Source organism: Paraburkholderia terricola (assembly GCF_900142195.1).
Classification (GTDB): Bacteria; Pseudomonadota; Gammaproteobacteria; order Burkholderiales; family Burkholderiaceae; genus Paraburkholderia; species Paraburkholderia terricola.
The window spans coordinates 1-101,793 of sequence record NZ_FRAB01000022.1 but is presented as its reverse complement, the minus strand read 5'-3'; the positions used below and the strand labels follow the sequence as shown (position 1 = coordinate 101,793).

Here is a 101,793-nt window from a genome sequence, read left to right as displayed (position 1 = left end):
GCTGAAGAAGAAATCAATAACGCCTCATACGCTTCGGCACACGGCCGCGATGAGCCTGATGCATCACGGCGTCGACCTGACCGTGATCGCGCTCTGGCTCGGTCACGAGTCCTCCGAGACTACTCAGATCTATTTGCACGCCGACATGCAACTCAAGGAACGCGCGCTCGCGCACGCGACGGCGAGTGGTCTTGCACCGACACGCTACAAACCTCCAGATCCGTTGCTCGCCTTCCTGGAGGCTCTCTGATAATGCCGACAACCGGAGCGACCGGGAATAGAGATCCGCCAACCGTTGTGTCCGTGGATTCATGACGCGGCATAATCGGGGAGTCGGCATAACCCGTGTCATGCCGCTAGCGGCATGAATGACGTTGTTCGATATCGGCCATGTACCGTTCTCGACGTAGCGAATGAGTTTCGGCGTAAGCGTGGCTCCGCGCAACCCGATCCGTTTCCAGGGGCAGCAACTCGACGAAGAGACCGGCCTCGCGTATAACCGGCATCGCTACTATGATCTGGGTACCAGACGGTTTATGCGCCGCCTGACAAGATCGCGACTGCGTTGCCCGGCAATTATTTCTCCGACGCTCGCACGATTCTCAACACGGGTGGGTCAGCGCGCGAGTACAACGACATGACGCAGATTTCGCATGCGGGCAATACCGCCGGCGCCCGGCCGATGAGAAGCCAACTGAGGGCGTTCGTCGTCACGAAGGACATTTGCGTAGCGAAGGGGCAATCGCTCGCCAATCCGAACCTGGGCAAGGGCGGTGGCGCTCAGTATTTCGTATCGAGCGCCGACAAGGGCAGCCTCGTTGGTGGCAACGTTTTGAAGTTTGGGAGTTAACTGGATGGCCACGTTTGATTTCTCAACGGGCACGTTGAGCATTGATGAGTCGACGAGCCTCTTTCGCGGCAGACCGTCGCCTGAGGAATTGCCATTGACTGTTGCGAAGGAACTGGCGAAGTACGGCGACTGGGAAAACTATGGCATCGCGAATGTGGAGATTTGGGGAAAGACCTTCGGCGTGACGGCCCGATATTGCAAGCAAAGGCTCGCAATGGTCGACCTCGTTTGGCTGGACGGCGTGGCGAAAAAAATCGACTGGTCGGCGACTGAGGAGGATCTTGTGAAGGAAAAGAAGAAGCTGTCAAAGTTGATCGCATTCGAAGCGCAATCGCCTTGTGTGTCTTCGACGATCGGCGCGGACACATTCGTCTTCAATTGGGGAACGCTTACTGTGCATGCCGATCTGCGCTCAATGATTGTCACGACAAGCGTCGCGTACACTGAGGAAAAAGCGTAGGCGGCCGACATGACGACCCACCAAACAGGGTTGAATGCGCGAAAATTTCGAACCTCGGAAGCATCATGAAACGATATCTGATTTTGAACGGCGACAAGACGACAGCCAACGGCGTCATTCAGGCAGTCCCCACCTCTATTCAATTGAGCGATAAAGACGTCGCCCATGAAGGGGATCCGGTCGCATGCCCCGCTTGCAATACAGCGGGGAAAATCCAGTGTGATGGACCGCGCCAGGTTATGACCGCGCCGGACGGAAGGCACGCTGCGTTAAGCGACGATCTATGTGTATGCGGCTGCCATCCGCCGCCGCGGCTCGTGTCCTCGCAGCAGATGATGTCCGTCGATGCCTAACCAGAAACTCATGCCTCTGTCGCTGGCTTAACCGGCGACGGGCGAGATACCCCAAAAAAGCCAAGAATCTTTGTTGCAGCAATTATGGGCGTACATGTTGTTTTTACCGAATTCATATGCGCGCCAAATCAAGGCGGAACAAATTCCGATTTAACATTTGTTTTTGAATATGTGATTGCTGCAAACGTCTTATCTTTTGTATTATCGCGCGATGGCGCGGGGGCGCAATTTGCATAAAAAGAGGTGGTATGGGTGCGCAGGACATTATCGCGGCGATAAAAGGCGGATTGTTGCAAAGCGACCGGCTGCTGAAACTCGATACGCCACTGGGTACTAACGTCCTTTTGCCGCAAAGGCTGTTGAGCCATTCGCGCCTAGGCCGTGATTACGAATTTACTCTGGATGCCGTTTCAACCAACGACAATATCGAGCTGAAAACGCTGATCGCCCAGCCGGTCACGCTCTGGATCCAGCAAACCGATCAGCCGTACGCCCCTCACCACGGTTATGTTCATACCGCCCGCCGGTTAGGCTCTGATAGCGCGATTACCAGTTATCAGATCGGCTTCGTCTCCTGGATGCATTTTCTGCGTTTCAGAAAAGATGCGCGCATCTGGCAGGATAAAGCCGTCGATGAAATTCTCACCGATGTATTTAATATGCATCCGCAGGCGCAGGGTGCATTCCGGTTCTCATTGCGCAATCCTTTGCCTCAGCGTTCGTTCTGCGTGCAGTACGAGGACGACTGGAATTTCTGTCACCGGCTGATGGAAACGGAAGGCCTGTTCGGCTACTTCGAGCAGGCCACTGACGGCAAATCGCACGCGCTGGTGGTCACCGACGATATCGGCAGCCTGCGACCGCTTTCGCCGCAGGTGGTGAATTTCTACCGCTCGGGCACCAACAGCGAAACCGATGCCTTCGTGCAGTGGAGCGGTACGCGCACGCTGCAAAGCACGACGCTTACTACCCGTACGTTTGACTACAAGGCCCCGTCAGCACCTGCCAATCCCAAGGGCACGACGATCCCGACGCTGACTACTCAGGGCAACCTGCCGCAGCAGGCCGAAGTGTACGAGTACACGGGCGCGTATACGTACGGACAGCAGGACCGCGGTGATCACCTCTCGAAGGTGAGGATGGAGGAATGGGAATCGCAAGCGAAGCGTTTCCACGGCGCAGGCGCAGTCCGTCGCATCGACGCAGGCCGCTGGTTCGAGCTGCAAAACCACCCGGAGCACGACACCGGCAGTCAGCAGGACCGACAGTTCGCTGTGGTCGATGTCGAATGGGTCATCGAGAATAACCTGCCGGTCTCCGGTGGCACGACGGACTTCCCGCATAGCCTGAAACAGACAATCGCCGCGGCGCGGGCTCAGCATGGAGCCGATCAGACGCTCGTCGTTAAAGGTAGCGACGGCAGTGAAGGCTTCTTCATGGCGACGGTCGAAGCGCAGCGCAAGGCCATCCCTTTCCGCAGTCCGTTCGAGCACCACAAGCCCGAAATGAGCGTGCAGACCGCAACCGTGGTCGGACCGCAGAGCGAAGAGGTCTTCACGGATTCGTTGAACCGGGTCAAAGTCCAGATGCACTGGGACCGCCTGAATCCTGGCGACGAGAACGCCTCATGCTGGATGCGCGTATCCCAATCGAATGCAGGTGGCGGACACGGTGGCGTCCACGTACCCCGCATCGGTGAAGAGGTGATCGTCTCGTTCCTCGACGGCGACTGCGACAAGCCGCTCGTTACGGGCCGCGTCTATAACGGCGCAAAGACTCCCGACTGGCATTCGAACGGCATCCTGTCCGGCTACAAGTCGAAGGAGTTTCAGGGCAGCGGCTACAACCAGATGGTGATGGACGATGCCACCGGCCAGAACCGGCTGCAGATGTACAGCAGCAGCGCGAACTCGCAGCTTCATCTGGGGTATCTGATCGCGCAGACGGGCAATTCGCGCGGTGCGTACCTCGGCAGCGGCTTCGATCTGAAGTCGGATGCATACGGTGCGGTCCGGGCCGCACAAGGCATGTACGTGTCGACGCATCCAACGACCGGAATATCAAGCCAGCCCCTCGACGTCCGTGACGCGCGCAGTCAGCTAGTCAATTCCGAGAGCGTGATCGAGTCGCTAAGCCAGGCGAGCGAAACGCATCAGGCCGAAAGCCTGAAAGACGGTCACGACTCGCTCAAAACTTTTACCGATGCGACACAGAACAGCGTAGCGGGCGTAACAGGTAGCGGTGGCAATACCGCAGGCGGTGGCACTGGCAATGCCAACGGCTTCAAGGAGCCGATCATGCTGTTCGCGACGCCATCGGGCATCGCGATGTCGACGCAAAAATCCGCTCACATCGCGGCAACGGAGCACATAAACCTGGTCAGCGGCCAGAGTACGCACATCGCAACTGGCAAATCACTACTCGCAAGCGTCGGCGAGAAAATCAGCCTGTTCGTGCAGAACGCGGGCATGAAACTGTTTGCCGCAAAGGGCAAGGTAGAAATCCAGGCCCAGTCTGACAACATTGAAGTTACCGCCCAAAAAAGTCTGAAGCTGCTGTCGGCGATGGAGAAGGTCGAGGTGGTCGCGAAACAGGACATTCTCCTGACGAGTGGCGGCGCCTACATCCGGATTAAAGACGGAAACATCGAAATTCACGCGCCGGGAAAAATCGATATCAAGGGCAGCAGCCATTCCTTCGCCGGCCCGACCAGTCTTTCGAGCAGACCGCCGACACTCCCTTCCGGCGAAGGCCCATACAACGAGCAGTTCAAGATTCACGACAAACATACTGGCGACCCCGCGCCCTATGTGCGCTACCGCGTCGAGACTGCGGAAGGCAAAGTGTTCGAGGGCATGACCGATGAACAAGGCCTGACCTCGCGCATCATGACAAGCGCGCCAAGCGCGTTGAAAGTTTTCCTCGACACCTGACTCTGGCCGAAGAACACGCGCGCGTCCTATGGATGCGCCTATTCATTTGCCCATTCAAGCAGACCGACACCCATGAGCACTCCGAGCACAAGCCACGCACCCGATGGCAACGGCACCACTAACACGACACCCAACAGTCTCGTGCACGTGCCGCACGATCCGGCGCCCATGCTTTACTTCCGGCCCGAGACCGGCGAGTTCATTCTCGTGCCGGCGGAGGACGTCAGCGGTCTGCAGAGCGAATGCAATCTGCTGCATGACCGGGTCGACAAATTTCACAAGGCCAATGAAAAGCTCGATGTGGTGCTGAAGGCATACGCTGAGGACGTGCAGAACCACATGTCCGATCCGCGTGCCGGGGAGTCGCACAAGGCCGCCGTCGACGATGCGCTAAAAGAACGCGAGACCGCGCACAAGGCGCTCAAAAAGGAGCTGGAGCCACTCAGCAAGTTAGATAGCAAAGACCTCACCATGGTCGAGCTGATCCCTATTCACATCGATGGCGATGGAAAAAAATCCGTCAAGTTCGCCAAGTACAAGCTGCACTACGTACGCTCGAACAAGATCAAACCAGGTTGGCATAAATTCGGTCCGGCCGCCTTCGAAGACATGAAGGGCCGCAAGGAAGAAAAAGAAACGGGCGCGAAAAGCTTCATCAAGAAGAACGCGAACGGCAAATACAAGATTGACGTCGACAAGCTGAAGGAAGGGGTGTTGATCAGCCGCGAGAGCGGCATCAAGTCGCAGTTGTACGAAAAGACAAAGGTGTCATCCGAGATCGTCGAGAAGCACGTGACCGGGACGCTTTTCGCGTGGGCGGAAGAGTGGAACAAGGACCTCACTTATAGCGCCGGCGCGGAAGAACCGGTTGATCGCGGCGAGGGCGAGAAGAAAGAAGCGGAGAAACCTAAGCAGACCGCCTTCGGCAACAACGTCAGCATCGAGGCCAAGGCGCAATTGATGCGATATCTGGCCGGCGCGGGACTGGACACCGAGTGGCAACCGCAAAAGGGCCGTGTGGCCATCAAGGCATCGGCGCAAGCCGAATTCGCCATTGCCGAGGGCAAGGTTTCTGGTGCCTTCTATTATCCGGACATCGCCGGCTGGATGTGGAGCCTGGATGGCGATGACGGCAAGCCGTACCCGCTCGGTGCAGTCCGCTTCAAGTGCGAGCTGGGCTTGTCTGGGATGGTCGGTGCGAGCATGGTCGCGCAGTTGGGTGTGGTTGTCGACTATCGCGATGAAAAGCGTAAGGACTTGGGCCTGTACGGCGCCGCAGTCGATAACCCGACCACCAAGCAACGCGAGATCAAGGTGGGGGGCAAGCCGGTCGATCCAAGCGCCAATGCAGACCTCGACGTGTTTGCCGGTGCACGTGCGGACTTGTCGCTTGAAGGAGCACTCGAGTGGATGGAGCCCGCAAAGACGGGTCCCAGTGGCAAATACAAGCCGTTCGCCAAGGTGGGCGATACGGTCACTGCGATGGCGGGTGCCGGCCTCACCTGCATGCTTGACGTGAGCTACGCGGCTGGCCGTTTCAGAATCAAGGCGAAGGCAGGACTATGCCTTGGCGTAGGAGCAAAAGGCGACATCGAGATCTCGGTCGACGCGCTGCGCATCGCCGAATTTGTCAAATGGTTCTTCTACCAGCTTTATCACGCGAACTTCCAGCGATTGAAGTTCGTCGAGACGACCGCCTTTAACGCCTTCTCGCATATTCAGGTGATGGTCATTCAAGGCATTCAGGATCTGGCCTCGACCGTCGGCCAGGAAGTCGATGAGATAAACAGGCTTTTCACAGACCTCATCGCAGAATACGAGAAAGAGGCGGCACGCGTGGAATTGATGAACCGCGTGCTCGCCAATCCATGGATGCTGCAGTACGCGACGCCCGAAGCGAAGGGCATCATGATCTATCAGTTGACTCGCCATTGGTACGCGGCTGATGGGATCGATATGGCCAACCACAAATACGGTCGCTGGTATGGGAATCGGAAGGACGCTGTCAAGCAGATCCTCAAATGGTCACACACCAAACACGATCTGAACAACGTCGTGCAGCACATCCATCCGCAGGGGCGCTCTGGCGACATTATCGTGCGGCGCCAACAACTGAAGGAATTTCTCGAGATGTCGCTGACGAGTGCTCCGACGGGAGACGCAAAAGAAATTGACGACTACTACGACAGCCTGCAGGCGATGCTGAAAGTCGACCCCACACCAGGCTATGCCGTTGCGCAGGTCGAGTCGAGCGATTACCAGTTTCAGGCTGCCGTGGGCAGACACCCGTTCTACGACAACATGCCGGACGTGCGGGTGGTTTGACGACATGCCGCGAAACTCATAGCGGGCTGGTTTTTTGCACCGCGCAACGGAAGGTCAACGTGACAGCCGTGGGTCCTAGTGTGCGCCCGTCCTTGGTCTTGACAACGTAACCGGCCGGTGGCGCCTTGTAGCGGTAAACCGTCATGGCGGTTTCCGCGTTGTCACCTTCCGCGCCGCGAATTACTTTCATGGTTCCGCTCGCGGGTCCCGTGGGATTCCTGGCCGGCGAGTGTTCGTAGTAGTCGGGGGCAAACCAGTCGTTGACCCAGTCGCGGCCGTCGACACCGATATCGTAAAGACCCAAGGCGTTCGGCGGATATTTGCCGACAGGATAAATATATTGCGAAACAGCCGTGTCAGGCGTGTATTTCTGTTCGACAGTATCGACGGAGGGCAGATTGTGATCCGCTTCGTACTTGCCGTTGTTCGTTCCGAAAGTTACCGGCTTGCCACCTGAACGGGCGGCGTATTCCCATTGCGCTTCGGTAGGCAGGTCGATCGGCGCGCCGCTTTGCTTGCCGAGCCACTCGCAATAGTCTTTGGCCATCTGCCAGGGAACGCCGGCCGGGTGATCGGTGGCCTTATATTGTCGGTCGGCTTTGTCTTGCGGCCACGATGGTTTGCCAGTCGCAGCGGTATAGACATCAAGGTCTGCGTACGTGACTTTGTACTTGCCGATCGAAAAACTATCCAGCGTTACGGGGTGAGCAGGTTTGTTCTCTTGTTGCGACGTGAGAGGAAGTTTTTCCGGTGTCACTTGCGCACCGAAGTCCCCCATCGTGAATGTCCCGCCCTTCACAAAAACCATATCCGCAAGCGATTTTTTGACGAGCGCGTTGACTTCGGGAGATTGGCCTGTCTGGCTGCATGCCGGGAAAGAAAATGCGAATACCGTCAGTGGGAGAACTGTAAGATTAACGAGCTTCGGTAATGGCAAATGCATACGATCAAACTCCGGGCGAGTAGTAAATAGATTATAAGTTCGATCTGAATTTTTCGACGTTTTCAATTGCAACAAGTCATGACGCGAAAAGGGAGCACGTCACATCCAGACGCCTATCAGTACTGCGTTTCACTCAGCATTGCGGACGGTAAGCGATTCGATATGAACGATGTTCTTGGGTTCGACCATCGGGACGGAGTACATCTCGTTTTGACAAAGGAGGCCGCAGCAACTGCCATGGCAGTCTTCAAACAGAAGAACTCGAAAAATCGCAGCTGTCTTGACTCACTGGCGGTTAATGACGAGTATTTGGAGCTCAAGGCGTTCACGATGACAGTAAGACCGAGCGGTAGTTTGCAACTCTATTTCGATACTTCTTATGCTGAGGCCGCTTGTTTTAACTCTATCCGGCTGATCGCGCAGCAAGTTCACCCACTCAGAAACACACAGAGGGCAAACGCGAATTCATTGCCGTAACGGGTGTACGCGGCGGTGAGCCACCCGCGTTCCGATCCCTATGTGCCTCTAAAAAACGCTGCTAACGGTGCAGCTGACGGGTCATACGAAGGAACACCGACGCCCGAAGCGCAGCGACTGTCGTAGTCGATACGAATGCCCCGCACCTTAGCAAGCGCTGTCACGACGCGCGTGTCGAAGCCGCTGAGGCTGAGCTGCCGTCCGTCGGTCAGTGAAAAATCGGTGAAAATTGCGCCGCGACCAGCCACTGTGCAGGCGATCCCGGACAGGGCGCTTATCGGATAGGTGTCCGCGTGCAGTGAGAAAAACGTCTTCTGCACGATGGCTACCGGGGTGAGGATCGTATAAGTATTCATGCCCGGTACGGCAAGCACGAACAGCGCGAGCGTCACGCCGGTCAAACGAAGACACAGCAAACGCCAGCCGCTACCTGTGCCCGCCGTCGCCACCGTGCGTCTTTTTCGTTTCGCACGCTTACGGTATTGCTCCAGTGCACCGGCCAGCAGTGACGGAACAACCAGCGTATAAAAGAACACCAGTACATTATTCGGCCAGACGTTGATGATGCTGTTTGAATCCAGCCGGATGTAGCGGCCTTCGTGAACGTCGATAAACATCAACCCGCCGAGCCAGCGAAGTACTTCGAGCACCGCCCACATTGACGTCAGGAACGCGCCGACCGCCCCAAAGGCCAACACCGCGAAAATCACGGTCTTCAAACGGCTTTTCCAACTGGAAGCGGTGGCTTGCTGCATGACGGGGGCTCGCTATCGGTGACTTTTTTCGCGGCTGCGTGTGCCTGGTAATTGCTGACCCGCGCAAAGCCGGGGCGGCGGCCCACATTAATCCCAATCGATCGAGCCGGGTGCCGGACAGGTCCACGACGCCCTAAGCCGGTCTCGGATCTCGGCGAGAGATTGGCGGGCCAGAAGCGCGCCGTTGCGAAAGACCGGGACCAGCGCACCGCCTTCGGCCTGTTCGACGGTCTGCTGTTCGTAAAGCACGAAGCGCTCGCCTTCCCTCTCGACGCGCAACAGCCCCCTGGCCGACTTCTTGGTGCCATCGTCGGTGGCCGGATCCTTGTAGATGGCCAGCAGGCGACCACTCGGCACCCGATTGGTACACAGCGCAGTCAGCGCTCGCGCAACTTCCAACGGATAACCCAAAGCATGAATCGCAGAGTAAACACGTCCCGCATGAACCGACGCAAAAAAATCGGTCAGATCGAAGCGAATCACAACCGCTTTTCCAGCGTGAGGCGCCGCGAACGTGACCGTGTTCCTGCCGCGCCGAAAACCATGCACCGCATCGTGAGCGGGAATCCGGTCGAGCAGGCCATGCAGCACTTTCCGCTGCAATTCCCGCAACCGCGACTTGGGAATTTCGATGATTCGACATCGACCGTCGCGTTTCTCTATCGCCTTGTAGGAATAGTGGTGAAGCCGCGTCGTCGCATCGTGAGCCGCTACACGCCAGCGATCTGCAAACCAGTCCAACTCCAGGGGTTCCACATCGAGCCACGCAGCCAGATCGCCGATTGTCGGCAGTTGCGGCAGCGTGACGTCCCGCAACCAGCGCGGAGCAGGTCGCTGAACAGGCGGTCGCGTGAGCACACGAACAATGCGCGGACGGTTCTGGCTTTTCCACGCCGCAACAAAGCCCGCGGTTTCAGCGATGATCTTCGACAGGTGTTTGGCTTCGACGCTGTCCCAGCGCGCGCCAAATCGTTTCTCGACCCGGCGCGCCAATCCGGTCATCCAGCCGGCGGACTCGCCCAATACGCGCGTCATCCGCTCGACCATCGTGGCCGGATCGGCAGGCCCGGCGAGCATGGCGTCGGCGATCGCGTAGGTGACGACTTGCAGGGAAGATTGCGGCATAGAGCAAAGGAGGGCGGGACGACAGTCAACGCGTCTTGTGCTGCGTGAGCGTATTTGCGCAACGCGCAACAACGGGCTCATGCGACGAACTGCGGAGGTCATTCTGATCCACGGGGTAGCCCCGTAGTGCCCGGAACGTATGCGGCCCGAACCGGGGCAAGCTTGACCAACCGTCCCGCGACGCGACGATAAGCGACGGGCTCGCAGCTTGTCAACGCCTTGGTAGTGCGAACATTTTCGCGATAAACGCACCGGCGCTGCGGCGCATGAATCGAGGGTTTGCGCCAAAGCCTTTCCTCCTTGGCCGGGCGACACAAAGCCGTCCAACTTATCCACAGTCCCCTCTGGACAACTTTTGTAAAAGCCGCCTGACACGTTGTGGGCGAAACCTTGATAAGGCCGCGGCGTCGCCGGACGGCACAAAAGTTTTCCCTGGCTGAGCGTCGCTGTCCGCTGGCGCTTCGCAGGGTTATCGATTCCGCAGGCTTCTGATTCGAAAACGAAGTTTCAGGTTATCCACAACCGCATCCCATGCTTGTTAACTATTACTACGTATACATATACAAAGACTATAAAAACCAGAGAGACATCCGCGAAGCCCGCTGCACAAGCGGGCACCGAGCAGGCAAAGCGGCGTACAAGGCATCAAACCAGACGTTCGGCAAAACATCACCCGCCCATTCAATCCTCGCCAAACAGCCCCCGCAGTTAAGCGCCCACTGATATAACCTCCGCCAAAATTTGCCGAATTTCGATAACACCTCGATTAATGGCTCACTACCATCGGCGGAAGCCTGTCCGCCCATGCACCGCAAAGCCTTGCGGCGTCGAGCAAGCGGCACCCTCAGGAGAGTCCGATGAAAACAGAGTCCAGCAGTCAGCACGTCGGTAAGGTCACGCATCACGAGTTGAAGCAGACGCTCGGCACGTGGCAATTGTGGGGAATCGCGGTCGGCCTCGTCATTTCCGGTGAGTATTTCGGCTGGAGCTATGGCTGGGCGAGCGCGGGCACGCTGGGCTTCGTCATCACGGCGGTCTTCATCGCCGCGATGTACACGACCTTCATTTTCAGTTTCACCGAACTCACCACGTCGATTCCGCATGCGGGCGGCCCGTTTGCCTACGCGCGGCACGCGTTCGGCCCGACCGGCGGTTATCTGGCGGGCGCGGCGACCCTCGTCGAATTCGTGTTCGCTCCCCCGGCGATCGCATTGGCGATCGGCGCCTATCTGCACGTGCAATTTCCGGGTCTCGAGCCGAAGCACGCGGCGATGGGTGCATATCTGATCTTCATGGCGTTGAATATCGTCGGCGTGCAGATCGCCGCAGCCTTCGAATTGTGCGTGACGCTGCTCGCGATCTTCGAGTTGCTGGTGTTCATGGGCGTGGTGTCGCCGGGGTTCCAGTGGTCGAACTTCACGAAAGGCGGCTGGGCCGGCGCGGATACCTTCAGCATGGGCTCGTTCCACGGCATGTTCGCGGCGATTCCGTTCGCGATCTGGTTTTTCCTTGCGATCGAAGGCGTCGCGATGGCCGCCGAGGAAGCGAAGAACCCGAAGCGTTCGATTCCGATCGCCTATGTCGCCGGCATCCTGACGCTGGTGGTGCTCGCGATCGGCGTGATGGTGTTCGCCGGCGCGGCGGGCGACTGGACCAAGCTGTCGAACATCAACGATCCGCTGCCGCAAGCGATGAAGTACATCGTCGGCGAAAACAGCGGCTGGATGCATATGCTGGTGTGGCTCGGCCTGTTCGGACTCGTCGCGTCGTTTCACGGCATCATCCTCGGCTATTCGCGGCAGATTTTCGCGCTGGCTCGCGCGGGCTATCTGCCCGAGTGGCTCTCGAAAGTGCATCCGCGCTTCAAGACCCCGCATCGCGCGATCCTGGCGGGCGGCGTGGTCGGCATCGCCGCGATCTATAGCGACGAGCTGATCCAGTTCGGCGGCCAGACGCTGACGGCGAACATCGTGACGATGTCCGTATTTGGCGCTATCGTGATGTATATCATCAGCATGATGTCGCTGTTCAAGCTGCGCCGCACCGACCCGAACATGGAGCGCCCGTTCCGCGCGCCGCTGTTTCCGTTCTTTCCGGCGTTCGCGCTGGTGGCCGCGGTGATCTGTCTCGGGACGATGGTCTACTTCAACTTTCTGGTGGCCGTCGTGTTCGCAATCTTCCTCGCGCTGGGCTACGTCTATTTCCTCTTGACGCGCCATCAACGCGAAGCGGCGCCGGCGGACGCCTTGCTGGAAGAGTGACGAATCGAGCCGCTGTGCGAGCAGCGGCGATGGAGTCGTAAAGATGAGCTATACGGAGACGATCGGCAGCCGCGCATATCGCTTTGCCGATCTGAAAACCTTGATGGCGAAGGCAAGCCCGCAGCGTTCCGGCGACCAGCTCGCCGGCGTCGCGGCGGCGAGCGAGGAGGAGCGCGTCGCGGCCAGGATGGCGCTCGCGCAGGTGCCGCTGCGCACGTTCCTGAACGAAGCGCTGATCCCGTACGAAAGCGACGAAGTCACGCGTCTCGTGATCGACGATCACTCGCAAGAGGCGTTCGCCGAGATCGCGCATCTGACGGTGGGCGACTTCCGCAACTGGCTGTTGAGCAGCACGACCGACGCCGACGCGCTCACGCGCATCACCGCCGGCCTCACGCCGGAAATGGTCGCGGCGGTCTCGAAGCTGATGCGCAACCAGGATCTGATCGCGGCGGCGCGCAAACGTCCGGTGATTACGCGCTTTCGCAACACGGTCGGATTGCCGGGGCACATGTCGGTGCGCCTGCAGCCGAATCATCCGACGGACGACGTGAAAGGCATCGCCGCCTCGATGCTCGACGGCCTGATGTACGGCTGCGGCGACGCGATGATCGGCATCAATCCGGCCAGCGACAATCTCGGCGCGATCACCAGGCTGTTGCTAATGATCGACGACTTCCGCCAACGCTACCAGGTGCCCACGCAATCGTGCGTGCTCACCCACGTCACCAACACGATCGCCGCGATCGAAAAAGGCGCGCCGGTCGATCTCGTGTTTCAGTCGATCGCGGGGACGGAAAAAGCGAACGCCGGTTTCGGCATCTCGCTCGCGCTGCTGCAGGAAGCGCATGAAGCGGGACTGTCGCTGAAGCGCGGCACGGTCGGCAATAATCTGATGTATTTCGAAACGGGCCAAGGCAGCGCGTTGTCGGCGGACGCGCATTTCGGCGTCGACCAACAGACCTGCGAAGTGCGCGCCTATGCGGTGGCGCGCAAGTTCAATCCGTTTCTCGTCAACACGGTGGTCGGTTTCATCGGGCCGGAGTATCTGTACGACGGCAAGCAGATCACGCGCGCGGGTCTGGAAGACCATTTCTGCGGCAAGCTCTTGGGCGTGCCGATGGGCTGCGACATCTGCTACACGAATCATGCCGAAGCCGATCAGGACGACATGGACAATCTGCTCACGCTGCTCGGCGTGGCCGGCATCAACTTCATCATGGGCATTCCGGGCGCGGACGACGTGATGCTCAACTATCAAAGCACCTCGTTCCACGACGCGCTTTACGTGCGCGACGTGCTCGGCTTGCGCCGCGCGCCCGAATTCGAAGCGTGGCTGGAGTCGATGCGAATCACCGACGCGCGCGGCGCGCTGCTGAGCGCATCCACGCAACAACCGCTCCTGGAAGGCGCGCGCGACTGGATGGGCATAGCATGAGCGACTTCCTCGAAAAGAACCCGTGGAACGCGCTGCGCCAGTTCACCAACGCGCGTATCGCGTTGGGCCGCGCGGGCAACAGCTTGCCAACCGCGCCGTTGCTCGCGTTCAACCTGTCGCATGCGCAGGCGCGTGACGCCGTGCATCATCCGCTCGACACCGACGTGCTGCACGAACAGTTGCGCGCGCAGAACTTCAGGACGTTGGACGTGCATAGCGCCGCGCCGGATCGCGAGCATTACTTGCGGCGTCCCGATCTCGGCAGGCGGTTGAGCGATGAAAGCCGCGAGGCGCTGAAACAGCTCACGGTCGATTCGCCCGAGGTCGTGTTCGTGATCGCCGACGGCCTGTCGGCGTTCGCGGCGTCGAAGCAGTCGATTCCGCTTTTGCAAGCCGTCCGCACGAAACTCACGGATTGGAAGATCGGACCGGTGGTGGTCGCACGCCAGGCGCGCGTCGCGCTCGGCGACGAAATCGGCGAGTTGCTCGGTGCGAAGCTGGTGGTCATGTTGATCGGCGAGCGGCCAGGCTTGAGTTCACCCGACAGCCTCGGCATCTACCTGACGTACGCGCCGAAAGTGGGTTGTAGCGACGCGCAACGCAACTGTATTTCGAATGTGCGTCCCGAAGGTCTCGACTATCCGGCGGCCGCGCACAAGTTGCATTACCTGCTCACGCATGCAAGGCGCCTGGGCGTCACCGGCATCGGCCTGAAAGACGATAGCGACGCGCTGCTCGCGAGCGCGGCGCCAACGCCCTCGATCAGCGACGCATCAAACTCGAGCGCTGAATAAAACAATCAGGCATCCGCCCGCGCCACCGGATGCTTTGCGAGCCACGCGTTCTCGTCGTCCTCGAAAAGCCGGGAGCGCGTCAGGAACCGCAATCCGCTAGGCCGTTCCAGCGAAAACATGCCGCCATTGCCGGGCACCACGTCGATGATCAATTGCGTGTGCTGCCAATATTCGAATTGCGAGTTGCTCATGTAAAACGGCGCGCCGGCAATCGTTCCGAGTTTGACATCGGACGAACCCACCATGAATTCGGCTTGCGGAAACATCATCGGCGCGCTGCCGTCGCAGCATCCGCCGGATTGGTGGAACAGTACCGCCCCGTGTTCGGCGCGCAGCTTGTCGATCAGTTCGACCGCGGCGGGCGTTGCGATTACGCGGGCGACTTCCTTCTCATCAGCCATCACATGTCCTCGCTAAAAAGAAGCGAGCCGCGCAAGGCGGCCCGCTGGAACGTGAGCGCTACCGCTCAGAAGAAACCGAGCGGCTTCTCGCTATAGCTCACGAGCAGGTTCTTGGTCTGCTGATAGTGGTCGAGCATCATCTTGTGATTCTCACGGCCGATGCCCGATTGCTTGTAGCCGCCGAACGCCGCGTGCGCCGGATACGCGTGATAGCAGTTGGTCCATACGCGGCCCGCCTGAATCTGCCGGCCGAAACGGTAGGCGCGCGTGCCGTCACGCGTCCAGACGCCGGCGCCCAGGCCGTAGAGCGTATCGTTGGCGATGTCGAGCGCTTCTTCCTCGTTCTTGAACGTCGTCACCGAAACCACCGGGCCGAAGATCTCTTCCTGGAAGATGCGCATCTTGTTGTGGCCGCGGAATACGGTCGGCTTCACGTAATAGCCCTTGCTTAGTTCGCCGTCGAGCTGGTTGCGCTCACCGCCGATCAGACATTGGGCGCCTTCCTGCTTGCCGAGATCGACATACGACAGGATTTTTTCCAACTGTTCCTGCGAGGCCTGCGCGCCGATCATCGTCTTCGTATCGAGCGGGTGCCCTTGCGTGATCGCGGCGACGCGCTTCAATGCGCGCTCCATGAAGCGGTCGTAAATCGTTTCCTCGACCAGCACACGCGACGGACACGTGCACACTTCGCCCTGATTCAGCGCGAACATCGCGAAGCCTTCGAGCGCCTTGTCGAAGTAGCTGTCGTCCTGGCTCATCACGTCGGCGAAGAAAATGTTCGGGCTCTTGCCGCCGAGTTCGAGCGTCACCGGAATGATGTTCTGGCTCGCGTACTGCATGATCAAACGGCCGGTGGTGGTCTCGCCGGTGAACGCGATCTTCGCGATGCGTTTGCTCGATGCAAGCGGCTTGCCGGCTTCCAGGCCGAAGCCGTTCACCACGTTCAGCACGCCCGGCGGCAGCAGGTCCTGGATCAGTTCCATCAGGACGAGAATCGACGCGGGTGTCTGCTCGGCCGGCTTCAACACGACGCAGTTGCCGGCGGCAAGCGCGGGCGCGAGCTTCCACACCGCCATTAGAATCGGGAAATTCCACGGAATGATCTGACCGACCACGCCGAGCGGTTCGTGAAAGTGATAGGCGACGGTGTCGTCGTCGATCTCCGAGATCGAGCCTTCCTGCGCACGGGCGCAGCCGGCGAAATAGCGGAAGTGATCGATCGCGAGCGGAATGTCCGCGGCCATGGTTTCGCGCAACGGCTTGCCGTTGTCGATCGTTTCCGCGACCGCGATACGCTGCAGATTCGCTTCCATCCGGTCGGCGATGCGGTTGAGGATGTTCGCGCGGTCGGTGGTCGAGGTCTTGCCCCATGCAGCTTTTGCGCGATGCGCGGCGTCGAGCGCGAGTTCGACATCGGCTTCGCGCGAACGTGGGATCGACGTGAACGGCTCGCCGGTGATCGGCGATACGTTGTCGAAGTACTCGCCGCCCACCGGCTTGACCCATTCGCCGCCGATAAAGTTCGCATACTGCTTTTTGTACGGGAATTCGGTGGTCAGAAACTGCATCTCTGCGTGATTCATCAGTGTGCTCCTCACATGTTTAACGGGCTCTATTCGGCGCGATGTTTCGCTGGGCCGCAACAGCGTAGAGCCAGAAGTGTGCCAATGCACCGCACTGGTGAGCCGTGCACGCGCAGCACGCACTCGCACCCGACATGACGCGTTGCCCCGTTCAAGCGGAGACAGGTGAACGTATCGTTTCGGATCAACGCGCGCGGCGCTGTTCATGAAATGAACAGGCGGCGTGGCTTGCGTGGACGCGCGTGCAAGCGGATCGCCCAATCCGTTCGGCATGGGAATTGCCTTGTTTTCGCCGATATTCCGTTTTCGCCGATCCGGTATGACGATTGAAGCCCATCCCGAGAGCCTGACAGGTTCAACGCTCGCGCAGCAGCCCAGCTTCTGCGTGCAGACTTGCGTCGCTCACGACGCCGACGAGCAGGCCCGCAACCTGCACGGCTGGCATCAGACCTACGACCAGTTGACCGCCGGCCGTTTTATCGGCGGCCTGACGGAGTTATGTCTCGACGATATGCAGGTGTTCGTCGAGACGACCAGCCATACGCTGCGGCAAACCTGCGAGGTGCGAAAGGACGCGTACTGGTTCGGCATTCCCACGTGCCCCGCCGGCTCGGGACGTATCGACGCGCAAGTGATCGCGGGCGATGCGCTCGCATTCCGTCCGGGCGGCATCGAATTCGAATTGCTGACCTCGGCGGGCTACGAGATTTTCGGCGTGGTGGTGAAGGGCGAGGTGCTGCGCCGCTATGCGGCGGAAGTGGAGCGCATCGGTTTGGCCGAGCATCTGCCGAATACGGCGGTCGTGCCGATCGGCCTGCCGCGCAAGGAGCGGTTGTGCGCCTCGCTGCGCCAGCTTCTCGACGACGGAGCGGCGCGCGGCACGCCGCTCTCCGCGCTAGCGCGCGCCAACTTGCAGGCGTCGGTGCTCGCGTCGCTGTTCGACGTGGGCGCATTGCGTGGCGGCGAGCCGCTGGCGATGCCCGCGCGTGCGCGTCGTCAGTCGATCGTTTCCGAAGCGCGCGAGTATGTGCTCGCCAACCGCGAGCGCGCGGTCAACGTGCCCGAGTTGTGCGAGCGCCTGCACGTGAGCCGGCGCACGCTGCAATACTGCTTTCAGGACGTGCTCGGCATGGCGCCCGCCATCTATCTGCGCACGATTCGCCTGAACGGCGCGCGGCGCGATCTGTGCAATGCGTCGCGTGAATCACGCTCGGTGCAGGACGTCGCGGCGGCGTGGGGCTTCTGGCATCTGAGCCAGTTCGCCACCGATTACCGGAAGCTTTTCGGCATGCGGCCGTCGGATACGTTGAAGGCCGGGATCGGCGCGTTTCAAACCACGGCGAGTCGTTCGTTCGCTCACTGATCTGACTGGCGCAGCAGCCGCAGCCCGTTCGCCACCACCAGAAGACTCGCGCCCACATCGGCGAACACCGCCATCCACATCGTGCCGAGGCCCATCACCGTCAGCACGAGGAACACGCTCTTGATGCCGAGCGCCAGCGCGATGTTCTGCACCAGCACCGAATGCGTCGCCTTCGACAGACGGATGAACAGGGGAATCTTGCGCAGGTCGTCGTCCATCAGCGCGACGTCGGCGGTTTCGATCGCGGTGTCGGTGCCCATCGCGCCCATCGCGAAGCCGATGCTGGCGCGCGCCAACGCGGGCGCGTCGTTGATGCCGTCGCCGACCATGCCCACTGTCGCGCCGTCCTTCGACCACTGCGCCACCGCGTTCAGCTTGTCTTGCGGCAACTGATCGCCGCGCGCTTCGTCGATGCCGACCTGCTGCGCGATCGCCTCGGCGGTGTGCGGATTGTCGCCGCTGAGCATCGCGGTACGCACGCCGAGGCGGTGCAGATCGGCGATGGCGGCGCGGCTCGTCTCCTTCACTGTGTCCGCGACGGCGAACAGCGCGAGCACGCGTTCGGCGTCGGCCAGCATCACGACGGTTTTGCCCTGGCGTTCGAGCGCGTCGAGCCGCGCTTCGAGCGATGCCGAACAGCGCCCGAGTTCTTCGATCAGGCGATGATTGCCGAGCCAGTACGGCGTGCCGTCGATGTCGCCGCGCACGCCGCGTCCCGCCAGCGCCTCGAACGCATCGACGGTCACGCTCATCACGCCGCCTGTCCTGGCCGCCGCCGCAATCGCCATCGACACGGGATGGTCCGAGCGGCCAGCGAGACTCGCCGCGAGCGTCAGGCAACGGGGCTCGTCGAGATCCGCGAGCGCTTCGAATTCGGTCTGCACCGGCTTGCCGTGCGTAATCGTGCCGGTTTTATCGAGCGCGAGCCGGCTCAGCTTGCGGCCCTGTTCCAGAAAGGCGCCGCCTTTGATCAGAATGCCCTTGCGGGCGGCCGCGGCGAGGCCGCTGACGATCGTCACCGGGGTCGAGATCACGAGCGCGCAAGGGCAGGCGATCACCAGCATCACCAGCGCCTTGTAGACCCACTCGCGCCACAGTCCGTCGAGGAAGAGCGGCGGCAGCACCGCCACGGCGAGCGCGACGCCGAACACGGCCGGCGTATAGATCCGTGCGAACCGATCGACGAAACGCTGCGTCGGCGCTTTGCTGGCTTGCGCTTCCTCGACCGCGTGAATGATGCGCGCGAGCGTCGTATTGCTGGCCGAGGCCGTCACCCGATAATCGAACGAGCCCGCCTGGTTGATCGTGCCGGCGAACACGGCGTCGCCCGCTGCCTTGTCGACCGGCAGGCTTTCGCCGGTGATCGGCGCCTGATTCACGCTCGAGCGGCCCGCGGCGATTTCGCCGTCGAGCGCGATCCGCTCGCCCGGTTTCACGCGGACCAGCGCGCCCAGTGCGATCGCTTTCAGGTCCATCGAGCGCCAACTGCCGTCGGACTGCCGCACGCTCGCCTGTTCGGGCGTGAGTTGCATGAGGCCCTCGATCGCATTGCGGGCGCGGTCCAGCGACTTGGCCTCGATTAGTTCGGCAATCGTGAAGAGCACCATCACCATGGCTGCTTCAGGCCATTGGCCGAGGATCAGCGCGCCCGTCACCGCAATGCTCATCAGCGCGTTGATGTTCAGGTTGCCGTTGCGGATCGCGAGCCAGCCTTTCCGGTAGGTCGTGAGGCCGCAAGAAGCGATGGCGGCGAGCGCGAGACCCGCGGCTAGCCACATCGGTGCGCCGAGCCAACCGACGGCCTCTGCGCCCGCCGCGGCGACGCCCGCGAGCGCGAGCGGCCACCACGGCTTCGACGGTACGTGAAAAGCGGCGGCGGGCGTGGTGTCCGCGTCGTCGTTCGCGAGTTCGGGCGTGAAGTCGAGCGAGCGCAGCGCGGAGAGGATCGAGTCGAGCGCCTCGGGCGCATGCACGACCGTCAGCACGCGCTGCATCAGGTTGAAGTCCATGCCGCGCACGGACGGCATGCGGCTGAATTTCTTGCGGATCAGCGCTTCTTCGGTTGGACAATCCATCTGCATGATGCGGATCGCGGTGCGCACGTCGCTGCCAATGGTTTCCGAACGAGGAAGCTGGACCGGCGCGAATGAAGCCGGTGCGGGGACGCAGCAGCCTGCGGCGACGTGGTTGTGAGCTTGTGCATTGCTCTGGCTGTGGCCGTGATCGTGCATCTTGTGATCGTGCCCGCGACATTCGCCTGTCGTATGCGCGTGTTTGCGGTTCGGCTCACCGTCGAGTGCCACCGGCTGGTGGCCGTAGCTTGCGTCGTGCGCATGAGCATCGGCAGCGTGCGCGCCGTGTTCATCGCCATCCGCACAGGCTTTCGGCTGTTCATGGCGGTCGGCTTCGGCGTGATGAGCGTGGGGCATAGGTGGCTTCCTGGTTCGATTTGTGGTCTAGTAAACACCTTGAAGCCACTACAAGGTCAAGACCGCCACCCGGAGGGTCCATGAAAATCGGCGAACTGGCGAAAATCGCCCATTGCACGACCGAAACCATCCGCTTCTACGAAAAAGAAGGCTTGTTGCCCGAAGCGGAGCGCACCGAGGCCAATTACCGCAGCTATACCGCGAGGCACGTCGAGCGGTTGCGCTTCATCCGCAATTGCCGCGCGCTCGACATGACCCACGACGAGATCCGTGCGTTGCTGCTTCTCACGGACGCGCCGGCGAACGGCTGCGGCGGCATCAACGATTTGCTCGACGAGCACATTGCGCACGTCGACACGCGCATCGAGGAATTGACGCAGTTGAAAGCGCAGCTCACCACACTGCGCGAGCAATGCCACGGTGAACAGGCCGTCGAAGACTGCGGCATCGTGCAGGGCCTCAACGACATGGACGTGAGCGCGACGCGTGCGCGGCATACGCATCTGGGTTGAAGCGCGCGGCGCGTGAGCGGCGGCAACCGCGGCAACCGCGGCGGCGACCCAAACCTCATTCACGGCCAGGCCGTTCGTGCGGCCCGTCCCATAGACAATCGAATCCAGTTGGAGAATCAACGTGTTTACCTGTAGAAACCAGTCCTGCGGCGCGCAATGGGAGCAGTCGGACGTCGTCATCAAGAACGAGGGCCAGGGGCTCCTGTTCCGTTGCCCGATGTGCGGCGCGCGCAATTACGTCGAACGTTTCGACGCGGACGATGGCTCGGTGCTGTACGAGCAGATCGAAGGCCGTCCCTCCCCCGGCCCGATGGCCGTTTAGTCCCCAGCCTTCAGTCGATAGCGAGTCATCACCTCCATGAACAGTCCCACCACCGCGGGCGCGCCGTTTAGCCAACTGGCGCTGCCGCCCGCGACGCTCGCCAACCTCACGCAACTCGGCTATGTCGAGATGACGCCGATTCAGGCCGCGAGCCTGCCCATCGCGCTCTCCGGCCACGATCTGATCGCGCAGGCGAAAACCGGCAGCGGCAAGACGGCGGCGTTTTCGCTGGCGCTGCTCAACCGCCTCGACGTGCGCAACTTCGCCGTCCAGGCGATGGTGCTGTGCCCGACGCGCGAGCTCGCCGATCAGGTCACGCAGGAAATCCGCCGCCTCGCGCGCGCCGAGGAAAACATCAAGGTGCTGACGCTGTGCGGCGGCACGCCGATGCGTCCGCAAACGGCGAGCCTCGAACACGGCGCGCATATCGTGGTCGGCACGCCGGGCCGCATCATGGATCACCTCGAGCGCGGCAGCCTGCCGTTGCAGTCGCTCAACACGCTGGTGCTCGACGAGGCCGACCGCATGCTCGACATGGGTTTCTTCGACGATATCGCGACCGTGGTGAAGCAATGCCCGAAAGAACGGCAAACGCTGCTGTTTTCCGCGACGTACCCCGAAGGCATCGTCAAGCTGAGCCAGCAATTCCTGCGTCACCCGAAAGAGGTGAAGCTCGCCGAGCGGCACGACAATACGAAGATCCGTCAGCGCTTTTATGAAGTGACCGAGGACGAGCGTCTGCATGCCGTCGGTTTGCTGCTGAACCACTATCGTCCGGTGAGCACGCTCGCGTTCTGCAACACCAAGCAGCAGTGCCGCGATCTGCTCGACGTGCTGCGCGCGCAAGGTTTTCATGCGCTCGCGCTGCATGGCGAACTCGATCAGCGTGAACGCGACCAGGTGCTGATCCAGTTCGCGAACCGCAGTTGCTCCGTGCTGGTCGCCACCGACGTCGCGGCGCGCGGGCTCGATATCGCGCAACTGGAGGCGGTGATCAACGTCGACGTGACGCCGGACCCGGAAGTGCACGTGCACCGCATCGGCCGCACGGGCCGCGCCGATCAGGAAGGCTGGGCGCTGAGTCTCGCGAGCATGAACGAGATGGGCCGCGTGGGCAGTCTCGAACAGGCGCAAAAGCGCGACGTCGAATGGCACAAGCTGTCCGAACTCAAGGCGGCAAGCAACGAACCGCTGTTGCCGCCGATGGAAACGCTGCAGATTCTCGGCGGCCGCAAGGAAAAAATCCGCCCCGGCGACGTGCTCGGCGCGCTGACCGGCGAGGCCGGTTTTGCCGGCTCGCAGATCGGCAAGATCAACGTGACGGAAATGTCGACGTATGTGGCGGTGGAGCGCAGCATCGCGCGCGAAGCGGTGCGCAAGCTCAGCGCCGGCAAGGTGAAGGGCAAGAAGGTCAAGGTCCGCATGATGGACGACGCCTGACAGCCGGGCGGTCCGGCTGTCGAGGTTGCCGAGGCTGCGATCGGTCACGGTCGCGGCCTTGAACATCCGCATCACATTACTTCATACCTGCGCTGTTTTCCGCGTTGCTCCAGCGGCCTCAATTCCTCCCCGAAAGCCCAAGCCCATTGGCCTTGCCGATGCGGCACGCCTTCTCGCCCGCCATGACGTAAACGCATGCCGCGCATGACAAAGTTTCGATTGTGACGATTCTTTGGCTGATGCCTAATCACCGAACCGGACGGAACCGCCGCGCAGTCGGCTGTGCGCGAACCCGCCGCCGGATGGAGAAAGGGAGAAAGTCTTATGCAGAGCGCCATGCAAGCCCGCTCGAAACTGCCTGACGTAGGCACGACGATTTTTACCGTGATCGGTCAACTGGCCGCGCAATACGACGCGCTGAATCTGTCGCAGGGCGCGCCGAATTTCGCGCCGGACGCGAAACTGGTCGACGGTGTCGCTCAAGCCATGCGCGCCGGTCACAACCAGTACGCGCCGATGGCCGGCATCGCCGCGTTGCGCGAAGCGCTCGCGGACAAGGCCGAAACGCTGTACGGCGTGCGCTACGATCCGGCCAGCGAAGTGACCGTGATCGCGAGCGCGAGCGAAGGGCTGTATTCCACGATCAGCGCCTTGGTGCATCCGGGCGACGAAGTGATCTACTTCGAGCCGTCGTTCGACAGCTATGGACCGATCGTCCGCCTGCAAGGGGCGACGCCGGTCGCGATCAAGCTCTCGCTGACCGATTTCCGCGTGAACTGGGACGAGGTCGCCGCTGCGATCACGCCGAGGACGCGCATGATCATCATCAACACGCCGCACAATCCGACCGCGACGGTGCTTAGCGAGGCCGACATCGCGTGCCTGAAGGCCGTAACGCGCAACACCGATATCGTGATTCTCGCCGACGAAGTCTACGAACACGTGGTGTTCGACGGCGCTAAACATCAGAGCATGGCGTGCGATGCCGAACTCGCGGCGCGCAGCGTGATCGTCTCGTCGTTCGGCAAGTCGTATCACGTGACCGGTTGGCGCGTCGGCTATTGCCTCGCGCCCGCCGCGTTGATGGACGAGATTCGCAAAGTCCATCAGTTCATGGTGTTTTCCGCCGATACGCCGATGCAGTACGCGTTCGTCGACGCATTGGCGAATCGCGACAGCTATCTCGGCTTGTCGGCGTTCTATCAGAAGAAGCGCGACCTGCTCGCGCATGCGCTCAGCGATTCGCGCTTCGAATTGTTGCCGAGCGAAGGCAGCTTCTTCATGCTCGCGCGTTTTCGCGGTTTCTCCGACGAAAGCGATAGCGATTTCGTGCTGCGCCTGATTCGCGATGCACGCGTTGCGACGATTCCACTGTCGGCGTTCTATACCGACGGCACGGATTCGGGTTTGATCCGCCTGAGTTTCTCGAAGGACGACGCGACGTTGATCGAAGGTGCGCGGCGTTTGTGCGAGATCTGATTAGCGACATCTCATGCGCGGCTGCATGGGAAGAGAAGGCCGCATTTTTTGACCAAAGTATGATCGTCGCGAGATGACGCCGCAGTGACGCCAGGCGCGTTGCCCGACGGCGCTACAACAACATCGAAGAGAAAGGGACCAGCCATGAAATTGCTCAAACCGCTATTGGCGCTGACGTGCGCATTCACGTCGCTTGCGGCGTCGTCGGTCGCGATAGCCGCCGACACCTCGACGCTGCGTTTCGGACTCGAAGCGCAGTATCCGCCGTTCGAATCGAAAGGCCCGAACGGTGAATTGCAGGGGCTGGATATCGACGTCGGCAATGCGGTGTGCGCCGCCGCGCATTTGACCTGCAAATGGGTCGAGACTTCGTTCGACGGGTTGATTCCCGCGCTGCAAGGCCGCAAGTTCGACGCGATCAATTCGGCGATGAACGCCACCGAGCAACGCCGCCAGGCCATCGATTTCACCACCGTCGTATATCGCGTGCCGACGCAACTGATCGCGCGGCGCGACAGCGGTCTGCTGCCGGCCGCCGAATCCTTGAAGGGCAAACGCGTCGGCGTATTGCAGGCGTCGATTCAGGAAACCTTCGCGAAGACGCATTGGGAATCGGCGGGCGTCACCGTCGTGCCGTATCAGGACCAGAATCAGGTTTATACGGACCTCGTCGCGGGCCGTCTCGACGCGACGCTCGTGCTGGCGCCGGCAGGTGAGACGGGTTTTCTGTCGAAGCCCAGCGGCAAGGATTTCGCGTTCGTCGGCAAGCCGGTGCGCGACGACAAGATTCTCGGCAGCGGTATCGCCTACGGGATTCGCAAGGGCGATACGGCGCTGCGTGAGCAGCTGAACGCGGCAATCGCCAAGGTGCAGGCCGACGGTACGGTGAAAACGCTGGCCGCGAAATATCTCGGCAATATCGACGTGACGGCGAAGTAGTTTCGCCGCACGTTGCGGTGCGCCGCGCCGCATGCGTTCTCCTCCAGTTCGCTTGTTGACGGTGCGTTTGACGGCTACGATACGTGGGCTTCGCCGCGGCGAGGTCTGCTTGAGAACCGGAGAGCGCATATGAACGAGATGAGCGGAGCGGCGACGGCTGCAATCCACACCAAAAGCGCTCGTGCGCCGAAGTTCTGGCGCAGTGACGCGCTGCCGTTCATCGAGGCGCGTTCCATCGACGACGGCCGCGAAGTCTGCTACGCCAAACATTCGCATGAAACGTTTTCGATCGGCGCGGTTACCGGCGGACGCAGCGTATACGTGAATCGCCGCGCGCGCGAATGGATCGGCGCGGGCGCGGTCGTCATGATGAATCCGGATGACGTGCATGCGTGCAATCCGGTGGCCGGCGAGCGCTGGTCGTATCGAATGCTGCATGTCGATGTCGCGTGGCTCAACCGGCTGCAGCACGAACTGGGCTTCAGCGAGAATCACGCGTTTCGGGCGTTCTCGCAGACCATGACGACTGACGCCGCATTGTTCGACGGCTTGAACCGGCTGTACGGGATTCTCGTCGACGGCACGGCCGAAACCATGCGCAAGGAAAGCGCGGCCGTCACGTTCTTCTCTGAAGTACAACAGAAGCTGAACCCGGCGCCCTTGCCCGATCACGACACGAGCCTGCAACTCTCGCGGGCGGCGGAATTCATCGCGGCAAACTGCACGCGTTCGCTAAAACTCGAGGACGTCTGCAAGGTCGCTGAGTTGTCCGCCTCGCATCTGATCCGCGCTTTTAAACAGCGCTACGGCATGACGCCGCACGCGTATCAGATCAATCGGCGTATTCAGTACAGCCGCGCGCAACTCAGGCGCGGTCGTCTGATCGCGGAGGTCGCGCTCGACGCGGGTTTCGCCGACCAGGCGCATTTGCAGCGCACCTTCAAGCGGTTGGTCGCGGCCACGCCGGGGCAATATCGCAGTTGAGGCACGCGCCCGCATGCGGGCGCCCTGGCTGGCGCATCACGCGGCCAGCAGGTACAACGCGCTGGCCGCAAGCAATGCCGCCATCACACGATTGAACAGCCTGACGCTTTTCGACTCCTGCAAGTAGCGTCGCAGGAACGCGCCGGCATAGGCCCAGCTCGCAATCGACAAGTAACAAATCACTAAATACACGACGGTGAATTGCCACACGAGCCGACCATCGCCGTCGGCCGCATAGGCGCCCATGCCGGCGAGCGACGCGAGCCATGCTTTCGGGTTGAGCCATTGCATGGCCGCGCCGTACATGAACGACGGGCCGCGCGACGGTTTATCCGCGCCCAACTGGCCGCTATCGACGGCGAGTTTGTAGGCCATATAAAGCAGGAATGCGACGCCCGCCCATTTGACCGCGCTCATCAGAGCGGGGAAATGCGCGAGCAGTTCATGCAGGCCCAGGCCGATGAGCAGAAGCAGCAAGGTGAAGCCGACGATCGCGCCGGTAACGTGGCGCATGCTCGCGGCGAGTCCGTGCCGGGCGCCGGCGCTGAGCGCGACGACATTGACCGGCCCCGGCGTGATCGACGAAGCCAGCGCGAAAGCGGCCATGGAAAGTAACACGGTCATCTGATGCCTCGATACGTGAGTGCGCGGGATTGGCGACGCTCAACGGTAGCGGGCAACAAGACGGACTGTATTGAAGGAAATTGCTTTTCAGCGATGGCGGCGCGCGAAGCCGATGCCGCCAGCCAACAGGGCGTGAAATTCTTTGTAACATGCGGCGCGCGCCGACGCTCGTCAGACCTCTGCAAATTGTGTGCACGGCAGGAAAGTTGAGCGGACTTCGTGATCAGGCGACCAGCGGCGGACTGTGGCTCGTCACGTCGCCAAGGACCGGGACATTGCACGCCATGAGAGCGTTGACGCCAAAGTTGCTGCGCTGTGCAAGCGCGGAACGCTCGCGGACAAGTTACGCTTCGTTGCAAATTCTAAAAAGGCCGTGCCCCCCTTTTTGTATCCTTCATTCACAAAAACTTGGGGGAACAAACATGAAAACGATACTTAAGGCATGCATCGGTTTGCTGGCTATCCCAGTCATGCTGGCCGGATGCGGCGGAGGCGATGGAGGTTCAGGCGGTGCGGCCGGCACGCTTCATGTGGCCATGACAGACTCGCCGTCCTGCGGGTTCGATCACGTTTACGTGACGGTCTCGAAGGTCCGGGTCAATATGAACGCGCAGGCGGGTGACAGTGACGCCGGTTGGTCCGACGTGACGCTGGCAAGCCCGCAAAAAATCGATCTGCTTTCACTCACCAACGGCGTGCTGGCGGATCTCGGACAGACCGCGCTACCCGCTGGGCAATACCAGCAAATCCGCCTCGTCCTGGCGCAAAACCAGGGCAACACGCTCGCCAATTCGGTGGTGCCCACCGGTGGCGCCGAGCAGGCACTGGCAACGCCGAGCGCGGCTCAGAGCGGCTACAAGATCATCCGTCCGTTCACCGTTCAGCCGAATACGCTTGTCGACCTCGTGCTCGATTTCAATGCGTGTAAATCGGTCGTGCAGAAGGGTAACGGCTCCTACAGCCTGAAGCCGGTCGTGACCGCCACGCCCACGGTGGTGAGCGGAACGATCTCGGGCTACGTGGCGCCGGGGCAAGCAGGCGCGGCCGTGTACGCCGAGCAGAACGGCCATGTCATCAAAGGCACGGTCGCGGATGCCAACGGGCAGTTCATCTTGACGCCGCTGGTGCAGAGTTCGACGAACGGTAGCTACGATGTCGTGATCGTCGAGAACAACTTCGCGACGGGGATCGTACGATCCGTGCCGGTCGTGGTGAATTCGTCGACGGCTGTTTCGACGTCGGGCGCGCCGATCACCTTGCCTGCTTCGATCATGCGTACGGCTAGCGGCACGGTGACGCCGGTGAGCGCTCAGGCAATCGTCAGGGCCCTGCAGTCGGACGGTGCCGCGACGTACGAGATCACGTCGTCCAACGCGAATCTGGATACGGGCGCGTATTCGCTGAACCTGCCGGCTGCGGCGCCGCTTACCGGAACGTACTCGGGCAGCCTGCCGGTCGCGCTGGCAGCGGTGCCCGCGTCGGCGGGGATTTACACAGCGGAAGCCGACTCGATCACTGGCGCGACGCAATCCGCGGCGGTCAACGTGACGACGACGAATCAGGCGAACGTCAACTTCGCCTTCTAATAATCAACGAGTGCAGTCGGGAGGGAGCGTGCTCCCTCCCTGGAGAGAAACATGACAAGAATGATGTGTATCTGGATCGCAAGCGCGAGCTTGCTCGGGGGATGTGCGCTGTATGTGCCGGATCAGCCGGGTGTGGTGGTGGTGCCGCAGGGTGGCCATCAGGGCGGGCCGGGCAATGGCTTCTGTCCGCCGGGACAGGCGAAGAAGGGCAACTGCTGAGGAAACAGGTGACGGCCGCGCAATCAACCTGCGCGGCCGATTTCCGATCCGTGGCTTATTCGAGCTCACGAGAGATCCGCGCGATTCCATTGACGGGATCGCGCTTCCCCGATTAGAACGGCGTGCCGTGCGGGTTTTGACGGCGCGTCTTTTTTGCTTCTTAAGGGCATGCAAACCCCGACAGACGGCATCCGCATCGGAAGATGTGGCCGCCCTCGCGGGAAGAAATCGACATTCGAAGTGGATGCGTTGAGATGAACAGTTTCGATACGGCGGTGCAGGTTTTCCTCACGCAACACGCTTTTCAGTCGGCGACGATCAATCACATCATCAGGGTGATTGCGGGTCAGGCCAGTTTCAAAGGCTTCGTGCTCGTCCCCGTGTTGTGGTGGATGTGGTTCGGCCGCAGCGAGCGCACGGGGTGGAAGCGCGAGATGATCATCGCGACCGTCGCGAGCGGCCTCGCCTCGCTCGCCGCGGGCCGGCTCCTCGCCGCCTCATTGCCTTTCCGCGAGCGGCCGCTTTATGACCCGGACCTGCATCTGAACTTTCCGGCGGTTGGTCTGCAAGACGCGATCGTGCGCACGTGGAGTTCATTTCCCAGCGATCACGCGATGCTGTGGACGGCTATCGCAATCGGAATCTTTCTGATCAATCGGCGCGTCGGCACGCTTGCGCTGCTCTATACGGCGGTTTTCATCTGCCTGCCGCGGGTTTATCTCGGACTGCATTATCCGACCGACATACTCGCCGGAATGGCGCTCGGCATGGTTTCGACTTATCTCGCGACACGGGACGCCGTGAGGGTGCGTTTCGCCGCGCCGATTTTGCGGCGGATGCAGATGTTTCCCGCGCCGGGATATACGTTCGCGTTTCTTTTGAGCTTCGAACTCATTACTCAGTTTGATGATTTACTGCTGTTCGTGCATGCGGGGTTGAAGGTGTTGTGATGATGGAGCGCGAGACCGCGGATAACGATTTCTAAACCGCCGCGCACACGAAAATGCGGATGGGTTCATCTCCGGCGGTTGCCCCAATAATCAAGAGTTTGGTAACCTCACCGGTAATCGCCGCGGCACATTCAAGAATGCCGGGACCGGGCCGATAATAAAGTAAGATCAGTACCGATCTCACCCATGGTTTTCTGCTGGGACGCGTCGGCGGGAAGTCCAATATCCCGCCATGCGGCAGCCCCGAATGGACCAATAGACGGCGGGTTCTCCAATAACAACTACACACCGATGATTAGCGGCCCCGGTTGCGAGAACTTCAAGAAACACGAGTGCATGTCCAATATCGAATCTCCATCTGAGAACCACCAACGTATCCGCGTTCTCTTCCACATCACGGATTTCAACGACGGCGGTATCGAATCTTCGCTGATCCAGTGGCTGAGGATTCTCGACCGAACCCGCTTCAAAGTCTCGCTATCGGTGATGCACACGTCGCCGGCATTCGAAAATCGCTTTCGCGCGCTGATCCCGCCCGATGTGGACGTGGAAGTCCTCGTGGATCGTCCGTGGCTCGGATATTTCCAGTCGAAGCGATACGGGCGGCGTCTCGGCAAACTGGGGCGCATCGCGCGCGACGTCCACAATACGTTGGCGGTGCGTCCGCATGTGGCAAAGCGGGCGGCACGGCTTGCGCATGGCGTGGACGTTATCGTCGACTTCGACATGTCCTTGCGTCGGCTTTCCGGCCGCTTCGACGTCGCGTGGCTGGGCGTCAATCACTTCAGCTTCGACGCGCGTCTCGGCGGCCGGCATCGCAAGATCCAGCGTCTGCTGACCCAGTACCGGCGTTATCACGGCGTTGCCGCGTTGAACCAGCATATGGCCGACGAGGCGACGCGGATTTTCGAGGGCAAGTTGGAGCGAGTGATTGTCTTGCCGAACGCCATCGATATTGAATCGATCCACGAGCGCGCCTCGGCGCGCCACAGCGACACTCAGGTGACGCCCGATGGCGCGCCCTACATCGTTTCCGTCGCGCGTCTCGATGAGGTTCAGAAGGATCATCGAACGCTATTGCGCGCGTATGCCGAACTGGCGCGGCGAGGTACCGTTGCCGAGCATCTGGTCATTGTCGGGAACGGCGCCCATCGCGAGGAACTGGAGAGCCTGGCGCGCGAACTGGGTGTGCGCGAACGGGTGCATTTCGTGGGCCAGCAAGACAATCCGCACCCCATCGTGGCAGGCGCATCCTTACTGGTTTTGAGCTCGAAATACGAGGGGATGCCGATGGTGTTGCTGGAAGCCCTGGCAATCGGCAAGGCAATCGTCGCGACCGATTGTCCGACCGGGCCGCGCGAGATTCTCGATGGTGGAAGAGCCGGCGCTCTCGTGCCGGTGGGCAATGTCCGTGCGATGGCGGATGCGATCGAGCGGCTGTTGACGGACCGCCGGACTCGCGAGGCATTGAGCGCTCGGGCCCGGACGCAGGCGGCGCATTACGGTATCGAGGAGAGTAATCGCAGGCTGCTGTCGTTTCTCGAGGCGGTGGGGGCGGCGTAGGCGAACTGGAGATGGACCGCGTTTGCCGGTTTTGCTGGAGACGCGCCTGGCGGGTGAGTCTCGGTCCATAAGCTTGTTGGTCTGGCTTGGCTGGAAACACCTGCACTCTTTCGGCAGGGGATACGGAAAGCAAAAAGCCCGGTCACGAGGACCGGGCTTTTTGCTTGATATCTTTGGTGGGGCGTGAGTGACTCGAACACTCGACCTACGGATTAAGAGTCCGCTGCTCTACCAACTGAGCTAACGCCCCCAACAGAAGCGAAATTATGCAGAAATTTCGCGAGCTTGCCAAGTCCCCCTCGCAGATTTCTTAAAAAAATATTCGCCCTGACCGACTCGACTAACCCCTCGGCCGACCAACATCCACCGACAACGCGCCGCGTTCAGCGTCCCGGTATCATGTCGCGGACACGTGCCGCGCGAAGCGTCGCGCGCTTTCGACCGGAGGCTGGCTGCAATGGATGACAAAGAGATTATCGATCTGCTCGACCGCATCCTCGCGCCGTGGGTCCGCGCGCTCACCCTGGCTCCGGTCAAGGTCGACGACGCCGGCGCGACGCTGCGCCTGCCGTTTTCTGGTGGATTTCGCCATTCGGGCGGCGTGATCTGCGGCCAGGTCTTCATGGCCGCCGCCGATACCGCGATGATCGTCGCCATTTCCGCCGCGCTCGGCGGCTTCAAGCCGATGAGCACCGTCTCGCTCAACATCAATTTCATGCGCGCGGTCCGCAACGGCGACGTGCTCATCACCGCGCGCGTGCTCCGCATGGGCCGCAATCTGGTGTTCGGCGAAGTCGAATTGTTCGACGAAGCGGGCAACATGGCCGTCCACGCCACCACCACCTACGCGCTGCTCGACTAGAGCGCGGCCGCGAGCCGCATCAAAGGGAAAGCCAGGATGTTCGATCAGGTCGTATTCGCAGGCGGCGGCAATCGCTGCTGGTGGCAGGCGGGTTTCTGGGACGTGGCGCAACCGGCCTTGCACATCCGCCCACGCGTCATTGCCGGCATTTCCGCCGGCGCCGCCACCGCGTGCATGCTCTACACGCGCGATTCCGATTGGGTCATGCGCTATTACGAAAACGCGTTGCGCCACAACACCCGCAACGCCTATTGGGGCAATCTGCTGCGGGGCGAGTCCGTGTTTCCGCATTACCGCATCTACCGGCAGGCGCTGCTCGACATCTACGGCGACAAATTTTCGGCGCTCGCCGATGCCCCGGAAATCCGCATCGGCGTGTCGCATCTGCCGCGTTGGCTCGGCGCGCGCAGCGCGGTCGCCGCGGGTCTCATCGCGTACAACATCGAAAAATACGTACGCAAGACGCTGCATCCCACGCTGGGTCAGACGCTCGGTTTTCATCCGGAATTCGTGCGCGCGCAGGATTGCGCGACCGTCGAGGATCTCGCGGATCTGATTCTGCAATCGTCGAGTACGCCGCCGTTTACACCCGTTCTTCGGCGCAATGGCCGGCCGGTGCTGGACGGCGGAATGGTGGACAACGTGCCGGTCGGCGCGCTCGATGCCGATGCGCCAGGCAACGTGCTGGTGATGGTCACGCGTCTTTATCCGCGGCCGCAGATGTTCGTCGTGCCGCACGGCGTGCAGCAACGGCTCTATGTGCAGCCATCGCGCAAGGTGCCGATTTCGAGCTGGGATTACACGAGCCCCTCGCAGATGGTGCACGCGTACAACCTGGGGCGCGTCGATGGCGAGGCTTTCCTCGAACGCATGCCCGATCTTCTGGAAGCCGGCTCGCACGAAGTGCGTTGAGCCGGCGGCGTTGTTTTAGCACAGCGAGCGGGAGAACCGCGCCGCGCCAAACCAAACGAACCGCTTCGCGAACAACGCCCCTTGACGAGCGCTCGACGCTCAGCGCCGCCGTCCACCCTGCAACGCTTCGGGATTCGCCACACTGGCCGTATCGCCAGCGTCGAAAGCCAGAATGTTGTTGAACGCCGCGGTGAAGTACTGCTCGTAGCTTTCGCGTTCGACATAGCCGATGTGCGGCGTGCAGATCACGTTTTCCATGCGCAGCAGGCTATAGCCCTGCAGAATCGGCTCGCTTTCGTAGACGTCGATTGCGACCATTCCCGGGCGGTTGTGCGACAGCGCGTTGACCAGCGCATTTTCGTCGAGCAGCTCGGCCCGGCTCGTGTTGACGAGCAACGCGGTCGGCTTCATCCGCATCAAGTCTTCCTGCTTGACGATGCCGCGCGTGTCGTCATGCAGACGCAGATGCAGCGACAGCACGTCGCTCTGCTCGAATAGCGCCTCGCGGCTCTCGGCCACGCCGTAGCCGTCGGCGCGCGCCGCTTCGCGCGAATGCTCGCGGCCCCAGATCAGCACGTTCATGCCGAACGCCTTACCGTAGCCCGCAACCAGCCGGCCGATCTTGCCGTAGCCCCAGATTCCGAGCGTCTGACCGCGCAGCACCTGGCCCAAGCCGAAGTTCGGCGGCAACGCGGACGTCTTCAAACCGGATTGCTGCCAGGCTCCTTGCTTAAGGTTTGCCACGTATTGCGGAATTCGCCGTTGCGCCGCCATGATGAGTGCCCACGTCAGCTCGGCCGGCGCGAATGGCGAACCGCTGCCTTCCAGCACGGCGATACCGCGCTCCGTGCATGCCGGCAGATCGATGTGGCTGGACACCTTGCCGGTTTGGCTGATCATGCGCAGACGCGGCAGTTTATCGAGCAGTTGCGAGTTGATGCGGGTCCGTTCGCGAATCAGAACAAGCGCGTCGACTTCGGAAAGACGACTCGCCAATTGGCCGAGACCGCGCACGGTGTTGTTGAAAACCTTGACCTCATGGTCGGCCAGCAGTTGAAAACAGTCGAGCTTGCGAACGGCGTCCTGGTAATCGTCGAGGATGGCAATCTTCATGGTATGTGTCTTGCGACGCACCATAGCGGTGCGGAACGGAGTGTTATGCTGACTGTCCCAGCATGTGACTTGGGTCACATGCTGGTCTGGCTGGATGCCTTAACGTAGAAGCTGTCGCCAAGAACGGCAGTGCCACGTCAAAGGTCGATTGATATCGTTTTTAACAGTTTGTTGCGTGTTGAGGCAAGCCGCTTTACAGACGGTTGCAGAAGGCCGCCGGTAGGCGCTTCCGCCCAACAAGCTGTGTAGCCCATGATGACCTGCACAATTGCGCGTCGAGTGGTGGAAACGTCGACGCGATGAATTGGACGCCTCTCGCATGCAGCGTCACTGGGCTTGTACCGTTTTCTTTTGCTTTCATAACGGAGACAGGTCGATGAATCATCCCTCATTCGAAGGACAGCCCACCGTCGAGGCGCCCGCGTGGGTCAAACACCGAAAGCTGATCGACTGGGTTCAGCGCATTGCCGCCATTGCCAAGCCCGCCAGGATCGTCTGGTGTGACGGCTCCCAGGAAGAATACGACCGCCTCTGCGCGCAAATGGTCGAAGCAGGCACCCTCAAGAAGCTCAATCCCGCCAAACGCCCCAACTCTTATCTGGCATGGTCCGATCCCTCGGACGTGGCGCGCGTCGAAGACCGCACCTTCATCTGCTCGCAGCGCCCGGAAGACGCCGGTCCCACCAATAACTGGGTTGCACCGGCCGAGATGCGAACCACGCTCGACGGTCTGTTCGACGGCGCCATGCGCGGCCGCACGATGTACGTGGTGCCGTTCTCGATGGGCCCGCTCGGCTCACCGATCGCGCATATCGGTGTGGAGTTGAGCGATAGCCCCTACGTGGTGACGAACATGCGCATCATGACGCGCATGGGCCGCAAGGTGTACGAGGTTCTCGGTGAAAACGGCGACTTCGTGCCGTGCGTGCATTCGGTCGGCGCGCCGCTCGCGGCAGGTGCGAAAGATGTGCCATGGCCGTGCAATTCGACGAAATACATCGTTCACTTCCCCGAATCGCGCGAAATCTGGAGCTATGGGTCCGGCTATGGCGGCAATGCGCTGCTCGGCAAGAAGTGCTTCGCGCTGCGCATCGCGTCGACCATGGGCCGCGACCAGGGCTGGCTCGCCGAACATATGCTGATTCTTGGTGTGACGTCGCCGGAAGGGCGCAAGCATCACGTCGCGGCCGCGTTTCCCTCGGCCTGCGGCAAGACCAACTTCGCGATGCTGATTCCGCCGCAAGGGCTGAACGGCTGGAAAATCTCCACGATCGGCGACGACATTGCATGGATCAAGCCGGGCAAGGACGGCCGCCTGTACGCGATCAATCCGGAAGCCGGCTACTTCGGCGTGGCGCCGGGCACAAGCGAAAAGACCAACTTCAATGCGATGGCGACGTTGAAGGAGAACGTGATCTTCACGAACGTCGCGCTCACCGACGACGGCGATGTGTGGTGGGAAGGCATGACCGACGAGCCGCCCGCGCACCTGATCGACTGGCAGGGCAAGGACTGGACGCCGGCCGGCGCGAAGGAGAGCGGGCGCAAGGCGGCGCATCCGAACGCGCGCTTCACGGCGCCGGCCGCGCAATGTCCGTCGATCGATCCCGAGTGGGAAAATCCGGCGGGTGTCGCGATCGACGCGTTCATTTTCGGCGGCCGCCGTTCCACCACCGTGCCGCTCGTCACCGAAGCGCGCAACTGGGTCGAGGGCGTCTACATGGCGGCGACCATGGGCTCCGAGACAACCGCCGCCGCCGCGGGCCAGCAGGGCGTGGTGCGCCGCGACCCGTTCGCGATGCTGCCGTTCTGCGGCTACAACATGAGCGACTACTTCGGCCACTGGCTGAAAACCGGCGAGCGTCTGGAGCAGTTGAACGCGAAGCTGCCGAAAATCTTTTGCGTCAACTGGTTCCGCAAGGGCGAGGACGGCAAGTTCGTCTGGCCCGGATTCGGCGAGAACATGCGGGTGTTGAGCTGGATGGTCGGCCGCATAGAAGGCACGGCTCAAGGCGAGGAGCATGCGTTCGGCGTATCGCCGCATTACGAGGACATCGACTGGAGCGGCCTTGATTTCAGTCGCGAGCAGTTCCGCCAGGTGATTTCCGTGGACGATAAAGCCTGGCGCGACGAACTCGCGCTGCATGCCGAACTCTTTGACACGCTGCAACATGGTCTGCCGCCAGCGCTGGCGCAAGCAAAACGTGCCCTGGAAGGCAAGTTCATCGCCTGATCATGTGAGCGTTCGCTTCAGACAAAGCCGCCTCCGGGCGGTTTTTCTTTTGGGTCTTGCCGTTCAAGCGTCATTTTTTGCCTTTGGACAGTAGCGAAGCAGCCCTGCCGGCTGTTCGAACAAAAAAGCCCGTTCAAGCTGCATTGCAGCACATTGTTTCCTGATCCGGAACAATCGGCGCCCATGCCCTACGTTGGGGAATACAGTGGCACGAAAACCGACAAAATTTCCGCTTTCGCGGGCAACTTCTGCACGATTTCGGGAGTCGTAGGAGAATTCCAGGTTCCGCTTCACTGGTTTTCACTAATTGTCAGGAAGCAGCAATACGGCAGGAGTCGTTATATGGATCATTTGCAGTCGATGCGAGTTTTCGTCAAAGTGGCGGATCTCGGCAGTTTCGCCCGCGCTGCGAGCGCGATGGATATTTCCAACGCAGTTGCCACCCGTCACGTTGCCGATCTCGAAGGGCGTCTGGGTACGCGGTTGCTCAATCGAACCACCCGCAGTTTGTCTCTGACCGAATCCGGCCAGGTTTATCTCGAGCGTGCGCGCCAGATCCTCGACGAACTGGAAGACGTCGAGCAGATGGTGGTCGCGCGAAATCACGAGCCGGTCGGCACGTTGCGAATCGTCGCACCGGTCGTGTTCGGCCTGCATAACCTCGCGCCCGTGCTGCAGACGTACGCCGAGCGCTATCCGAAAGTCATTCCCGATGTCACGCTGGTCGACCGCCAGGTCGATCTGGTCGAAGAAGGCTTCGACGTGGGCGTGGTGATCGCACGGCAGATGCGCAGCGCAAGCATCGTCACGCGGCGTCTGACCACCGGCTGCATGACCGTGTGCGCCACGCCGGCCTATCTGGAGAAGCACGGCACGCCGACGCGTCCCGAGCATCTGCTGGAGCATCCGTGCCTGAGCCTGCCGTCCGAGTACTGGGGCGACGAGCGGGTGTTTACCGGCCCGGAAGGCGAAGTACGGGTGCGGCCGTCGAACGTGATCGTGGCCAACAACACGGAAATGTTGCGGCAATTTGCGTTGCTTGGCATGGGCATCGCAATCCTGCCGAGCTATCTGATCGGCCGCGATATGACACGCGGCAGGCTCGTGCGTCTGCTCGGCGACTACCGTCTGCCGCAGGTGGAGATCAACATTGCGTATCCCAGCCGTCGTCACTTGCCGGCGAAGGTGCGTACGTTCATCGACCATCTGGTCGAGCATTTCAGCCAGACACCGAACAGCTTGCTCGGCGAACAGTGGATCAAGGACGGCCTTGGCCGGCCTGCCACGTCCGGGGCGCTCGATTCGGCGGACTCCATGCCGCCGGAAGCGTTCGACGGCGCTGAGCCGCTCTCACGCCTCCTGGATAGCGAGTTATCGCCGGTGCCAAGCACTTTGGCAAAGACCACGAATCGTCCGAGGACGACGGTTTTGTCGCGGCTGTAAGCGGTGGGGCGATGGGGACGGTAGCGCTTCCCGGCACGCAAAATGAAAAAGGCGCAGTCACGTGAAGTGACTGCGCCTTTTTTCGTGGGCACGCACGATGGCGGCCGGCAGTTCAAGATCTCCCGGCCACAGGTTTTTGAATCACGAGCCCGTCTTTCGAGCCACCGCTTTCTTCGCCGGTGCCTTCTTTGCAGCCGCGGTTTTGGTCGCGGATGCCTTTTTAGCCGCCGCTTTTTTGGCCGCGGGCGCGGTCTTCACCGCGACCTGCGCTTCTTCGTCATCCGACTCCGTCGCGGCGTCGGCAGCCGACTTTGCCGCTGCCGCCTTCGCAGCCGTTTTGGCGGACGGCTCTTTCTTCTCGAACTCAAAGCCGATCTTGCCGTCGTTCTGCTTGACGAGGAACGCCTTGAAGTTGCGGCCTGTGCGCGACGACTTGAAGTTCGTCAGCAGATCGGTGCGCCCCTCTTCGAGCAGCTTGGACATCTGCTCGCGGGCAATTTCCTGCTGCAGAATGACCTTGCCCGAGCGGAAGTCGCAAGTCTTCGGATTGGCGACCGAGTTCTCGCAGACATAGCTCATGCCATGCTCGAACACGTGCCCCTTGCATTTCGGGCATGCGCCGACCGGTTGTTGATCGGAGAAGTCCGGCGGTTCCCCATCTTCGCCGCCTGAATCCTGGCCGAAATCAAACTCCAGCTTGTAGTTCTTGATTTCGTCGTCGAGCGACAGCTTCAGGATTGCCGAGAAGGGCCGGCCCATCTTGCTGCGGAAACCAGAGAGTGGTCCGATCGTCTTGTTCTGCAACAACTCCTCGACTTCGGGAATCTCGAACTGACGTCCGCCCGGAATCTTCGAAATCGAGAACTCGCATTTCGAGCAGGCAAAGCGCCGGTAGTTTTCCTTCACCTGACCGCCGCAATTCGGACACGGTGTTTGCAACGTGGCGTAATCGCCGGGAATCGTGTCGGAATCGTATTCCTTCGCGCGCTTGACGATGGTTTGCGTCATGCGGGCAATTTCCTGCATGAACGCGTCGCGCGGCAGGTTGCCCCGCTCCATCTGCGAGAGCTTGTACTCCCATTCGCCGGTCAATTCCGGCGCGGTCAGTTCCTTCACGCCGAGGCCGCGCAATAGCGTCATCAGCTGGAAGGCCTTGGCGGTCGGAATCAGATCGCGGCCTTCGCGGATCAGATACTTTTCACCGAGCAGACCTTCGATGATGGCGGCGCGCGTGGCCGGCGTGCCGAGGCCTTTGGCCGCCATGGCTTCGCGCAGTTCGTCGTCCTCGACCAGCTTGCCCGCGCCTTCCATGGCCGACAGCAAGGTCGCTTCGTTGTAGCGTGCGGGCGGCTTCGTCACCAGTTGCTGGGCGGCGATCTTGTCGGTCTTGACCTTTTCGTCCTTCTGCACCGGCACGAGGTTCGCGTCTTCGCCGCTGATTTCACGACCGTAGATTTGCAGCCATCCCGGCTCCACCAGCACCTTGCCTTCCGTCTTGAAGTGATGGCCGACCACTTCCGTGATCCGCGTCGTCACCTTGAATTCGGCGGCCGGGAAGAACACCGAGAGGAAGCGCTTCACGACCAGGTCGTAGAGCTTCTGTTCCGGCTCGGACAGATTCTTCGGCGCTTGCAGCGTCGGGATGATTGCGAAGTGATCGCTGATCTTCGAGTTGTCGAAGATGCGCTTGTTCGGTTTCACCCAGCCCTTGTCGAGCACCTGCTTGGCGAACGGCAGATAGTTGTTGCTCTCCTTGAGCATGCCGAGCGTCTGCTTGACCGTATCCATATAGTCTTCCGGCAGCGCGCGAGCGTCGGTCCGGGGATAGGTCAGCACCTTGTGCTTTTCGTACAGCGCCTGGGCGAGACCCAACGTGTTCTTCGCCGAGAAGCCAAAGCGGCCGTTGGCCTCGCGCTGCAAGCTGGTCAAATCGAACAGCGCCGGCGACAGTTGCGTGGACGGCTTGGATTCTTCCGTTACCGTGCCGATCTGGCCGCGGCAGGCGGCGACGATGGTCTCGGCCGCGGGCAGCGCCCACAGACGCGAATCGCGTTTCTCCGGGTCGAACTCGTCGCGCTTGAATTTCGGATCGAACCAGCGGCCTTCGTAAAAGCCGGCCGCGCAGACGAAGTCCGCTTTCACTTCCCAATAGTCGCGCGGCACGAAGCGGCGAATTTTCTCTTCGCGCTCCACGACGATCGACAGCGTGGGCGTCTGCACCCGCCCGACCGTGGTCAGGAAGAAGCCGCCGCCCTTGCTGTTGAATGCGGTCATTGCGCGCGTGCCGTTGATGCCGACCAGCCAGTCCGCTTCCGAACGGCAGCGCGCCGCGTCGGCGAGCGGCTGCATTTCCTCGTCGCTACGCAGACGAGCGAAGCCGTCGCGGATCGCAGCCGGCGTCATGGATTGCAGCCACAGGCGTTGCACCGGCTGCTTGGCTTTCGCGTGCTGCGCGATCAGGCGGAAAATCAGCTCGCCCTCGCGCCCCGCGTCGCATGCGTTGATCAGGCGGTCGACATCCTTGCGCTTGAGCAGCTTGGTCAGCACCTTCAGGCGCGACTCGCTCTTGGCGATCGGATTGAGATCGAAATGCGGCGGAATGACAGGCAGATTGGCGAAACTCCACTTGCCGCGTTTGACTTCGTAGTCTTCGGGCGCGGCGATTTCCAGCAGATGGCCGACTGCCGAGGAAAGGACGTACTCGTCGCTTTCGTAGTATTCGTCATGCTTGGTAAAGCCGCCCAAAGCGCGCGCGATGTCGTTCGCGACGGAAGGCTTTTCGGCGATGATCAGTGCTTTGGACATGACTCGATGTGAGGTTGGTAGATCAGGGTTGATGGCCTTGAGTGCGCTTTCTCCAGCGCGACCCTCGTTTGCGACCTTTGCGACCCAATAACGACCGCTTTATAGCACACGCCGTGAAAGCGGCGTGTCAAGTGCATGAAAAGCGCGCCATCATAATTGCGCGCCTGGTAATCGGGCAAGCTGCGGCAAACGCGCGGTGCACCGCCCGCAACGTCCGTGCCGCAAGGCTGGACGGCCGGCGCTACGTTCAGGCCACCGCCAGCGCGGGTCGCAGTTTCGGCGCACCGCTGATGCCGGGCACGGCCGTCAGGTCGGACAACATCCGCTCCACGATTGCCGCTTGCGGCAATACGGTGCCGAAAAAACGTGTCGTGATCGAGTCTTCGATCAGGATGGTGGGGAAATTCTCGACATCCAGATCGTCGAAACGGTCCGCGTGGGTTTCGATGTCTATCCATGCGAAACAGATATCCGGGTGCCGATCGGCCAGCTTGTCGAAGGCGTCCCGATACTCGCGACAGGTTCCGCACCACTCCGCGCACAGACACGCAACGAACAGCGTGTCCGGGTCGTTGACGCGCTCGGCGATCCGGTCTTGGTCGGTGTCGAGGTTTAGCGCGGGCATGGTGGTTCCTTACGTACTTTTGTCAGGTGCTTTGGCGCGAATGTAGCATGGCCGATTCCGGATCGTGGTCAACCTTGTGCACCGCGGGGGCGGCCTGGGCTCGCCCGCATGAAGCGGCCGCCGGGTAGCGCGGTCACCTGGCCGGCAAGTTCGAGTTGCAGCAAGGTGGTTTGTAAAGCCGCGTCCTCCATCTCGGTGCGGGTGGCAAGAATTTCAAGCGTGGCGGGCGCGTGGCCGAGCGCCGCGAGCAGTCGCTCGGCTTCCTTGCTGAACGTGGGCGAGGGCGGACTGCATGCTTGTGTCGAGGCGGCGTTCGCCCGAGGCGGCGCGCTTGTTTGCGGCCCTGCAAAGTCGGACGAAGTAGCGCCTGGTGGCGTCTGTGCGGACGCCGCCACTTTTGCCGCTTGCGCCCCGGCTGGCTCGGCCGCCGACTCCTTCGCGTCTGTGGAATTCGTCCGCGCCGCTGCGGCGTCCGGCACCACGGCTGTCGTGGCACTCACCTTCCGCGGATGCCGCGAATCGGCTCCGTCCCACCGAACCGTTCGCGTGCCGGCAGCCTTATCTCCCGCCAGCCTGGCGAAGCCGAGTTCCTCGAGTACCTCGTCGGGTGTCTCAACCAGCTTCGCGCCTTGCTTGATGATCCGATGACAGCCACGCGAAAGCGGCGCGTGGATCGAGCCGGGCAGCGCGAAGATATCGCGGCCCATTTCGTTGGCGAGCCGCGCCGTGATCAGCGATCCGGAGCGCATCGCGGCCTCGACGATCACGACACCGCTCACGAGCCCAGCGATCAGGCGATTGCGCTGCGGGAAGTTGGCGGCGCGCGCCGGCGTGCCAAGCGGCCATTCGGACAGGATCGCGCCCTGCACCGCGATCTGCCGCGCGAGCGCATGATGCGCCGCCGGGTACACCAGGTCCGCGCCGGTGCCGATCACCGCGACCGTGCCGCCGATACCTTCCAGCCCGCCGCGATGCGCCGCGCCGTCGATGCCGAGCGCCAGCCCCGACACGATCGTCACGCCGGCGGCCGACAGCTCCCGCGCGAAACGCTCCGCGTCCTCGACGCCTTGCGGCGTGGCGCTGCGGCTGCCCACCAGAGCGACCGCGCGCGTGTGCAGCAGATCCAGCCGGCCCTTTATATATAGCAGTGGAGGCGGATCAGGCATGGTTAGGAGCGCGGGCGGGTACGCCGGGTCGTCGAGCGTGACGACCTGGTTGCCGGGCAGCGCGCGCCACGCGAGAACCGCGTCGAGCTGGGCGTCGAGATCAGGGCCCGCGGGAGCCAGCGCGGCGCGCGCGGCGGTTTCGCCGGCGATCGCGGCAAGCGTCGCGTGCGATTGATGGAAGATTGCTTCCGGCAGCCCGAAAGCGCCGAGCAGTAAGCGCAGCGCGGCCGGTTTGAGCCCTGGTGCGAGCGAGAGCCGCAGCCACGCGGCGAGTTCGATATCGGTTGCGGGCAAGGTGTGCATTGCGAGTGAATCCTCTTGCAGGGCCAGCGGGCAGGCGGGCGCCATGCTAAAATTTTCATCATCCGAAATAACTGCAGCGCCGCGCCCACCCGCGCGGGCTCGTCGTTGGCGCACGAGGCGCGTTGAATCGAACCGGTTCGACACCATCTATCCTGTGCGCAATGCGATGCGCCCACACCCTGGCCGAACGGCTAACGCGAGCCTTCCACCGGTCAGCGGCGCCCAAAATCACATTCAAGATCATGGCTTTACTGAACATCATCAATTACCCGGACAAACGGCTGCACAAGATTGCGAAACCGGTCGAGGCGGTCAACGACCGCATCCGCCGCCTCGTCGCGGACATGGCTGAAACGATGTACGCCGCACCCGGCGTGGGCCTCGCCGCGACCCAGGTGGACGTGCACGAGCGCGTGATCGTGATCGACGTGTCGGAGACGCATGACCAGCTGCTCGCTTTCATCAACCCGGAAATCATCTGGTCGAGTGACGAAAAGAAGCTGTCCGAAGAGGGCTGCCTGTCGGTGCCGGGGATCTATGACAACGTCGAGCGCGCCGAGAAAGTGCGTGTGCACGCGTTGAACGAGAAGGGCGAGATCTTCGAGATGGATTGCGAAGGGCTGCTCGCGGTGTGCATTCAGCACGAGATGGATCACTTGATGGGCCGCGTGTTCGTCGAATATCTGTCGCCGCTGAAGCAAACGCGCATCAAGAGCAAGATGAAGAAACTCGCCCACGCAATGTAATGCGCGTCCACCTCGCCTACTGCTCCCGTTCATGAGTCATTCGTTGCGCGTCATTTTTGCCGGTACGCCGGAGTTTGCGGCGGCCGCGCTGGCCGCGATTCACAGCGGCGGTTTTCCCGTGCCGCTCGTATTGACCCGAGCCGACCAGCCTGCCGGACGCGGAATGAAAATGCAGGCGAGCCCGGTCAAGCGCTACGCGCAGGAGCACGGGATCGCTGTCGCTCAACCGCCCTCGCTGCGCCGCGCAGGCAAATATCCGGCCGAAGCCGCAGCCGCGATCGATCAGCTACGCGCCACGCCGCACGACGTCATGGTGGTGGCCGCCTACGGTCTCATCCTGCCGCAGGAAGTGCTGGAGATTCCGCCGTTTGGCTGCATCAACATTCACGCATCGTTGCTGCCGCGCTGGCGCGGCGCGGCGCCGATCCACCGCGCGATCGAAGCAGGTGACGCGGAAACCGGCATCACGCTGATGCAGATGGACGCGGGCCTCGACACCGGCGCAATGATCTCGGAAACGCGCACGCCGATCTCCGACGACGACACCACCGCCACGCTGCACGACCGTCTCGCGCAAGACGGCGCGAAGCTGATCGTCGAGGCGCTGATCGAACTGGAGCGCAACGGCAAGCTGGCGGCAACGCCGCAACCGGCGGACGGTGTGACGTACGCGGAAAAGATCGCCAAGCACGAAGCAGCGCTGGACTGGCGCCGTCCGGCCGCAGCGCTCGCGCGCCAGGTGCGTGCGTTCGATCCGTTTCCCGGCGGCGTGGGCACGCTGGAAGACGGCACGTCGATCAAGGTCTGGTCGGCTGCCCCGGTGGACGCGCCTGGCAACAGCGCCGCAGCCGGCACGATCATGGCGGTATCCGCCGAAGGCGTGGTGGTGGCCTGTGGCGAAGGCGCGCTGCGTCTCACGCAACTTCAGAAACCCGGCGGCAAGCGTCTGCCGGTGCGTGAATTCCTGGCGGGCGCGACGCTGGCCGCTGGGCAGCGTTTCCAACTTCCCGAAGCAAAATAACAGACTCGCGCGGGTCTTGAACATCGTCCGTTCGGCCGAGGCTCGCGGCCGCCGCCGCGAGCCGCTGCGCGTTAGAATCACTTAAGCAACGGTCCAGGTTTCGAGGATTTCCATGTTCGGCATCACCCATTTTGAGTTCTTCGTCGTCGCGGTCTTTTTGCTAAACGTGACGCCCGGTCCCGATACGGCTTACATAGTCGGGCGCAGCGTTGCTCAGGGCCGCGGCGCGGGTCTGATGTCGGTGCTCGGCATCTCGGCCGGCTCCTGCGTTCATTCGCTCGCCTGCGCGTTCGGCTTGACCGCGCTGCTGGCGGCGTCGGCTACAGCGTTCACGATCATCAAGTTCGTCGGCGCCATCTATCTGATCTATCTCGGCGTGCGCCTGATTTTCGCCAAACCGGCCACGGATCAAGCGGGTGGTGAAGCGCGCGGGGCCGGTGCCCCCAAGTCGCTGCGCCAGCTTTTCCTGCAAGGCTTCTGGACCAATGTGCTGAATCCTAAGGTCGTGCTGTTTTTCGTGTCGTTCTTCCCGCAATTCGTGACCACCGGCGGCGATCATAAGACGCTGGCGTTTCTCACGCTCGGCGGCGTGTTCGTCGTCATGAGCATGATGTGGAACAGCTTCGTCGCATGGATCGCGGGTAGTGTGACGCAACGTTTTTCCGGCAAGCCGTCGGTGAAGAAGTGGCTGGATCGCGGCGTCGGCGGTGCATTCGTCGGCTTGGGCATCAAACTCGCCACCGCATCAAGATGATTGAATTTTCCTCACGCGCCCATATCTAACATTTCGCTTACAATCAGGCGCCGCGATCATGCGGCGCAGAGATGAACCGCGTTAGGCAAGGAGTTGCAGACATGTTCAATTGGGTCAAAACCGCGATGTTGATGGCCGCGATCACGGCCCTTTTCATCGTGATCGGCGGGATGATCGGCGGGTCGCGCGGCATGATGATCGCGCTCGTGATCGCCCTCGGCATGAATTTCTTTTCGTACTGGTTCTCGGACAAAATGGTCCTGCGCATGTACAACGCGCAGGAAGTCGACGAAACCAGCGCGCCGCAGTTCTATCGCATGGTGCGCGAACTCTCCACGCGCGCGAATCTGCCGATGCCGCGCGTCTATCTGATCAACGAAGACGCGCCGAATGCATTCGCCACGGGCCGCAATCCGGAGCACGCCGCGGTTGCCGCGACCACGGGTATTTTGCGCGTATTGTCGGAGCGCGAAATGCGCGGTGTGATGGCGCACGAACTGGCGCACGTGAAGCACCGCGACATTCTCATCTCGACCATTTCGGCGACCATGGCCGGCGCGATTTCCGCGCTGGCGAACTTCGCGATGTTCTTCGGTGGCCGCGACGAAAACGGCCGTCCCACGAACCCGATCGCGGGCATCGCCGTCGCGCTGCTGGCGCCGATCGCGGGTGCGCTGATCCAGATGGCGATTTCGCGCGCGCGGGAATTCGAAGCGGACCGTGGCGGCGCGCAGATTTCCGGCGACCCGCAGGCGCTTGCCTCGGCGCTCGACAAGATCCACCGCTACGCGAGCGGCATTCCGTTTCCCACGGCCGAGCAGCATCCCGCTACCGCGCAGATGATGATCATGAATCCGCTATCGGGGGGCAGCATCGCGAATCTGTTCTCCACGCACCCGGCCACCGAGGAACGCATCGCGCGTCTGATGGAAATGGCACGCACGGGGCGCTTCGAATAACGAGCGACGAGCGCTGCGTGCAGTCAACGTGGTGCGATGAAGGGCGAGCCCGCGGGCTCGCCTTTTTTTCGGGCAGTAAAAATCGCGCGAGCGGCAACGGCGTCCCGCGTGCGCGCGAAGTCGCGCAGAGCCTGGCATCGCGAAACCCGCACGATCTACGCGGCGTATGCGCTAAGTACGGGCTCGACCGTCTCCTTCACGCACCCCTCGGCTCCGCCAAGCCCCCGTCGCACAAGCCCCGTTGCCGCGCCACGCTACAATGTCCGCTGTTTGCGTCGCGCGCACCGCGCTACCCGCCCTTGCCTTTTTCATGACCCAAAAATCTTCTTCGCGTTCTGCTTCGCCGTCGGCGCGTCCGCGCGAATCCCGTTTGTCGATGCTGCATCTCGCGCCCGAATCGCTCGCCTTCGCGCTCGACAGCGCGGGCCAGGCCGTCGGCGCCGTGCGTCTCGGCGCGGCTTTGCCCGCCGCGCTGCAATCCGTATTCGTGAACGCGCCTGAGGGTAGCGCCGCCGCCGCACGCGGCGCGGTGCAGGACATTGCGTACCGCACCATGCGGCGTCTCGCAACCGCCGAATGGCTGATCGCGAAGCTGGTGAAGAAAGCGCCGCCGCCGCACGTCGGGCACGTGCTCGCGTGCGCGCTGGCCTTGCTCGTCGACGACGAAGCGAGCGCCGCCTACACCCCGTTCACCGTGGTCGACCAGGCGGTGAGCGCGATCGGCGCGCGTCGCGAATTCGCGTTCGCCAAGGGCCTCGTCAACGCGGTGCTGCGCAATTTCTTGCGCGAGCGTGAGGCGCTGCTGAACGCCGCGCAAGCCGACGAAGTCGCGCGCTGGAACTATCCGGCGTGGTGGATCGAGGCAGTGAAACGCGCATGGCCCGACGCCTGGCAAACGGTGCTCGCGGCCGGCAATACTCAAGGCCCGCTCACCCTGCGTGTGAACGCCCGCCGCTCGACGGTGGACGCCTACCTGCAAGTGCTCGCGGACCATCACATTCCGGCGAGCAAAGCCGGCGACCACGCCGTCAAGCTGGCCGCGCCAATGCCGGTTGACCGCATTCCCGGCTTCGAGGACGGTGTAGTCTCAGTGCAGGACGCCGGTGCGCAACTCGCCGCTCAACTGCTTGGCGTGCGCGACGGCATGCGCGTGCTCGACGCGTGCGCCGCGCCCGGCGGCAAGACCGGGCATCTGCTCGAACTCGCCAACCTTCAACTCGTGGCGCTCGAAAGCGACGTCTCGCGCGCGCGCCGCATCGGCGAAAACCTGCAGCGGCTCAAGCTCGAGGCGGAAGTGCGGATCGGCGACGCGGGCGCGCCGGCAAAATGGCACGACGACATCGACCAGCCGTTCGATCGCATCCTGGCCGATGTGCCGTGTTCGGCGTCGGGCATCGTGCGGCGTCATCCGGATATCCGCTGGCTGCGCCGCGAATCCGATATTCCCGCACTGGTCGCCGAACAGCGCCGCATTCTCGGCGCGCTTTGGCCGCTCGTGAAGCCAGGCGGCGAGTTGCTCTACGTTACGTGTTCGATCTTTCCAGAAGAAGGCGAATTGCAGGCGCAGTGGTTTGGAAACAAGTATCAGGATGCGGTACGATTGGACGCGCCGGGGCAACTTTTACCTACAGTCGCTCGCGCGCCCGCCGATACATCGGCCGGTTCCGATGCCGGACAACTCGCTGAAGCGAGCGACGGCGCGAACTCAGACCACGACGGATTCTTCTACGCGCGCTTTCAGAAACGGTGACCATCAAACGCTTCCTTCCGCTTCGGCTCGCCGCCGTGCTCTGGATCGCGCTGGCCGTATGGCTGGCCGCACCGGGCGTGGCGCACGCCGACTCGATCGCGGTGCAGCGTGCGTCGCTGCAAGCTGACAACTCCGGCTGGAGCCTCGACGCGCGTTTCGACTTCGACTTGAACAGCAATCTCGAAGACGCCGTCAATAAAGGCATTCCGCTTTACTTCACGACCGACTTCGAACTAAGCCGGCCGCGCTGGTACTGGTTCGACGAGCAACCGGTGAGCGTGTCGCAGAGCATCCGCCTGTCGTTCCAGCCGCTGACGCGCGAATACCGCGTGTCGAGCGTGTCGTCCGGCGGTTTGCAGCTCGGCTTCACCACCCTCAAGGACGCGCTCGCGGTGATCAAGCACATTCCGTCGTGGCATGTGATCGAGCGCAATCAGGTGAACGTCGGCGAGACTTACACCGCGTCGGTGCGCATGCAACTCGACATCGCGCTGATGCCCAAGCCGTTCCAGATCGACGCGGTGAACAACCGCGACTGGAACCTCGCGTCCGAATGGAAGCGCTTTACCTTCACGGTGACCGAACGTGCTAAATAGAGTGCGCCGAGCCACCAGTGTCAGCAGCGTCGTCGTGCGCGTGCTGGTGTCCACGGTCGCGGTGACCGCCGTGCTGCTGCTCGTGCTGCTGGCCGCGGCGAGCGCGAATACCGAATTCTTCGACCGCTATTACCAGTGGCTCTATGCCGCGAACCTCGTGGTCGCGATGATCTTTCTGCTGGTGGTGGCGACGCTCGTCATCATCATCATCGTGCGGCTGCGAAAGGGGAAGTTCGGCACGCGGCTGCTGGCGAAACTCGCGTTCTTCATGGCGCTGGTCGGCGTGGTGCCGGGCGGCATCATCTACGTCGTCTCGTATCAGTTCGTGTCGCGCAGTATCGAGTCGTGGTTCGACGTGAACGTTGAAACCGCCCTGACCTCGGGCCTGAATCTCGGCCGCGGCATGCTCGACGCATCGCTGTCCGATCTGCAAACCAAGGGCCGCTTGATGTCCGAACAGCTGGCGAGCGCGGACGCGGCCGGCACCACGCTCACGCTCCTGCGCTTGCGTGATCAGTTCGGCGTGCAGGACGCGACGATCGTCGAACCCACGCGCAGCATGTCGGGCGCGACGCCGGATATGCATGTGGTCGCGCAAGCCTCCAGCAATTACGCGACGCTCGTGCCGAACGATCTGCCCACGCCGCTGATGATCGACCAGGCGCGCGGCCGCGGTTATGCGGCGATCGAAGGCGAAGTCGACGGCGATCCGCGCGCGCATGGCAGCAAGGGTGCGTTGCGGCTGCGCATCGTGCAGCGCATTCCCGATTCGAACGCGGCGCTGCTGCAGCCCACTGAACGCTTCCTGCAACTCACGCAGCCGGTGCCGCCATCGCTCGCACGCAACGCCGACGCGGTGCAGCGCGCGTATCGCGAGTATCAGGAGAAGGCGCTGGGGCGCACCGGCTTGCGCAAGATGTATATCGGCACGCTCACGCTCGCGCTGTTTCTCGCCACCTTCATCGCGATGATGCTGGCGCTCGCGCTCGGCAATCAGCTCGCGCGGCCGTTGTTCCTGCTTGCGCAGGGCACGAAGGAAATTACCGAAGGCGACTACACGCCGAAGCGCGAAATCAAGTCGCGCGACGAATTGGGCTTCCTCACGCAATCGTTCAACGCGATGACGCGGCAGTTGTCCGAGGCGCGCGCGGCGGTCGAAAACAACCGCATCGCGCTCGAACATTCGAAGGCGTATCTGGAAAGCATTCTCGCGAACCTGACCGCGGGCGTGTTCGTGTTCGACCGGCAATTCCGTCTCACCACCGCGAACCGCGGCGCCGAGCGGATTTTCCGCCAGCCGTTCCAAACGGTGATGGGTTCCGCGCTCGAGCAGATCGGCGTGTTGAGCGAATTCGGCGGCATGGTGCGCAAGGCCTTTGCCGATCGCGAAGCGGCGAGCGGCGACGGTCACGACGACCGCGGCCACTGGCAGCAGCAATTCTCGGTACAGGTGCCGGGCGAGACGGAGCCGCTCACGTTGCTCGTGCGCGGCGCGCGCCTCGTCTCCGCCACCGACCGCGACGCGGAAGACATGCAAACGTCCGGCTACGTGGTCGTGTTCGACGACATTTCCGACGTGATCTCCGCGCAGCGTTCGATCGCGTGGGGCGAAGTCGCGCGCCGCCTCGCGCACGAGATCAAGAATCCGCTCACGCCGATCCAGCTTTCCGCGGAGCGTCTGCAAATGAAGCTCGCCGACAAGCTGTCGCCGACGGACGCCGACGTGTTGAAGCGCGGCGCGACCACGATCGTCAACCAGGTCGCGGCAATGAAGCAGATGGTCGACAATTTCCGCGACTATGCGCGCACGCCCCCGGCCGTGCTCGCGCATCTGCAACTGAACGAACTGGTCAGCGAGGTGCTGACGCTGTACGGTATCGAGGAAGGCAAAAGCGCGATTCAGGTCGAACTCGCGGCGTTGCCGGCGATCCGGGGCGATGCGACGCAATTGCGTCAGGTGATTCACAACCTGCTGCAGAATGCGCAGGATGCGGTAGCCGACGTCGAACAGCCGCATGTGCTGCTCGAAACGAGGACAGTAGAATACGGAGACCCCGACGCGGAAGGCAAAGTACGTGTCGCGGTGCGTCTGACGGTGTCGGATAACGGACCCGGTTTCCCCACGCGTATCCTCACCCGTGCATTCGAGCCTTACGTCACGACCAAGGCCAAAGGTACGGGTCTGGGTCTTGCGATGGTCAAGAAGATCGTCGACGAACATGGCGCGCGCATCGACGTTCGCAACCGGATGAAAGCGGGCGATGTGGTCGAGGGCGCGCAGATTTCGATTCTCTTCCTTCAACTGGCAGACGATGCCGCGGCGCCCGAAACAGGGTCGCGGCCGGCGCACGGCGGTGCGTCGCAGGGAACGACAAAAGCAACAGTGCAGACAAGGGCAGCGTAAATGGCAACCATCCTGGTGGTAGATGATGAAATGGGCATCCGGGAATTGCTCTCGGAGATCCTGAGCGACGAGGGGCATGTCGTGGAGGCTGCGGAAAACGCGCAGGAAGCGCGCGAGTTCCGCTTGCGCCAGGCGCCGGATCTGGTGCTGCTCGACATCTGGATGCCCGACACCGACGGCGTGACGTTGCTCAAGGAGTGGGCCGCGCAGGGGCAACTGACCATGCCGGTGATCATGATGTCCGGTCACGCAACCATCGATACCGCGGTGGAAGCGACCAAGATCGGCGCGCTCAATTTTCTCGAGAAGCCGATCGCGTTGCAAAAGCTGCTGAAGGCCGTCGAGCAGGGCCTCGCGCGTGGCAATGCGGCGAGTGCGCCCGGCGGCGCGGCGGCGAAGCCGATGTTGCCGGTCAGCGCCTCGGCCGTGGCTTCGGCGGCCGCGTTGCCGATGCTGTCCGCGGACGGTATCGGCAGCGGCGCGTTGGCTGCGCAAACGGCCTCGATTTCGTTCGATATCCCGTTGCGCGACGCGCGCGACGCCTTCGAGCGCGCGTACTTCGAATATCACCTCGCACGTGAGAACGGCAGCATGACGCGCGTCGCCGAAAAAACCGGTCTGGAGCGCACGCACCTGTACCGCAAGCTCAAGCAGCTCGGCGTCGATCTCGGCAAGAACAAAGGGGAATAAGTAGCCCTTGCGGCCGGCGCGAGGGCCGCTCGGGGCAGATTTTTCGAGAAGGGACTTGCCCGCCTGCTGACCCTTTGATATCATTTCGTTCTTCGTTGGCCCGGTAGCTCAGTTGGTAGAGCAGCGGATTGAAAATCCGCGTGTCGATGGTTCGATTCCGTCCCAGGCCACCAGGATTCAGCCCCAGGAAATCGCAAGATTCCTGGGGCTTTTCCTTTTCTGACGGGCTTTCGTTGCTTCGGCCTGTACGCGCGGTGTGCCGAGACGGGCGCGGCGGTATTCGGCGTCGCATGATAAAATCGCGTCAGTTCAAGGACTTGCATGCGAGTGGGTCGCCTGAGTGCCGCTGCGCCAGCCAAGTCCTTTGGCGTTTCTGGGCGGACCTTTTGCGCTGCAACCCGGCATGGGAGCGGCCAGGGCGACAATCGGCAACTGGCACCAAAGCTTTCGCCCGACGATCGGTATAACGCCCAGCGACTCTGCGCGCGGAAGGCGCGGCCTATACTGATTTGGGCCGGCAGCAATGCCGGCACGCGTCGCGTTGCTCGCATGGCGCACCTCGCGCAGCGCGACGCGGCGCTCATCATTCACGGAGTTTCACGGTGATCCGCAAAGACGCTAAACGTAGCGCTCTCGTGCTGTTTTCCGGCGGCCAGGATTCCGCCACGTGCCTCGCTTGGGCGCTCGAACGCTACGAAACGGTCGAGACGCTCGGCTTCGATTACGGTCAGCGGCATCGCGTCGAACTTGAATGCCGCGAAGGATTCCGTCAGGCCGTCGCGCGCGCATTTCCGGCGTGGGCGAAGCGCCTCGGCGACGATCATATGATCGACTTGTCGGTCTTGGGCTCGATCAGCGATACCGCCATGACGCGCGAAATCGCGATCGAAGCCACGGCCAACGGTTTGCCGAATACGTTCGTGCCGGGCCGTAACCTGATGTTCATGACGATTGCCGCGGCCATCGCGTATCGGCGCGGTTTGCAAGTGCTGGTCGGCGGAATGTGCGAGACGGATTTTTCCGGCTATCCCGATTGCCGCGACGACACGATGAAGGCATTGCAGGTTGCGTTGAACCTCGGCATGGACTCGCGTTTCCTGCTCGAAACGCCGCTCATGTGGCTCGACAAGGCGGACACGTGGCGTCTCGCGCACGAGCTGGGCGGCGACGAGCTGGTCGAGTTGGTGCGCGTTGAAACGCATACATGCTACGTCGGCGAGCGCGCGGAATTGCATGCGTGGGGTTTCGGTTGCGGCGAATGCCCGGCGTGCCGCTTGCGCAAGCGCGGCTACGAAGCGTATCTGGCCGGCGAAAAGGTCACCGAGCCGGTGTGAGGCCGGGTCTGGTTTCAACGCCCACGCCGGCATACGCCGCGCGGCGAACTTGAATACGGGGCGCTGGGCAGCACCTACGCCTGGCCACGGCAGCATGCGAACAGGCAGCATCTTCAGGAACACGAGGCAAAAAGCAGCATGACTTACGCGGTCAAGGAAATCTTCTACACGTTGCAGGGCGAGGGCACGAACGCCGGGCGTCCGGCAGTGTTCTGCCGGTTCGCCGGCTGCAATCTGTGGTCGGGCCGCGAGGAAGATCGTGCGGATGCCGTGTGCCGCTTCTGCGATACCGATTTTGTCGGCACCGATGGCGAGAACGGCGGCAAATACCGTAGCGCCGAGGAACTCGTGCAAATGATCGCGTCCCTGTGGCCGCAAGGCGAGGGCGAGCGCTTCGTGGTGTGCACCGGCGGCGAGCCGATGCTGCAGATCGACCCGCCCTTCGTCGACGCGCTGCATGCGGCCGGCTTTGAAATCGCCATCGAAACCAACGGCTCGCTGCCGGTGCTCGAGACCATCGACTGGATTTGCGTGAGCCCGAAAGCCGGCGCGCCGCTCGTCGTCACCAAGGGCAACGAACTGAAGGTCGTGATTCCGCAGGACAACCAGCGCCTGTCCGACTATGCGAAGCTCGACTTCGAGTATTTCCTCGTCCAGCCCATGGACGGCCCGTCGCGCGACATCAACACCAAACTCGCGATCGACTGGTGCAAACGCCATCCGCAATGGCGCCTGTCGATGCAGACCCACAAGTATCTGAACATTCCCTGACTTGCCGTGCTGACGATTACACGAAAACTCGAATTCGATGCGGGTCACCGCATCCCCGATCACCGCAGCCAGTGCCGTAATCTGCACGGCCACCGCTATGTGCTCGAAATCACGCTGCAAGGCGATCTGGTCGACACCGAAGGCGCGCCCGACCGCGGCATGGTGATGGACTTCGCCGATGTGAAGTCGCTCGCCGTCGAGCATCTGGTCGACAAGTGGGACCATGCGTTCCTCGTCTACGAAGGCGATACGCAGGTGCGCGGCTTTCTGGAAACGATGGCCGGCCACAAGACGGTCGTGCTCGACCGCATCCCTACTGTCGAGAATCTTGCCGCCGTCGCGTTCGACATTCTCGCGAACGTCTACGACGCGCATTACGGCGTGAATCTGCGTCTGCACAAGCTGCGTCTGTACGAGACGCCGAATTGCTGGGCCGACGTGGTCCGCGATTAAGCGCCAAGGCCGATCGCGCACGCCGAACCCCCGCGTTATTGTCACGGTATGATCGCTCCGATAACCATACGGAGCGAGACATGCCGGTCACCGCATTGCGTCGCAGCAGGCAGCCGGGCCGCGAGAGTCCTGGCGTTCGCCTGCACTGCATCACCCGCATCCTGAGTCGCTTTCCGCACGACGTATCCCGTCGCCGTGACGGAGCGCGCCGATGAGCACTTTCACCAATCCCCTCAAGCAACGGTTGAAGGAAGCCGATCCGCTGTTCGGCCTGTGGCTGTCGCTCGGCAGCGACGCCGCGGCGGAGGCGCTCGCGCACGCGGGTTTCGACTGGTTGCTGATCGACATGGAACACGCGCCGAACGATAGCGGCGACGTTACTTCGCAATTGCGCGCGATCGCGGCGGCGCATCTGCCGAGCGAGCCGGTGGTGCGCGTGCCGGCCACCGAGGCGTGGCTCGTCAAGCGCGTTCTGGATGCCGGCGCGCGCACGCTGATGTTCCCGAATATCGCGTCGGCGGACGAAGCGGCGCATGCCGTGCGTCTCACGCAATATCCGAGCGCCGAGGCGCTCGACGGTCAGCGCGGCGTCGCCGGCATGGTGCGGGCGGGAGCCTACGGCATGCGGCGCGACTACGTGCAGACGGCGAATGCGCAGATCTCGACCATCGTGCAGATCGAGTCGGCGCGCAGCCTCGAAGAAGTGGAAAAGATCGCGGCGACCCCAGGCGTCGATTGCCTGTTCGCGGGACCGGCCGACCTGGCCGCGAGCCTCGGTCATCTCGGCGATTCGAAGCACGCCGACGTGCAGGCGGCGATGGCGCGCATCGTCAGCGCCGCCGACAAGGCCGGCATCGCGGCGGGCATTTTCGCCATGGACGCCGTGAGCGCGAGGCAGTATCGCGATGCCGGTTTTCGTTTTATCGCGCTGGCCGCCGACGTCTTGTGGATGTTGCGCGCGACTCGCCAGGCGTTGCAGGAGGTGAGGTCATGAAGGTGAAGGTGCAGGGCGTCGTCGCGCGCCTGGCGATTGCGGCGGTGTTGATGGCGAACGTGGCGGCGCATGCGCAGGACCGGGTCGCGAAGCCTTCCGATGCCGAGACGCAAACCGCGGTCGCGGACTACAACGCCGGCAATCTGACCGCGGCGCTTGCCGAATTCCGCAAGGCCGCCGAGCGCGGCAGCCGGCTCGCCGAGTTCAATTACGCGATGATGCTGCTCAACGGCGAAGGCACCCCGGCCAACGTCGATGAAGGCAAGAAATGGCTGCGCAAGGCCGCCGACGCCAACATGTCTCACGCGCAATACGTGTACGGCAAGATGTACGACGATGGCGAGTTCGTCGGGCGCGATCCGGTCGAGGCGCATCGCTGGTTCCTGAAGGCCGCGCAGCAAGGGCACGTGCAGGCGGAGCTTGCGCTTGCCAACCAGTTCCTCGACGGCCGCGGCACCGAGCGCGACAACAAGCAGGCATTCGTCTGGTACAAGAAAGCGGCAGAGGGCGGCGACATGACCGCGCAATACGTGACGGGCTCGTTCTACGAGCGCGGCGGCGACGGCGTGGACAAGAACCTGAACGTGGCGCGTGCCTATTACGCGGCCGCCGCGGCACAGGGCGATCCGGCGGCGCGGCTCAAGTACCAGGAGCTCAGCACGCAGTTGCGGGATCGGAAGGAAGTGAAACCGCAGTGAACGCTGCAGTGAACGAGGCCGTAAACGAAACAGGGCGCTCCTTGCGGTGCGCCCCTTCCGGTTCGTCGAATTCGTTGCGGCGCTTTGTTTGCGACAGCCCGCATCGGTTTGCGGTTGCCAGCGCGCTGGAGCGCTAGCTCTGCATCAACCGTTTCTGTCGCGCGACGTTCATGATCAGGCCGGCCGCGACCCCCAGCGTAGTGAGCGCGGTGCCGCCGTAACTCATGAACGGCAACGGCACGCCTACCACCGGCAAGATGCCGCTCACCATGCCGATGTTGACGAACGCGTAGGTGAAAAACGCCATCGTCAGCGATCCGGCCAGCAGACGTCCGAACAGCGTGGCTCCATTGGCCGCGATATAGAGTCCGCGCGCGATCAATAGCATGTACAGGACGAGTAATACGATCCCTCCCGCCAGCCCGAATTCTTCGGCGAACACGGCGAAGATGAAGTCGGTGTGCTTCTCGGGGATGAATTCCAGATGCGCCTGCGTGCCCTTCAGCCAGCCCTTGCCGAGCGGGCCGCCCGAGCCGATTGCAATCACCGCCTGGATCGTATGGAAGCCCTTGCCGAGCGGATCGGAGGTCGGATCGAGCAGCGTGCAGATGCGGTGCTTCTGATAGTCGTGCATGAGCGGCCACTGCACTTGCGGCTGGCAGATCTTGTCCTGAAACGCCGCGATGGAGCCGACCGCGATCACCCCGGCAAGCAGCACCGGCACGATCAGCTTGAAACTCAGACCCGCGAAGTAGATCACGAAGAACCCGGCCGCGAACACCAGCACGGCGGTGCCGAGGTCGGGCTGCTTGGCGATCAGTCCGACCGGCACCGCGAGAATCAGCAGACCGACCAGATAGTCATACCAGCGCATCACGCCTTCGCGGCGCTGGTAGTACCACGCGAGCATCAACGGTGTGGCGATCTTCAGCATCTCCGAAGGCTGAATCACCACGCCGACGTTGATCCAGCGCTTCGCACCCTTGCGCGTGAGGCCGAACAACGCCACCGCGACCAGTAACGCGATCCCGAACGTATAAAGCGGGACGGCGAAGCGCATCAGCATGGTGGGCGGCACATTGGCAAGCGCCCACATCAGTAGGAACGTCAGCATGATGTTGCGCAGTTGATCTTCCACGCGGCCGGGAACGTCCAGACTCGCGCTGTACAACGTGACGAGGCCGACGCACAACAGCAGGAACACGATCAGTGCGAGCGGACGGTCGAAGCCCGCGAACATCCGCTTGATGCGGTCGAGCCAGGCGCGCTTGTCGAATTGCATGCCTTTCTCCTTACTCGTCGATGCCGCCGGAAACCGGCTGGCGTGGCGACGTGGGCTGAGTGCCGTTATCCCGCGACGGTTCTGCGACGGGATTTCCTTCGGGGCGTGCGGCGGCGCTCGGCGCCGGCTCGCTACCCGGACCGGGTGGATGCGGAGCGCGGGGTTTGCGCGGCGTCTTTACGGCGGAGGACGCGGGCGTGGCTGCCGACGCCCCCGCACCCGTCGCAGCGGGCGCCGACGAGCCCACCGCCGCCGATGCCGCCGCCGATGCGGATGCCGCCGCCGCGGCAGAAGCCGCCGCTGCCGCAGAAGCCGCGCCCGGCATCGGCAACGCCGTGAAGCCCGCGGCGATCCTGACCGGCTGCGTCGCCGCATCCTGAGGTGCCGGTGCGCCGCCCACTTCGGGCGCGGAGGCATCCTGGGTCGCGGAAGCCGCAGTCGCGATAGCCGCTGCTTGCGCGCCGGGCTTGTTCTTGCCGACGAGGTAATAATCGAGCACACGTCGCGCGATCGGACCGGCGGATTCCGCGCCCCAGCCGCCGTTTTCCACGATCAGCGCGAGCGCGATCTTCGGCTGCTCGGCGGGCGCGAACGCAATGAAGAGCGCGTGATCGCGCAGGTGCTCGGCGGTCGTCGCATGGCCGCGGTAGTTCGCGCCCTGCAGCGAGTAAACCTGGGCCGTGCCGGTCTTGCCGGCCGCCAGATACGGCGCGCCGATGAACAGTTTCGACGCCGTGCCGTTGGTCACGACGCCTTCCATCGCGCGCTTGATGATGTCGATATCGGATTGCTTCACGGCGAGCTTGTCGGTCGGATCGCGCACGACCGCGCGCGTGTCCTTCGTGATCGGATTTTCGACGTCGCGCACGAGGTGCGGCTTCATCACGACGCCGTTGTTCGCAAGCGTGGCGGTGGCATGAGCGAGTTGCAGGATCGTGAACGAGTTGTAGCCTTGGCCGATGCCGAGGCTGATCGTTTCACCTTCGTACCAGCGTTGCTGCTCGGGCTTGCGATACGCCTTGCGTTTCCAGTCGGTCGAAGGAAGAATGCCGCGCGCCTCGCCCGAAATGTCGATGCCGGTGATCTGGCCGAAACCCCACGGCTTCATGAAGCCGGCGATCGCATTGACGCCGAGATCGTGCGCGAGCATGTAGAAATACGTGTCGTTCGACACCACGATCGCGCGGTTCATGTCGACCCAGCCCTGGCCCGAGCGCACGTCGTTGCGGAACGTGTGGCCGCCGAACGTGTACGAGCCCGGATCCTGGAAGCCCCAGCCCGGCGTGCGCTTGTGCAGCGTCAGCGCGGCGAGCGCCATGAACGGCTTGTAGGTCGAGCCCGGCGGATAGGTGCCGTGCAGCGGGCGGTTCAGAAGCGGGTGATCCGGCGAGTTGTTGAGCTCGTCCCAGGTTTGCTGATCGATGCCGTCGACGAACGAATTGGGATCGAAGCTCGGCGCCGACACGAAGGCGAGCACGTCGCCCGTGGCCGGCTCGATCGCGACCAGCGCGCCGCGGCGGCCCGCGAATGCCTGCTCGGCGACCTGCTGCAAGCCGATATCGAGCGACAGCACGAGGTTGTTGCCGGGCGTCGCCTGGGTGCGCGACAACGTCCGCACCGGGCGGCCGCCGGCGGTGACTTCGACTTCCTCGAAACCGGTCTGGCCGTGCAGCTCGGTCTCGTAGCTCTGCTCGACGCCGATCTTGCCGATGTAGTCGGTGCCCTTGTAGTTGTTCGCGTCCAGACGCGGATCGTAGTGGTCCGGGTCCTTGTCGTTCTGGTCGCTGGCGTCGTCGATGCGTTCCTGGTCGCGCTGCGAGATCCGGCCGATATAGCCGATCACGTGCGCCGCGGTCGGCCCGAGCGGATATTGGCGGAACAGGCGCGCGCGCACTTCCACGCCGGGGAAACGGAAGCGCTGCGCGGTGAAGCGCGCGACTTCGTCGTCGGTGAGGCGGGTGCGGATCGGCAGGCTCTCGAAGTTCTTCGAGTCTTCCTGCAGCTTCTTGAAGCGGCGCCGGTCGCGTGCGTCGATCGAGACGACCGTGGCCAGGCTGTCGATCACGTTTTCGAGCGAATCGTTCAGCTTCGACGGCGTGATTTCAAGCGTGTAGGCCGAGTAGTTCTTGGCCAGCACCACGCCGTTGCGGTCGGTGATGATGCCGCGGTTCGGCACGATCGGCGCGACCGAGATGCGGTTTTCGTCCGCTTGCAGCGAGTACTTGCTGTAGTGCCAGACCTGGAGGAACAGGAAACGGAAGCCGATCAGCCCGAAGCAGACGAACACGAACACGCCCGCCGCCGCCACGCGCACGCGGAACTTCGAGAGCTGTTGCTGAGTGTCCTTGAATTCGGTCATGCGATTCTGCAAAAAGGCCGGGTCGCGGCCATCATGAGTGTGCGCCTGATCCGGTCGGAACCGGGAGGCATGAACGGCGACGTGCGTCGAGCGGGCCGCGGGCGTGGGTTCGACTGGAACGGCCTGCGCGCTCGCTGCGTGATCGATCAAATCGGCCGGGTGTCGTCCGGGTCGGCCGGGCGGCGTTGGGGCATCAACAGCAGGATGCTTGCAATCGGCCACAGCGCGGCTTCCACGAAGCCGTCGATCAGATAACCCCAGCCCGGAAACGCCGCGCCCGTCAGCAGACGGATCACGAACGGCACCAGTTGCGCGACCACGAGAAGCGGCATGACCGCGAACGTCTGCACGCCGAGCGGCATCCACAGCACCCGGCGGTGGATCGTGATCGCGCCGTACGACAGCAGCGTGTACGCCAGCGCGTGCTCGCCGAGCAGGCTGGCGTTGTGCACGTCCATCAACAAGCCGAGGAAGAACGCGATGCCCATGCCGACTTTGCGCGGCTGGTGCACGTTCCAGAACAGCAGCACGAGGGCGACGAAGTCCGGCACGCCGACGAGGCGCCCCCACGGCATCAGGTTCAGCAGGAACGCCGCAGCGAGACTGAACGCGATGAAGTACGGATTGACCGGCTGCAGAATGTATTGCGGACGGTTCATGGTTGCGCCCCCGGCGCGGCTTGCGGCTTCACGTTCTTGTCAGCGGTCGGCTTCTTTTCGGCGGCGGATTTTTTCTCCGTGGCGGCGGGCGCGGCCGGTGTTTTCTCAGCAGGCCTGGCGGCGGCCGCGGGTTTTTCAGCCGGTTTCCCGGCTGGCTTGGCTGCGGACTTATCCGCCGCAGCCTTGCTGTCCGCACCCTTGCCGGCTTTCTTGGCCTTCGCGGCTTCTTTCGCCGCGGTGGCCGGATCGGGCTCTTCCGGCGGACGCGGCGGTATGTCGTTCACGTAATGCAGCACCAGCAGTTGACGCGCGCCGCGCACCGGTGCGACCGGCAGGCAGATCACGCGCGCAAAGGCGGTATCGGCCTGTTTGTCGACCCGCACCACCTTGGCGACCGGCAGCCCCGGCGGATAAATGCCGTCGAGTCCGCTGGTGACGAGTTCGTCGCCGGTTTGCACGTCGGCGCTGATCGGCACGAAACGCAGATCGAGCGTATCGCCCTTCGGCGTACCGTAAATCACGCTGCGCAAACCGGTGCGCACGATCTGCACGGGCACCGCCTGATCCTTGTCGGTGAGGAGCGTCACCTCCGCCTGCAAGGGGAACACACGCGTGACCTGGCCGACCACGCCGTCTTCATTGACGACCGGCGAGCCGTTCTGGATGCCTTGCTGCGCGCCACGGCCGATCACCACCTTCTGCGTGAACGGATCGCGTGTGTCGTACTGGATTTCAGCGGGCAGCGATTGCGTGGTGGCGCGCTGCGACAGTTGCAGCAGCGCGCGCAGATGGGCGTTCTCGGCGGCCAGTTCGGCGGCTGTATTGGCTTGCTGCGAGAGTTGCAGGTCTTTCGTGCGCAGCTTGTCGTTTTCGCTGCGCAGCGTGGCGCTGGTCACCGCGAGGTCGGCGGCGCCCATGAAGACGTCGCGCGGCACGAGGGCCGCGCGCTGCAACGGGTAGAGACCGGCACCGAGCACGCCGCGAACGATCTCGAGCGTTTTGAACCGTGCATCGGAGATCAGCAGGGCCAGCGCCAGCACGACGAAAAACACCAGCCGCGCGAGTGCGGATGGGCCTTGCTTGAACAGGGGCGGCGGACTGTATTCCATGGTCGGCGCCGGGGGCGTGAGCGGTTGGGTGAGACGGCGGCGCGCCGGGGACGCGCGTTCAGCACGCGGAGGCTGGAAGGTCCAGCCAACGGCAAACCGGCCCGCAAGGGGCCGTTTGCCTGATCCGCGCTACTGACATGGAGACGGGCTCGCTTACTCGTACGAGAAGATGCTGCCCAGCTTGTCCATGCGTTCGAGCGCCATGCCCGAGCCGCGCACGACGCACGTGAGCGGGTCTTCGGCGACGAGCACCGGCAGGCCGGTTTCTTCCGCGAGCAGGCGGTCCAGATCGCGCAGCAGTGCGCCACCGCCCGTGAGCATCATGCCGCGCTCGGCGATGTCGGCGCCGAGTTCCGGCGGCGTTTGTTCGAGCGCGATCTTCACCGACGACACGATCTGGTTCAGCGGATCGGTGAGGGCTTCGAGAATTTCGTTGCTGGAAATCGTGAAGCTGCGCGGAATGCCTTCCGACAGGTTGCGGCCCTTCACTTCCATTTCCTTGACTTCCGAACCCGGGAACGCGGAGCCGATTTCTTTCTTGATGGCCTCGGCGGTTTGTTCGCCGATCAGCATGCCGTAGTTGCGGCGGATGTAGTTGACGATGGCTTCGTCGAACTTGTCGCCGCCCACGCGCACCGAACCTTTATATACGATGCCGCCGAGCGAGATCACGCCGACTTCCGTCGTGCCGCCGCCGATGTCGACGACCATCGAGCCGGTAGCTTCCGACACCGGCAAGCCAGCGCCGATCGCGGCGGCCATGGGTTCTTCGATGAGATAGACCTGCGAAGCGCCGGCACCGTGCGCGGCTTCCTTGATGGCACGACGCTCGACCTGAGTCGAACCGCACGGCACGCAAATGATGATGCGCGGCGACGGCGAGAACATGCGCGATTCATGGGCAGTTTTGATGAACTGCTTGATCATCTGTTCGGTAACGGTGAAGTCGGCGATCACGCCGTCTTTCATTGGGCGGATTGCCTCGATGTTGCCCGGCACCTTGCCGAGCATCTGCTTGGCTTCCTTACCGACTGCCTGAATGGTTTTCTTGCCGTTGGGACCGCCTTCCTGGCGGATCGAGACCACCGACGGTTCGTCGAGAACGATACCTTTGCCACGCATGTAGATGAGCGTATTGGCAGTGCCAAGGTCAATGGCCAGATCGTTGGAGAAATAGCTGCGCAAAAAACCGAACATTCAAAATCCTGTCTCGCTTGGCGCCGGGCCTCGCAACATATGCGCAGGGCGGCAGCGGAAAAAATAACAGCCTCAACCGGGCGAAATGGGCGCCGCTGATCTTGAAGCTGCGGGGGAGTCTACCGGAGGCCGGTGCAAAGCCACGTTAGAAAAATCCGAACCATCTTTGAGAACTGATCGGAAAGGCCGTGTTAAGTCGGTCCGGGTTTGGGTCGAACGCGTAATGATACCTTATAATTTTGGATGTTTTGAAGGAAACGGCTGGCACTTTTTGCCACCGCTGGCCCCTTTTTCGAGGTCTTCCTCCAGCGTCGTAACCCGCTGTCGCGGCATTATTTTTTCGTTGCCGCGGCGGTCCACCACATTTTCCGGTGACTGCATGGCTCTGACCCTGACCGATGTAAAACGCATCGCGCATCTCGCGCGGCTCGACCTCGCCGAAGCCGACGCTGAGCACACGCTCGTCCAGCTCAATGACTTCTTTGGCCTCGTCGAGCAGATGCAGGCGGTCGATACCACTGGCATCGCCCCGCTTGCTCATCCGATCGAGCAGATCGAAGACGTCGCGCTGCGCCTGCGCGACGACGCGGTAACCGAAACAGTCGAACGCGAAGCTTTCCAACGCCCGGCGCCGGCCGTGCAAGACGGCCTGTACCTCGTGCCGAAGGTGATCGAGTAAGAATCGCGCATCAAGCCCGGCACGGCGTGCGAACGGAATACCGCTCGAATCCGCGCCATCCGGCTTCCTCGGCTCGGCTTGCCGGCGGGCAGCCGAACGCCCAAACGGCAGCGTCGCCCGCGCTGCCGCGCTCTTCAGGATAAAACGCAATGCATGAAAAAAGCTTGACCGAACTGCGCGCCGCACTGGCGGCCAAGGAATGCTCCGCAGTCGAACTGGCCCAGTTGTATCTGAAGCGGATCGACGCCGCCAATAGCCTCAACGCATTCATCCAGGTCGATGCCGATCTGACGCTCGCGCAGGCAAAAGCCGCGGACGCGCTGCTGCACACCGGCCACGCGGGTCCGCTGGCCGGCCTGCCGATCGCGCATAAGGATGTGTTCGTCACCAAGGGCTGGCGCTCCACCGCCGGCTCGAAGATGCTGTCGAACTATCAGAGTCCGTTCGACGCAACCGTGGTCGCGCGTCTGCAGAACGCCGGCATGGTGTGCGTGGGCAAGACCAATATGGACGAGTTCGCGATGGGCTCGTCCAACGAGAATTCGTACTTCGGCCCCGTGCAGAATCCGTGGGATCGTCAGGCTGTGCCCGGCGGTTCGTCGGGCGGCTCGGCGGCTGCGGTCGCCGCGCGTCTCGCGCCGGCCGCCACCGGCACGGATACGGGCGGCTCGATCCGTCAGCCGGCATCGTTCTCGGGCATCACCGGCATCAAGCCGACCTACGGCCGCGTGTCGCGTTACGGGATGATCGCGTTCGCCTCGTCGTTGGATCAGGGCGGCCCGATGGCGCGGAACGCCGCGGACTGCGCGACGCTCCTCAACGCAATGGCCGGTTTCGACGAACGCGACTCCACGAGCCTCGTTCGCGACGACGAAGACTACACGCGCTACATCGGCAAGCCGTGGCAGGAAGACGGCGCCAGCAAGCCGCTCGCCGGCTTGCGCATCGGCCTGCCGAAAGAGTATTTCGGCGCGGGTCTCGCCGACGACGTGCGTGCCGCCATCGACGCCGCGTTGAAGCAATACGAAGCACTCGGCGCAACGCTGGTCGAAGTCTCGTTGCCGAAAACCGAACTGTCGATCCCCGTCTACTACGTGATCGCGCCGGCGGAAGCTTCGTCGAACCTGTCGCGTTTCGACGGCGTGCGCTTCGGCCATCGCGCCGCGGAGTATCGCGATCTGCTCGACATGTACAAGAAGTCGCGCGCCGAAGGTTTCGGACCTGAGGTGAAGCGCCGTATTCTCGTCGGCGCCTACGTGCTGTCGCACGGCTATTACGACGCGTACTACCTGCAGGCGCAAAAAATCCGCCGCATCATCGCCCAGGATTTCCAGGAGGCGTTCAGGCAGTGCGACGTGATCATGGGACCGGTCGCGCCGTCGGTGGCGTGGGACCTCGGCGCGAAAGGCGACGACCCCGTGCAGATGTATCTGGCCGACATCTACACGCTGTCGGTGAGCCTCGCCGGTTTGCCGGGCATGAGCGTGCCGTGCGGCTTCGGCGCGGGCGCGAATGCGCAGCGTCCGGTGGGCCTGCAGATCATCGGCAACTATTTCAATGAAGCCCGGATGTTGCAGGTGGCCGACGCGTTCCAGCGCGCGACCGACTGGCACCGCAAAGCACCGGCAGGAGTGTGAGCACCATGACCAAGCAATGGGAAGTCGTGATCGGTCTGGAGACCCACGCGCAACTGTCGACCCAATCGAAGATTTTCTCGGGCGCTTCGACGCAGTTCGGCGCCGCGCCCAACACGCAGGCGTGCCCTGTCGATCTCGCATTGCCGGGCACCTTGCCGGTGATGAACCGCGGCGCCGTCGAGCGCGCGATCCAGTTCGGTCTCGCGATCGGTTCGACGATCGCCCCGCGCAGCATCTTCGCGCGCAAGAATTACTTTTATCCCGATCTGCCGAAGGGCTATCAGATCAGCCAGTATGAAATCCCCGTCGTGCAGGGCGGGCAGGTGAAGATCCAGGTGCCGGCCAACGAAAAGGCGGGCAAGGAAGCGTACGAGAAAATCGTCAATCTCACGCGCGCTCACCTTGAAGAAGACGCCGGCAAGTCGCTGCACGAAGACTTCGCGGGCATGACCGGCATCGACCTGAATCGCGCGGGCACGCCGCTGCTGGAAATCGTCACCGAGCCGGAAATGCGCAGCGCGGCGGAAGCGGTCGCCTACGCGAAAACGCTGCACACGCTCGTCACGTGGCTCGGAATTTGCGACGGCAACATGCAGGAAGGCTCGTTCCGTTGCGACGCGAACGTGTCGGTGCGCCCGGTCGGTCAGGCGGAATTCGGCACGCGCGCCGAAATCAAGAACCTGAACTCGTTCCGCTTTCTGGAAGAAGCGATCCAGTACGAAGTGCGCCGTCAGATCGAATTGATCGAGGAAGGCGGCACGGTGGTGCAGGAAACGCGGCTGTACGATCCGGACAAGCGCGAAACGCGTTCCATGCGCAGCAAGGAAGACGCGCACGATTACCGCTATTTCCCCGATCCCGATCTGATGCCGCTCGTGATCGATCCGGCGTGGGTCGAGCGTGTGAAGCGCGAGATGCCGGAATTGCCGGCAGCGATTCAACAGCGCTTCGTGACGCAATACGGCCTCACGCCGTACGACGCGAACATGCTCACGTCGAGTAAGGCGATGGCCGCGTACTACGAAGCGGTGGTCGCCAAGGTCGGCCCGGCGAACGCCAAGGTCGCGGCCAACTGGCTCATGGGCGAGGTGTCGTCGCAACTGAATCGCGAAGGCCTGGATATCGCCGAAAGCCCGGTTTCGTCCGCGCAGCTTGCGCTGTTGTTGCAACGTATCGCCGACGGCACGATCTCGAACAAGATCGCCAAGGAAATTTTCCTCGCGATCTGGGAGGAAAAGGCCACGGACGAAGCCGCCGCGGATCGCATCATCGAGGCCAAGGGTTTGAAGCAGATTTCGGACACCGGCGCGCTGGAAGCGATCATCGACGAAGTGCTCGCCGCGAACCAGAAGTCGGTCGAGGAATTCCGCGCCGGCAAGGACAAGGCGTTCAACGCGCTGATCGGCCAGGCGATGAAGGCGACCAAGGGCAAGGCCAATCCGGCGCAGGTGAATGAGCTGCTGAAGAAGAAGCTGTCCTGAGCCGGCGCGCAGTTCAGACGCAGTTGGGGAAACCCGGTTGAAGCGCGAGCTTCAGACATCGCGGGCCGTTGCCGGAAACGAAAGTGGGGCAACGGCCCGTTTCATTTACGGGCCCGTTTGAACGCAGATCACGGAGAGTGTGAATGGCGAAGCAACCCGAACTCGACGACTTCCGCGTGCCGTATTTCGAGGCCGGCAAGAAGAACGGCAAGTTCTCGCTCGGCAACGTCGACCCCGCCGCAAGGCCGTTTTCGAGCGGTTCGAAAGACGCCGACCGGGCGCGCTTGTCCGAGATCGGCGCGAAGCTCGACATACAGCAGGAGTGTCTCCACGCGCAGCAGAAGCGTCGCGTGCTGCTGGTGCTGCAAGGCATGGACACGAGCGGCAAGGACGGCACCATCCGCGCGGTGTTTCATGAAGTCGATCCGCTCGGCTTGCGCATCGTGCCGTTCAAGGCGCCCACCGCCACCGAACTCGCGCATGATTTTCTGTGGCGCGTGCATTCGCAGGCGCCCGCCGCCGGCGAGCTGACCGTCTTCAATCGCAGTCACTACGAAGACCTGCTCGTGCCCACCGTGCTCGGCACGTTGGATGCCCAAGGCTTCGAGCAACGCTGCCGCCACATTCGCCAGTTCGAGGAGATGCTGGCCGATAGCGGCACGACCATCCTCAAGTGCATGCTGCACATTTCGAAAGACGAGCAGCGCGTGCGCTTGCAAGCGCGCATCGACGATCCGAGCAAACACTGGAAGTTCGACGTGTCCGATCTCGATGCCCGCAAGCACTGGGACAAATATCAGGCGGTGTATCGCGACGCGTTGGCGGCGACGTCGACCGAATACGCGCCTTGGTACGTGGTGCCGGCCGATTCGAAAACGCACCGCAACGTCATGATCGCCGAGTTGCTGCTGCGCACCTTCGAATCGTTGAAACTCGAATATCCGCCGCCCAAGGAATCGCTAAGGGGTGTTAGGGTCGCGTGACCCCGTGCCCTCCGCTACCAGAAACGAATCGACATCAAAAAGGAACGACATGTTGCGTGTGATTACCGCCAACCTGAACGGCATCCGCTCAGCGGCCAAGAAGGGCTTTTTCGAGTGGTTCGGCGAGCAGCAGGCCGACGTGCTGTGCGTGCAGGAAATCAAATGCTCGCAGGACGATATGACGCCGGAATTCATGGCGCCGCACGATTTCACCGGCTACTTCCAGCATGCGGTGAAAAAAGGCTATAGCGGCGCGGGCGTGTACACCCGCCATGAGCCGGACGAAGTGGTGATCGGTTTCGGCAGCGAGGAGTTCGACCCGGAAGGGCGCTATGTCGAATTGCGTTTCGGCAAGCTGTCGGTGATCTCGGTGTATGTGCCGTCGGGGTCGAGCGGTGACGAGCGTCAGCAGGCCAAGTACCGTTTCATGGACGAATTCATGCCGCATCTCGCTGAACTCACCAGGGAGCGCGAGGTGATCGTGTGCGGCGACGTGAACATCGTCCACAAGGAAATCGACATCAAGAACTGGAAGAGCAACCAGAAGAACTCAGGCTGCCTGCCGGAAGAGCGCGCATGGCTGACCAGGCTGTTCGACGAAGTGGGTTACGTCGACGTGTTCCGCACGCTCGACCAGCGGCCGGAGCAGTACACGTGGTGGAGCAATCGCGGCCAGGCTTATGCGAAGAACGTTGGGTGGCGGATCGATTATCAGATCGCGACGCCGGGCATCGCGAGCAAGGCGAAGCGCACCGACGTGTTTCGCGACATCAAGTTCAGCGACCATGCGCCGCTGACCGTCGATTACGATCACCAGATCGACAAGTAGCCATTGCCCGCGCCGCACGCGGCGTGCGGCTCGCGAAATTCATTCGCGGGCCAGCTTGCGGCGCGGACGGCCTATGCCGCCGTAGTCGGGCAGCTCGTCGATCGTTTTGTCGATGGCCTTTGCGTAGAGCGGCAACATATCCGGCAAGCGCTTGATGATGTCCTGGCGGCGCGCCTGCGTGTACGGATGCACGTAGATGAAACCTTGCTCGCGGTTGGCGCGCGTCGCCGCCGCCAGTTTGTCCCATAGCCCGATGGCTGCGCGCGGATCGAAGCCGGCGCGCGATGCGATATCGCTGCCGATCACGTCGGCTTCCGTCTCGTCGGTGTTTTCGTACTTCATTTCGAGCAACTGCGAACCGATGCCGAGCGGCGCCACGCCGAGATCGGCGAGACCGAAGAGTTGCGGGATCGCGCCCGACGAACTGATCTGTCCCGCCTGCCGTTCGCCGAGCCGCTCGCGCGCATGCTCGCGCAGCGCGTGCGCGATCTCATGCCCGAGCAGCATGCCGAGTTCGTTGTCGTTCAGACGCACCCGGTCGAGCAGTCCGCTATACACGACGATCTTGCCGCCAGGCAGACAGTACATGCGGATATCGTTCGAGCGCACCACCGCGACGTCCCACTTCCAGCCCTTGGCCCGCTCGTTCCATTTCAGCGAGTAGGGAATCATCTTGTCGAGCATCGAACGCACGCGCGTGACGTGCGCGTCGGCATCGCCGTACAGGCGATTCGCGTGCTCCGCGCCATAGGCGATCTGATCGAACTCTTCGGCGGCTTGCGTTTCGAGCACCGGCGAGGGGATCAGATTGCGGAACACCAGGTAGCCGCCGTAGCGTAGCTGTGTGTTGGGGCCGTACGAGGGCGACGCCGGCACGCTGGCGGCGGTTGCCGACGTGGCGGCGGGCGCCTTGGCGGCTGCGGGCGGTGACGATGTGGCCGCGGGCGTGCGCGGCGTCACCGGCGCCGGGGGCGGTTGCGGCGAAGGCGGCGTGACGGCCGCGGGCGCGCTGCCGGCGCTGGTGGCGCTGTTCGCGCCGGGCGTCGATGTCGAATTCTCGGGGCTCGCCGGGTTCTGCGCCGGTTTTGCCGTTGGCGCTGCGGAGGGTGCCGTTGCGGTTGCCGATGTCGGTGCGCTAACGCCGGCCGCCGGGGCCGTGGCGTAGGCGTTCAACGGCACGACGGCCCATGCGAGGCCCGCGCAGCCGAGCGCCCATACGACATGCAGCGCGATGCGGCCAGGCTGGAACGCCTGCGCCTTGGCGCTATCCCGGCGCCCCGCGCGCGTAGCCGCAAGCGCCGTCACGACTGAGTCCTCCACGGCGCGATGCGCAGCAGAAGCAGCATGCCGGGCAGCGCCAGCACCGTGCAGACGATGAAGTAGTCGAACCAGCCAATCTGCGCGACCACGTAACCGCTTGCCGCCGACGCCAGCGTGCGCGGCACCGAAGCGAGACTCGTGAAAAGCGCGAACTGCGTGGCCGTGTAGCGCGGATCGGTGGTGCTGGCGATATACGCGGTGAAAGCCGCCATCGTCAGGCCGGTGGAAAAAGTCTCGAATCCGTAGACGAGCGCCAGCGCGACCGAGCGCGGCTCGAGCTGCACGGCCCAGTCGATGCCCACCAGCGCCAGCAGCTTCGTCGTGCCCTCGCTCAGCCACACGGCGATGTCGTAAATCACCACGAGACCCGGCGAGGCGGGCCCGAGATGCGCGAGCCACGCGAAACCGAGCGTCGACACCATTTGCAGCACGCCGAAAATCCACAGCCCGCGGCCGATGCCGATCTTCATCAGCCAGATTCCGCCGACGATCCCGCCCGCGAGACTCGCGCCGAACGCGGTAGTCTTCGCGATCACGCCGACCTGCGTGCGCGAAAAGCCGATATCGAGGAAGAACGACGTGGACAGCGTGGTCGCCATCGTGTCGCCGAGCTTGTACAGAAAGATGAAGCCGAGCACGAACAGCGCGCCGCGCCAGCCGTCGCGGTGAATGAATTCGCTGAATGGCTGCACGATCGCCTCGCGCAGATTCTTGGGCGGCGTGCCATGCACTTCGGGCTCGCGCACCACTAGCGTCATCACCATGCCCGGCAGCATGAACGCTGCCGTGACGATGAAAACGGTGGTCCACGGCAAATGGTCGGACAGAATCAGCGCGAGCGATCCAGGGACCAGCGCCGCGATCTTGTAAGCGTTCACATGAACCGCATTGCCGAGCCCCTGCTGGGTATCGCTCAGCAGTTCGCGCCGGTAGGCGTCGATCGAGATATCCTGGCTTGCGCCGAAGAACGCGACGAGCGCCGTCAACGCGGCCACCGTCCAGATCGAATCGCGCGGCGACACGAAGCCGAGCGTCGCGATCGCGCCGGCGACCAGAATCTGTGTGACCAGCATCCAGCCGCGCCGTCTGCCCGGACGCCAGCCCGGAAAACGCGGCACGTAGCGGTCCATCAGCGGCGCCCAGATGAATTTCCAGGTATACGGAAACTGAATCAGCGCAAACAGGCCGATTTCCTTCAGGTTGACGCCTTCAGAGCGTAACCACGCCTGCACCAGATAGACGAGCGTGAACAGCGGCAATCCCGACGTGAAGCCGAGAAAGACGCAAATCAGCATGCGCGTATTCAGGAATGCGCGCCAGCCGGGATGTTCTTCGTGAGCGGTAAGTGCGGGCGCCTCATGCGGCGGGTTCGACATGTGGATAACTTGCGTTAGCTTTTCTTGACGCGATAGACCGCAAGACTACCACGCCAGTTCGCCCCCCATCGCACCGCCTGACCTTCGTGGAGGACGACGCGGTCGAGAATCTCGATGCCGACTTCGGGCGCGAGCGCCTCGAAATCCTTGATGGTCAGCACCCGCACGTTCGGCGTGTTGTGCCACTGATAAGGCAGCGACTTCGACACCGGCATGCGGCCTTGCAGGACCGAAAGCCGGTGCGCCCAGTAGCCGAAATTCGGGAACGAGACGATGCATTCCTTGCCGACGCGCACCGTCTCGCGCAGGATCGCCGCCGTCTGATGAATGGTTTGCAGCGTTTGCGACAGAATCGCGAAGTCGAAACTGCGGTCTTCGAACAGACGCAGGCCGTCTTCCAGATTCTGCTGGATCACGTTCACGCCGTTTTGCGTCGACGCCAGCACGCCCGCGTCGGTGATTTCGATGCCGTAGCCCTGCACGTCCAGCTCTTCGGTGAGCAGCGACAGCAGCGAGCCGTCGCCGCAGCCCAGGTCGAGCACGGTGGCGCGCGTTTCGACCCAGCGGGCGATCGCGCGGAAGTCCGGGCGTAGCGCCAGGTAATCGAGTGCTCGCTGGTTCATGCGTTCACCTCGTTCGCAATGCGTTCGTAATAAGCGCGCATCAGGTTGTGATAGCGCGCGTCGTCGAGCAGGAAGGCGTCGTGGCCGTGCGGCGCGTCGATTTCAGCGTAGGTGACCGTGCGCTTGTGATCGAGCAGCGCCTTCACCAGTTCGCGCGAGCGGGCCGGCGCGAAACGCCAGTCGGTTGCGAAGCTTGCAATCAGGTATTTCGCCGTGGTGTGCGCGAGCGCGGCGGTCAGATCGCCGTCGAAGGCCTTGGCCGGGTCGAAATAGTCGAGCGCGCGGGTAATCAGCAGATACGTGTTCGCGTCGAAGTAGTCGGCGAATTTGTCGCCCTGATAGCGCAGATACGATTCCACCTCGAATTCCACGTCGAAGTTGAAGTTGTACGCATCGAGCGCGCCTTCCGCGCGGCGCAGCGAGCGGCCGAATTTCTCGGCCATGTCGTCGTCCGACAGATAGGTGATATGGCCGATCATGCGCGCGACGCGCAAGCCGCGCTTCGGCTTCACGTTGTGCGCGTAGTAATTGCCGCCGTGAAAGTCGGGATCCGACAGGATCGCCGAGCGCGCCACCTCGTTGAACGCGATGTTCTGCGCCGACAGCTTCGGCGTGGACGCGACCACGATGCAGTGCGCGACACGCTCGGGATACATCATGCTCCACGCGAGCGCCTGCATGCCGCCGAGGCTGCCGCCCATCACCGCGGCAAAGCGCGTGATGCCGAATTCATCGGCGACGCGCGCCTGGGCGTTGACCCAATCTTCGACCGTCACCACGGGGAACGTCGCGCCGTACGGTTTGCCCGTGGCCGGATCGATGCTCATCGGCCCGGTCGAACCGAAGCACGAGCCCAGGTTGTTCACGCCGATCACGAAGAATCTGTTGGTGTCGAGCGGCTTGCCGGGGCCGACCATGTTGTCCCACCAGCCGAGGTCCTTCGGATTGTCGGCATACACGCCGGCCACGTGATGCGAGGCGTTGAGCGCGTGACATACCAGCACCGCATTGCTGCGCGCGGCGTTGAGCGTGCCGTAGGTCTCGACCATCAGGTCGTAACCGTCCAGCGAGCTGCCGTTCTGCAAACGCAGCGGCTCGGTGAAATGCATTTTTTGGGGAGCGACGATACCGATCGATTCCATTCATTCCGCCATTTGACAAAGACAGGGCGGCTAGATGGCGTCGGCGAAGCACGGAGAGGAACGACTGTGTGCGCGGCTGACGACCTCTTTAGCCGCATTTATAGTGAACCGCGGGATCTTCCCGGCAGTTCGCGCGCCCGCAATCGAGTCAGCAAATCGGCGCGTGATGGATGTTCAGGAGCGCGGCCCCGGATGCTTCGTGGTGCCGCAGTCAGGCGCAAAGTATAGCGGAAAATCCCATGCGGCAGCGTCGCGGGCACAGTCCTGGCGCGACATCATCCGAGATGCGCGGCGTGGACTATTGGAGAATTAGCAGGAGCTGCGCGTCGGCATGTTCGGCGGGCATGCGCGCGAAACCGCTGCGCACATAGCGATGCCAGCGGCCGATGATATAGCTCAGCAAAAGGCTCGCGCGGACGGCCGGGTCGTAGCCGGCGGGCAGCGGGACGGCAACGTTTTCGCCCGTGGTTGCTCCCGCTTCCATGTGTGCCACTCGCAGACATTGTTTCAACGACGCCTCGACGCGCTCCAGCATCTGATTCACACGCTCGGTCAGCCGTTCGTGCTCGCCGACCAGCGCCTCGCACGTCAACACACGCGTCATGCCGGGATTCTTCGCGGGGAAGTTGAGCAGCATCAGCGCGATCGCGCGGGCTTGCAGCACGCCGTTGCTTTCCTTGTCGGCGATCTGGTTGATGAGCCCGAAGATGGTTTGCTCGATGAACTCGATCAGCCCTTCGAACATTTGCGCCTTGCTGGCGAAATGGCGGTAGAGCGCCGCTTCCGACACGCCGAGCCGGGCGGCGAGCGCCGCCGTGGTGATCTTTTCGCTCTTCGGCGCCTCCAGCATGGCGGCGAGCGTCTGCAGGATGTGGACGCGGCGCTCGCCCGGCTTCAGGCGCTGCGCGCGCGCGGCGACGGGCGCTGTGCGCTCGTGTTCGGCTAAGGCTTCGTCGGGCTTGTCGATCGGCTGCATGGCTGTCGTCCCTGCTGTCCCTTCAATCGAACCGAGCGGGTGCCCAGTCGAAGCGATTTTAACGAACGAATGGTCCGATCGACATAGTGCGGCCGGCCGGTGCCCGGCAGGCGCGTCGGCACGCCGTCCGCATGCGGCTTGCGCGGCAGATGGCCGGTGATCCACACGGTGCGGATGCCGAGGCGCCGATAGTGCTTTAAATGCGAGCGCGTGTCTTCAACGAGGATCACGTCCTTGAGCGACACATGCGCGTCGCGCATCGCCTTGCGCAACATCGCGTGGTCGGGTTTGGCGCGCCAGTTGCGGCGATCGCGCATGTGCTCGATGGCGATCACCTGTTCGAACAGACGCTCGATGCGCAGTTTGGCGAGCACCGCGCGCGCATAGCTTTCGGGCGCGTTGGTCAGCACGATCTTGCGGCCCGGCAGCGCCGCGACGAGGCGCGCGACACCGCGTTCGTGGCGAATCATCGAACCGAGGTCGGGAAACGTATGCACGACCTTCAGGAAGTCGTTCGGATCGAGCGGATGGTGGCGCGCGAGACCGAGCAGCGTCGCGCCGTAGCGCTGCGTGTAACCGGTGCGCAAGCGATTGGCTTCGTCCATTTCGACTTGCAGCGCGTCGATGATGTACTGCGTCATCGCCTGATTGATCGCCGGAAAGATCGCGTGCGAAGCGCGGTGCAGCGTGTTGTCGAGATCGAACAGCCAGACCGGGCGGCCGCCAGCGATGTGCGGGCGGCGGCGTCGGGAAGTGGGAGTGCGCATGATGAAAGGCGCCGTTCAGGCGCGAGCGGTCGCATTACGCGGCAAACGCGGACGGTTCGCGGCGCGGACGGCGATCGAGGAAGGGTGAGTGTGTCGGCGTGAGACGCTGGCGTGCAGCGGGATAACGGCCAACGCAGCAGTGAAACGACGCGGCACACATGGCGCGTCTTGCGAGCGCGCCGTGCGTGCCGGGTTTGAGGCAGGAATCAATGCGAGCGGATCATCGTGCCGAACGGCTGTTCGGTGAGGATTTCCAGCAGCACCGAGTGCTCGATCCGGCCGTCGATGATGTGCACCGAACGCACGCCGCTCTTGGCCGCGTCCAGCGCCGACGAGATTTTCGGCAGCATGCCGCCGGAGATCGTGCCGTCGGCGAACAGGGCGTCGATTTCGCGCGCTGAAAGATCGGTGAGCAGATTGCCTTCCTTGTCCATCACGCCCGGAATGTTGGTCATGATGACCAGCTTTTCCGCGTTCAGCACCACGGCCAGCTTGCCGGCGACCAGGTCCGCGTTGATGTTGTACGACAGGCCGTCTTCACCGAAGCCGATCGGCGAAATCACCGGAATGAACGCGTCGTCTTGCAGCGCCTTCACGACGGCCGGATTGATTGCCTCGACTTCGCCCACCTGGCCGATGTCGACGTATTGGCCGGGGTTGTCGCGATCCGGCATTTGCATCTTGCGCGCGTGGATCAGGCCGCCGTCCTTGCCGGTGAGGCCGACCGCATGACCGCCGAAATGATTGATGAGCGTGACGATGTCCTGCTGCACCTCGCCGCCGAGCACCCATTCGACGACTTCCATCGTCTCTTCGTCGGTGACGCGCATGCCCTGGATGAACGTGCCCTGTTTGCCGATCTTCTTCAGCGCCTGATCGATTTGCGGACCGCCGCCGTGCACGATGACCGGGTTGATGCCGACCAGCTTCAGCAGGATCACGTCGCGCGCGAAGCCTTGCTTCAGGCGCTCTTCGGTCATGGCGTTGCCGCCGTATTTGATGACCACGGTCTTACCGTGATACTGGCGGATGTAGGGCAGCGCCTCGGCCAGGATTTCAGCCTTCAGGGTGGGCGCAATCTGCGAAAGGTCGGGAAGCTCGGACATGGCGGCAGGCTCGGGCACGGGACGGTTAAAACAGGGCGAATTGTACAGGACTGGCGCGTTGCAACAGGGTTTTCGACAGCGACGGCAACGCCTGAGCGCGCCGGTTTTGTACACCGCGTAGAGGCGGCCCGCAACCTGTAGCCGACGATCGAGCGTACCGCTGTTGAGACGCGCCCCGCAATTGGCCGAATGGGCGACTGACGGAGCTTCGCCAGTCGTGGCATCATTTCCTGACCAAGGCTGAAGCGAGACCACCTGGCACGTCATGAAACCGTCCGCCTCCCGCTCCGAAGGCAGCGCGCGCTGCCCGCGCTGCGGTAACGCTTTTGATTGCGGCATGCATGCCCAGCCGTCCGAGTGCTGGTGCCGCGAGATGCCGGTATTGCCGGCAGACAGACTCGATGCGGCCGGCCGTTGCCTGTGTCCCGAATGTCTTGCCGCGGAAATTGCACGAGCGGCTCGGGAGCGACCGAACGCCGGTTCGTCCTGAAGCAGGCGCAAGCGGCGCGGCTTCGACGAAACGCGGCGCTCTATGCCACGCGATGCTGGGCCGCGAGTGCGCTCAGGTCACGGGCGACGTTTTCCAGCACCGGCTCCCATTGCCCGAACCGTGGCTGCCGGTACAGCGTCGCGCTCGGATACCACGGGCTGTCGCGCCGATCGAGTAACCAGACCCAATGCGGGTTGACGTCGAGCAGCACCCAGGTGCGCTGGCCGAGCGCGCCGCTCAAATGCGCGGCCGACGTGCATACAGTGATCACGAGGTCGAGCGCGCTGACGAATGCGGCGGTATCGTCGAAGGTTCTGAATTCGGCGGTGTAGTCCGTCATGGGCAGGCCGGCTGCTCGCGCCGCCGCAACGTCGGCGTTCGCGCCCGGTTGCAACGAATAGAAGGACACGTTCCGCATGCCGCTGAAATGGGCCGCATAACGTTCCCAACCGACGCGCCGGAACGGATTGCGCTGATGGCCGTGGCTGCCGGTCCACGTGAGTCCAACCTTGAGCCTCGTTTCTCCGGCGAGCCGTTCTTGCCACGACGCGCGGGCTGCCGCGTCCGCGTGCAAATACGGCGTGGCGCGCGGAATCGTGTCTTCGCGCGTGTCGAAAATCAGCGGCAGGCTGAGTAGCGGTATTTCGTAATCGAACGGCGGGAGCGAATCGACACCGCCGCCGGCCGAATAAGCGTCGACATGATGACCGAGGCTGCGCGCGAGCAGCGCGCCCATCTGCGGAAACGAATTCCAGACGAGACGGCCGCCGTCGCGATGAACACGCTCGGCCAGCATCGGCATGTAGCGGCAGAACTGCAAGAGATCGCCCATGCCCTGTTCGCCCCACACCAGCAGCGTTTTGCCGCCGAGCGGTTCGCCTTGCCAGGTGGGCGCCGGCATGACGGGGCGGTTGCCGCTCAGTTCCTGGGCGCCCTCCCAGCGCGCTTCGTGCGAGAGCCAACCGGCCGCGTAATCGCCTCGCACGAGTTGCAGCATCGCGAGATTGGAGCGCATCTTCGCGTCGTCGGGCGCCAGCGCGCAAGCCGCTTCTCCCGCTTGCGCCGCCTCGTCCCAGCGTTGTGCCTCACGCAGCGCCAGCGCATAGTTGTTGTGCGCCAGCGGGCTGCCCGGCGAGCATTGCACGGCTCTCGCGCCGGCTTCGATCGCGAGCGGCACGTTCATGCTCATGCGGTATACGTTCGCGAGATTGGTCCAGCCGTCCGCATCGTCGGGATCGTCGCGGACGGTGCTCTCGAGTAGCGCCAGTTGCTCGCTCAGGTCGCCGCCGGTAAGCATCAATGCGGCGGCGAGATTGCCGCGCAGGCGCGGAAGCTGCGGATCGATTGCGAGCGCCCGGCGATAGGGCGCGATTGCGTCGGCGTGCCGGTTTGTCATCTGCAGTGTGTAGCCGAGGCGGAAGTGCGGAATGGCGCTTTGGGGATCGAGTTGGGCAATAATGGCGGCGAGTTGGATCGCGTCGGCGTGCCGGTTGCGCTCACGGAGCGCGGCGGCGAGCGAATCGAGCGAGGCGTCGTCGAGCGGATGGATTTCTGCCGCGGCGTTGAGCCATCGAGCCTCCTCTTCGGCCGCGCCGTTTTTCCTGGCCGCGGCGGCGCGCAGCAGGAAGGTCAGGAACGCTGAGAGGGCGTGCGTCTCGCTATCAGAGGTGGGCTGCATGAGTGGATTGTGCGGTGGAAGAACCGATGATGACCGATCGGTCCGTGCGAGGCGTTCGCAAAAAATGTCATCTTACCCGCGCGAGGTGGCTGCATAAGTCGTACCGGTCCGAACAGGTGAGCTAAAGAGTCATGCATCGTATAACCAACACCGGCCGGGTCAATCTCGGTCATCTGTTCTGGCTGCGCAGCCTCGCCATCATCGGGCAACTGGTGACGATCGCGGTCGTGCAGATGTTCGTCGGCGTGCACTTGCCGTTGCCCGCGATGCTGCTTGTGATTGCCCTCGAAGTGATCTTCAACGCACTCACATGGTGGCGCGTCTCGCAGCAGCGGCCCGAGTCCAATATGGAGCTGTTCGGCCAGATCTGGGTCGATCTCGGCGCATTATCCGCGCTGCTGTTTCTCTCCGGCGGCACCACCAATCCATTCGTTTCGCTATATCTGCCGTCGCTCGCGATTGCCGCCGCCGTGTTGCCGTGGCATCTGATGGCGTGGCTCGCGGCGTTCGCCGTGGCCTGCTACGCGGTACTCGGTTTCGACTCCGTGCCGCTGAATCTCGACAACCCCGCGAATCTGTTCGACTACTATCGGGCCGGCATGTGGGTGAACTTCATGGTCAGCGTCGGGCTGATCGCGTGGTTCGTCGCGCGTATGTCGCGGGCTCTGCGGCTACGTGACGCAGCGCTAGGAGAAGCGCAGCAGCGCTTGCTTCACGATGAACGCGCGGTCGCGCTCGGCGTGCAGGCCGCCACCGTCGCGCACGAAATCGGCACGCCGCTGTCCACCATTGCGATGCTGTCCGAGGAATTGCGCGACGCGGCGCGCACCGACAAAGGACTCGCGCCGTACAGCGCCGATCTGGAATTGCTCGAACAGCAGATGACACTGTGCACGTCGGCGCTTGCCCGATTGCGTAGCCGCGCATCGACAACCACCAACCGTCAACTGATCGGCGAGTGGCTCGAGTCGTTCGGCGAGCAGTGGCGCTTGCGGCATCCGCATGTGAAATTCGAACGGCTCGGCGTGCCGCCCGCGGACGTCAGCCTTGACGATACGGTTGCCGTGAGTCAGATTCTCACGATTCTGCTCGACAACGCCGCGCGCGCGAGTCGCGATCACGTGACGTTGTCCTGCGCGCTTGCGGTTCGCGGCGACCAGATCGTATTCGAAGTATGCGACGCGGGCCCCGGCATTCCGGCGCCGCTGCGCGGGTCGCTCGGCACCATGCCGGTCGACAGCACGCAAGGCGGGCACGGCGTGGGCCTCTATCTGGCGTTTTCGGCGGCCGCGCGTCTCGGCGGATCGATCGAACTGACCGATGTCAGCCCGATCAAGCCGCGCGGCACGCGCGCAGTCCTGAGACTGCCGCTCGCGGGGCGCAAATTAGCAGGCGCGGGCCGCCAGGGCGCCGCGCCATCCAACACGGAGAAACAGGCATGAGTGACAAGAATTTTCTGGTGATCGACGACGATGAGGTGTTCTCCGGCATCCTCGCCCGCGGTCTCACCCGGCGTGGTTATACGGTGAGCGAGGCGCATAACGCCGAGGAGGCGATCAAGCTGGCGAATCAGCAGAAGTTCAGCCAGATCACGGTGGACCTGCACCTCGGCAACGACTCCGGCCTCACGCTCGTCGCGCCCTTGCGCGACTTGCAGCCCGACGCGCGCATGCTGGTGCTGACCGGCTATGCCAGTATCGCGACGGCGGTGCAGGCGGTGAAAGACGGCGCCGACAACTACCTCGCCAAGCCGGCCAACGTCGAGACGATCCTGTCGGCGCTGCAAAGCGAGGCGAGCGCGCTGCAAGCCGAGGAGGCGATCGAGCATCCGACGCCGTTGTCGGTCGCGCGTCTTGAGTGGGAGCATATTCAGCGCGTGCTCGCCGAGCATGGCGGCAACATTTCGGCTACCGCGCGTGCGTTGAACATGCATCGCCGGACGCTGCAGCGCAAGCTGGCGAAGCGGCCGGTCAAGCAGTAAGCGCGAGCCGATTCCTCCGCTTGCGTCGCGGCGGAAAACAAAACGGGCTGCCTTGGCAAAGGCAGCCCGGTTTTTATCGTGACGCTTGATCTGCTTCAGGCAATGCGCGCAGCTCGTATTGGCATCAGCAGCGGCATCACAGCACGTAACGCGACAGATCTTCGTCTTCGGCCACTTCGTTCAACGCGCGATCCACATAGGCGGCGTCGATCTGCACCGTCTTGCCCGAATGATTGCCGGCCGCGAACGAGACTTCCTCGAGCAGCTTTTCGATCACCGTGTACAGCCGGCGCGCGCCGATGTTCTCGGTCTTCTCGTTCACCGAGTACGCGATTTCGGCGAGACGGCGAATGCCGTCGTCGGCGAATTCGAGGTGCACGTCTTCAGTGGCGAGCAGCGCCTGGTATTGCTTGACGAGGCTCGCATCCGTGGACACCAGGATCGATTCGAAATCCTTCACCGACAGCGAATCGAGTTCGACGCGAATCGGAAAACGGCCCTGCAGTTCGGGAATCAGATCACTCGGCTTGGCTAGGTGGAACGCGCCGCTCGCGATGAACAGGATGTGATCGGTCTTCACCATGCCGTACTTGGTGTTGATCGTCGTGCCCTCGACGAGCGGCAGCAGATCGCGCTGCACGCCCTGACGCGACACCTCGCCGCCGCCGGCTTCATTGCGCGACGCGATCTTGTCGATCTCGTCGAGGAACACGATGCCGTTCTGCTCGACGTTCTGCACCGCCCGGGTTTTCACTTCCTCGTCGTTGAGCATCTTGCCGGCTTCTTCGTCGGTGAGGACCTTGAGCGCTTCCTTCACCTTCAACTTGCGGCGCGTTTTCTTGCCGCCGCCGATGTTCGCGAACATCGAGCGGATCTGCTCGGTCATGTCTTCCATGCCCGGCGGCCCCATGATGTCCATGCCGACTTGCGGCTGTTCGACGTCAAGTTCGATTTCCTTGTCGTCGAGCAGGCCTTCGCGCAGACGCTTGCGGAATGTCTGACGCGTGGTGCCGCCTTCATCGGCGGTGTCCACGGCGCTCGAACTCGCGCCGAAACCGACCGGGCGCGCGCTCGGCAGCAGAATATCGAGGATGCGGTCCTCGGCCTGATCCTCTGCCTTGGTGCGCACCTTGCGCATTTCGGTTTCGCGCGTTTGCTTGACCGAAATTTCCATCAGATCGCGCACGATGCTGTCGACGTCGCGGCCCACGTAGCCAACCTCGGTGAACTTGGTGGCCTCGATCTTGATGAACGGCGCGTCGGCCAGTTTCGCCAGGCGCCGCGCGATTTCGGTCTTGCCGACACCGGTCGGGCCGATCATCAGGATGTTCTTCGGCGTGATTTCCTGGCGCAGCGGTTCTTCCACCTGCTGACGCCGCCAGCGGTTGCGCAGCGCCACGGCCACCGCTTTTTTCGCGCGGCCTTGGCCGATGATGTGTTTGTCGAGTTCCGAGACGATCTCGGCAGGGGTCATGGTGCTCATCGTGGGGTCCTTACTCGATCGTCTCGATAACGCGGTTGTGGTTCGTGTAGATGCACATGTCGCCGGCGATCTCCAGCGACTTCTCCACGATTTCGCGGGGCGACAACGCCGTGTTGTCGCTGAGCGCTTTCGCCGCGGCCTGCGCGTAGGCGCCGCCCGAACCGATCGCGCAGATGCCGCCTTCCGGATCGAGCACGTCGCCGTTACCGGTGATGACGAGAGTGGTGGTCGCGTCCGCCGCGATCAGCATGGCTTCGAGACGGCGCAGCATGCGGTCGGTACGCCAGTCCTTGGCGAGTTCGACGGCGGCGCGCGTGAGATTGCCCTGGTGTTTTTCGAGCTTCGCTTCGAAGCGGTCGAGCAGCGAGAAGGCGTCGGCCGTGCCGCCGGCGAAGCCGACCAGCACCTTGCCGTTGTAGATGCGCCGGACCTTCTTCGCCCCGCCCTTCATGACGATGTTGCCCAGCGTGACCTGGCCGTCGCCGCCGAGCGCGACCTGATCGCCGCGGCGCACGGAGACGATCGTCGTGCCGTGAAATTGCTCCATATGCGTTCCTCTTTGCAAAACGGGTAGGACGCGGCAGCGCAGCCACCGCATGAATCCGGCAAGCGGACGGCGCGCGACGCTGAAACCGGACCGGCCGGTGCGCGCGCTCGTACAACGCATGTTCGATTTATTTTAGGGCGTACGCGGTCATATCAAGAGCCGGCAAATGGCATAAGACAAAAAACCGTGTTTCGGCGGAAGTGCGCGTGCGGAGTAGGCAAACTTCGCGGGCAGGGCGAGCGAGGCGCTAAAGCACCGGCAGCAGGCGTGGAGCGGGATGGTCGGCGCGAACCGACGGGTGTCGCGCAAAAGAAAAAAGGCGCACGGACCACCGTGCGCCTCTCGACGAAGCAGCGTAACAGGGCGCGGAGCCGAAGCCGCGCCGCAGGCGTTCAGTCGCCGAACAGCTTCTGGCGCAGTTCGCGGCGTTCCTGCGCTTCGAGCGACAGGGTGGCCGTGGGGCGGGCGAGCAGACGCGGGATGCCGATCGGCTCACCGGTTTCCTCGCACCAGCCGTAATCGCCGGAATCGATGCGCGCGAGCGATTGCTGCACCTTCTTCAGCAGCTTGCGCTCGCGGTCGCGCGTGCGCAGTTCGAGCGCATGCTCTTCCTCGATCGTTGCACGGTCGGCCGGGTCCGGCACGATTACGGTTTCGCGCAGGTTCTCGGTTGTTTGGCCGGCATTGCGGAGAATTTCCGCCTGCAGCTGTTCGAGCTTGTTCTTGAAGAAAGCGAGCTGATCCTCGTTCATGTAATCCTTGTCGCTCATCTTCAGGATTTCGGCTTCGGTCAAGAGTCGTTTCGTCGTCATCTGGCTTACTTCTTCAATGTGAGGCAAAACTCTTACATAGTGCCCGCACTTTCGTATTGCCCGCAAAGGCGCTTGTGGACGCTGAACGCGGGGCTCGCACCGACGCTGAACTGTCGTGACGCCCAAGCGCCTCCGCGCCCACACACCGGGCGTCGCTACGCCAATGCGGGGCCGAACTCCTCTGGAAACCGGTTCTCAAATGCTCCTGAGGCATTGCTTGCCGCCAGCACGCCTTTCAGGCTGTGCCTGCCGGCATCATCGGCGCGTTTCCGGATAAGGTTTTCCGGCGCCGCTTCAGGCCCGGCACGGTGAACGCGCTGACCGGGCAATTCGTTGTCATTCTCCAGTGGGCACGTATTGTAACTGAACCACAATCCGGCACGGCAACCGGTGAAAATCCCCCTGCGCTGCCGCGATATCCCGAAAATATAACGCGCGCAGCACCAAAAAGCGATGCTCGTGCACGTTTAATACAGCAGGGTTTTCACGCGTTTTTCATACATACGACTTTTCGCCCTCCTTTCGGCGCCGTTCAGCCGGATTCGGCAGAGGATTGGCCCTGATTTTCCCATTGCGCATAGGTGCGATTCGAGTGCCGCGCATGGCGGACGCCGCCGGCTGGCCGGCCTGCGGCGATGTCGCTCATGCGCATGGGCATGCGCTTACGCGAGGCAAGCGTCCAACCCGTCCGTGATCAGGTCTTGCGGCAGTTCGATGCCGATGAACACCATCTTGTTGGTTTTCTTCTCGACCGGTTGCCACTTCGCGGCCAGATCGCTGCCCATCATTTGATGCACGCCCTGGAACACGACCTTGCGGTCGACGCCCTTCATATACAGCACGCCCTTGTAGCGCAGCAGGCGCTCGCCGTAGATTTGCAGAATCCCGCCGAGGAAGTCCTCGAGCTTGTTCGGATCGAACGGACGGTCGTTGCGGTACACGAACGACTTGATTTTGTCGTCGTGATGCGCGTGGTGGTGGTTCGTGTGAGCGTGGCCTTCGTGATCGCAATGGCCGTGGTCGTGATCGTGATCGCAGTTTTCGTGATCGTGGTCCGCGTGCGTATGGCCATGCTCGTCGTGCGCGTGAGCGTGGCTGTGCGCATGGTCGTCTTCGACGAGGAAGTCCGGATCGATCTCGAGCTTCGAATTCAGGTTGAAGCCGCGCAGGTCGAAGATTTCCTTGATGTCGGCATCGCCGAAATTGACGACCTTGATCGCCGCCTTCGGGTTCATGTGCAGCAGGCGGTGGCGCAGATCGGCCACGTGCTGTTCGTCGACCAGGTCGGCCTTGGTGATGAACAGGCGATCGGCGAAACCGACTTGGCGCTGCACCACTTCATGCTCGTCCAGTTGTTGGTTCGCGTGCTTCGCGTCGACCAGCGTGATGATCGCGTCGAGCAGGAATTCGTTGGCGATCTGGTCGTCCATGAAGAAGGTCTGCGCGACCGGGCCCGGATTGGCGAGCCCGGTGGTCTCGATCACGACGCGGTCGAAGTCCAGCTTGCCGGACTGTTTCTGCGCCGCCAGATCGCCGAGCACGCGCGAAAGATCGCCGCGGATCGTGCAGCAGATGCAGCCGTTGCTCATCTGAATGATCTGTTCGCCCGTGTCCTGCACGAGGATTTCGTTGTCGATGTTCTCTTCGCCGAACTCGTTTTCGATCACGGCGATCTTCATGCCGTGCTTTTCGTTCAGGATGCGCTTGAGCAGGGTGGTTTTGCCGCTGCCGAGAAAGCCGGTCAGGATGGTGACTGGAATCATGTTGGTCGCCTGTATGTACGTGAAACGGTCCGTAATGGAAAGCATCGCGGGCGCGGCGGCCTGGCGGCGCGCGGCCCTGTCTAGCCGGTTATTGAAACATATCTGTCAAGCCGGCGCTGGCCGACGGGGTTCGAGCCGGCACGGCGCGCACCCCATGTGCAAGGCATGGCGCGGCAAATAGACCCGAAACTATGGGCGATCAGGCGATTTGCAACAATAGGCCTTTCAGGTATTCGCCTTCCGGGAAAGCGGTGAGCAGCGGATGATCCACCCCGGCGCCGAGGCGCTTGAGAATCCGCGCATCCACGCGCGCGTCGGCCGCCGCGCTCGCGACGATCTTCTGGAACAACTCGGAGTCGATCGCGCCGGAGCACGAGTAGGTGAAGAGCAGCCCGCCCGGGCGCAACAGCTTCAGGCCAGTCAGATTGATGTCCTTGTAGGCGCGCGACGCGCGGTCCACATGTTCACGCGACGGCGCGAATTTCGGCGGATCGAGCACGATCAGGTCGAAGCGCTCGCCCTCGTCGTACAGGCGCCGCAGTGTCTTGAAGGCGTCGGCGTCGAGCCACGCGGCGCGTTCGGCATCGAAGCCGTTGGCCGCCACGTTCTGCTGCGCGAGCGCCAAGGCCTCGCCCGACGAATCGATCGACACCACGCGTTTGGCGCCGCCTTTCAAGGCCGCCAGCGAGAAACCGCCCGTGTAACAGAAGCAATTGAGGACGTCGCGATCCTGAGCGAGTTGCTGGACCAGCAGGCGGTTGTCACGCTGATCGACGTAGAAGCCGGTCTTGTGGCCGTTGCGCACGTCGACGTGATAACGCACGCCGTTTTCGCTGGCGATCAACGTCTCCGACGGCGCTTCGCCCGCGAGCACGCCGGTGATCTGTTCGAGTCCTTCCTTCTGGCGAATCGACACGTCCGAGCGCTCGTACACGTTCGGGCAGCCAGTCGCTTCGACCAGCGCCGCCACGATCGCTTCCTTCCACGCTTCGACGCCCGCCGCCATGAACTGGCAGACCAACTGGCTGCGCTGTCCTTCATCCTCGGCGACGTAGTGATCGACGATCAGGCCGGGCAGTCCGTCCGCCTCGCCGAAAATCAGCCTCACGGCGCCGGTGTCATGCACCATCGTTTGACGATGCGCGAGCGCGCGCTGCACGCGGCGCTTGAAGAACGCGTGATCGATCGGCTCGGTTTCGTCGAAGCTCCACGCGCGAGCGCGGATTTGCGAATGCGGGCTGTACGCGGCGCGCGCGAGAAAGCGGCCGTCGTGCGCGCGCACCAGCACGGTGGCGCCGGGAGCGGGATTGCCGTCGACCCGGTCGATCGCATTGGCGTAGACCCACGGATGGCGGCGCAGCAGCGATTTTTCTTTCGACGGTTTGAGCGTAACGGTATTCATCAGGGTGTCAGCAGGGCAATGGGCCGCAGGGTAGAAGCATGCGGCCGGTGAAGCAAGGCGGAAACTGCAAACCGCAAAAAGAAGGCGGAGTCAGTCGCGTTTTTTGGCGCGCGGGTGCGCCTGATCGTAGACCTGCGCGAGATGCTGGAAATCGAGCGCGGTGTAGACCTGGGTGGCGGTGATGCTGGCGTGGCCGAGCAGTTCCTGCACCGCGCGCAGGTCGCCGCTCGATTGCAGCACGTGCGTGGCGAACGAATGGCGCAACACGTGCGGATGCACGTTGGCGGGAATCCCGGCGACCAGCGCCGCGCGCTTCACGCGGTCCCGCACCACGTTCGGCGACAGACGATTGCCGCGCGCCGACAGAAACAGCGGATGCGGATCGTGCTTGATCATCTGCTCGCGCACCGCGAGCCACGCGTTCAAGGCCTCGATCGCCTTGCTGCCGACCGGCACGACGCGGCGCCGGTTGCCCTTGCCGAGCACTTCGACTTCGGCGGACTCCAGCTTGAGCCAGCCGGCGGAGCGGTAGCCGTCGGCATCGGCGAAACGGGCGTCGAGTCCCACCAGTTCCGAGAGACGCAGGCCCGACGAGTAGAACAGTTCGAGCATGGCGTGATCGCGCAAACCTTCGAGCGACGCGGCGGGCGGGCTTTCCATCAGGCGCGTGGCGTCGTCGACGGAAAGCGCCTTGGGCAGCGCCTTGGGCTGTTTCGGCGCGCGCACGGTAGCGACCGGGTTGGCCGGCAGATCGACGCGGCCGGCAAACCAGCGGTAAAACGCGCGCCACGCCGAGAGCCGGTGGCTGATCGAGCGCGCCGTCAGTCCGCCCGCATGCGCACGCGACACGGCGCCGCGAATGTCGACGGCGGTGAGGCTGGCGAGCGGCCGCCCCTTGGCCAGCAACCGGAGTTCCTCGAGTTCGTGGATGTAGCTGCGCAGCGTATGCGCCGATAGCCGGCGCTCGTGTTCGAGATTCGACAGATAGGCGGCGATCGGGTCGGCTTCGGTCACGATGTTTTTATAGCGGCGCGATGTGCTCAGCGCGGCAGCAGACGGCTCAGCGCCGCGCTCGCCAGCGCGCCGATCTGCGTGAGGAAATCGGTGGCCATCCCCTCGTGGAACCTGCGCGGGTCGGCCGAACCCATCACCAGCAGGCCGAAGGCGGGCGCTTCTTCCTTGCCTTCCGGGTCGCGCAACGCGAGCAATGCGATCGATTCGGTGGCGTGCGCGGATTCGGCGGTGCTGCCCGCCGCCGACGCTTCCTCGCTCACGGCCGCCGCCGGCAACAGCCATTGCGCCGCCTCGAAGCCGGTGTTCGCGCCGCAATACGGCGTGGCGAGGCTGTTCGCGAAGAGCCGCACTTCCTCGCCGACATGGCGCGCGAAGTCGGCTTGCGCATAAGGCTCGGCCACGTCCCACACGCGCAGCGCGGCTTGCGGCACGTCGAAAATATCGCGCAAGCCGGTGGCGATCGTGCGCGGCAGCGCATACGGATCGCGCTCGGAGATTACGCGGATGGTCCAGCGATTGAATTTCGACGCGATGCTGTCGTTCTCGTGACCGTAACGCAGCAGTTCGGCGAGGCGCCGTTCCAGATGCTTGTTCTTGTCGCGCAGCATTTCCATCTGCCGCTCCTGCAGCGACACCGCGGCTTTGCCGTGCGGGTTCGCAAGCCGGATCGTCGCGAGCATCTCCGCGTGTTCGGCGAAGAATTCGGGGTTGGCGAGCAGGTATTCGGCGACTTCGCGATCGTTCATGGTTTCAGCTAGAGGACTACGGGCCGACGCGGTGAGGGGCGCATCGGTCAATGGGTTTAATCGGCCGCTCGACCGGCAGGTTCATCGGAGAACCCGGTCGGGCAATTCAGTCGCAGCTCAATCGGCCAACTCGATCTCGCCTTCGAAGACGGTCACCGCCGGGCCGGCCATCAGGAGCGGCTGGCCGTCCTGCGTACCGTCCCACGAGATCGTCAACTTGCCGCCGTGCGTGTGCACGAGCACCGGCGCGTCCAGCAGTCCGCGGCGGATGCCCGCGGCGACCGCCGCGCACGCGCCCGTGCCGCACGCCAGCGTTTCACCGGCGCCGCGTTCGTAAACACGCAGCCTGATTTCGCCGCGGCCGACGATCTGCATGAAGCCCGCGTTCACCCGCTGCGGGAAGCGGGCATGCCGCTCGATCACCGGGCCTTCGACCAGCACCGGGAATTCCTCGACGTCGTCCACTACTTGCACGGCGTGCGGATTGCCCATCGACACCACGGAGATCCAGCGGGTCTCGCCGTTCACGTCGAGCGGCCAGAGCGTATCGGCGCCTTCACGGCGGCCTTCGAGACCCTTGGTCGCGAACGGCACGCGCTCGGGGTCGAACACCGGCGTGCCCATGTCGACCAGCACTTCGCCGTTTTCCTGCATGGTCAGCGTGATGATGCCGTTCTGCACTTGCACGCGCACGCTGCGCTGATCGGTCAGGCCGCTGTCGCGAACGAACTTGACGAAGCAGCGCGCGCCGTTGCCGCAATGCTCGACCTCGCCGCCGTCGCAATTGAAGATGCGATATCTGAAATCGACACCGTCCACGGTGGGCTTTTCGACCAGCAGCAACTGATCGGCGCCGACGCCGAAATGCCGGTCCGCGAGCGCGCGCACCTGCGCCGGCGTGAGGTTGACCGGTTGGCGGTAGCCGTCGAGCACGACGAAGTCGTTGCCCGCGCCGTGCATTTTGGTGAATTTCAGTTTCATCTCGCTATTGTAAGTGACGCGCCCGCGGCTGAGCCGAACGCCGCATTTTTTCCACCGGCTCCCCCGCGGCGGTTGTCTGTGCGCTCGGGCACGTTTTTCGAAGACCGCTTTGAAAACCTTGGCGCAAGCCGCGTCGAAAACCGCTCAATACACGCTCGGCTGGCCCGGCGGGCGCGTCTTGAAGCGCTTGTGCACCCAGTAATACTGCTCGGGAATCAGCGGAATCTGCGTTTCCAGGAAGGCGTTCATGCGTCGCGCATCCGCGTCGTCGTCGCCGCTCGGGTAGTGTTCCCATGGCTCGAACACCCGCAGCCGGTAACCCTTGTAGTTCGGCAGCACCTCGCCGATGAACGGCACCACTTGCGCATGCCCGACCTTCGCGAGACGGCCCACTGCGGTCAGCGTGCAGGTCGGCACGCCGAAGAACGGCACGAAGGTGGAATTGCGCGCGCCGTAGTCCATGTCCGCGCCGAGCATGACCGGCTTGCGTTCGCGCAGCCAGCGCAACACGACGCGCGCGCTGTCGGCGCGGCTCGCCATATCCGCGCCGAAGCGCGCGCGCGCCGCCTTGGCGACTTGCTCCAGTTCGGGGTTCGACATCGGCTGATACAGCGAGCCGCAGTGGCGCTTGAGCGAGTAGTTGAGGAAGATCGAGCCCGCCTCGATACCGACGAAGTGAAAGCCGAGAAACAGCGTGGGTGGCAGGTTCGGGTCGGTGAGATCGATTGCGCTGTCGAGTTCGATCAGCTTTTCGAGCTTTTTCGCCGAGCCGAACCACTGCACGCTGCGCTCGACATAGCTGCGGATCGCATGGCGGAAATGCTGTTGCGCGATCTCTTCACGGCGCGCGTCGCTCCATTCGGGGAAGCACAGCTTCAGATTGATATGGACGATGCGCTTGCGGTTGCTCGGAACCTGGTAGAGCAGCCAGCCGAGCCCGTCGCCCAGGCGGGCGATGAAACCATAGGGCAGCAGCGCGAACAGTTTCAACAACCCGATCGCGAGCCTCGCGCCATAGCGGCTCAGCATGCGACCTCCAGGGAAGACTTGGATGAGGCGTTCTGCGTGACGGGTTCAAGGAAAGCGGAAGAATTGACGTAATACCGCACTCGTGGACACTCTGTGACAATCAAGGGAAGTCGCTATAATAAGGGCTTCGCCGAGTTAATAGACAACTTGCGGGGCGAAGCCGGCGGGTGCGATCCACGTGAAATGACGTGATATGCGCCCATTGGTAAGGTAATCCGCTAAAGCGTCGCCGCTTCAAGGCTCCCGAAGCTGGCTACGTGAAACTCAACCGTAACCACACAACAGGAGTCTGCAACGTGGCAAACGACTATCTCTTCACCTCCGAATCGGTCTCCGAGGGCCATCCCGACAAAGTCGCGGACCAGATTTCGGACGCCATTCTCGACGCCATCCTGACGCAGGACAAATACTCGCGTGTTGCAGCGGAAACGCTGTGCAACACGGGTCTCGTCGTGCTGGCCGGTGAAATCACCACCACCGCGAACGTCGATTACATCCAGGTCGCGCGCAACACGATCAAGCGCATCGGCTACGACAACACCGACTATGGCATCGACTATCGCGGCTGCGCGGTGCTCGTCGCGTACGACAAGCAGTCGCCGGACATCGCCCAGGGCGTGGACCGCGCGCACGACAACAACCTCGATCAAGGCGCCGGCGACCAGGGCCTGATGTTCGGTTACGCCTGCGAGGAAACGCCCGAACTGATGCCGTTGCCGATTCACCTGTCGCATCGTCTGGTGGAGCGCCAGGCGAATCTGCGTCGCGACGGCCGCCTGCCCTGGCTGCGTCCGGACGCGAAGTCGCAAGTCACCGTGCGTTATGTCGACGGCAAGCCGCATTCGATCGACACCGTCGTGCTGTCCACGCAGCATTCGCCGGACATCGATCTGGCCGTGCTGCGCGAAGCGGTGATCGAGGAAGTCATCAAGCCCACGTTGCCGGCCGATCTCATCAAGGGCGACATCAAGTTCCTGGTGAACCCGACCGGCCGGTTCGTGATCGGCGGTCCGCAGGGCGATTGCGGTTTGACGGGCCGCAAGATCATCGTCGATACCTATGGCGGCGCGGCGCCGCATGGCGGCGGCGCGTTCTCGGGCAAGGATCCGTCCAAGGTCGACCGTTCGGCTGCTTACGCCGGCCGTTATGTCGCGAAGAACATCGTGGCCGCCGGCCTCGCTTCGCGCTGCCTCATCCAGGTGTCGTACGCGATCGGCGTTGCCCAGCCGACTTCGGTGATGGTGAATACCTTCGGCACGGGCCGCGTGTCGGATTCCACGATCACGAAGCTCGTGCAGGAGCATTTCGATCTGCGCCCGAAGGGCATCATCCAGATGCTGGATCTGCTGCGCCCGATCTACGAGAAGAGCGCGGCCTACGGCCACTTCGGCCGCGAAGAGCCGGAATTCACATGGGAAGCCACGGACAAGGCGCTGGCGCTCGCCGAAGCGGCCGGCACGGAACCGGTTGTGGCGTTGGCGGAATAAGCCGGCAAGTCGTTCGCCGTTTGCTTTTGTAAAAAACCCCGTCGGCGTGAGCCGACGGGGTTTTTTCTATCTGTGCGATCCGCACGGACGCGGCGCGCCTACGGTCGACGCCACAGCGGCGGCGGGCACGCGCTGTCGCAAATGGACGCGCACGGCGTCACGCGAGGCCAAGGATTGCGACGTTCGGCGCGCTCAATGATCCGCGAGGCGCCGGCCTACAGCGGCGGGCTCCAGCGCGCCGAACTCAACGCGCCGAACCCGACGCGCCAAGCTCAACGCGCCGAACTCAACGCGCCAAGCTCAACGCGCCGAACTCAACGCGCCGAACTCAACGCGCCGAACTCAACGCGCCGAACTCAACGCGCCGAACTCAGCGCACCAAACCCAGCGCACCAAACCCAGCGCACCAAACTCAACGGCTCGCGAATGCAAACGCAAACCAGCCGGTGCTGCCGCTCGTCGACATGCGGCGCGGCCGGCGGCTCGTGCTCTGCGGCACGGCGACCGGCGCCGCACGGCGCGTAGCGGCGAGGCGCAGCGGCGTCGGTTTGCGCAGCAGCGTGCGCAGCGAAAAACGGCGCGAACCGCCTTGCAGACGCAGTGCCGAAAAGAAGGTATGGAACCAGGTGCGAATGCCGTCGACCGCTTTGGCCTCGCGCCATTGTTCGCCCAATGCGCGAGTGCGCGTGGCGTGGTGACGCAGCGCACGCACGACGTGGCGGCGCGCCGGACGCGCCGCTTTCAACGCGGCGCGAGTAAGACGGGTGCTCAGAAGAGTATGCATGGCTTCAGAAGTGGGCAACGTGTCGCGCGACGGAATGTGTGCCAACCGCAGCACCAAATGTGCCAATGGCGTGGTCGCGAGGGACGGCGTGAAAGCCCGGAATTCGATTTGAAAGCGCACGAGGGACGGCGGAATCGGCGTGGACGGCCTGTGCGCGCCGTGAAAGTGTGGGAATGGCGATCAACATGCGTGCAGGCTACACGCGATTCGTGACGTCAGAAAGTCCGTTTTTACCCTGCGAGCCAGGGTTTTCACGGGGCGCCCGATTGCCGCGCGCGCCCCTCGGCCGTGCCCTCCATGATCGACGATCGTGCGTGTTTGCCCATCGAGCGTGCTAGACGGTTCGTCGTTGGGAACCGGGGTAATGCGCATCTCATGACTTTTCGCAAGGCGAACAGCACGCAGCCTGATCGCGCCCGTTTTACAATCGAGCATCAGCTAGTCGACAGTCGCGGAGCACCATGTCACTTCACTCGAAGAAAGAGCAGATTCACACGTTGCGGGAGCAGGGCTTTGTCGTCGTGCCCGGACTGGTGTCGCCGGAGCGTTGCAATGAACTCAGGCAGATTGCCCAGCGGCAGTTAGAGGAAGCCGCGGCGCCGATCGAGTTCGAGGCGGATCTGCAGTACCCGGGCGCGCCGACGTCGAGGCATGCGGCAGGCGGTCATACGGTCCGGCGGCTGCTGGATGCGTATGGGCGTCATCCGAGCTTCGCGCAATGGGCCACCGCGCCGGAAATTCGCGGCTGGATGGAGCTGTATTTCGGCGAGGAACCCCGCCTGTCGCGGGCGCATCACAACTGCATGATGACCAAGCATCCCGAGTACGGCAGTTTGACCGGCTGGCATCGCGACGTGCGTTACTGGTCGTTCGAACGGGACGACCTGGTGTCGGTGTGGCTCGCCATCGGTTCGGAGACGGTGGACAACGGCGCACTGTGGCTGGTGCCGAAGTCGCACAGTGCGGCGTTCACGTCCGACCGGTTCGACGAAGCCAAGTTTTTCCGTTCCGATCTGGAAGAGAATCAGGCATGGATTCGCAACGCGGTCTCGCCTGAACTCAAGGCCGGGGACGTGGTGTTCTTTCATTGCAACACACTGCATTCGGCCGGTAAGAACCTCAGCGATCAGGTGAAGTTTTCTCTCGTGTACACCTATCACGGCGCGAGCAACGTGCCGTTGCCCGGTACGCGCTCGGCCGCGAAGCCCGAGATCGCTTTTTAAGTTTCTGACCGAAGCGGCGGCGCTCGTTCGCGTGCGTCCAAAGCGCGCGGGATGCAACGCGCCGCCCGCGCGGCAAGCCGCTTACCGCTTTCGCCTTATTGCTTACGCTTACCGCTTGCGTCCGGACAACGCCATTCCGGTCAGTCCCGCGATAGTGGCGATGACACCGCCCACGATCAGCATGATCGCCTTGTTGGTCGGCGAGCCGGTGAACACGCGCGACACGTCGCTGCTAACCGAATTGAACGCCTGCCCGCCGAAATACAGCAGCACGATACCGCCGACAATCAGCGCGATTGAAATCGCCTTCGCCATGCACTTCTCCCATCAGCCTTGATCGGCGAAAGTGTAGGGGACCCGCCAGCAATCGTCCATCCCGCATGCTGGGCGTCTGCACGCATTGCGTCGATTGGCTACCATGACGATCTTGCCGCACGCAGTCGCACGAACATTACATAAACATAAAGACAGCACGCCTCCCGCACCATGCGATTCCCCACGCCCGACATAATCGGGCGGCCTCAACATCAAGGACTCTAGCAATGGCTTACGAAGCAGCTTCAGAACGCTATTCGGACATGCAGTACCGCGTCTGCGGCAAGTCGGGTCTCAAACTGCCGGCGCTGTCGCTCGGCTTGTGGCACAACTTCGGCGATACCACGCCGATCTCCACGCAGCGCGACATTCTGCGCACGGCCTTCGATCTGGGCATCACTCACTTCGATCTCGCCAACAACTACGGCCCGCCGTACGGCAGCGCGGAAACCAATTTCGGCCGGCTCTTCAAGGACGATTTCAAACCGTATCGCGACGAACTGCTGATTTCGTCGAAGGCGGGTTGGGATATGTGGCCGGGCCCATACGGCCAGGGCGGCGGCTCGCGCAAGTATGTGCTCGCGAGCCTCGATCAGAGCTTGCAACGCATGGGCCTCGATTACGTCGACATTTTCTATTCGCATCGTTTCGACGCCGACACGCCGCTCGAGGAAACCGCCGGTGCGCTGGCGAGCGCGGTGCAGCAGGGCAAGGCGCTGTACATCGGCATCTCGTCGTACTCGGCGACCAAGACGCTCGAAATGACGAAGCTGCTCGCCGAATACAAGGTGCCGCTGCTGATTCATCAGCCCGCGTACAACATGCTCAATCGCTGGATCGAACATGAACTGCTCGATACGCTGGAGAAGGTCGGCGCGGGCGCCATCGCCTTCACACCGCTCGCTCAGGGCCTGCTGACCGGCAAGTACCTGAACGGCGTGCCGGAAGACGCGCGCGTGAACAAGCCGGGCGGCGGTTCGTTGAAGCAGGAGCATTTGAGCGCGCAAAACATCGAGCACGTGCGCAAGCTCAATGACATCGCCGCGCGCCGCGGGCAAAGTCTTGCGCAGATGGCGCTCGCCTGGGCGCTGCGCGATTCGCGCGTCACCTCGGTGCTGATCGGCGCGAGCCGTGCGGAGCAGGTGCGCGAGAACGTCGGCGCGTTGAAGAACCTCGCGTTCTCGAAGGAAGAACTGGCGGAGATCGATCGCTACGCGACCGAAGGCGGCATCAACCTGTGGGAAAAACCGTCGACGGATCAGGCGATCTGATCCGCGCGAGTTTCACGCCGCGGATATGCCGTGGAGATAGAGAAAGCCGCCCGGGAGGCGGCTTTTTTTCGCTATACCAGCGCGGGTAAGCCTTCGACCAGCACGACCGCGAACACCACGCCGAGGAGCGCCCCTAGTACCCGCAGCACGTTGTGCCGGAATTCCGTCTTGCACGGAAGCGCGCCGACAAACAGCGCCCCGGCCAACGCCATCGGAATCACCAGGATGAAATCGCCGATCGTGAAGTAGGTCGTCATAGTCGTCTCCTTATGTATTACCGGCGCAAGCAGCGGCTCTGTTTTGTGGAGTCGTGCGCTGCCAACGTCCGATACGAGTATAGGTGACGCTCCAGCCAACGTAACGACGCATCGAGCTGCGGCCTTGCTTATTCGCAAGCCGCTGAGCCCGCGCTGCCAAGGCGCGCCGCAATTGGCGCGCCGCAACAAACAGCGCCAAAACGGCGAAGCGCATGCTTACGCGGGCCTTACTTTCTATAGCGATCCGATGCGCGGCGAATCGACTCGATCAAGCGGCTGTGCGTTCGCGTGCGCGCAACCCACGCAACCCGCGCAACCTCAAGGCCGCCGCGAGGCCGATGACGAGCAGCACGCCCACTAGTCCCGCGACGCCGTTCCATCCGTAACCGGCCCATACGTGACCGCCATACGAACCAACGAGGCTCGAACCGAGGTAATACGCGAGCAGATACAGCGCGGCGGCCTGGCCCTTGGCTTCTCTCGCGAGCCGGCCGACCCACCCGCTTGCCACCGAATGTCCCGCGAAAAAGCCAAAGGTCACACACGCGATGCCGAGCGCGATCGCCGTCAGCGGATGCAGCAGCGTGAGCGCGAGACCGAGCGCCATCAGCGCCAGGCTGCCGATCAGCACGCGAGCGCGGCCGAAGGTATCGGCCATGCGCCCCGACAACGGCGAGGCGATCACGCCCGCCAGATACACGATGAAGATCGCGCCGATCTCCGCTTGACTCAATCGATAAGGCGGCGCCAGCAGCCGGTAGCCGATGTAGTTGTACAGCGTGACGAAACTGCCCATCAGCACGAAGCCGAGCAGAAACAGCAAGGGCAGGCCGGGTCGCGTGAACTGTTTGAGCAGCGCGGTGCGGTGATGGTTGAAACCCAGCCCGCGCCGCGGCACGAAATGATGCGACGGCGGCAGCAGCGCGCGAAACGCGAGCGTCGACAGAATGCCGAGCACGCCGATCGTGCCGATCGCGACCCGCCACGAAAACAGATCCGCGACGACGCCCGTAATCACACGCCCGGCCATGCCGCCGATCGCGGTGCCGCCGACATAGAGGCCCATCGCCAGGCCGAGCCCTTCGGGGTGTACTTCTTCGGCGAGATACGCCATCGCGACGGCGGGCACGCCGCCGAGCGCGAGTCCTTCGAGCGTGCGCAACACGAGCAGTTGATGCCACTGCGGCGCGATCGAGACGCCGATCGTCAGCAGCGCGGACGCCATCAGCGATAGCGTCATCAGATGGTGGCGGCTCCAGCCTTCCGAAACGAAACCGGCGATGAACACGGCAAGCGCGAGCGCCGCCGTGGTCAGCGACAGCGACAAACTGCTTTCGGCCGGCGTCACATTGAACGCCGCTGAAAACGACGGCAGCAACGGCTGCACGCAGTACAACAGCGAGAACGTGGCATAGCCCGCAAACAGCAGGGCGATGCTGGCACGCCAATAGGCACGCGTGCCGCGTTCGAGATAGGGAATGGGGTGGGCGTCGGGCACGGCGGGGAACATGAAAGAGGCGGAAAAAGAAAGAGCCGAAGCGATAGGCCGATGACACTCCGGCGGCGCGACCAAGGAATCTCCGTTGGCGGGTGCAACGCATTGAAAGGCGTTAACGATACGCTGAAAAAAGCGCTGAGGTGGCGCGCCGGCCATGATGGGCGGACTGTCGGACCGCTGCCTGGTTTTGATATCTCGCCCTCGCAGGGTTTATGATGGTCTCGTTACGGCGCGCTCGGCATCATCGGCTCGGCGCACCGTGATGGGGATGACGCGAAACGACGGGTGAAGTCCCTTTTGTTCGCGCTATCCACGGCCCCGCAAAACGGGAACAATGATTCGAAATTCTCACGCGGTTGACGCGCAGCAGATTGGGGGCGTTCGCAACGTCATCGGCGAAGCGGCGCTTTTATCATCACCTTGACCGGCGAGGAAACCATAAAGCCGGCTATGGGAGAACGGGGAAACATCATGCAAATCGGTTCCATTGTCCGATCGGTGCATATCGCCGTGCCGCAAGGCGCGCGCGGGATCGTCATGCGCATTCTCGGCGACATGGCCATGGTGGCGTGGTATGCCGGCGAGCCCGGCGCTTCGCCGCAACTGAACACTGAACCCTTTTTCCTCGAAGACCTGATCGATACCGGCGAACTCGTGCGTCCGTCGAGCGCGCAGATGCATTGAAAGCAGTTTGCGTTCGACTTGTCTGTCAGTTGTAAGACGCGCGACGAGCGGCGTGGTGAGCCGTGACCCTCGTCTTTGACAGCGGCACGGCGCACAATGCGCCCATGAACAACGACACTCCCGATTCGCGGGACGACGCCGATAGCGCCGTCCCTTTCGCCCGGCTCAGGCCGGAAATCGTGCTCGACGCGCTCGACAGCGTGCTCGCCAGCGTCGGTGTGCGTACCGATGGCCGCATGCTCCCGCTCAACAGCTACGAGAACCGCGTCTACCAGGTCGGCGTCGAAGACGGTCCGCCCGTGGTCGCGAAGTTCTATCGGCCGGAGCGTTGGAGCGACGCCGCCATTCTCGAAGAACACGCGTTCGTCGCCGATCTCGCCGCGCGCGAAATTCCGGCGGTGCCCGCGCGTGTTTTCGAAGGCCGTACCCTGCATGATTTCGACGGTTTTCGCTTCTCGATCTTCGAGCGGCGCGGCGGCCGCGCGCCCGATCTGGACCGGCGTGACACGCTCGAATGGCTGGGGCGTTTCATCGGCCGCATTCATGCCGTTGGGCAGACGCGGAACTACATCGAGCGTCCCACGCTCGACATCCACACCTTCGGCTATGAGCCGCGCGACTTCCTGCTGTCGCAGCGCTTCGTGCCCGACGATGTGCGCACGGCATGGGAAACCGTGGTGAACCTCGCGCTCGAAGGCGTCGAGCGAGCGTTCGAGCGCGCGGGCGAGATTCGCATGATCCGCATGCACGGCGATTGCCATCCGAGCAATGTGTTGTGGACCGACGCGGGTCCGCATTTCGTCGACTTCGACGACAGCCGCATGGGTCCGGCCGTGCAGGATTTGTGGCTGCTGCTGCCGGGTGAGCGCGCCGAGGCGTCGCGTGCATTGACGGATCTGCTTGCCGGTTACGAAGACTTCTGCGATTTCGAGCCGCGCGAACTTCATCTCGTCGAAGCGTTGCGCACGCTGCGTTTGATTCACTACCAGGCGTGGCTCGCGCGTCGCTGGGACGACCCGGCGTTTCCCGCCGCGTTCCCGTGGTTCAACACGCAGCGCTATTGGGAAGAGCGCATCCTCGAACTGCGCGAGCAGCTCGGCGCGATGCAGGAAGGCCCGTTGTGGCCGGTTTGAGCGGTCGGTGTTCGCGCGCCCGCGCGGCTCAATGTGTTCAGCGCTTCAAGGCGCCTGCGATGCCACATTCGACGATTCCACCAGCGTCGACTTGACGATCACTTCGGCGCGCACGTCGCGCCCGATCGCTTCGATCGCGGGGCGCATCTGCGCGAAGTCGTCGGGCGTGCAGACGTCGCTGTCGAAATGGGTGGCGCCCTCGCGCGTCATCGTCACCGCGTTGCCGTGCGGATCGAACGTGTACTGCGACTCGAAATCGACGAAGCGGTTTCGCGTTCGCTGCGCCTCCGGCATGTCGAGCACGCGAAAATTGGCCGGCAATTCGACGCGCGCCCGTTCATGCAACACGAGGTTGTGGCAGACGAACGGCTGCGTGCGCTCGCGTTCGCCGAGCCAGTAACGCGCGTCCGCCGCGAAGCCGCCGGCGAGGCTCGTCAGCGCCGGAATGGCCGCTGCCGCGCCCGGCACCACGAGATTTTCCAGCGTGCCCTTCATCGTGATGGTCAGCGGGCCGTCGGCGACCGTGAGGTCGCTGGTGGCGAGCGTCGCGGTGCCGCGCAGATTGGCGCTGCGCAACTCGGACTGGATCGACTCCTCGCGTTGCGCGTGAGTCTGCCGGCGTAGCAGGGCGCGCGTCTGCTCAACGGAGGCGCCGGACGCTTCCAGCCGATACGTGAAGCTCGCGGAGCCATCCGGCTGGACCTTGATCGACAGGTCCGTGCTGCGCGTCACGAGCGCGGTGGCGGGTGTTCGCGCGAGCACGCCCTGGCCGACGAGCACGGTCGGCCGGTTCATATCGGACGAGGGCAGAAAGCCGAATTCCACATTCGACGCCGTGGAGTCGGCGTAGAGCTGCAAGTCCGGCAGCCATGTGATGACGTGATTGGTGACGCCATAGCCCGGCACGCTCGGCAGCGTGTAGATCGTGCCGCTGCTGATCAAGGCCGGCTCGTTACGGATGCCGACCGCGTCGAGCAGCGCGCCGTAGAGCGCTACGTGATCCTTGCAGTCGCCATAGCGGTTGACGAGGACCGCGCTCGCGCTGTGCGGCACCACGGCGCCGCGTCCGACGTTGATCGCCACGTAGCGGATACTGCGGCGCACCCAGTCGTACAGCGTCTTGGCCTTGTCGCGCGGCGTGCGGTCATGCGCGGTGAGGTTCCGCGCGAGCAGCGTGACGGCGGCGTCGCGCGCGCCCGGATCCGCGGCGGACGCCCGATAGCTTGCGGCGAACGTGGCGTAGTCGGGGAAGGTGGACACCATCAGCCGGTCGCCGTATGACACGTATGCAATCGAGCCGCGTTCGAGGCGGCTGAAATGCGCCTTGTCATAGCGGTATTCGTAGCGCGTGCGGCCCTCGCGCGTCACCGGTTCGAGCGCCGTGAAGCCGCGCGCGTCCGCATAGAGCGGCTTGTTGGCGGGCAGATCGTAGATCAGACGGAAGTTGCGCGTCGGCGCGAGTTCGGGCGCCGTGAAGTCGCTGAATTCTCCCGGCACGATCGGCTGCTTTTGCGTTTTGCGGTAGGTGAGATGCACGCGCGCGCCGGGTTCGACGGCAGGGAACACGATCACCTTTTCCTGGATGTCCTGGAACATCGGTGCGTCGAACGAGCGCGCTTCCTGCACGTCGCGGATCTGCTCGGGCTGCACGTCATGGCGTACGCCGTCCGCGGTGGTCGTGTAGGCCTCGAGGATCTGCACGTCCGCCATGTTGCGGTTGAACCAGACGTATTGCTGCGCCGCCCGCGCGACGCCTGCTTCGTTGTTGACGCGCAGCGTCATTGAATCGAGCTTCGCGTAGGAGCCGTCGGCGTTGACGGTGAAGGTCTGGGTTTCGCCTTCGTTCGTATAGGGATCGTCCAGTTTCGCCGCGCTGTTCGCGTTCGCGGCGTGGACGCCGGCAAGCCAGCCCAACGAGGCAAGACAGACGCAAGAGAAAAGACGCATGGCAGGCAGGTATCCAGAACCGCAACATTGACGGGGTCGCCCGCTAGAGTCCGTTTGCGCCGTCTGGATGTCAAGCGGATGTCGCGCGCTGCGATTGAGCAAATACCATTATCGTGTAATGATAGCGATTCTCAATTGAAAGGCATCGCCAGCGTTCGTCACATTTCTCCTCCTCTGTGACGGCCAGCCAGCCTCTCAACCGGACGGCCCGGACCGCAAGCCGGGTCGTCCGGCCCCTCCTTTCGATACCTCATTCACTGCTGCTGTGAGCGTGCGCGTTGTCGCCGCGCGCCGGCGATGATTAACCTGCTGCGCCTGGAGCCTGGATGTGAACGCGCCTGAATCGATCGACCTGAAACCTGCCGCGGGTGGCACGCAATACAGCGCTCACGCTCCAGAGCGCGGTCGTCATCTGATGGACGACGCCGAGCAGGCGGCGCGGCGCCACCGTTCGCGGCGCGCGAATTTCATCAAGTGGCTGCGCAAGGTGCATGGCTGGGTCGGCTTGTGGGGCGCGGTGCTCGGGCTAATGTTCGGCGCGACGGGTTTCCTGTTGAATCATCGGGCCGGGCCGCTGAAGGTGTCGTCGGGTGAGCCGCAGGTCGAGGAGATGCAGATTTCCGTGCCGCAGAAGCAACTGCACTCGCCGATGGACATGGCGAAGTGGCTCAAGAGCGAACTGAAGATCGACGGCAAGCCGGGCAAGGCGAAACGCGAGCCGGCGCATCCGGTGGCCTGGGGCGATCGCAGCACGATGCAGCCGGAATTCTGGCAGGTCGGCATTTTTGGGCCGACGCAGAATGTGCAGGCTGAGTACTGGGTGGGCAATGGCTTTGTCGCGGTGAAGCGCACGCACAACTCGTTTCTTACCACGATGAATAATCTGCACCGGGGCGTGGGATTGAGCGTCGGGTGGGTGTTGTTGATCGATACGATCGCTGGCGGGATGATTCTGCTTTCGTTGACTGGTGTGTTGCTGTGGACTGAGCTGAATAAGCGTCGGTTGGTGGGGGTGGTGTTGGTGGGTGGGTCGGTTGTTGCTGCTGTGGTTTGTGGGTTGATGTAGTGGTTTTTTTGCCTGGGCGGCGGTGGTTGTGCTGTTATGGGCGTTGGCCTTTCCTTGTGTTGTTAGTGGTCTATTAGTGTTGCCCCTGTGCGGGGCGGCACCTACTTTCTTTGCCGGCCGCAAAGAAAGTAGGCAAAGAAAGCGGCTCACACCGCCAGCTTTCAAGTGGGTCTCCTGGCTTGGAGGGGGCAGTGGTGCATCTGGAATCGGTGCCCTCGCGCATTCGACGCTCGTGACACAGCAGTCATACTTCCCGCCTCGCGCTGCGCGCTCGCCGGAAGGGGCACGCGCGGAAACCGGCGGTTCATTTGTGCGTGGTGGGAGCCATCGGCTTCGCCTCGGCGATGCGCGAAACCAGACGCGCTCGTGACAAGGCAGTCATTCCTCCGGCTGCGCTTCGTCAAACCGCAGGCTGCTTCGGCGGTCAGCAGTACATCTCCACACCTTTAGTGCTGCACGCGCCAAGCGCCGCTTCACCAACCGCTGGCGACTTCCCGCGCGTCGATGCGCCGTCAGACTATTAGCGCCGCGCCGCGACCGGCGCCCCGCAACCGGCACCGAGATCGGCACTTAGGGCGTTGTATTTATGGCGTTGCCTCCAGCGCGCTGCGACCAGCGGCATCTCCAAAACAACCGCGCGATTTCAGCACCTCGCCGAGGCGAAGCCGATGGCTCCCACGTGCGCAAACGAAGCCCATGGTTTCCCTGGCAGACCCCTCCGCGACGCACGCAGTGCGGAGTGGGAGCGGATGACGGCCTGGTCACTGACGCTAGCTGCGCGAGGGATCATCCGTTTATCGCACCACTACGCCCTCCAAGCCAGCGGACCCGCTTCAGAACTGGCGGTGTGAGCCGCTTTCTTTGCCTACTTTCTTTGCGGCCGGCAAAGAAAGTAGGTGCCGCCCCGCACAGCAATGCTCTCAACTTAAGCCCC

The 101,793-nt window shown here is 62.9% G+C and carries 92 protein-coding genes and 2 tRNA genes; 54 read left to right on the top strand and 40 right to left on the bottom strand.

The window, feature by feature from the left end; genetic code table 11:
- From BUE39_RS19635 to BUE39_RS19605, 7 genes are all read left to right on the top strand, one after another.
- Positions 1-250, top strand: a 250-nt coding sequence (locus tag BUE39_RS19635) for a tyrosine-type recombinase/integrase (RefSeq protein ID WP_159442581.1), incomplete at its 5' end; no start/stop codon positions are given.
- Positions 251-413: 163 nt separating this feature from the next.
- Complete coding sequence (locus BUE39_RS35920; protein ID WP_073430386.1) at positions 414-641, top strand: RHS repeat-associated core domain-containing protein; 228 nt, start codon at positions 414-416, stop codon at positions 639-641.
- Positions 566-850, top strand: coding sequence for a hypothetical protein (locus BUE39_RS19625; protein ID WP_167363293.1), 285 nt, complete (start codon positions 566-568; stop codon positions 848-850). Before BUE39_RS35920 ends, BUE39_RS19625 begins: the two co-directional genes overlap by 76 nt.
- A 4-nt stretch (positions 851-854) precedes the next feature.
- Positions 855-1,310, top strand: a complete 456-nt coding sequence (locus BUE39_RS19620; RefSeq protein WP_073430384.1) for a hypothetical protein — start codon at positions 855-857, stop codon at positions 1,308-1,310.
- Positions 1,311-1,375: 65 nt separating this feature from the next.
- Positions 1,376-1,663 (top strand): PAAR domain-containing protein, encoded by a 288-nt coding sequence (locus BUE39_RS19615; protein WP_073430383.1) that lies wholly within the window; start codon positions 1,376-1,378, stop codon positions 1,661-1,663.
- A 248-nt stretch (positions 1,664-1,911) separates the two neighbouring features.
- Positions 1,912-4,596, top strand: coding sequence for a type VI secretion system Vgr family protein (locus tag BUE39_RS19610; protein ID WP_084561443.1), 2,685 nt, complete (start codon positions 1,912-1,914; stop codon positions 4,594-4,596).
- 72 nt (positions 4,597-4,668) lie between these two features.
- On the top strand, positions 4,669-6,921 hold the full coding sequence (locus BUE39_RS19605; RefSeq protein ID WP_090518800.1) for a hypothetical protein: 2,253 nt from the start codon (positions 4,669-4,671) through the stop codon (positions 6,919-6,921).
- A gap of 16 nt (positions 6,922-6,937) precedes the next feature.
- Here BUE39_RS19605 and BUE39_RS19600 read toward each other — a convergent pair whose 3' ends face one another.
- Entirely contained in the window at positions 6,938-7,864 is a 927-nt protein-coding gene (locus BUE39_RS19600; RefSeq protein ID WP_090518801.1) for a formylglycine-generating enzyme family protein, read from the bottom strand.
- Positions 7,865-8,026: 162 nt separating this feature from the next.
- On the opposite strand from BUE39_RS19600, the gene BUE39_RS19595 reads away from it, so the two are divergent.
- A complete protein-coding gene (locus tag BUE39_RS19595) occupies positions 8,027-8,341 on the top strand; it encodes a hypothetical protein (protein ID WP_090518802.1) in 315 nt (104 codons plus the stop codon).
- 38 nt (positions 8,342-8,379) lie between these two features.
- Here the strand turns inward: BUE39_RS19595 and BUE39_RS19590 are convergent, their stop codons facing one another.
- Positions 8,380-9,096, bottom strand: a complete 717-nt coding sequence (locus BUE39_RS19590) for a hypothetical protein (protein ID WP_073430379.1) — start codon at positions 9,094-9,096, stop codon at positions 8,380-8,382.
- A gap of 87 nt (positions 9,097-9,183) precedes the next feature.
- A complete protein-coding gene (locus BUE39_RS19585; protein ID WP_084561442.1) occupies positions 9,184-10,221 on the bottom strand; it encodes a reverse transcriptase family protein in 1,038 nt (345 codons plus the stop codon).
- Positions 10,222-11,078: 857 nt separating this feature from the next.
- Between BUE39_RS19585 and eat the strand changes: the two genes are divergently transcribed.
- Genes eat through eutC form a run of 3 tightly spaced genes read left to right on the top strand, consistent with a single transcriptional unit; the run spans position 11,079 to position 14,714 of the window.
- Positions 11,079-12,482 (top strand): ethanolamine permease, encoded by a 1,404-nt coding sequence (eat, locus tag BUE39_RS19580; protein WP_073430378.1) that lies wholly within the window; start codon positions 11,079-11,081, stop codon positions 12,480-12,482.
- Between the two features lie 43 nt (positions 12,483-12,525).
- Positions 12,526-13,920 carry an ethanolamine ammonia-lyase subunit EutB gene (locus tag BUE39_RS19575; protein WP_073430377.1) on the top strand — a complete coding sequence of 465 codons (1,395 nt, stop codon included), beginning with the start codon at positions 12,526-12,528 and terminating at the stop codon, positions 13,918-13,920.
- The gene (gene eutC, locus BUE39_RS19570) at positions 13,917-14,714 is read left to right on the top strand and encodes an ethanolamine ammonia-lyase subunit EutC (RefSeq protein ID WP_073430376.1); all 798 of its coding nucleotides are present in this window, start codon (positions 13,917-13,919) and stop codon (positions 14,712-14,714) included. Before BUE39_RS19575 ends, eutC begins: the two co-directional genes overlap by 4 nt.
- A 5-nt stretch (positions 14,715-14,719) precedes the next feature.
- Here the strand turns inward: eutC and BUE39_RS19565 are convergent, their stop codons facing one another.
- Positions 14,720-15,115, bottom strand: a complete 396-nt coding sequence (locus tag BUE39_RS19565) for a DUF779 domain-containing protein (RefSeq protein ID WP_073430375.1) — start codon at positions 15,113-15,115, stop codon at positions 14,720-14,722.
- Between the two features lie 65 nt (positions 15,116-15,180).
- Complete coding sequence (adh, locus tag BUE39_RS19560; RefSeq protein WP_073430374.1) at positions 15,181-16,701, bottom strand: aldehyde dehydrogenase; 1,521 nt, start codon at positions 16,699-16,701, stop codon at positions 15,181-15,183.
- Between the two features lie 319 nt (positions 16,702-17,020).
- On the opposite strand from adh, the gene BUE39_RS19555 reads away from it, so the two are divergent.
- Complete coding sequence (locus tag BUE39_RS19555) at positions 17,021-18,064, top strand: helix-turn-helix domain-containing protein (protein WP_073430395.1); 1,044 nt, start codon at positions 17,021-17,023, stop codon at positions 18,062-18,064.
- Here the strand turns inward: BUE39_RS19555 and BUE39_RS19550 are convergent.
- On the bottom strand, positions 18,058-20,493 hold the full coding sequence (locus BUE39_RS19550) for a heavy metal translocating P-type ATPase (protein WP_235004900.1): 2,436 nt from the start codon (positions 20,491-20,493) through the stop codon (positions 18,058-18,060). The two genes, BUE39_RS19555 and BUE39_RS19550, sit on opposite strands and share 7 nt — an antisense overlap.
- Positions 20,494-20,573: 80 nt before the next feature.
- Here BUE39_RS19550 and cadR point away from each other — a divergent pair, with 80 nt between their 5' ends.
- The 6 genes from cadR (at position 20,574) to BUE39_RS19520 (ending at position 26,169) form a co-directional block, all read left to right on the top strand.
- Positions 20,574-21,005 (top strand): Cd(II)/Pb(II)-responsive transcriptional regulator, encoded by a 432-nt coding sequence (gene cadR, locus BUE39_RS19545; protein WP_073430373.1) that lies wholly within the window; start codon positions 20,574-20,576, stop codon positions 21,003-21,005.
- A gap of 121 nt (positions 21,006-21,126) precedes the next feature.
- Complete coding sequence (locus tag BUE39_RS19540) at positions 21,127-21,327, top strand: hypothetical protein (RefSeq protein WP_073430372.1); 201 nt, start codon at positions 21,127-21,129, stop codon at positions 21,325-21,327.
- Positions 21,328-21,363: 36 nt separating this feature from the next.
- The gene (gene dbpA / locus BUE39_RS19535; RefSeq protein WP_073430371.1) at positions 21,364-22,767 is read left to right on the top strand and encodes an ATP-dependent RNA helicase DbpA; all 1,404 of its coding nucleotides are present in this window, start codon (positions 21,364-21,366) and stop codon (positions 22,765-22,767) included.
- Between the two features lie 324 nt (positions 22,768-23,091).
- Positions 23,092-24,246 (top strand): pyridoxal phosphate-dependent aminotransferase, encoded by a 1,155-nt coding sequence (locus BUE39_RS19530; RefSeq protein ID WP_073430370.1) that lies wholly within the window; start codon positions 23,092-23,094, stop codon positions 24,244-24,246.
- Between the two features lie 144 nt (positions 24,247-24,390).
- Positions 24,391-25,185: an ABC transporter substrate-binding protein gene (locus BUE39_RS19525; protein WP_073430369.1), complete on the top strand. Its 795-nt coding sequence runs from the start codon at positions 24,391-24,393 to the stop codon at positions 25,183-25,185.
- A gap of 129 nt (positions 25,186-25,314) precedes the next feature.
- Positions 25,315-26,169 carry an AraC family transcriptional regulator gene (locus tag BUE39_RS19520; protein ID WP_090518803.1) on the top strand — a complete coding sequence of 285 codons (855 nt, stop codon included), beginning with the start codon at positions 25,315-25,317 and terminating at the stop codon, positions 26,167-26,169.
- Between the two features lie 36 nt (positions 26,170-26,205).
- Here the strand turns inward: BUE39_RS19520 and BUE39_RS19515 are convergent, their stop codons facing one another.
- Positions 26,206-26,793, bottom strand: a complete 588-nt coding sequence (locus BUE39_RS19515; RefSeq protein ID WP_073430368.1) for a LysE family translocator — start codon at positions 26,791-26,793, stop codon at positions 26,206-26,208.
- A gap of 422 nt (positions 26,794-27,215) precedes the next feature.
- Here BUE39_RS19515 and BUE39_RS19510 point away from each other — a divergent pair, with 422 nt between their 5' ends.
- From BUE39_RS19510 to BUE39_RS19500, 4 genes are all read left to right on the top strand, one after another.
- Complete coding sequence (locus BUE39_RS19510; RefSeq protein ID WP_073430367.1) at positions 27,216-28,379, top strand: DUF4382 domain-containing protein; 1,164 nt, start codon at positions 27,216-27,218, stop codon at positions 28,377-28,379.
- Between the two features lie 51 nt (positions 28,380-28,430).
- Complete coding sequence (locus BUE39_RS35190; RefSeq protein ID WP_167363294.1) at positions 28,431-28,598, top strand: hypothetical protein; 168 nt, start codon at positions 28,431-28,433, stop codon at positions 28,596-28,598.
- A 254-nt stretch (positions 28,599-28,852) separates the two neighbouring features.
- Positions 28,853-29,548 (top strand): phosphatase PAP2 family protein, encoded by a 696-nt coding sequence (locus BUE39_RS19505; protein ID WP_073430366.1) that lies wholly within the window; start codon positions 28,853-28,855, stop codon positions 29,546-29,548.
- Positions 29,549-30,250: 702 nt separating this feature from the next.
- On the top strand, positions 30,251-31,111 hold the full coding sequence (locus BUE39_RS19500; protein ID WP_235004899.1) for a glycosyltransferase: 861 nt from the start codon (positions 30,251-30,253) through the stop codon (positions 31,109-31,111).
- A gap of 174 nt (positions 31,112-31,285) precedes the next feature.
- Here the strand turns inward: BUE39_RS19500 and BUE39_RS19495 are convergent.
- Positions 31,286-31,361, bottom strand: a tRNA-Lys gene (locus BUE39_RS19495).
- A 207-nt stretch (positions 31,362-31,568) separates the two neighbouring features.
- Here BUE39_RS19495 and BUE39_RS19490 point away from each other — a divergent pair.
- Complete coding sequence (locus BUE39_RS19490) at positions 31,569-31,973, top strand: PaaI family thioesterase (RefSeq protein ID WP_073430364.1); 405 nt, start codon at positions 31,569-31,571, stop codon at positions 31,971-31,973.
- A 36-nt stretch (positions 31,974-32,009) separates the two neighbouring features.
- Positions 32,010-32,885 (top strand): patatin-like phospholipase family protein, encoded by an 876-nt coding sequence (locus tag BUE39_RS19485; RefSeq protein WP_073430363.1) that lies wholly within the window; start codon positions 32,010-32,012, stop codon positions 32,883-32,885.
- Positions 32,886-32,984: 99 nt separating this feature from the next.
- Here the strand turns inward: BUE39_RS19485 and BUE39_RS19480 are convergent, their stop codons facing one another.
- Positions 32,985-33,998, bottom strand: a complete 1,014-nt coding sequence (locus BUE39_RS19480; RefSeq protein WP_073430392.1) for a D-2-hydroxyacid dehydrogenase family protein — start codon at positions 33,996-33,998, stop codon at positions 32,985-32,987.
- Between the two features lie 376 nt (positions 33,999-34,374).
- On the opposite strand from BUE39_RS19480, the gene BUE39_RS19475 reads away from it, so the two are divergent.
- Together BUE39_RS19475 and BUE39_RS19470 are read left to right on the top strand one after the other, a co-directional pair.
- Positions 34,375-36,231 carry a phosphoenolpyruvate carboxykinase (GTP) gene (locus BUE39_RS19475; RefSeq protein ID WP_073430362.1) on the top strand — a complete coding sequence of 619 codons (1,857 nt, stop codon included), beginning with the start codon at positions 34,375-34,377 and terminating at the stop codon, positions 36,229-36,231.
- Positions 36,232-36,573: 342 nt separating this feature from the next.
- Positions 36,574-37,674: a LysR family transcriptional regulator gene (locus BUE39_RS19470; protein WP_073430361.1), complete on the top strand. Its 1,101-nt coding sequence runs from the start codon at positions 36,574-36,576 to the stop codon at positions 37,672-37,674.
- 141 nt (positions 37,675-37,815) lie between these two features.
- Here the strand turns inward: BUE39_RS19470 and BUE39_RS19465 are convergent, their stop codons facing one another.
- The 3 genes from BUE39_RS19465 to dprA all read right to left on the bottom strand — a co-directional run bounded on the left by BUE39_RS19465 (position 37,816) and on the right by dprA (position 42,573).
- A complete protein-coding gene (locus BUE39_RS19465) occupies positions 37,816-40,479 on the bottom strand; it encodes a DNA topoisomerase III (RefSeq protein WP_073430360.1) in 2,664 nt (887 codons plus the stop codon).
- A gap of 247 nt (positions 40,480-40,726) precedes the next feature.
- A complete protein-coding gene (locus tag BUE39_RS19460; RefSeq protein ID WP_073430359.1) occupies positions 40,727-41,104 on the bottom strand; it encodes a thioredoxin family protein in 378 nt (125 codons plus the stop codon).
- Positions 41,105-41,172: 68 nt separating this feature from the next.
- Complete coding sequence (gene dprA / locus BUE39_RS19455) at positions 41,173-42,573, bottom strand: DNA-processing protein DprA (protein ID WP_073430391.1); 1,401 nt, start codon at positions 42,571-42,573, stop codon at positions 41,173-41,175.
- Positions 42,574-42,815: 242 nt separating this feature from the next.
- On the opposite strand from dprA, the gene def reads away from it, so the two are divergent.
- From def to BUE39_RS19385, 14 genes are all read left to right on the top strand, one after another.
- On the top strand, positions 42,816-43,319 hold the full coding sequence (gene def / locus BUE39_RS19450) for a peptide deformylase (RefSeq protein WP_073430358.1): 504 nt from the start codon (positions 42,816-42,818) through the stop codon (positions 43,317-43,319).
- A 31-nt stretch (positions 43,320-43,350) separates the two neighbouring features.
- Positions 43,351-44,340 carry a methionyl-tRNA formyltransferase gene (gene fmt / locus BUE39_RS19445; protein WP_073430357.1) on the top strand — a complete coding sequence of 330 codons (990 nt, stop codon included), beginning with the start codon at positions 43,351-43,353 and terminating at the stop codon, positions 44,338-44,340.
- Between the two features lie 112 nt (positions 44,341-44,452).
- Positions 44,453-45,094 carry a LysE family translocator gene (locus BUE39_RS19440; protein WP_073430356.1) on the top strand — a complete coding sequence of 214 codons (642 nt, stop codon included), beginning with the start codon at positions 44,453-44,455 and terminating at the stop codon, positions 45,092-45,094.
- Positions 45,095-45,195: 101 nt separating this feature from the next.
- A complete protein-coding gene (htpX, locus tag BUE39_RS19435) occupies positions 45,196-46,053 on the top strand; it encodes a zinc metalloprotease HtpX (protein WP_073430355.1) in 858 nt (285 codons plus the stop codon).
- A 310-nt stretch (positions 46,054-46,363) separates the two neighbouring features.
- The gene (rsmB, locus tag BUE39_RS19430; RefSeq protein ID WP_073430354.1) at positions 46,364-47,803 is read left to right on the top strand and encodes a 16S rRNA (cytosine(967)-C(5))-methyltransferase RsmB; all 1,440 of its coding nucleotides are present in this window, start codon (positions 46,364-46,366) and stop codon (positions 47,801-47,803) included.
- Positions 47,800-48,399, top strand: coding sequence for a DUF4390 domain-containing protein (locus BUE39_RS19425; protein ID WP_073430353.1), 600 nt, complete (start codon positions 47,800-47,802; stop codon positions 48,397-48,399). The genes rsmB and BUE39_RS19425 overlap by 4 nt, the downstream gene beginning before the upstream one ends.
- Positions 48,389-50,803: a sensor histidine kinase gene (locus BUE39_RS19420; RefSeq protein WP_073430352.1), complete on the top strand. Its 2,415-nt coding sequence runs from the start codon at positions 48,389-48,391 to the stop codon at positions 50,801-50,803. The genes BUE39_RS19425 and BUE39_RS19420 overlap by 11 nt, the downstream gene beginning before the upstream one ends.
- Positions 50,804-51,493, top strand: a complete 690-nt coding sequence (gene esaR, locus BUE39_RS19415) for a response regulator transcription factor EsaR (protein ID WP_073430351.1) — start codon at positions 50,804-50,806, stop codon at positions 51,491-51,493.
- A 97-nt stretch (positions 51,494-51,590) separates the two neighbouring features.
- A tRNA-Phe gene (locus BUE39_RS19410) sits at positions 51,591-51,666 on the top strand.
- A gap of 429 nt (positions 51,667-52,095) precedes the next feature.
- The gene (gene queC / locus BUE39_RS19405; RefSeq protein ID WP_073430350.1) at positions 52,096-52,827 is read left to right on the top strand and encodes a 7-cyano-7-deazaguanine synthase QueC; all 732 of its coding nucleotides are present in this window, start codon (positions 52,096-52,098) and stop codon (positions 52,825-52,827) included.
- 138 nt (positions 52,828-52,965) lie between these two features.
- On the top strand, positions 52,966-53,598 hold the full coding sequence (gene queE, locus BUE39_RS19400) for a 7-carboxy-7-deazaguanine synthase (RefSeq protein WP_073430349.1): 633 nt from the start codon (positions 52,966-52,968) through the stop codon (positions 53,596-53,598).
- Positions 53,599-53,607: 9 nt separating this feature from the next.
- The gene (queD, locus tag BUE39_RS19395) at positions 53,608-54,051 is read left to right on the top strand and encodes a 6-carboxytetrahydropterin synthase QueD (protein WP_090518804.1); all 444 of its coding nucleotides are present in this window, start codon (positions 53,608-53,610) and stop codon (positions 54,049-54,051) included.
- A 211-nt stretch (positions 54,052-54,262) separates the two neighbouring features.
- Positions 54,263-55,045 carry an HpcH/HpaI aldolase family protein gene (locus BUE39_RS19390; protein ID WP_073430347.1) on the top strand — a complete coding sequence of 261 codons (783 nt, stop codon included), beginning with the start codon at positions 54,263-54,265 and terminating at the stop codon, positions 55,043-55,045.
- Between the two features lie 50 nt (positions 55,046-55,095).
- Positions 55,096-55,743 (top strand): tetratricopeptide repeat protein, encoded by a 648-nt coding sequence (locus BUE39_RS19385; RefSeq protein WP_235004901.1) that lies wholly within the window; start codon positions 55,096-55,098, stop codon positions 55,741-55,743.
- Between the two features lie 133 nt (positions 55,744-55,876).
- Here BUE39_RS19385 and rodA read toward each other — a convergent pair whose 3' ends face one another.
- From rodA to BUE39_RS34900, 6 genes are all read right to left on the bottom strand, one after another.
- Positions 55,877-57,025 (bottom strand): rod shape-determining protein RodA, encoded by a 1,149-nt coding sequence (gene rodA / locus BUE39_RS19380; protein WP_073430345.1) that lies wholly within the window; start codon positions 57,023-57,025, stop codon positions 55,877-55,879.
- 10 nt (positions 57,026-57,035) lie between these two features.
- Positions 57,036-59,384, bottom strand: a complete 2,349-nt coding sequence (gene mrdA / locus BUE39_RS19375) for a penicillin-binding protein 2 (protein ID WP_073430344.1) — start codon at positions 59,382-59,384, stop codon at positions 57,036-57,038.
- 146 nt (positions 59,385-59,530) lie between these two features.
- Positions 59,531-60,043 carry a rod shape-determining protein MreD gene (mreD, locus tag BUE39_RS19370; RefSeq protein WP_073430343.1) on the bottom strand — a complete coding sequence of 171 codons (513 nt, stop codon included), beginning with the start codon at positions 60,041-60,043 and terminating at the stop codon, positions 59,531-59,533.
- Positions 60,040-61,152: a rod shape-determining protein MreC gene (gene mreC, locus BUE39_RS19365; protein WP_073430342.1), complete on the bottom strand. Its 1,113-nt coding sequence runs from the start codon at positions 61,150-61,152 to the stop codon at positions 60,040-60,042. Before mreC ends, mreD begins: the two co-directional genes overlap by 4 nt.
- A 153-nt stretch (positions 61,153-61,305) precedes the next feature.
- Complete coding sequence (locus BUE39_RS19360; protein ID WP_004189550.1) at positions 61,306-62,349, bottom strand: rod shape-determining protein; 1,044 nt, start codon at positions 62,347-62,349, stop codon at positions 61,306-61,308.
- Between the two features lie 231 nt (positions 62,350-62,580).
- Complete coding sequence (locus BUE39_RS34900) at positions 62,581-62,730, bottom strand: hypothetical protein (RefSeq protein ID WP_159442580.1); 150 nt, start codon at positions 62,728-62,730, stop codon at positions 62,581-62,583.
- Between BUE39_RS34900 and gatC the strand changes: the two genes are divergently transcribed.
- From gatC to BUE39_RS19335, 5 genes are all read left to right on the top strand, one after another.
- Positions 62,729-63,028: an Asp-tRNA(Asn)/Glu-tRNA(Gln) amidotransferase subunit GatC gene (gatC, locus tag BUE39_RS19355; protein ID WP_073430341.1), complete on the top strand. Its 300-nt coding sequence runs from the start codon at positions 62,729-62,731 to the stop codon at positions 63,026-63,028. The two genes, BUE39_RS34900 and gatC, sit on opposite strands and share 2 nt — an antisense overlap.
- Positions 63,029-63,177: 149 nt before the next feature.
- Positions 63,178-64,665: an Asp-tRNA(Asn)/Glu-tRNA(Gln) amidotransferase subunit GatA gene (gene gatA / locus BUE39_RS19350; RefSeq protein ID WP_073430340.1), complete on the top strand. Its 1,488-nt coding sequence runs from the start codon at positions 63,178-63,180 to the stop codon at positions 64,663-64,665.
- Between the two features lie 5 nt (positions 64,666-64,670).
- On the top strand, positions 64,671-66,146 hold the full coding sequence (gene gatB, locus BUE39_RS19345) for an Asp-tRNA(Asn)/Glu-tRNA(Gln) amidotransferase subunit GatB (protein WP_073430339.1): 1,476 nt from the start codon (positions 64,671-64,673) through the stop codon (positions 66,144-66,146).
- A 143-nt stretch (positions 66,147-66,289) separates the two neighbouring features.
- Positions 66,290-67,129, top strand: coding sequence for a PPK2 family polyphosphate kinase (locus tag BUE39_RS19340; protein ID WP_073430338.1), 840 nt, complete (start codon positions 66,290-66,292; stop codon positions 67,127-67,129).
- A gap of 49 nt (positions 67,130-67,178) precedes the next feature.
- The gene (locus BUE39_RS19335; protein WP_073430337.1) at positions 67,179-67,958 is read left to right on the top strand and encodes an exodeoxyribonuclease III; all 780 of its coding nucleotides are present in this window, start codon (positions 67,179-67,181) and stop codon (positions 67,956-67,958) included.
- Positions 67,959-67,997: 39 nt separating this feature from the next.
- Here BUE39_RS19335 and BUE39_RS19330 read toward each other — a convergent pair whose 3' ends face one another.
- The 7 genes from BUE39_RS19330 to argB all read right to left on the bottom strand — a co-directional run bounded on the left by BUE39_RS19330 (position 67,998) and on the right by argB (position 75,268).
- Positions 67,998-69,191: a M48 family metallopeptidase gene (locus tag BUE39_RS19330; RefSeq protein WP_073430390.1), complete on the bottom strand. Its 1,194-nt coding sequence runs from the start codon at positions 69,189-69,191 to the stop codon at positions 67,998-68,000.
- A 68-nt stretch (positions 69,192-69,259) separates the two neighbouring features.
- Positions 69,260-70,654 (bottom strand): AmpG family muropeptide MFS transporter, encoded by a 1,395-nt coding sequence (locus tag BUE39_RS19325; protein WP_073430336.1) that lies wholly within the window; start codon positions 70,652-70,654, stop codon positions 69,260-69,262.
- Positions 70,655-70,668: 14 nt separating this feature from the next.
- A complete protein-coding gene (gene metW / locus BUE39_RS19320; protein WP_073430335.1) occupies positions 70,669-71,277 on the bottom strand; it encodes a methionine biosynthesis protein MetW in 609 nt (202 codons plus the stop codon).
- Positions 71,274-72,419 (bottom strand): homoserine O-succinyltransferase MetX, encoded by a 1,146-nt coding sequence (metX, locus tag BUE39_RS19315; RefSeq protein WP_073430334.1) that lies wholly within the window; start codon positions 72,417-72,419, stop codon positions 71,274-71,276. The genes metW and metX overlap by 4 nt, the downstream gene beginning before the upstream one ends.
- Before the next feature lie 298 nt (positions 72,420-72,717).
- Positions 72,718-73,395, bottom strand: coding sequence for a nucleoid occlusion factor SlmA (slmA, locus tag BUE39_RS19310; protein ID WP_073430333.1), 678 nt, complete (start codon positions 73,393-73,395; stop codon positions 72,718-72,720).
- The gene (locus tag BUE39_RS19305; protein ID WP_073430332.1) at positions 73,362-74,162 is read right to left on the bottom strand and encodes a pyrimidine 5'-nucleotidase; all 801 of its coding nucleotides are present in this window, start codon (positions 74,160-74,162) and stop codon (positions 73,362-73,364) included. The genes slmA and BUE39_RS19305 overlap by 34 nt, the downstream gene beginning before the upstream one ends.
- A 206-nt stretch (positions 74,163-74,368) precedes the next feature.
- A complete protein-coding gene (argB, locus tag BUE39_RS19300) occupies positions 74,369-75,268 on the bottom strand; it encodes an acetylglutamate kinase (RefSeq protein WP_073430331.1) in 900 nt (299 codons plus the stop codon).
- A 265-nt stretch (positions 75,269-75,533) separates the two neighbouring features.
- On the opposite strand from argB, the gene BUE39_RS19295 reads away from it, so the two are divergent.
- Positions 75,534-75,758 carry a cysteine-rich CWC family protein gene (locus tag BUE39_RS19295; RefSeq protein WP_073430330.1) on the top strand — a complete coding sequence of 75 codons (225 nt, stop codon included), beginning with the start codon at positions 75,534-75,536 and terminating at the stop codon, positions 75,756-75,758.
- 40 nt (positions 75,759-75,798) lie between these two features.
- On the opposite strand, the gene BUE39_RS19290 is transcribed toward BUE39_RS19295, so the two are convergent.
- Positions 75,799-77,436 carry a tetratricopeptide repeat protein gene (locus BUE39_RS19290; protein ID WP_073430329.1) on the bottom strand — a complete coding sequence of 546 codons (1,638 nt, stop codon included), beginning with the start codon at positions 77,434-77,436 and terminating at the stop codon, positions 75,799-75,801.
- A 131-nt stretch (positions 77,437-77,567) separates the two neighbouring features.
- On the opposite strand from BUE39_RS19290, the gene BUE39_RS19285 reads away from it, so the two are divergent.
- Both BUE39_RS19285 and BUE39_RS19280 read left to right on the top strand, forming a co-directional pair.
- A complete protein-coding gene (locus BUE39_RS19285; RefSeq protein WP_073430328.1) occupies positions 77,568-78,878 on the top strand; it encodes an ATP-binding protein in 1,311 nt (436 codons plus the stop codon).
- Positions 78,875-79,417: a response regulator transcription factor gene (locus tag BUE39_RS19280; RefSeq protein WP_073430327.1), complete on the top strand. Its 543-nt coding sequence runs from the start codon at positions 78,875-78,877 to the stop codon at positions 79,415-79,417. The genes BUE39_RS19285 and BUE39_RS19280 overlap by 4 nt, the downstream gene beginning before the upstream one ends.
- A gap of 136 nt (positions 79,418-79,553) precedes the next feature.
- Here the strand turns inward: BUE39_RS19280 and hslU are convergent, their stop codons facing one another.
- From hslU to BUE39_RS19235, 9 genes are all read right to left on the bottom strand, one after another.
- A complete protein-coding gene (gene hslU, locus BUE39_RS19275; protein WP_073430326.1) occupies positions 79,554-80,900 on the bottom strand; it encodes an ATP-dependent protease ATPase subunit HslU in 1,347 nt (448 codons plus the stop codon).
- Between the two features lie 10 nt (positions 80,901-80,910).
- The gene (hslV, locus tag BUE39_RS19270) at positions 80,911-81,447 is read right to left on the bottom strand and encodes an ATP-dependent protease subunit HslV (protein ID WP_073430325.1); all 537 of its coding nucleotides are present in this window, start codon (positions 81,445-81,447) and stop codon (positions 80,911-80,913) included.
- 392 nt (positions 81,448-81,839) lie between these two features.
- Entirely contained in the window at positions 81,840-82,259 is a 420-nt protein-coding gene (dksA, locus tag BUE39_RS19265) for an RNA polymerase-binding protein DksA (protein WP_006050516.1), read from the bottom strand.
- 662 nt (positions 82,260-82,921) lie between these two features.
- Complete coding sequence (locus BUE39_RS19260) at positions 82,922-84,022, bottom strand: CobW family GTP-binding protein (protein WP_073430389.1); 1,101 nt, start codon at positions 84,020-84,022, stop codon at positions 82,922-82,924.
- Positions 84,023-84,221: 199 nt separating this feature from the next.
- On the bottom strand, positions 84,222-85,424 hold the full coding sequence (locus tag BUE39_RS19255; protein WP_073430324.1) for a class I SAM-dependent rRNA methyltransferase: 1,203 nt from the start codon (positions 85,422-85,424) through the stop codon (positions 84,222-84,224).
- Between the two features lie 90 nt (positions 85,425-85,514).
- Positions 85,515-86,438, bottom strand: coding sequence for a tyrosine recombinase XerC (gene xerC, locus BUE39_RS19250; RefSeq protein WP_073430323.1), 924 nt, complete (start codon positions 86,436-86,438; stop codon positions 85,515-85,517).
- Between the two features lie 26 nt (positions 86,439-86,464).
- Positions 86,465-87,184 (bottom strand): DUF484 family protein, encoded by a 720-nt coding sequence (locus BUE39_RS19245; RefSeq protein WP_073430322.1) that lies wholly within the window; start codon positions 87,182-87,184, stop codon positions 86,465-86,467.
- A 117-nt stretch (positions 87,185-87,301) separates the two neighbouring features.
- On the bottom strand, positions 87,302-88,165 hold the full coding sequence (gene dapF, locus BUE39_RS19240; protein ID WP_073430321.1) for a diaminopimelate epimerase: 864 nt from the start codon (positions 88,163-88,165) through the stop codon (positions 87,302-87,304).
- Between the two features lie 144 nt (positions 88,166-88,309).
- Entirely contained in the window at positions 88,310-89,194 is an 885-nt protein-coding gene (locus BUE39_RS19235; RefSeq protein WP_073430320.1) for a lipid A biosynthesis lauroyl acyltransferase, read from the bottom strand.
- A gap of 296 nt (positions 89,195-89,490) precedes the next feature.
- On the opposite strand from BUE39_RS19235, the gene metK reads away from it, so the two are divergent.
- Positions 89,491-90,681: a methionine adenosyltransferase gene (gene metK, locus BUE39_RS19230; RefSeq protein ID WP_073430319.1), complete on the top strand. Its 1,191-nt coding sequence runs from the start codon at positions 89,491-89,493 to the stop codon at positions 90,679-90,681.
- Positions 90,682-91,093: 412 nt separating this feature from the next.
- Here metK and BUE39_RS19225 read toward each other — a convergent pair whose 3' ends face one another.
- Positions 91,094-91,465, bottom strand: coding sequence for a hypothetical protein (locus tag BUE39_RS19225; RefSeq protein ID WP_073430388.1), 372 nt, complete (start codon positions 91,463-91,465; stop codon positions 91,094-91,096).
- A 461-nt stretch (positions 91,466-91,926) separates the two neighbouring features.
- On the opposite strand from BUE39_RS19225, the gene BUE39_RS19220 reads away from it, so the two are divergent.
- Positions 91,927-92,688, top strand: coding sequence for a phytanoyl-CoA dioxygenase family protein (locus BUE39_RS19220; RefSeq protein ID WP_073430318.1), 762 nt, complete (start codon positions 91,927-91,929; stop codon positions 92,686-92,688).
- Positions 92,689-92,796: 108 nt separating this feature from the next.
- On the opposite strand, the gene BUE39_RS19215 is transcribed toward BUE39_RS19220, so the two are convergent.
- Positions 92,797-93,003, bottom strand: coding sequence for a DUF3185 family protein (locus BUE39_RS19215; protein ID WP_073430317.1), 207 nt, complete (start codon positions 93,001-93,003; stop codon positions 92,797-92,799).
- A 227-nt stretch (positions 93,004-93,230) separates the two neighbouring features.
- On the opposite strand from BUE39_RS19215, the gene mgrA reads away from it, so the two are divergent.
- Complete coding sequence (gene mgrA, locus BUE39_RS19210) at positions 93,231-94,274, top strand: L-glyceraldehyde 3-phosphate reductase (protein ID WP_073430316.1); 1,044 nt, start codon at positions 93,231-93,233, stop codon at positions 94,272-94,274.
- Positions 94,275-94,345: 71 nt separating this feature from the next.
- Here the strand turns inward: mgrA and BUE39_RS19205 are convergent, their stop codons facing one another.
- Positions 94,346-94,531, bottom strand: a complete 186-nt coding sequence (locus BUE39_RS19205) for a hypothetical protein (protein WP_073430315.1) — start codon at positions 94,529-94,531, stop codon at positions 94,346-94,348.
- A gap of 268 nt (positions 94,532-94,799) precedes the next feature.
- Positions 94,800-96,104, bottom strand: coding sequence for an MFS transporter (locus tag BUE39_RS19200; RefSeq protein ID WP_412534865.1), 1,305 nt, complete (start codon positions 96,102-96,104; stop codon positions 94,800-94,802).
- A 396-nt stretch (positions 96,105-96,500) separates the two neighbouring features.
- On the opposite strand from BUE39_RS19200, the gene BUE39_RS19195 reads away from it, so the two are divergent.
- Positions 96,501-96,713 (top strand): hypothetical protein, encoded by a 213-nt coding sequence (locus BUE39_RS19195; protein ID WP_006050502.1) that lies wholly within the window; start codon positions 96,501-96,503, stop codon positions 96,711-96,713.
- Positions 96,714-96,817: 104 nt separating this feature from the next.
- The gene (locus BUE39_RS19190; protein ID WP_073430387.1) at positions 96,818-97,846 is read left to right on the top strand and encodes a serine/threonine protein kinase; all 1,029 of its coding nucleotides are present in this window, start codon (positions 96,818-96,820) and stop codon (positions 97,844-97,846) included.
- A 45-nt stretch (positions 97,847-97,891) separates the two neighbouring features.
- Here the strand turns inward: BUE39_RS19190 and BUE39_RS19185 are convergent, their stop codons facing one another.
- Positions 97,892-99,793 carry a DUF3857 domain-containing transglutaminase family protein gene (locus BUE39_RS19185; RefSeq protein ID WP_073430313.1) on the bottom strand — a complete coding sequence of 634 codons (1,902 nt, stop codon included), beginning with the start codon at positions 99,791-99,793 and terminating at the stop codon, positions 97,892-97,894.
- A 328-nt stretch (positions 99,794-100,121) separates the two neighbouring features.
- Here BUE39_RS19185 and BUE39_RS19180 point away from each other — a divergent pair, with 328 nt between their 5' ends.
- A complete protein-coding gene (locus tag BUE39_RS19180) occupies positions 100,122-100,859 on the top strand; it encodes a PepSY-associated TM helix domain-containing protein (RefSeq protein WP_073430312.1) in 738 nt (245 codons plus the stop codon).
- The last annotated feature ends 934 nt before the right edge of the window (positions 100,860-101,793 follow it).

What these genes read in the sequence shown, in the direction of transcription:
- BUE39_RS35920 (WP_073430386.1), top strand. Translation starts at nt 414, where the DNA reads ATGAGTTTCGGCGTAAGCGTGGCTCCGCGCAACCCGATCCGTTTCCAG.
- BUE39_RS19620 (WP_073430384.1), top strand. Translation starts at nt 855, where the DNA reads ATGGCCACGTTTGATTTCTCAACGGGCACGTTGAGCATTGATGAGTCG.
- BUE39_RS19615 (WP_073430383.1), top strand. Translation starts at nt 1,376, where the DNA reads ATGAAACGATATCTGATTTTGAACGGCGACAAGACGACAGCCAACGGC.
- BUE39_RS19610 (WP_084561443.1), top strand. Translation starts at nt 1,912, where the DNA reads ATGGGTGCGCAGGACATTATCGCGGCGATAAAAGGCGGATTGTTGCAA.
- BUE39_RS19605 (WP_090518800.1), top strand. Translation starts at nt 4,669, where the DNA reads ATGAGCACTCCGAGCACAAGCCACGCACCCGATGGCAACGGCACCACT.
- BUE39_RS19600 (WP_090518801.1), bottom strand. Translation starts at nt 7,864, where the DNA reads ATGCATTTGCCATTACCGAAGCTCGTTAATCTTACAGTTCTCCCACTG.
- BUE39_RS19595 (WP_090518802.1), top strand. Translation starts at nt 8,027, where the DNA reads ATGAACGATGTTCTTGGGTTCGACCATCGGGACGGAGTACATCTCGTT.
- BUE39_RS19590 (WP_073430379.1), bottom strand. Translation starts at nt 9,096, where the DNA reads ATGCAGCAAGCCACCGCTTCCAGTTGGAAAAGCCGTTTGAAGACCGTG.
- BUE39_RS19585 (WP_084561442.1), bottom strand. Translation starts at nt 10,221, where the DNA reads ATGCCGCAATCTTCCCTGCAAGTCGTCACCTACGCGATCGCCGACGCC.
- eat (WP_073430378.1), top strand. Translation starts at nt 11,079, where the DNA reads ATGAAAACAGAGTCCAGCAGTCAGCACGTCGGTAAGGTCACGCATCAC.
- BUE39_RS19575 (WP_073430377.1), top strand. Translation starts at nt 12,526, where the DNA reads ATGAGCTATACGGAGACGATCGGCAGCCGCGCATATCGCTTTGCCGAT.
- eutC (WP_073430376.1), top strand. Translation starts at nt 13,917, where the DNA reads ATGAGCGACTTCCTCGAAAAGAACCCGTGGAACGCGCTGCGCCAGTTC.
- BUE39_RS19565 (WP_073430375.1), bottom strand. Translation starts at nt 15,115, where the DNA reads ATGGCTGATGAGAAGGAAGTCGCCCGCGTAATCGCAACGCCCGCCGCG.
- adh (WP_073430374.1), bottom strand. Translation starts at nt 16,701, where the DNA reads ATGAATCACGCAGAGATGCAGTTTCTGACCACCGAATTCCCGTACAAA.
- BUE39_RS19555 (WP_073430395.1), top strand. Translation starts at nt 17,021, where the DNA reads ATGACGATTGAAGCCCATCCCGAGAGCCTGACAGGTTCAACGCTCGCG.
- BUE39_RS19550 (WP_235004900.1), bottom strand. Translation starts at nt 20,493, where the DNA reads ATGCCCCACGCTCATCACGCCGAAGCCGACCGCCATGAACAGCCGAAA.
- cadR (WP_073430373.1), top strand. Translation starts at nt 20,574, where the DNA reads ATGAAAATCGGCGAACTGGCGAAAATCGCCCATTGCACGACCGAAACC.
- dbpA (WP_073430371.1), top strand. Translation starts at nt 21,364, where the DNA reads ATGAACAGTCCCACCACCGCGGGCGCGCCGTTTAGCCAACTGGCGCTG.
- BUE39_RS19530 (WP_073430370.1), top strand. Translation starts at nt 23,092, where the DNA reads ATGCAGAGCGCCATGCAAGCCCGCTCGAAACTGCCTGACGTAGGCACG.
- BUE39_RS19525 (WP_073430369.1), top strand. Translation starts at nt 24,391, where the DNA reads ATGAAATTGCTCAAACCGCTATTGGCGCTGACGTGCGCATTCACGTCG.
- BUE39_RS19520 (WP_090518803.1), top strand. Translation starts at nt 25,315, where the DNA reads ATGAACGAGATGAGCGGAGCGGCGACGGCTGCAATCCACACCAAAAGC.
- BUE39_RS19515 (WP_073430368.1), bottom strand. Translation starts at nt 26,793, where the DNA reads ATGACCGTGTTACTTTCCATGGCCGCTTTCGCGCTGGCTTCGTCGATC.
- BUE39_RS19510 (WP_073430367.1), top strand. Translation starts at nt 27,216, where the DNA reads ATGAAAACGATACTTAAGGCATGCATCGGTTTGCTGGCTATCCCAGTC.
- BUE39_RS35190 (WP_167363294.1), top strand. Translation starts at nt 28,431, where the DNA reads ATGACAAGAATGATGTGTATCTGGATCGCAAGCGCGAGCTTGCTCGGG.
- BUE39_RS19505 (WP_073430366.1), top strand. Translation starts at nt 28,853, where the DNA reads ATGAACAGTTTCGATACGGCGGTGCAGGTTTTCCTCACGCAACACGCT.
- BUE39_RS19490 (WP_073430364.1), top strand. Translation starts at nt 31,569, where the DNA reads ATGGATGACAAAGAGATTATCGATCTGCTCGACCGCATCCTCGCGCCG.
- BUE39_RS19485 (WP_073430363.1), top strand. Translation starts at nt 32,010, where the DNA reads ATGTTCGATCAGGTCGTATTCGCAGGCGGCGGCAATCGCTGCTGGTGG.
- BUE39_RS19480 (WP_073430392.1), bottom strand. Translation starts at nt 33,998, where the DNA reads ATGAAGATTGCCATCCTCGACGATTACCAGGACGCCGTTCGCAAGCTC.
- BUE39_RS19475 (WP_073430362.1), top strand. Translation starts at nt 34,375, where the DNA reads ATGAATCATCCCTCATTCGAAGGACAGCCCACCGTCGAGGCGCCCGCG.
- BUE39_RS19470 (WP_073430361.1), top strand. Translation starts at nt 36,574, where the DNA reads ATGGATCATTTGCAGTCGATGCGAGTTTTCGTCAAAGTGGCGGATCTC.
- BUE39_RS19465 (WP_073430360.1), bottom strand. Translation starts at nt 40,479, where the DNA reads ATGTCCAAAGCACTGATCATCGCCGAAAAGCCTTCCGTCGCGAACGAC.
- BUE39_RS19460 (WP_073430359.1), bottom strand. Translation starts at nt 41,104, where the DNA reads ATGCCCGCGCTAAACCTCGACACCGACCAAGACCGGATCGCCGAGCGC.
- dprA (WP_073430391.1), bottom strand. Translation starts at nt 42,573, where the DNA reads ATGCACACCTTGCCCGCAACCGATATCGAACTCGCCGCGTGGCTGCGG.
- def (WP_073430358.1), top strand. Translation starts at nt 42,816, where the DNA reads ATGGCTTTACTGAACATCATCAATTACCCGGACAAACGGCTGCACAAG.
- fmt (WP_073430357.1), top strand. Translation starts at nt 43,351, where the DNA reads ATGAGTCATTCGTTGCGCGTCATTTTTGCCGGTACGCCGGAGTTTGCG.
- BUE39_RS19440 (WP_073430356.1), top strand. Translation starts at nt 44,453, where the DNA reads ATGTTCGGCATCACCCATTTTGAGTTCTTCGTCGTCGCGGTCTTTTTG.
- htpX (WP_073430355.1), top strand. Translation starts at nt 45,196, where the DNA reads ATGTTCAATTGGGTCAAAACCGCGATGTTGATGGCCGCGATCACGGCC.
- rsmB (WP_073430354.1), top strand. Translation starts at nt 46,364, where the DNA reads ATGACCCAAAAATCTTCTTCGCGTTCTGCTTCGCCGTCGGCGCGTCCG.
- esaR (WP_073430351.1), top strand. Translation starts at nt 50,804, where the DNA reads ATGGCAACCATCCTGGTGGTAGATGATGAAATGGGCATCCGGGAATTG.
- queE (WP_073430349.1), top strand. Translation starts at nt 52,966, where the DNA reads ATGACTTACGCGGTCAAGGAAATCTTCTACACGTTGCAGGGCGAGGGC.
- BUE39_RS19390 (WP_073430347.1), top strand. Translation starts at nt 54,263, where the DNA reads ATGAGCACTTTCACCAATCCCCTCAAGCAACGGTTGAAGGAAGCCGAT.
- BUE39_RS19385 (WP_235004901.1), top strand. Translation starts at nt 55,096, where the DNA reads ATGGCGAACGTGGCGGCGCATGCGCAGGACCGGGTCGCGAAGCCTTCC.
- rodA (WP_073430345.1), bottom strand. Translation starts at nt 57,025, where the DNA reads ATGCAATTCGACAAGCGCGCCTGGCTCGACCGCATCAAGCGGATGTTC.
- mrdA (WP_073430344.1), bottom strand. Translation starts at nt 59,384, where the DNA reads ATGACCGAATTCAAGGACACTCAGCAACAGCTCTCGAAGTTCCGCGTG.
- mreD (WP_073430343.1), bottom strand. Translation starts at nt 60,043, where the DNA reads ATGAACCGTCCGCAATACATTCTGCAGCCGGTCAATCCGTACTTCATC.
- mreC (WP_073430342.1), bottom strand. Translation starts at nt 61,152, where the DNA reads ATGGAATACAGTCCGCCGCCCCTGTTCAAGCAAGGCCCATCCGCACTC.
- BUE39_RS19360 (WP_004189550.1), bottom strand. Translation starts at nt 62,349, where the DNA reads ATGTTCGGTTTTTTGCGCAGCTATTTCTCCAACGATCTGGCCATTGAC.
- gatC (WP_073430341.1), top strand. Translation starts at nt 62,729, where the DNA reads ATGGCTCTGACCCTGACCGATGTAAAACGCATCGCGCATCTCGCGCGG.
- BUE39_RS34900 (WP_159442580.1), bottom strand. Translation starts at nt 62,730, where the DNA reads ATGCAGTCACCGGAAAATGTGGTGGACCGCCGCGGCAACGAAAAAATA.
- gatA (WP_073430340.1), top strand. Translation starts at nt 63,178, where the DNA reads ATGCATGAAAAAAGCTTGACCGAACTGCGCGCCGCACTGGCGGCCAAG.
- gatB (WP_073430339.1), top strand. Translation starts at nt 64,671, where the DNA reads ATGACCAAGCAATGGGAAGTCGTGATCGGTCTGGAGACCCACGCGCAA.
- BUE39_RS19340 (WP_073430338.1), top strand. Translation starts at nt 66,290, where the DNA reads ATGGCGAAGCAACCCGAACTCGACGACTTCCGCGTGCCGTATTTCGAG.
- BUE39_RS19335 (WP_073430337.1), top strand. Translation starts at nt 67,179, where the DNA reads ATGTTGCGTGTGATTACCGCCAACCTGAACGGCATCCGCTCAGCGGCC.
- BUE39_RS19325 (WP_073430336.1), bottom strand. Translation starts at nt 70,654, where the DNA reads ATGTCGAACCCGCCGCATGAGGCGCCCGCACTTACCGCTCACGAAGAA.
- metW (WP_073430335.1), bottom strand. Translation starts at nt 71,277, where the DNA reads ATGAACCAGCGAGCACTCGATTACCTGGCGCTACGCCCGGACTTCCGC.
- metX (WP_073430334.1), bottom strand. Translation starts at nt 72,419, where the DNA reads ATGGAATCGATCGGTATCGTCGCTCCCCAAAAAATGCATTTCACCGAG.
- slmA (WP_073430333.1), bottom strand. Translation starts at nt 73,395, where the DNA reads ATGCAGCCGATCGACAAGCCCGACGAAGCCTTAGCCGAACACGAGCGC.
- BUE39_RS19305 (WP_073430332.1), bottom strand. Translation starts at nt 74,162, where the DNA reads ATGCGCACTCCCACTTCCCGACGCCGCCGCCCGCACATCGCTGGCGGC.
- argB (WP_073430331.1), bottom strand. Translation starts at nt 75,268, where the DNA reads ATGTCCGAGCTTCCCGACCTTTCGCAGATTGCGCCCACCCTGAAGGCT.
- BUE39_RS19295 (WP_073430330.1), top strand. Translation starts at nt 75,534, where the DNA reads ATGAAACCGTCCGCCTCCCGCTCCGAAGGCAGCGCGCGCTGCCCGCGC.
- BUE39_RS19290 (WP_073430329.1), bottom strand. Translation starts at nt 77,436, where the DNA reads ATGCAGCCCACCTCTGATAGCGAGACGCACGCCCTCTCAGCGTTCCTG.
- BUE39_RS19285 (WP_073430328.1), top strand. Translation starts at nt 77,568, where the DNA reads ATGCATCGTATAACCAACACCGGCCGGGTCAATCTCGGTCATCTGTTC.
- BUE39_RS19280 (WP_073430327.1), top strand. Translation starts at nt 78,875, where the DNA reads ATGAGTGACAAGAATTTTCTGGTGATCGACGACGATGAGGTGTTCTCC.
- hslU (WP_073430326.1), bottom strand. Translation starts at nt 80,900, where the DNA reads ATGAGCACCATGACCCCTGCCGAGATCGTCTCGGAACTCGACAAACAC.
- hslV (WP_073430325.1), bottom strand. Translation starts at nt 81,447, where the DNA reads ATGGAGCAATTTCACGGCACGACGATCGTCTCCGTGCGCCGCGGCGAT.
- dksA (WP_006050516.1), bottom strand. Translation starts at nt 82,259, where the DNA reads ATGACGACGAAACGACTCTTGACCGAAGCCGAAATCCTGAAGATGAGC.
- BUE39_RS19260 (WP_073430389.1), bottom strand. Translation starts at nt 84,022, where the DNA reads ATGATTCCAGTCACCATCCTGACCGGCTTTCTCGGCAGCGGCAAAACC.
- BUE39_RS19255 (WP_073430324.1), bottom strand. Translation starts at nt 85,424, where the DNA reads ATGAATACCGTTACGCTCAAACCGTCGAAAGAAAAATCGCTGCTGCGC.
- BUE39_RS19245 (WP_073430322.1), bottom strand. Translation starts at nt 87,184, where the DNA reads ATGAACGATCGCGAAGTCGCCGAATACCTGCTCGCCAACCCCGAATTC.
- dapF (WP_073430321.1), bottom strand. Translation starts at nt 88,165, where the DNA reads ATGAAACTGAAATTCACCAAAATGCACGGCGCGGGCAACGACTTCGTC.
- BUE39_RS19235 (WP_073430320.1), bottom strand. Translation starts at nt 89,194, where the DNA reads ATGCTGAGCCGCTATGGCGCGAGGCTCGCGATCGGGTTGTTGAAACTG.
- BUE39_RS19225 (WP_073430388.1), bottom strand. Translation starts at nt 91,465, where the DNA reads ATGCATACTCTTCTGAGCACCCGTCTTACTCGCGCCGCGTTGAAAGCG.
- BUE39_RS19220 (WP_073430318.1), top strand. Translation starts at nt 91,927, where the DNA reads ATGTCACTTCACTCGAAGAAAGAGCAGATTCACACGTTGCGGGAGCAG.
- BUE39_RS19215 (WP_073430317.1), bottom strand. Translation starts at nt 93,003, where the DNA reads ATGGCGAAGGCGATTTCAATCGCGCTGATTGTCGGCGGTATCGTGCTG.
- mgrA (WP_073430316.1), top strand. Translation starts at nt 93,231, where the DNA reads ATGGCTTACGAAGCAGCTTCAGAACGCTATTCGGACATGCAGTACCGC.
- BUE39_RS19205 (WP_073430315.1), bottom strand. Translation starts at nt 94,531, where the DNA reads ATGACGACCTACTTCACGATCGGCGATTTCATCCTGGTGATTCCGATG.
- BUE39_RS19195 (WP_006050502.1), top strand. Translation starts at nt 96,501, where the DNA reads ATGCAAATCGGTTCCATTGTCCGATCGGTGCATATCGCCGTGCCGCAA.
- BUE39_RS19190 (WP_073430387.1), top strand. Translation starts at nt 96,818, where the DNA reads ATGAACAACGACACTCCCGATTCGCGGGACGACGCCGATAGCGCCGTC.
- BUE39_RS19185 (WP_073430313.1), bottom strand. Translation starts at nt 99,793, where the DNA reads ATGCGTCTTTTCTCTTGCGTCTGTCTTGCCTCGTTGGGCTGGCTTGCC.